Here is a 114,545-nt window from a genome sequence, read left to right as displayed (position 1 = left end):
TACCCAACCGTGGCCTCATTACGGACAGGAACGGCATCATCCTGGCGCGCAATTATTCTGCTTACACACTGGAAATCACGCCTTCAAAAATTCGCAAGGACATGGATGTCCTCATCGATGAGCTGGCAATTTTGGTAGATATACAACCCAAGCACCGCAAGCGTTTCCGCAAATTGCTGGAAGATTCAAAAAGTTTCGAGAGTCTTCCCATACGCACCCGTCTCACTGATGATGAAGTCGCCAGGTTTACTGCACAACGCTTCCGCTTCTCCGGTGTCGATATCCAGGCGCGCTTGTTCCGTCAATATCCCCAGGGGGATTCGGCCTCGCATGTGATTGGTTACATAGGTCGCATCAGCCCCAAGGATGCTGAGATTATCGATGAAATGGAAGATGCCGCTAACTACAATGGCACGGATTACATAGGCAAGGAAGGCCTGGAAAAAAGCTACGAAAAAGTCTTGCACGGCAATACCGGTTTTGAAGAAGTTGAAGTGGCTGCCGGTGGCAGGGCTGTGCGCGTGCTGTCACGTTCAGCACCGACCTCTGGCAAGAACCTGATTTTGTCGGTCGATATTGAGTTGCAAAAAGTCGTGGAAGAAGCCTTTGGTGACAGGCGCGGCGCACTGGTGGCTATTGAGCCTGCTACTGGTGATGTGCTGGCTTTTGTTTCCAAGCCTACTTATGACCCTAACCTGTTTGTCGAGGGCATAGACCAGCAAAGCTGGAATGAGTTGAATACTTCCGAAGACAAGCCTCTGCTGAACCGTCCTTTGACTGGGGCATACCCACCCGGATCAACCTATAAACCTTTCATGGCCCTGGCTGCACTGGAGCTGGGAAGGCGCACTACTTCGCAGGCCATTTCTGATCCTGGTTACTTCACCTTTGGCAATCATACCTTCAAGGACGATAAACCTGGTGGGCATGGCATGGTCGATATGTACAAGTCTATAGTGCATTCCTGCGATACCTACTATTACATTCTGGCCAATGACCTGACTGTGGATGTCATGCATGATTTCATGGCACCGTTTGGTTTTGGACAAAAGACGGGCATCGACCTGGAACATGAACGTAGCGGTTTATTGCCTTCCAGTGCATGGAAGCGGGCTGCTTTTAAAAAACCGGAACAAAAACGCTGGGTACTGGGTGACACTATTTCACTGGGCATAGGCCAGGGACAAAATACTTTCACTCCTTTGCAAATGGCGCATGCCATGGCAACACTGGCGAATAACGGCATCATCATGAAACCACATCTGGTGAAAATGACTGAAGACCCGCAAACCAGGCAAAGAACCTTGACTGTACCCAAGGAAAGTGGTCGTATTCCACTCAAACAGGAAAATATAGACTTCATCAAAAATGCCATGGTCGGAGTGGCCAAAGAAGGTACATCAGCCAAGGTATTTCAGGGGACGGAATATGTTTCCGGTGGCAAGACTGGCACTGCACAGGTGGTAGGTATCAAAAAAGGGGAAAAATATAATGCCAAAACCATGGCGGCAAGGCATTTAGATCACTCTTTGTATACTGCCTTTGCGCCTGCTGATCATCCCAAAATCGCGATTGCTATTATTGTGGAAAATGGTGGTTTTGGTTCGGAAGCAGCTGCACCTATCGTACGCAAGGCGCTCGACTACTACTTGCTGGGCAAGCGCCCAAAAGACAAGGACAGCAAAGATAGCAAGGAGCAAGTACCGCCACAGCCCAAGCCACAAAGTGATATGGCCTTGTTCCGTTCTGATGCCGAAATCAAGACACCGGCCGAACCTGATCCAGGCCCCAAACCAGGTGGTGAAACGATAGGCAATAAGGATTGAATATGCAAAAAAATGGCATTAACTGGCATTTCATCCGCTCGCATGTTTTTGTATTTGATGCAGCCCTGGCGATACTGGTTTTTCTTATCATGTCGATCGGCATCATGACCATGTATTCGGCAGGCATGGATTTCCCTGGCCGCGTCGAAAACCATGTCAGAAATATCCTGGTGTCTTTCTTCATCATGTGGGTGATGGCGAATGTTCCGCCACAGACCTTGATGCGTTTTGCGATACCCATATATACCTTTGGTGTGGCCTTGCTGATCGCGGTGGCTGTATTTGGCCTGGTCAAAAAAGGTTCACGTCGCTGGTTGCATGTGGGCATAGACATGCAGCCATCAGAGATGATGAAGATTGCTACACCGCTCATGCTGGCCTGGTATTTTCAAAAGCGTGAAGGTGCCTTGCGCTGGCGCGACTTTGTCATCGGCGCAGTAATACTGGGTATTCCCGTGGCTTTGATCGCCAAGCAGCCAGATCTGGGTACTGCCATGCTGGTCGTGGCGGCGGGCTTTACCGTGGTATTTTTGGCTGGCTTGTCGTGGAAATTTTTGATTTCCCTGGGCGTAGCCGCCGTCGTTCTTATCCCTACTGTGGTCTGGCCAATGTTGCATGATTACCAGCGGGACAGGGTATTGACCATGCTCGACCCGAACCGCGATCCCCTGGGCAAGGGCTTTCACATCATACAATCCACCATTGCTGTCGGCTCTGGTGGCTTGCATGGCAAGGGTTACTTGAAAGGGACGCAGTCCCATCTGGAATTTATTCCGGAACACACGACAGATTTTATCTTTGCTGTTTTCTCTGAGGAATTTGGTTTTGTCGGCAATGTGATCCTGGTCAGTCTGTACTTTTTACTGATCTTGCGCTGCCTGATGATCGCCGCCAATGCACCGACCCTGTTTGCACGTTTGATGGCTGGTTCTATAACTATGATATTCTTTACCTATGCTTTTGTGAACATGGGCATGGTGATAGGTATCGTACCGGTAGTCGGTGTACCCCTGCCGTTCATGAGTTATGGTGGTACGGCACTGGTGACACTAGGAATGGGATTGGGAATCATGATGAGCATACAGCGTAATCGCAAACTGGTGCAGACATGAGTTTGCGCGTATCAGCCATATTTGCCACGTCGCCTAATTACTGGCGGCTGTCTCTGCTGGCAGCCAGCGCTGTTTTGCTGGTTGCCTGCGGCAGCGCACCCAAACAAAATATCATTATCGCAGATAGTCAACGACCATCATCCAGCAATAAATCTTCAGCCAATCAGGCCGCTGCCTTGCCCAAGGCAAATTCTGGCCGTGGCGCTTACTACAAGGATGACGGTCCCGGAGAAAACATTCCCGAAGGGCTGGAAAATACGGTAGACCCCATTCCCACGCTGGAAAATTATTCGCGCTCGGGTAACAAGCCCTATGTCATATTTGGCAAAACCTATACACCCATAGCAGATAGCACCACCCCTTTCATACAGCGCGGTGTGGGTAGCTGGTATGGCAAAAAATTCCATGGCCAAAAGACTTCATCCGGTGAGCTGTACGACATGTATAAAATCACTGCAGCGCATCCCACCTTGCCGATACCGTCCTATGCAAGGGTGACCAATATCGGTAATGGCAAGCAAATCATAGTGCGCGTCAATGACCGCGGTCCGTTCCACGCCAGTCGCATTATCGATTTGTCGTACACCGCAGCGCTCAAGCTGGATGTCATCGGCAAGGGCAGCAGCCAGATCGAGGTTGAGCGTTTATTACCCGCCGATATAGAAAGAATGGCGGAGAACCGCAAAAACCAGCCGATCCAGCCCGTACGCCAGGAGCCAGTGTTGGCAATCAGCACCCCAGTGCCAGCCAGGGAAGCGCCAATTGTGCGCAGTAACCCGACGGCGACCATGAGCATGGAAGAATTGCTGGCCGCCCAGGAAAACAAACCAATAGAAAAATTTACCCAGCCCGTGACAACAGTCGCAACCACGGTGGCAGCTAATTACGCTGCGAATGCAGCCTCAGCAGCGACCCCGGGTTATTACATACAATTTGGTGCCTATGCAATACGCGCCAATGCCGAAGCCATCATGAATCACTTGAAGGGCAGGGCCACCAGCCAATTGCCTGGCTTTGACATCGTCCAGCAAGGCAGCCTGTACCGCCTGGTCAGCGGTCCTTTTGCCAATCGCACTGAAGCTACTGCCGCGATTGCCCAGGCTGGTGAGCTTGGGGTAGGCAAGCCTTTGGTAGTACAGCGCTAAGAACGTGTTTGCTATCATACTGAGCGTGCGTGATCGGGCTTCATGCGCTGCTCTTCACCCGCTGATACGCGCTTGCTACAGATCCTAAACACGTTCCAAGATTTATTCTTGGTCGCCTTGCTTCATTTCCAGTGCCATTTGATACAGGGCATTTTTCTTTTGCCCTGTCAGTTGTGCGGCAAGGCCTGCTGCCTGTTTGACTGAGCATTCTTCCAGCAAAATCTGCAATACCCTGCGGGCTTCCAGCTCTTGCTCATCTGCGACCGTTGCGGCGGCTTCGATCAGGACCACGTATTCCCCTTTTTCCCTGTGGCTGTCAGCGGCCAGCCAGCTTCCAGCCTCAGCCAGGGTGCAGCGATGAATTTCTTCAAACAGTTTGCTGACTTCACGTGCCAGTACGATGCGCCTTGTGTCGCCAAAGATGGCGCGCATGGCAGCCACGGCTTCAATGATGCGGTGCGGAGCTTCGTAAAAAATCAGGCTGGCAGGGATGGCTTGCACTTCCCTCAATATGCTGTCGCGCTGTCCGGCTTTGGCAGGCAGGAAACCAACAAAATAAAAACGGTCATGGATCAGGCCGCTGGCTGATAAGGCACTGATGGCGGCTGACGCGCCCGGCAAGGGCGTGACTGGCATACCGGCCAGTTTGACAGCATCGACGATCTTGGCACCAGGGTCAGACACACCGGGTGTGCCTGCATCGGATACCAGGGCGATGCGCTCGCCAGCCTGCAAACGGGCCAGTATTTTCTCAGCCACTTCGCGCTCATTATGCTGATGGGCAGCGATCAGGGGTTTGCTGATACCATAACGCGATAGCAATTGCGCTGTATTGCGGGTATCTTCACAGGCGATGGCATCTGCCAGCGACAGCAAGTGCAGGGCACGCAGGGAGATATCGGCAACATTACCGATAGGGGTTGCAACTACATATAATGTCGCTGCCGGATAATTTTGTCTGGTCACTGTCTCAATCACAGTGGCACTCGTGAACAGTGCGTTGTCGGTGGTGCTCATGCCTGTTCCTTTATTAGTATGCAAGTTAAGCAAATGAATTAGCCGAGATTGTACGCCAATGAGACTCGCAAAGACTTTAGATCAACAGGATAGTAAAGCGGATGCGGACCAGCGCACCAGTCGTCGCCGTACTGGGGACGACGCAGAGAGCCAGGCGCTGGTGTATTTGCAAAAAGCTGGCTTGAAACTGATACAACAGAATTTCCTGTGCAAAGGCGGGGAAATTGATCTCATCATGCAGGATGGTGCGGTTATGGTTTTTGTTGAAGTCAGGAAACGCAGTTCCATGCTGTTCGGTGGCGCCATTGCCAGCGTCACACCGGCCAAGCAAAGGCGCATGGTGCATGCCGCCCAGGTCTATCTGTTGACAAAAAAGACCCAGCCCGCTTGTCGCTTTGACCTGGTGGCCATAGATGGTGCAGAGATCAACTGGCTAAAGAATGTTATTGTCGCTTGAGGAAATGACAGGAGAGGGGGACTGGAATAGTGAAAGCTGAAGTGAAGGGCGCGTGCCCGATGACTAGGGCAAGGCAAGGACAGAAGCATGCACAGCGATAGTGCGACTATCGTGAGCATTTGCAACGCAGTCACGGTCGGTGCGCACGTGACAGGCACTCTGCTTTCACTGTTACAGTCCACTAATGCCTCGCCTGCCGTATAATCTGACGCAATCAGACTAAGTAAGCATTATGACAAATCAACGCATATTGGCGCACTTCCAGGAAAGTGCAGAATTAAAGTTGCGGGCTGGCACAGAGCTGGCCCAGCCTATTTCAGACGCAGTGGAACTCATGTTCTCGGCGCTGTCTAACGGTAACAAGATACTCGCCTGCGGCAACGGTGGTTCTGCGGCTGACTGTCAGCATTTTGCTGCCGAGCTGGTTGGGCGCTTCGAGCGTGAGCGCCTGCCTTTGCCGGCCATGGCCCTGACGACAGATACCTCAATTCTGACTGCGGTGGCGAATGACTACAGTTTTAATGAAGTATTTTCCAAGCAGGTGCAGGCTTTTGGCCAGTCAGGCGATATCTTGCTGGCCTTGTCCACGTCCGGCAATTCGCTGAGTGTGGTGAATGCTATTAACGCTGCGCTTGAGCGGGATATGCGTGTCGTGGCGCTGACCGGCAAGGGCGGCGGAGAAATTACGAATATCCTGACTGATGCTGATGTCCATATCTGCGTGCCGCATGACAGGACTGCCCGCATACAGGAAGTGCATTTGTTGACTATACATTGTTTGTGTGACGGCATAGATGCCGCATTATTTGGAGGTGATGCTGATGATTAGGAAGTCCTGGAGCAAGCTGGCCAGACCTGTAGCTGTAATAGGTTTATGTTGCGTAACGGCGATGAGCCTGCAAGGCTGTGTTGAAATGGTGGTAGGTAGCGCCGTCATGGGGACTTTTGCCGCGACGGATCGGCGTACCTTTGGTGCGCAAACCGAAGACAAGGCGATTGTTATCAAGGGTGAAACCCGTGTCCATCGCCTGCTGGGAAAAAATGGTCATGTGAATGTTAATTCCTTTAATCGCCGTGTCTTGCTGACCGGTGAAGTGGTTGATGAAAACGCCAAGTCGGCAGCAGAGCGCGAGCTGCGTGCAGTCGAAGGCGTTGTTTCGGTGACCAATGAGTTAGTGATTGCAGGTGCGTCGGATTTGTCTGCCCGCTCCAGCGATACCCTGGTTACCACCAAGGTCAAGGCCACTTTTGTAGACACCAAGGATATTTCGGCAAATGCTTTTAAAGTAGTGACGGAAGCAGGTGTCGTCTACCTGATGGGCCGGGTTACCCAGCGTGAAGGCACGCATGCAGCAAATATCGCCAGCAGCATCAGTGGGGTGCGCAAGGTGGTCAAGGTATTCGAATACATCAGCGAAGAAGAGCTGAAAACCTACCAGGCCACTCCAGACAAGAACCCACCCAGCGATAATTAAACCATTTTGACCGGCATAAGCCGGTCTTGTTCTTTCTGGAGAAAACATGATTGCAATGATCGTTTTATCGGTCATCGTCACACTATTTTCATTCTGGGTCCTGGGTGTACACAAGCGTTTACTGAACGCGCGCAAGCGCATCAAAACTGCTTATACACAAATTGATGCGCAGTTCAAGCGCCGCTATGTACTGATACCCAACCTGGTTGAGATTGCCCAGAGTTATATCAAGCAAGAAAGGGAAGCACTGGAGGCAGTCATTGAAGCACTCAATGAGGCGGTCGAGGCAAATGCCCTCACTGCTAGCCATCCCCTTGCTGGCATTGCAATACTGCATCTGTCGGCTGCTGAAGACAGATTAACTGTGGCGATGGGCAGGATGTTTGCCATTGCAGAATCTTGTGCAGAATTGCAAAGCTCTCCTGCTATGCTGAGATTAACGGAAGAGTTGAACGATGTAGAAAACAAGATTGCCCATGCACGCCAGGCTTACAACGACTGCGCAGTGCAATACAATCATGATATGGAGAGTTTCCCAGGCCCCGCGATTGCCAATATGTTTGGTTTCCAGGCGGCCGAATTAATGCAGGCGGCGGCGCCTGTACTTTAGATTTACTCGCAGTCTGTCGGATATAGGAAACTGCAACAAGCCCTAGACGCCCACAACAGACGAAATAAATTGCAACCTCGTTGAAGGCATGTCAACGCGGAAATTGCGCTCAAATGTTAAGCACGCCACCAAATAATCTTCCTTTATTCCCAGAGATTCCACTAGTGGTTCAGGTTCTCAGGTGCGCCCGACTATGGATGCGGTCGCCATCAATTCATCAATCAGGGCCAGCAAGATCTTCCCTGACATGCGGTGCGGGTCCAGCACAGGCAAAGGCGAATACTTGAGCAAAATCGAAGGATTGATCTTGCCCATGTTTGCCTGGCCCATGGTCCAGCCTGCATAGCGGCGTTCCAGGATCTCTTCATAATCAAGCAGGATCACATCGGTATGGCGGGCGTCGCGCAGGATATGGCTGTACAGGGTGTTGACGGCTTCCCGGCCACCTTCCAGCACTTGCATGAATACCTGGTCGCTATGGCAAAGCACACCCGTGATCCCGTGTTGCGGATTATGTTGACGTGACTGGCTGACGATGGATTGCACGACATCGCACATTTTTTCATCCACGACGCGGCTGGCGTAAAGTAAGCGTACTAGCATGGTAAATCCTGGTTAGCGTTTGATCAGGGATAAAAATTCACGGCGCAGGTTCGCATCTTTCAGGAAGGAGCCGTGCATCACACTATTAATCATGGCCGTTTCCATGTCTTTCACACCGCGCCAATGCATGCAAAAATGGTCTGCTTCCATGACCACGGCCAAACCATCTGGCTGCATTTTTTCTTGCAGGGTATCCGCCAGTTGCACTACCGCTTCCTCCTGTATCTGTGGGCGACTCATGACCCACTCAGCTATACGCGCATATTTCGACAAGCCTATCAGGTTGGAATGTTCGTTCGGCATCACACCTATCCAGACCTTGCCAATAATGGGGCACAGGTGATGTGAACAGGCGCTGCGCACCGTGATCGGGCCTATGATCATCAATTCATTCAAATGCGAGGCATTCGGGAATTCGGTGACCGGAGGCATGGGCACATAACGGCCCTTGAATACTTCCTGTATAAACATCTTGGCGACGCGGCGGCCAGTATCCTGAGTGTTGTGGTCACTTTCGGTATCTATCACCAGGCTTTCCAGCACGGCACGCAGTTTTTCTTCTACTTCAGCCTGCAGTTCATCCATTTCGCCAGCTTCTATGAATTGGGCGATATTGTCATTGGCGTGAAAACGCGTCTTGCTGGCCGTGATGCGTTCACGTATGCGCTGAGAGACGGGGATATTGACAGCTTTATAAGCAAGGGGCGTATCGTTCGACATGCTGAAAACCGTGATTTAAAAAGTCTATGGTAACTGAATTGTCAAACTGGTGTTGCGGACGTGTGATCTAGGCCGCAGGCGGCATATTATTAAGCTGGTATTCGGCTTCGCGTTCTGCTTTCCACAATGGCAGGCAATGCGGGCAAAAGCAGCTGGCGTCCATCTTCAATTCACCATCGGGCAGTTTTTTGAACGCAATCGGTGGCAGGGCAGTGCACCAGCATGCCTGTCCGGTATTGTCCTCCATCGCACAGGTAAATTCAGCCTGGCATCGTGGGCAAACGCTCATTTCACACTGTCTTCGCGACCAATATTGTCGGCTTCTGCGGGCAAACCTTCGCTGGCAGTTTTTTTCATTGCCTTGCGCAAGAAAGACATCTGTCCGTCAAAGCCGGTGCAGGAGCGACAGATCGCCAAATGCATTTTTAACTGGGTGCGCTCAGATAAGCTGAGCGGACGGTCCAAACCCTCGGAAATAAGCTGATGCGCTTGTTTGCAAACAATAAAGACACTCATATTTTTTCTCCTGACGACACCTTGCCAAACCAGTTCAGGTCCAGGCATTCACGCAGGCGTAACCGCGCACGATAGAGCACTACCCACAGATTAGACGTACTCAATTCCAATTCCTTACAAATTTCTTCTGTCTCCAGTTCCAGCCACTCGCGCATCATGAATACACGCGCAGTTTTGGCGGGCAGGTTTTCCAGGCAGATTTCCAGCACCCGAAAAAAATCTTTTTGCTGCAGTGTCGCTTCAGGAGCACCCCAGGCAGTGGCCGTGCCTATCACATGGCCGTTAGCATTAAATAAACTGTCTATCAAATCGTCTTCTGACTCGTCATCCTTGATCTCCAGCTGCTTTTCTTTTTTCAGTGAACGCAGGTGATCGATGATTTTGAACTTCAAAATGCCTGTCACGTAAGTACGCAGAGAAGAATTGCCCGCAAAGCTGTCTGGCTTTTCCAGTACCGCCAACAAGGTTTCCTGCACTGCATCTTCTGCCGCGCACTCATTGCGTAGTTGCAATTGTGCAAACCGATACAAGCCTGGACGCAGGTTTTCTAGTTGCTGATGTAAATCTGGGATCGATGTCATAAGTCTCGTGACTGAATTGGGAAAGCTTTCGCCGCAAATCCTGTAAAATTCAGGGTTGATGAAACAACCCACTATGATACCTTCAGGATACCGTCATTATGAGCGATTTGAATGCTAACCCGGCAGAAACCTCTGCACACGAAGATCGACTGGCAGGTGTAGAGCCCGCGATCAAGGCGGAAATTCTGGCGGAAGCCCTGCCTTATATCCGTAAATTCCATGGCAAAACCATCGTTGTCAAATACGGTGGCAATGCCATGACAGAAGAACGCCTGAAACATGGTTTTGCCCGTGATGTCATTTTGCTCAAGCTGGTCGGCATGAATCCGGTCGTGGTTCATGGTGGTGGCCCGCAAATTGATAATGCGCTCAAAAAAATGGGCAAGCAGGGGACTTTCATCCAGGGTATGCGTATCACAGATGAAGAAACCATGGAAGTCGTTGAATGGGTGCTCGGTGGTGAAGTGCAGCAAGATATCGTCATGCTGATTAACCACTACGGTGGCCAGGCAGTAGGTCTGACCGGGAAGGACGGCGGCTTGATCCGCGCCCGCAAGATGATGATGCCTGACCGCGAGAATCCGGGCGCTATGCTTGACATCGGTTATGTTGGTGAAATAGATGCAATCAACCCCGCTGTTGTCAAAGCGCTGCAGGATGATGCCTTCATTCCTATCATTTCTCCTATCGGCTTTGGCGAAGATGGTCAGGCTTACAACATCAATGCCGATCTGGTCGCAGGCAAGATTGCCGAAATCCTGAAAGCTGAAAAACTCATCATGATGACCAATATCCCTGGCGTGCTCGACAAACAGGGCAATCTGGTGACTGACTTGTCAGCCCGTGAAATTGATGAAATGTTTGCTGACGGTACAATTTCTGGCGGCATGTTGCCAAAAATTTCATCGGCACTCGACGCTGCCAAGTCTGGTGTGAACACCGTGCATATCATTGATGGCCGCATCGAACATTCGCTGTTGCTGGAAGTGCTGACCGAACAAGCCTTCGGTACCATGATACGCAGCCATTGATGAATCAATATCAGTTGGTGGAGCGCCTGCCTCATGCGTAGACGCTCCGAGCCCTTGTGGCTGTTTGACCTGGACAATACGCTGCACAATGCTTCACATGCGATTTTCCCTGTCATCAGCCAGAACATGAATGCTTTCCTGGCGCGTGTACTTGGGCAAGGCGGTCAGCCTGCAGATGCTGAAAGTGTGAATGCCATACGCCAGCAATACTATGCCCGTTATGGCGTCACCATGCTGGGCATGGTCAGGCATCATGGCGTCAGGGCAGATGAATTTTTGCACGAGGTCCATCATTTCGATGACCTTAGCAGCATGATCCGGCATGAGCGCGGTTTGAAAAAGCTGTTGCGCCGTTTGCCTGGTAAAAAGATTCTGCTGACCAATGCACCGCGCGTGTACTCAGGCCGGGTACTCAGGCATATGGGTTTGCACAAGCATTTCGATGCGCATATCCCTGTGGAAGCGATGCGTGTGCATGGTCAATTGCAGCCCAAGCCGTCGCGCCCTTATCTGCGCAAGTTGCTGGCGACTTATGGCAAGCAGGCAAGAGACTGCATACTGGTGGAAGATAGTGTAGAGAATTTACTTGCAGCAAAGCAAGAAGGTCTGCGCACCGCCTGGGTCACAGGGTATACTCCTGCCCATCAGCGTAAAAGAGCTGCTGCCTGTGCCGACGTCAAAGTAAAATCCGTCATACAACTCGCCCGCCACATCCACCGTCTGCGCGCCTGAAGCTGCGTACAGATAAAATGTGAAGGGGGATTGCCCACTGGCTGACTGGTCTTTAAAATCTCGCCCCGGATGTGGCTGAATTGCTGCATCCCCTTTTTGAATCCACTATTTGACACTATGGCCAGCACCAAACCCGGCGAACGTAAATTACAAATACTCCAGACGCTGGCGGCGATGCTTGAGCATCCCAAAGGTGAAAAGGTCACAACCGCTGCACTGGCTGCCAAAGTCGCCGTGTCAGAAGCGGCGCTATATCGCCATTTCGCCAGCAAGGCCCAGATGTTTGAAGGCTTGATCGAGTTCATCGAAACCTCCGTCTTTGGTCTGATTAACCAGATCAATGAAAGCCAGGAAGATGGCATGGTGCAAGCCCAGTCCACCATCCTGATGTTGCTCAATTTTGCCGAACGCAATCCCGGTATGACACGCGTGTTGATTGGTGACGCTCTGGTGAATGAAGATGAGCGCCTGCAATTGCGCATGAACCAATTGGCCGAGCGCATGGAAATGGCATTCCGTCAGTCTTTACGCCTGGCAGCCAGCCAGGGGCATTTTGCTGAAGAAGAGGCGCAAGCCCGTGCCAGCCTTTTGTGCAGTTTTGTCATGGGGCGCTGGTTGCGTTTTGCCAAGACGGGCTTCAAACTGTTGCCGACTGAACAGGCAAACATGCATATCGCCTTGTTGTTGCTTTGATATTGCGTTGATATTGAGTTGATCAGTTAATCAATAAGGCCTCATTGCACTTCATCGCTGGCTGACGCATCATATCCTTGTTTTATCCATACAGGATTTCGACAGCCACCGATGAAGATTCCTCAGCAACCCGGACGTTTATTCCTGTGGCGTGGAGCCGCTCTGGTGATTTCACCAGGCATAGATTCGTCATTGCATACCCATTTTGCGTTGCAACTCAGCTACGGCCTGGAACGTCCGTTTCGCGCCCGACTGAACACAGAGCATGACTGGACGGCAAGCCGCAGCGCCAGCTTTGCACCGCATGATGCCCACCAGATAGACAGCGACGGCGGCATGCTGGCACATCTGTTCCTGGAAATGCCGGAGGCAGTGAAGTTGAATGGGACGGATTTGCAGGCAGAGTTCGGGACGCAGCCTGAATTTCAGGCACTGGTAACCAGTCTCCTGGATAATCGCCACCAGTCACTGGATATGGCTGGTGCGCTCCGTATACGGCAAACCTGGCAAGCCTGTGCCTTGCCGCAAAGTCTGAGCAGTAATTCCCTCGATAGCCGCATCCTCTGTGCGCTGGACGCCATTGCCGCCAGTCATGGCGCAGATTGCAGTGGTCAGAGTCTGGCGAGGCGCGTGCATTTATCTGAAAGCCGTTTCACCCACTTATTCCGCCTGCAGACTGGCATGTCTTTGTCTCGCTATCTTCTGTGGTCGCGCATGGTGGAAGCGGTGGCGGCAGTTGCCCAGGGCAATAACATGACCGCCGCTGCTCATGCTTCCGGGTTTGCCGACCTGGCCCATATGAGCCGCACCTTCCGCAGCATGATGGGGGTGGCACCCTCAGAATTGCACAGGATGGCGATTGCGTTCAAGCAGGATGTCATTTGATGGATTACTCTGGGGATATAACAATACTCAGGAGACCCTCATGCAACAAAGCAATTCCAGACAGATAGAGCAACTGCTGGCGAAATACAGCGAAAGCCATCTTAACCCCACTAATGAACTGATCCATTTTGTCTGTGTACCCGTGATTGTGTTTTCTTTTCTCGGCCTGATCTGGGCTGTGCATCCGCTGGCCGCCCTGGCCGCCACGATATTGTCATTGATCTATTACATGACACTCTCAGTACCTTTTGCCTTTGGCATGCTGGCAATGTCGGGCACCATGTTGTGGATACTCTCACAACTGCCGCAGCACCTGATGTGGCAGATATCCCTGGGTATTTTTGTGATTGCCTGGATAGGCCAGTTCATCGGCCATAAGATAGAAGGCAAGAAACCTTCTTTCTTTGAAGATATACGTTTCCTGCTGATAGGCCCCTTGTTTGTACTGAGCTTCTTATACCGCCGTTTGCATATTGCCTATTGAGATATCAGATGCTGAGTTGCACTGGCTGCGAAGTCTTGGGCAAGTCATTGCTATACAAACGCCAGGTATTGCGACCATGGGCCTTGGCGGCTTTCAGCGCAATATCTGCATGATGCAGGAATAGCCGCTGTTCCTTGGCATGCAAGGGGCAGCAGGCTACCCCTATGCTGGCACTCAGCAAGATTTGCTGGCCGCGCAAAGTCATGGGCTGGTTGATGGCCTGTACCAGTCTTTCAGCCAGATGCTCTACCACTTCCAGACTACCAACATTCGGCATGATGGCCGCAAATTCATCGCCATCGACGCGGCATAAGGTATCGGTGCTGCGCAAGACCCCGCACAGGCGGTTTGCCATGGTCGCCAGGATCAGGTCGCCCGCATCATAGCCAAAGCTTTCGCTGAGGTTCTTGAAATGGTCAAGATCGATGAACATTAGCGCCGCCATTTCATTATTGGCGACGGCATCTTCCAGGCAATTGCTGAGCAGTCTGTGGAAGTAATGGCGGTTGGGCAGCTTGGTCAGACTATCGTGGTTATTCAAAATAGCCAGGCGACTGTCCGCTTCGCGCCTTTCCTTCGCTTCGCTTTGCATATCGTTTTCCCAGGCTTCCATACGGGCCAGCATGAGATTGAAATGCATGTTCAGACTACCCAATTCATGTTCCGGGTCTTGCGGAGCGCGCAGGCTGTAATCTCCCAGGGTTGCCACTTTTTCAGCAATCACGCTTAAATCCATGATGGGTTGCATGGAGCGCAACTGACGGTTCGTCAGCCAGTAAGCTGCCAGCACTGTAATAAAGACAGACAAGAAGCCGGCAATCAGCAAAAACACCAGGATATGCTGGTACAGTGGCCAGGTACTCAGCTGCAGTCGTACCAGACCAATCAGCGTGGTGCCACTCAGCACCGGGCTGTTCGCAGTGAAACTGCCAGGGCCTGAATTCACCGCATGATGCCTGAGCAAAGTAGCGGCTGCTACGCCACTGGTCTTGATCAATTGACCCTGCGGTGTCCAGGCCAGTAGTGGCTGGCCATTCCTGTCATAGACGTTAGCAGTCAGCATGTCGGCGGTATTGGTCGCATTCAGCAGCAGGCTTTGCAATTGCCGCATATCATTGGCGATCATGGCATCCGCAATATTACTGGCCAGGATATCGGCCTTGTACAAGGCTTCTGCGCGCAGGTTTTTTTGTAGCAGGCACGCAGACAAGATCAAGCCCAGGAGCAAAGCTACTAGCAAGGCCCAAGTCATGCCCAGCAAATTTTGGCGGAAAATACGCTTTGCCATAGGCAGCCTGAAATAAGTGTTTTGCATGAGAAATATTGCGAATTGCCCTATAGAAATGACTGTCTGTGCATGAATATCAGCGACTATACCTACCAGCTAGAATGATGTCATAAAAAAAGTGCCAGCACTCTATACTTCTTCTCTAATTGCTGGCTTTATACGCTGCTGTATGCAGAATCCGGCATCTGCGAGTAAACTGCGGCACATCTTCCTGTTAGCTTGAATCCGCGTGTCAGATTTTTCCAACAATCCTGTTTTGCCATTTCCTCTGCCACAGCCGGAGGAATGTTTCGCCTTGCTTGATGATGCGCACGCGCAAGTGGCGCAATCCCGCTATTACTGCGATTTGCAAAAAATACTGGTGTGCAGCAGCGCGCAAGAATGGCCACCACTGTGGCGTGAAGCAGAATTGGCTTTGCAGCAGGGCAGCTTTGCCCTGGCCATGCTGGCTTATGAAACTGGCGCGCAATTGCAGGGCATAGCTGAACATCCGACACCAGCTGTGTCACGCATACTCTTGTTCAGGCAATGCCACGTCCTCGATAGTCAGCAAGTCGCTGCTTTTTTACTGTCGCAGACCAGGCCGGACGAAATTGCCGGGATAGCGGGAATACAAGCTAACGTAGACGCCAGCCAGTTTGAGGAAGGGCTAGCCAGGGTCAGGGAATATATTGCAGCAGGGGATACCTATCAGGTCAATTACACCTATCGCCTGCATTTTGACAGCTATGGCACGCCACTGGCCTTATATAGTCGCTTGCGCCAGCGTCAGCCTGTGCCATACGGCGCCTTAATCTGCCTGCCAGATGGTGAGGCGGTTGTCTCGCTGTCACCAGAATTGTTCGTGCGCCAGCAACAGGGGAAGCTGCTGGCCCGCCCCATGAAGGGGACTGCAGCAGCGACCGGCGATGCAGAGCAAGATAAGCGTCTGGCAACCGAACTTGCCGCCGACAGCAAGAACCGCGCAGAGAATTTGATGATCGTTGATTTGCTGCGCAATGATCTGGGCCGCATCGCCAAGACCGGCACGGTCAGAGTGCCAAAATTATTTGAAGTGAATCGTTTTTCCAGCGTCTTGCAAATGACTTCCACAGTGGAGGCAGATTTGCAGGATGGCCTGAACCTGGAAAAGATACTGACAGCCCTGTTCCCATGTGGTTCGATTACTGGCGCACCGAAACACCGCACCATGCAAATTATCCGTGAACTGGAAGCTGAGCCACGCGGCTTGTACACTGGTGCGATAGGCTGGTTTGATCCACCAGCACAGGTGGGTGCTCTGGGTGATTTTTGCCTGTCTGTTCCAATACGCACTTTGCAGTTGCAAACACCGCTGGATGATGTAGAGCCTGTATTGCGCCGTGGTGTGCTGGGTGTAGGCGCAGGCATCGTCTATGACAGCGTAGCCAGCGAGGAATATGCCGAATGCCATTTGAAGGCGCGCTTTTTGACGGGCCTGCTGCCACAGTTTGAACTGTTTGAAACCATGCATGCAACGCAGGAAGAAGGCTGCCGTCATCAATCCAGACATTTGCAAAGGCTGAAAGCATCGGCGCAGTATTTTGGTTTTGCCTGGGACCATGAGCTGATCAAGTTGAAGTTGCAACAAGTCTGCGACGCCTTGCCCGGGACCATTCCACACAGACTGCGCCTGGCATTAAATCCCAGCGGAGAACTGGATGTGCGTACTGCAGTGTTAAGTCCCTTGCCAGCCAAGCCCAAAGTCATGCTGGCAAGCACCACCAGCGATAGCCGTAATTTGTTCCTGCGCCACAAAAGTAGTTTGCGCCAGCAATATGACCAGGCCTGGCAGGCAGCCGAGCAACAGGGGGCATTTGATATGTTGTTTTTTAACGAAAGAGGGCATTTGACAGAAGGTGGGCGCAGCACAGTCTTGCTGAAGCTGGAAGGCAAATGGCTGACCCCGCCGCTGGACGACGGTGTCTTGCCCGGCATCATGCGGGCGTTACTGCTGGAGGACAGGCGTTACCAGCTGACTGAACACAACCTGACGCTGGCAGATTTGCAGGCAGCAGAGCAAATCATGCTGTGTAATTCCTTGCGCGGTGCTTTTGTTGTTGATTTGATTAATTAGATGCGCGTATAACTTGCTATTTAATCCATAAGGCTGACAATACTTGCCTATCTGAAGTATAAAGTTACATTCCGCTCACAGATTTGAGCTAGGAATTTGATCCAGCTTTAATATTGTGCCTGCACGTAGGAAAGGTTACACTTAAAAAAAATTAACCGACCAAGCGGTCGGCAAATTGCATTTTTATCCATATTGATTGATATTGATTAATATTGCAAATAATCGCAAAACAGGAGACTACCCATGAAGAAACAGTTTTTACTGGCGGCATTGCCAGCCATGTTAGCGCTGGTATTGGCAGGTAATGCCCATGCCCAGATCAAGGTTGGCGTTAGCGTATCAGCCACTGGCCCCGCAGCTTCTTTGGGCATCCCTGAAAAAAATACCTTTGCCTTGTTGCCAAAAGAAATTGCTGGCAAAAAGGTCGAATACATCGTCCTCGATGATGCATCCGATACCACTACTGCGGTTAAAAATGCCCGCAAGCTGACTACCGAAGACAAGGTCGACATCCTCATTGGCTCTACCATCACGCCCAATTCTCTGGCAATGATTGATGTCGCGGCAGAAAGCGAAACGCCGATGATTTCCATGGCGGCTTCATCCGCCATCATTTCGCCTATAGATTCCAAGCGTTACTGGGTCTTCAAGACCCCGCAAAATGATTCGCACATGTCGACGGCGATCACTGGCCACATGAATGACGCTGGCGTCAAGACAGTGGCATTCATCGGCTTTGCTGATGCCTATGGAGAAGGCTGGTTCAAGGAATTCTCCAAGATAGCTGAGTTGCGCAAACTCAAAGTAGTTGCCAATGAACGCTTTGCCCGCAATGATACTTCGGTCACTGGCCAGATCCTTAAAATCCTGGCGACCAATCCTGATGCCGTGTTAATTGCTGGTGCCGGTACGCCAGCAGCCTTGCCGCAAAAGACTCTGAAAGAGCGCGGTTATAAGGGCAAGATTTACCAGACCCATGGCGTCGCCAATAACGACTTCCTGCGTGTTTGTGGCAAGGATTGTGAAGGCACCTGGTTGCCAGCCGGGCCCTTGCTGGTCGCTGAGCAACTACCTGCCGACAATCCGGTCAAAAAATCTGCCATGCGCTATGTCAAGGCCTATGAAAAAGAATATGGCGCAGGCTCTGTCTCCACCTTTGGTGGTCACGCCTGGGATGCCAGCCTCTTGCTGGAATCTGCTGTGAACGTCGCCTTGAAAAAAGCCCAGCCTGGCACCAAGGAATTCCGTGCTGCCTTGCGTGCTGCTCTGGAAAATACCGTCAACCTGCCAGTCTCGCACGGCATCGTCAACATGACGGACACTGACCATCTTGGTCTTGATCAACGCTCTCGCGTCATGGTGCAAATCGTGAACGGCAAATGGAAATTGATCGGTCTGGCCAACTGATGGTTTGATGGATGTATCAAGGGAGCTGCGGCTCCCTTTTTGTTCGGCCCAAAGTCTGGGGGCTGCGCTTGAACTAGTAAGAAGCTGTTCACGATCTTAAGCGTGTGCGCAATGTGAGTCCACGCGGGGATCATGTGCTGGTGCTGCTCAAAGTGCTCATGTACTTCAGTACATTTCGCTTTTTGCGCTGCGTTCTTGCTACCCTTACCCCGCAGACGCTCGCTACAGATCGTAATCAGGTTCTAAGCAAGAAAGTCAGGTTTACATGGATTTTTCAATTGCCGCCATCCTCGCTCAGGATGGTATTACCAGTGGTGCCATCTATGCCTTGCTGGCATTGGCGCTGGTGCTGGTGTTTTCCGTTACACGGATTATTTTCATACCGCAAGGTGAATTCGTTGCCTTTGGCGCGCTCAGCCTGGCGGCGATTCAGTCGGGAAAATTCCCGCACTCGGCCAGCCTGTTACTGGCCTTTGGCCTGCTTTGCATGGGCAAGGAAGTGGTCACCCAGTTACGCAGCAAGCAGCCATTGAATGTCAAGTCGCTGGCTTTATCCGCTGGCAAGCTGCTGCTATTTCCATTGGCAGTCTGGATACTGGCACGCAATGTCGCTGTACAGGAATGGTCATTGTTCGCACAAGTATTACTGGCGCTGGCAATAGTGGTGCCCATGGGCCCCATGATTTATCGACTGGCTTATCAACCTCTGGCAGAAGCCAGTACGCTGGTCTTGCTGATTGTTTCTGTCGGCGTGCACTTTGCCCTGACTGGCATGGGCCTGGTCATGTTTGGAGCCGAGGGTTCACGCACGACAGCTTTCAGTGATGCCCGTTTTGAACTGGGGGCCATGCAAATATCTGGTCAAAGTCTGGTGGTGATTGCAGTCTCGGCTTTGTTGATTGCTGCATTGTATTTCTACTTTGAACGCAGCCTGTCCGGCAAGGCGCTGCGTGCTACCGCCGTCAATCGCCTGGGGGCGCAACTGGTGGGTATAGGTACTATCCAGGCGGGTCGTCTGGCATTTACCTTGGCCGCAGCCATGGGTGCATTGTGTGGGGTACTGATCGCGCCGATGACGACCGTGTATTACGATGGTGGCTTTTTGATCGGCCTGAAAGGTTTTGTCGGTGCCATCGTCGGTGGTCTGGTGTCTTATCCGGTTGCTGCTGCGGGTGCCTTGCTGGTGGGTTTGCTGGAATCGTATTCATCTTACTGGGCCAGTGCTTATAAGGAGGTTATTGTATTTACCTTGATCATTCCAGTATTGCTGTGGCGTTCATTGAGCAGCAAACATACCGATGAGGATGAAGAATAATGAAACAACTCCTCACCAAAGGTATCAAACACGGTAAATGGGTATTGCTTGCGCTGGTGTTGCTGTTTCCATTAGTGCCGGTGCCTGAATTCTGGATCACCCTGGCCAATTACATTGGTCTGTATGCGATAGTTGCACTCGGCCTGGTCTTGCTGACCGGGGTAGGGGGCATGACTTCTTTTGGGCAGGCCGCTTTCGTTGGTCTGGGCGCTTACTCAACTGCTTATCTGAGTACGGCTCTGGGTTATTCTCCCTGGTTGGGTTTGCTGGCGGGTCTGGCGCTGACCATGGCGGCAGCGCTTGCCATTGGCCTGATTACCATGCGCCTGTCAGGGCACTACCTGCCACTGGGTACTATCGCTTGGGGCTTGTCACTGTTTTTCCTGTTCGGCAATCTGGAATTTCTTGGTAAATACGATGGACTGAATGGTATACCGCCGATAGACATTGCAGGCTTTAAACTCGATACTGGACGTAGCATGTTTGGGCTGATCTGGGTCATCTTGCTAGTGTCTATCGTCGCCATACAAAACCTGTTGCAATCGCGCCCAGGCCGCGCCATACGCGCACTCAAGGGTGGTGGCGTCATGGCTGAAGCCATGGGTGTCAATACTGCCCGCATGAAGGTCATCATCTTCGTTATCGCAGCCATGCTGGCGAGTGTCTCTGGCTGGCTCTATGCGCATATGCAACGTGCGGTCAACCCTACACCTTTTGGTTTGAATCAGGGTATCGAATATCTGTTCATGGCCGTGGTCGGTGGTGCAGGCCATGTCTGGGGAGCCTTGCTGGGTTCAGCCTTGCTGACCCTGCTGAAAGATAAACTGCAAAGCATCCTGCCCACACTCTTGGGCGCCAATGGCAATTTTGAAGTCATCGTGTTTGGTGTCTTACTGGTCTTGCTGTTGCAACGTGCCCGTGATGGTGTCTGGCCTTATTTGGCCAACTTTAGCAAGCGCTTGTTTGCCAAATGGCTGCCAGAAGACAAGGGCATACAGGTAGCCGCAGATGCTGCAATATTGCCAGTGCGCGCCAAGCCTGCAGTCGATACCGTCATCCTTGAAATCGACAAGGCACGCAAACAATTCGGTGGCCTGGTTGCCGTCAATGATATGCAGTTCACCGTCAGCGCCGGGCAGATTGTTGGCCTGATAGGCCCGAACGGTGCAGGCAAATCCACCATGTTCAATCTGGTGACTGGCGTCTTGCCACTGACCAGCGGGGCCGTGCGTTTTTATCGCGATGGTAAGTTGCAGGATATCGCCAACCTGCCTTCGCGTGAAATCGTCAAGCTGGGCATAGGCCGCAGCTTCCAGCATGTGCGTTTGCTGGCCAGCATGACGGTACTCGAAAACGTCGCGATCGGTGCGCATCTGCGTACCAAGGGTGGCGATGTGATGGAAGTCATCGCCAGCATTTTGCGGCGCGATGGCAAGGTAGAGAATTCCCTGCTGGCCGAAGCCAAAAGACAGCTGGAGCGGGTAGGCCTGGCGCATCTCATGAATGAAGAAGCGGGCAGCCTGGCACTGGGCCAGCAACGCATACTGGAAATCGCCCGGGCCTTGTGTTGTGACCCCAGCTTGCTGTTGCTGGATGAACCTGCCGCTGGTTTGCGCTTTAAAGAAAAACAGGAGCTGGCCGAACTCTTGCGCAAATTGCGCGCAGAAGGCATGAGCATCTTGCTGGTCGAGCATGACATGGATTTCGTCATGAATTTGACAGATCAACTGGTGGTCATGGAATTTGGTACCAAGATTGCCGAAGGCTTGCCACAAGAAGTACAACAGAATCCGGCTGTGCTGGAAGCTTATCTGGGCGGGATAGATTGATGACGAACACAAATTCTCCAGAAACCACGCCAGCAGTATTGGCAAACACATCGCAGTCTGAACTGGCCTTATTGCAAACCAAAGACCTGCAAGTGTTTTATGGCAAGGTCGAGGCTTTGCAGCCAGCGAATATACGTGTCGGGGCCGGGCAAATCGTGACTGTCATCGGCCCAAATGGTGCTGGCAAATCGACTATGCTCAATGCCATCGCCGGTGCCTTGCCTGCGACGGGCAGCATGCGCGGACAGATATTATTGGCCGACAAAAACCTCGCCAGCATCAGCATAGAAAACCGTGTCGCGCAGGGTATGTCACTGGTGCCAGAAAAGCGCGAACTGTTCGCCAGCATGAAGGTGGAAGACAATCTTTTGCTGGGCAGTTATCGCCGTTACCAGGCTGGTGAAAAAAACTATGCTGACCAGTTGCAAGTCGTGTTTGATCTCTTCCCGCGTTTGAAAGAAAGACGCACCCAGGAAGCAGGTACTTTGTCAGGTGGTGAGCGCCAGATGCTGGCTGTAGGCCGCGCCCTCATGGCCAAGCCGCAATTGCTGATGCTGGATGAACCAAGCCTTGGCCTGGCACCTCTGATCGTCAAGGAAATTTTCCACATCATCCAGCGCCTCAAACAAACCGGGGTTGCCATCTTGCTGGTAGAACAAAATGCCCGCGCTGCCTTGCAGGTGGCCGACTATGCTTATGTGCTGGAAACCGGGCAGATTGCGCTTGAGGGTGATGCCGCAGAACTGGCGAATGACCAGCGTGTGATAGATACTTATCTGGGGCTGGCCAAGAAGAATCACTGATGCCAGCAGAATGAATAAATGAGAGTATTGATTACAGGGTCTACAAGTTGGGAAAGCCAGGCTGCAATACGCCTCGAATTGGCTAAGCTTTCATCTGATACCATCATCGTTACTGGCGATACTCCTGGCATTGATGCCCATGCCAAAGTAGTCGCACTGGAATTTGGTTTTGCGGTCGATCCCATGAAAAAACCAATGCCGACTACCGTGCTTTCCCCGGTGAAGGATGGAAGGGCTTGAATGTCAGGATGTTGGCGACGGGCATAGACTTGGTACTGGCTTTTCATGCAGATTATGGCAAACCTGGTTGCGCCCGAGGTACCCAACATGCCATCACATTGGCTGAGCAGGCACAGATACCAGTCAAGATTTTCACACACTAAGCGCTGCAACAAGTGCGAAGGAAAAACCATGATTTCACACGTATCCATAGGCATACAAGATTTCGACAAGTCTTATGTGTTTTATTCTGCACTGATGAACGAACTGGGCCTGGTCCTGAAATTCAAGGATGCTGACAAACCCTGGGCAGGCTGGATGGCTGCTGACCAGCCACGCCCGCTGTTCGTCATCGGCAAACCCTACAATGGTGAACCAGCACAGCATGGCAATGGCCAGATGGTGGCATTGCTGGCGGCATCACGTGCGACGGTGCAACGTGCTTATGAAACGGCATTGGCAAACGGCGGCACTTGCGATGGCCCGCCGGGTTTGCGCCTGCATTATCATCCGAACTATTACGGCGCATACTTCCGCGACCCTGATGGCAACAAGTTGTGTGTGTGCTGCCATCATTCTGAAGCAGAAGCGAGCACTGAAAGTATCCGATTATCATAAAAGTGTGATTAAATACCCAGCCATGAAAATTGCTGTTGATGTTGCAATTCATTCTTGCATTGCAAGCGCTCCGACCTGGCCGTGAATATCAGAGTCAGACAGCAATCTATACAGTAAAACGCTCAGTTCAAACAAGTGACTTTAAGTACCGATCAAATTCTTGCACTCGCGCCTGACGCCAGTTCAGCAAAAGCTGGCAGTGCACTGGCGACAGCCTCCAAATGGAGTAATCTGGGCAATTCCGACATCGCTGTCTGGGGAGAATGCCAGGGTAGTGGTTCTACCCCTTATCGCGCCCAGATAGATTTGCGTGAGCCCGCATTCAAATGCAGTTGCCCCAGTCGTAAATTTCCCTGTAAGCATGGGCTAGGCCTGTTCTTGCTCTATTCAGGAAAATCAGAATTGTTTGCTGTGACAGCGGCACCGCAATGGAATCTGGACTGGTTGCAAAGCCGGGAAGCTCGCGCCACAAAAAAACAAGAGACAGCAGAAGAGAAGCTGCAAAACCTGACACCGGAAAAACTCGCACAGCAGGCAGAGCAGGCGCAAAAACGTGAAGAAAAGCGCGAGGCCAAAGTCGCCCGTGGTTTGCAAGAATTGCAGACCTGGCTGGAAGATCTCGCCAGGGAAGGTTTTTCCAACTTGCGTAATGTCGGTACAGCCCCGTGGGATGCCATCGCTGCACGTATGGTTGATGCGCAGATGGCACCACTAGCTGGACGTTTGTCACGTGCAGGCAGGCTAGCTTTTCAAACCAGCATCAGCGATTGGGAAGAGCAACTGGCGCGAGAGCTGGCGGCTATTTATCTGCTGATCAAAGCCTATCAAAAGATAGAAAGCCTGACACCGGATTTGCAAGAAGACGTGCGCAGCATGTTGGGCTGGAACCAGAGCCAGGATAGTTTGCTGGCGCAAACCGGACAAGTTGATTGCTGGCAAGTGCTGGCGCAGAAAACCCGGGACGATGAACGTGTGCGTACACGCATCACCTATTTATGCGGTAAGAGAAGCGGACTGTGGGCAGTATTTTTACAGTTTGCCGTTGGAACACAAGGCTTTGACCGGCCCATCGCCGTCGGTAGTGAATTTGAGGGGGAACTGGTGTTTTATCCGGGTGCCGCCCCTTTGCGTGCCCTGATCAAGGAGCAGCGCAATGTCAGCGTCATTGAAAAATATCATTTCCCGGGCACGCAATTTGAAGGTGGCATGCAAAGCTATGCCAGGGCAATTGCTGCCAATCCTTTTCTTGAACGCTTGCCGCTGAGCTTGTCTGGGCTGCGTCTGCAGCCTGATGGTGAGCGCTGGCTTGCCATTTTACCCGGCCAGCAAGCCCTGCACTTACCTGAAAACTTTGCTTATGGATGGCAATTGTTGGCCATCAGTGGCGGCCAGCCCATGACACTGGTGGGGGAATGGGATGGTTATTTTTTTACTCCACTCTCTGTGCAGACAGACCGGCAATTCTTGAGTCTTGAAAGTGATTGTCATCTATGACGATGATGCTTATTGCCAGTGTAAAAAAATCTTTATTGCTGGGTACTTCACGCGCCGGAGCGCAAGCCCAGACTGACTTGCCTGCTGCTTTACAGGACACCGTTTTTGCTGATGCACAAAACCAGACAGGTACACCTGAGTCTGCCTTGTGGGAGCGCATCGCGGCATTGGACTTATGGACGCGTGCGGGAACGCAAGCTTTGGCATTCACAACCAATCATGCTGAGATAGCAGCAGACGAAAATCTCAAGCCTTGTCCACAACAAGCCGAAACAAAATTATTTTTGTTATTGCAGGGTACTTATCCTGAACTGCGCTTTGAATGGCTGACATTGGCAAGGCAGCATGGTTGTCATCTGCCGTACAAGTTTTTACCTGCCATGCTGGATCTGGCGCGCACACAAGTCGTCTTCCGGCCTTATGTCGTTGAGGTAATGGGCGCGCGTGGCAAATGGCTGGCAAGGCAAAACCCAGCCTGGAACTGGCATGCAGATGCTTGTCAGGCTGAGGATGGACTATGGCAAACCGGCACACTTGAGCAAAGGCTGGAAATGTTGCGGCTAAGCCGCAGCAAAGACCCTGAGTTGGGCCGCACCATGTTGCAGGAAGTCTGGAGCACCGAGCCACCGGAACACCGCATACGCTTGATACAGTGTTTGAAAGAAAATTTAAGTCTGGCCGACCAGGAATTCCTGGAACGCGCACTCGATGATAAACGCAAGGAAGTGCGCGCAACTGCGCAAGCCTTGCTATTGACCATGCCTGATTCTCTGCTGGAGCAGCGCATGCGTGCCAGGCTGGATAATCTGCTGAGCATACGGCCAGATATCATTGGTGATACTGAACTGATAGTCAGCCTGCCGCTGGAGCGTGATAAAGCCATGCAGCGCGACGGTATCGGCAGCACCACTTACCACGGCGTAGGTGAAAAAGCTGGCTGGCTGCTGGATATGCTGGCTGCAGTCTCACCCTTATACTGGTCCGAAAAATGGCAGCTAAGTCCAGTGCAATTATTCGCATTGGCAGCAAAGACAGATTATCAGCAAGTCTTGCTCACTGGCTGGGCGACGGCATTGCAAGCTCTGTCTGCCAGGCCAGAAATGCAAAGCAATCTGTTGCCGCAGTTTGAAAACTGGTGTGTGGAATTAAGTCGCCTGAGCATGCAGACTGACAGCAAGCATAGGGCGAATCTGTCGCCCTATGTCTACAAGATCTGGGCTAATGTGCCGCCCACGTTTGTGAATGACTTCTTCATGGAACTGCTGGCACCAAGCCAGACTTCATCCAAATTTTCTGTGTGGACAATACTGGAATTATTTCAGCAGGTGGCAGCACAAAAACAGCAATGGCCTGCCCCTTTGTCGATTGCGATCGTGGCGCATATACGCCACAACCTGAGCCAGCTGACTGCAGAATTCTGGTCGCTGAAACAAGTGCTGAACACCATCGCCCTGGTTATCGACCCTGCGCAAGTGCATGAATATGAACGCGACTGGCCAAGGGCAGATGCCAATTGGGATAAATGGCAAGCAACAATAGACGATTTTCTCGCATTGCTTCGCTTCCGTAGCGAAATGATGCACACTTTTCTGGAGCAGCAATGAGTACTAATGACAGCATACTTCGTCAGCACGCTGAAGAACAATACGCGCATGAACTGGAAGCGCTGGTAGCCGTCGATACCCGCCAGAGGCCGCCACGCTGGAAACTGTCCCCCTGGGCTGTCGCCACCTATCTGCTCGGTGGCACGCTGGACAATGGCGTCGTCATTGCGCCTAAATACATAGGCAATGCCAGAGTCATAGAGATTGCGGTAGCCACGCTGGCGACCGACAGGGCGCTACTGTTGCTCGGTGTGCCGGGTACGGCAAAATCCTGGGTGTCAGAACATTTGTCAGCGGCCATCAGTGGTGACTCTACCCTGATCGTGCAAGGCACCGCAGGTACCAGTGAAGAGACCGTTCGCTATGGCTGGAATTACGCACATCTACTTTCGAAAGGACCATCGATGGATGCTGTGGTACCCAGTCCTATCATGCGTGCCATGCGCGAAGGCAAGATAGGCAGGGTAGAAGAATTGACCCGTATCCCGACTGAAGTACAGGATAGCCTGATCACCATACTCTCAGAAAAATCCTTGCCGATCTCTGAATTGAATGAAGAAGTGCAGGCACAAAAAGGTTTCAATATCATCGCTACCGCTAATGACAGGGACCGTGGTGTCAATGAGTTGTCGAGCGCGCTCAAGCGCCGCTTCAATACCGTGGTCTTGCCCTTGCCACGCACGGCAGATGAAGAAGTCAATATCGTTGCCACCCGTGTTGCCAGCCTTGGCCGTGCACTGGAATTGCCAGGCGAAATTCCTGCCCTGGAAGAGATACGTCGGGTAGTCACCATCTTCCGTGAACTGCGTGATGGTGTCACTGCAGATGGCAAGACCAAGCTCAAAAATTCCAGCGGCAGCTTGAGTGCCGCGGAGGCAATATCCGTAATCGCCAATGGCATGTCACTGGCAGCACATTTTGGTGACGGCACTTTGCGCGGCGCAGATATCGCGGCCAGTATGGTAGGCGCGATAGTCAAAGACCCGGTGCAGGACAAGATCGTCATGCTGGAATATCTGGAAACCGTGGTCAAAGAGCGCGAAGGCTGGAAAGACCTGTATCGTGCCTGCCGCGATGTCATGCATTAAGAAAATGAGTATCAAGAATACGTATAGCAATATCAGCATGGGTGGTGCTTAACGATGAGCACACACCTATTTGGTATCCGCCATCATGGCCCGGGTTGCGCACGCAGCCTGAAAGAGGCTTTGCACGCCCTGCAGCCGGATTGCATCCTGATAGAAGGCCCGCCGGAGGCGAATGATCTGATTCCCTTTGTTGCCAGTGCAGAAATGCAGCCGCCAGTTGCGCTCTTACTGTATGTGCCGGATGCACCGCAAAATGCCGTGTATTACCCTTTTGCCGCATTTTCACCGGAATGGCAGGCATTGCAATTTGCTGTGGCCGGGAATATCCCTGTGCAGTTCTGTGACTTGCCGCAGGCATTCCGTCTGCTGCCTGCAGAAAAAAGCGAGCCTTCAGAATTGGATGAGGACGAAGACGCAAATCCAGTCCAGAAACTGGATTTGCAGACACGTCTGATGCGGGCAGATCCTTTGCAGTCCCTGGCACAGGCCGCTGGTTTTGCAGATACAGAAAGCTGGTGGGATCATCTGGTAGAGCAACGCACAGACAGCCTGGATTTGTTTGCCGCGATTGCTGAGATGATGACGGTAGTGCGTACAGAAATCACGCAGGCATCCGATCAACTGCAGGATCAACTGGAAATCCGGCGTGAAGCGTATATGCGGCAAATGCTGCGTCAGGCTGAAAAAGCCGGTTATCAAAAAATTGCCGTTGTTTGTGGCGCTTATCATGTGCCTGCACTGGCCAAAATGCCGACAGCCAAGCATGATGCCGATATCCTCAAAGGGCTGGACAAGGTAAAAATCGCCGCCACCTGGACACCATGGAGTTATGGCAGGCTGGCTTTTGCCAGCGGCTATGGTGCAGGTGTCGAGGCGCCTGGCTGGTATCACCATCTGTGGCATCAGCCAGAGCAGGCGGTCTTGTTCTGGTTGAGCGATGTTGCGAATTTACTGCGCAAGCATGATCTTGATGCATCGTCTGCCCACATTATCGAAGCCACACGCCTGGCAGATACCCTCGCAGCCCTGCGCGACCGCCATCATCCTGGCCTCGATGAAATCATGGAAGCCACGCGTGCCGTGTTCTGTTATGACAGTGACGCTCCCTTGCGCCTGATACGCAAGGAATTGCTGCTCAATGACAGACTGGGTACCGTGCCAACGGATGCGCCTAACCTGCCCTTGCCGCAAAACGTCGCCCTGCTGCAAAAGAAATTCCGCATGGCAGTGCGTGCAGACAGCACTGAGCTTGAACTGGATTTGCGCGAAGCGGCACATCTGGAAAAAAGTAATCTTCTGTACCGTCTTTCCCTGCTGGGCATAGACTGGGGCAAGCGCCAGCAGTTGCGTGGCAGGACCGGTACCTTTCATGAAGCATGGCGGCTGGAATGGCAACCTGATTTTGCAATAAAGCTCATAGAAGCGAATATCTGGGGTAGTACGCTGGAAAGTGCTGCCAGTGCCTATGTCATTGACATGGCAAGGCGGGCACAGACCTTGCCGGAACTGACCAAGCTGGTAGAGCGCGTACTGCTGGCCAATTTGGGTATGGCTATCAATGAAGTCATGGGCAGGGTAGAGGAGGTCAGTGCCCTGACTCCTGATCTTGGTTATATGCTGGCGGCTTTGCCAGCGCTGGCCAATGCCATGCGTTATGGCAATGTCCGTAATACCGATACAGCGGCAATGGAACTGGTAGTCAGCAAGCTGCTGAGCCGCATCTGTATTGCCCTGCCAGTTGGTGCCAGAGGGCTGGCTGATGAGCCTGCGGCACAAATGGTCAAGGACTTGATTGCCGCCGACCAGGCCGTGCGCATGCTGCAGAATGATGATTACCTGAACAACTGGTTTGCCTCGCTGGCGCAGACTGCAAAGCAGGAAAGTTCACATGGCCTGATCGCCGGACGTTGCGCCCGCATACTGACCGAGCAGGGACAGTGGAGCGAAGAACAGGCTGGCCAGCAACTGGCACTGCATTGTTCCCATGCACAGACACCCTTGCTGACCGCGCAATGGATAGAAGGCTTCTTGCAAGGCAGCGGTGCCTTGCTAATACACAATGACATGCTATGGCAACTGATCAATGCCTGGCTGGCCAGTTTGAATGCGGAGACGTTTATTGAACTCTTGCCCTTGCTGCGTCGTACCTTCTCCAGTTTTGCTGCGCCTGAACGCTATCAGTTGGGTGAACGCGCTGTCGCCAGCAAGGGGGCTGCGGCGCTGACTCAACATGCCGATACAGGGCTGGACGAGGAAAGAGCAAGACTGGTGATACCGGTATTGCAGTCTATATTGGGCAAGACTATGCATGATGGTCAGCCGGGAGCAAATGTATGAGCAATGAGCTGAAGCCAACAGAAAATTCAACAGAAAATTTACGTCGCTGGCGATTGGTACTGGGCAGCGAGGCTGAGCAAGCAGGCTCAGCTTTGTCGCAGCAAGACTTGGCCATAGACCGTGCTTTAAACGCTCTGTACGAACCGACTGAGCAGCAGGCTGGCAAGCGTGCTGGCCTGGGTTCATCCGCGCCCAGCGTGGCCCGCTGGTTGGGCGATATTCGTGATTATTTCCCTTCTTCTGTCGTGCAGGTCATGCAAAGGGATGCACTGGAGCGCCTGGGTTTGCAGCAAATGTTGCTGGAGCCGGAAATGTTGCAGGCCGTAGAGGCGGATGTGCATCTGGTGGCAACCTTGCTGAGCCTGAACCGTGTCATGCCCAACAAGACCAAGGCCACCGCTCGCCAGGTGGTTGCCAAGGTCGTGCAAGAGCTGGAGAAAAAACTGGGCACACCATTAAGGCAGGCTGTAGCAGGCAGCCTGCAGCGTGCCATACGCAACCACAGACCCCGTCATAACGAGATAGACTGGATGCGTACCATCAAGGCTAATCTCAGACATTACCAGCATGACTATCAAACCATCATACCTGAGAAGCGCATAGGTTTTGGCCGTAAAGGCCAGTCCTTACGCGACATCGTCTTGTGCATAGACCAGAGTGGTTCCATGGCGCCTTCCGTGGTGTATGCGAGTGTGTTTGGTGCTGTGCTGGCCAGTATCAAGTCAGTCAGCACTTCCGTGGTGGTATTTGACACGGTGGTCATGGATTTGAGCCATTTGCTGAGTGACCCGGTAGAGGTTTTGTTTGGCACGCAACTGGGTGGCGGTACTGATATCAACCGGGCGCTGGCCTATTGCCAGGGGCTGGTGCAACGACCACGGGAAACCATCTTCGTTCTGATCAGTGATTTGTATGAAGGCGGCAACAACAAGGAAATGCTGCAAAGGGCAGCCAGCATGATACGCAATGGTGTCAGCGTGATTTGCCTGCTGGCGCTGGATGATAATGGCGCACCATCCTATGATCACCATAATGCCGCCACACTCACGGCAATGGGGGCGCATTGCTTTGCCTGTACGCCGGATTTATTTCCTGACCTGATGGCAGCCGCGATCAAACGCCAGAATCTGGAGCAATGGGCGGCGGAGGCGGGCATTGTCACTACACGAGCAGCTTAGGTATTTTCCGCCATCCAGGCTTTTAAGCCATTCACCCATTTCGCTGCGGGTAATTTATAGGCCAGGCGTATCGCAGTTGCGCGTTCATACAAGTCATCAAAATCCACTGCGGGAGCTTGTTTGAAGGCGATGGCGACGGTGTTGGCATCATGCACCAGCGGCAGCCAGACCACTGCGTCAAAAGCTTCTTGCAGGGCGGCTAGATTGGCATTGCAATTCGCCTCATAATTCTGCGGATTGCCAAACAGATTAACAGTCAGCATGCCATCTTCATTCAGGGCGTGAGCGCAAGCCTGGTAAAACGCTTCGCTGCTCAGTGCAGGGGCTTCGGCTGCGGCATCATATAAATCAATTTGCAGCACGTCGGCCTTACCGTGGTTGGCGCTGTCGTTGACGTAATCCAGCGCATTCATACACAGTACTTGCAAGCGCTCGTCATTGACTGGCAGCTTGAAGTGCTGGTGGCAGGCGGTGATCACTTTGGGATTCAGTTCTATTGCCGTGACCCTGGCTTCGGCAAAGTTGCGGTAGCAAAACTTGGTCAGCGACGCTGCACCCAGGCCTAGCTGGACAATGTGTTGCGGCTCGTGCTTGAACAACACCCACATCATCATTTGCTGCACGTATTCCAGCTCTATCTGATCAGGTACGGCCATGCGCATGGCACCCTGTATCGCATCTGAAGAGAGATGCAGGGTACGTACACCCAGGTGTTCGGCAATGGTGACTTCAGGCAGTTCTGTGCTGGCTGCCTGCGTGGCCTTGTATAAATTCATCCCCATCTTTCGCCTTAATTTCTCAAGCATTATATTGAGGCTTTCGGCCACACTTCCAGGCCTTCGATTTCCATCATTTTTTGCCAGCTGGGGCGGGCAATAATCAACTGGGCCAGTTTGTTCAGCGCAGGCCATTCAGTCGCCGGGCGTGGCATATTGCGCGACCAGCGCATCAGCATGGTCAGTTGCAGGTCAGCAGCAGAAAATGTCTCACCCAACAGGTAAGGGCCATTTTTGCTCAGATGCTGGTCGAGTTGATCCCAGATGGCAGCGATACGCTTTTGCAAGGCTGCTCGGGTAGATTCGTTATGTTCTTCAAAACCCAGCTCAGACGGATAAAACCAGGTACGGAAAGTAGATTGCAGGCTGCCACTGATGAAGATGATCCATTGCCGCCATTGATCGCGCTCTACAGTGCCTGTGTCAGGTACCAGGCCTGCTTCAGGATGGCGTTCGGACAAGAGCATCAGCAAGGCAGCTGATTCCAGATAAGGAAGGCCATCAATGACCAGAGTCGGCACTACACCATTCGGGTTCAGACGCAGATACTCAGGATCTTTTTGCTGCTTCTTTTCTACATCGACCAGCTTCAATTCATGCGCGGCACCAATTTCCAATAAAGCCAGGTGTATGACCATGCTGGCTGTGCCGGGGCAGTAATACAGGGTGTACATGTTTTGTCCTTGATGAGTTTTTATTGATAGTGCTTAGTTCTGGTGCTGCTGTCCGCAAACCAGGCATTGCTGGTTTTTGCTGATGCCTATGCTGGTCCAGTCCATGCGCAAGGCATCCAGCAACAGCAGGCGGCCCGTTAGTGCCTGGCCTATACCCATGATGACTTTCAATGCTTCGGCGGCCTGCATGCTGCCTATGATGCCTACCAGAGGAGAAAACACGCCCATGGTAGAACACAAGACTTCTTCAAACGGCTGGTCGGGTGGAAAAAGGCAGGCATAGCAAGGTGATGCAGCGTCACTGCTGTCAAACACGCTGATCTGTCCATCAAAGCTGATGGCAGCGCCAGATACCAGCGGGATGCCAAATTTGACGCAGGCAGTATTCACGGCATGGCGGGTGGCAAAATTGTCGCAACAATCCAGGACGATGCTGGCCTGGCTGACCAGTTCTTCCAGGCGTGCATCAGCGGCTCTCTCTTGCAGGGCGATAATATTTATTTCCGGGTTGATGGCTTCTAGCGTGTGCTTGCCGGAGCTGACCTTGGCCATGCCCACGGCCGCGGTGGTATGCATGATCTGGCGCTGCAGATTGGTCAGGTCCACACTGTCATTATCGACCAGAGTGATGTGGCCCACCCCGGCACTGGCCAGATACAAGGCCGCCGGTGAACCCAGACCACCGGCACCGATGATGAGGGCGCGTGCCTCAGTGATTTTTTGCTGACCTTCTATTCCTATCTGGTCGAGCAGGATATGACGGGAATAGCGTAAGAGTTGCTGATCGTTCATCGTTGTAAAAAAGGCCGCTATTGAAGTAAGCGGCCTTTTCTTTTTATCAGGGTTTATTCAGGGGGTGTTACTTCTTTTTGCTGTCGGTTTTGTGTTCAGTCTTATCTGATTTGCCAGCTTTGTCAGCATCCTTGCCGTCTTTGGCTTCCTTATCGATGACTTTGGCTTCTGTGACTTTGACTGGCAAGCCTTTCAAGTGATTCAGGGCCTGGGCCAGCTGGAAGTCTTCTGCGCCACCGTATTCCAATGGTTTGCTCTTCTTCGCCAGGGCGATCAGACGCTGCTCTTCTTCCACTTCATCGATTTTAGGACGGGCAACTTCTTTTTCCTTGTCGTTGCTCAGATGTTTTTGCAAATCAGCTTCGCGGGCGCGCAAGCCATTGAAACCATCACCATCTGCGGTTTCTTCTACATTCAAGTCAGGAACGATGCCCTTGGCCTGGATAGAACGGCCATTCGGCGTGTAATAACGGGCTGTAGTCAGCTTGACTGCGGTATCAGCAGAAATCTGGCGTATGGTTTGTACCGAACCCTTGCCAAAGCTTTGTGTGCCAAGGATGGTAGCGCGTTTGTAATCCTGTAAGGCACCGGCGACGATTTCAGACGCAGAGGCCGAACCAGTGTTGATGAGGACTACCATAGGCACGTTCTTGATCGCTTCAGGCAATTTCGCCAGTGGGTCGCTCAAAGTGCGGCCAGAATAGTATTCACGGCGGGCATAGAAGGTTGCTTTGGAATCAGGCAACTGACCATTGGTAGACACTACCGGGACATCCTTGGGCAGGAAAGCGGCAGAAACACCGATGGCACCAGGCAAGACACCGCCCGGGTCATTACGCAAATCGAGCACCAGGCCTTTGATGGCGGGATCTTGTGCATACAGGGTCTGTATTTTCTTGGCCATGTCTTCGACCGTCGGTTCCTGGAACTGGGCAATTCTCACCCAGGCATAGCCAGGTTCAACGATCTTGGCCTTGACGCTTTGCTGTTTGATTAATTCGCGGGTAATCGTGACGACGATAGGCTTGTCTTCGCTTTTACGTGCGATGGTCAGTGTGATCTTGGTATTCGGTTCGCCGCGCATGCGCTTGACAGCTTCATCCAGCGTCAAGCCTTTGACTGGCTGAGAATCAAGACGGGTGATCAAATCACCAGGCTTTAAACCAGCGCGATAGGCAGGAGAATCTTCGATCGGGGAGATGATCTTGACATAGCCATCTTCCATACCGACCTCAATACCCAGGCCGACAAATTTGCCCTGAGTACCTTCTTTTAATTCTTTAAATGATTTCTTGTCCAGGTAGGCTGAGTGCGGGTCGAGTGATGCCACCATGCCGGAAATTGCTTCCGTCAGCAGCTTATTGTCTTCTACAGGCTCGACATAATCTGATTTGATGAGGCCAAAGACGTCGGCGAGCTGTCGCAATTCCTCTACCGGCAGGGAACTACCCGTCGTGGCTTTTTGCGCCACTGCGGAAAACTGCATGGAAACTGCCACGCCGGCAACCATACCGAGGCCGATTAAGCCAAAATTCTTGAATTTGCTGCCCATGTGATTCACCTAAAGCCTATTTAACAACGATCCAGTTCAAAGGATCAAATACACGTCCCTGATGACGTACTTCAAAGTATAAACCTGATTCTTCATTACCGCCGCTGTTTCCGGCACTGGCAATGACATCACCCGTTTTTACCACATCGCCGACGTGCTTCAATACTGCCTGATTATTGCCATACAGGCTCCAGTAGCTGCCGCCATGGTCAACAATCACCATATTTCCATACCCCTTCCACCAATCGGCAAAAATCACTTTGCCCGGGGCGATGGTCTTGATTTCTGCACCTTCACTCGCCTTGATGAACATGCCTTTCCAGCTAGGCCCGTCAGCACGCTTGCTACCAAATTTGGCGAGGATTTCTCCTTTTACCGGCAAACGCAATTGGCCCTTGAGCTTGTCAAACTCACCAGCGGGCGGGGCTGCTGCCCTTGCCTGTTTGGGTGGTTCGTCGTCATCAATCGCATTGGGATTGGTGATTTTCGCTGGCTTTTTGCCTTGTGCCGCCTGTCTGGCTCTTTCTTTCTGTGCTGCTGCAATTCTTTCCTGGCGCTGTTTTTCTTCCAGTGCTGCCCTGGCTGCATCCGCCTTGGCTTGTTCTTCAATTAGTTTATTTAATTGTGAGACCAGATTTGCCAGTCTTTGTTCATCTTTTTCTAGGCTATCAGCCTGTTTTTTTTGTACATATAATTTTTCTGCCAACTGACTTACTAATGTGGCATGACGTTTTTTCTCTTTTTCCAGTGCCAGCTTGTGACTTTTTTCTTCATCTGCAATTTCATCAAGTTCCGCCTTGGCTTCCTTGGCCTCTTCGGCATTTTTTTCCACTGCTTGCAGACTCACGCGCAAGGCATCGATCATCTTTGCTTGGGTTTGCGATACATAACTCATGTATTGCAGTTCACGATTGATGCGATTGGGGTTGTCCCCGGAGAGTAGTAATTTGATACGGTCGCTATCACCGCGTATGTACTGACGGCGTAAGAAATTTGATAACTGATTTTTTTGCTTTTCAACCTTGTCGGTCAACGCTTGTTGTTGATCTAAAAGTTGTTTTACCTTTGCTTCAGTCTGCGCCTGTTCTGCCTGTAAGTCACGTAAAGAACGGTTGGCTTCTGAAATTGACTTTTCGGACTCGGCCAGGGCGTCGCTGGCATTGTCCTTGGCTGTTTCTGTTTTATTGATATCGGTTTTGAGGGCTTTCAGGCGGTTTTGCAACTCGGCCCTGTCAGTTTCTGCCTTGTTTTTTTGCTGGGCGCGGGCACTGCTGGCAGCCACAGCCAACGATGCCGTACCTGCCAGTGACAGGCACAGCAAGGCTGCAAGTAAAGACTTGGATTTAAATGGCATTCAATACTTACTTGGACTTGCCCTGGCTGGCAACTGCTTGCAAGGCAGCGGCGATCGCGTCCTGGTCACCCAGATAATAATGTTTGATCGGTTTGAGGTCGGCATCCAGTTCATACACCAGTGGCTGTCCATTCGGGATATTCAGGTTGACGATGTCGTCGTCGCTGATGCCGTCCAGCATCTTGATCAGGGCGCGCAGGCTATTCCCATGAGCAGAAATCAGGATGCGCTTGCCGGAGCGTATTGCCGGGGCAATGCTGTCATCCCACGCTGGCATGACGCGGGCAACTGTATCTTTCAGACATTCAGTCAGCGGGATCTGACTGCGTTTCAGGCCAGCATAGCGCGGGTCATTGAAGGAAGTGCGGTCGTCATCTTCTGCCAGTGGCAGAGGTGGTGTGTCATAGCTGCGACGCCACACCAGCACTTGCTCATCACCATATTTTGCCGCTGTCTCAGCCTTGTTCAAGCCTTGCAGAGCACCATAATGGCGCTCGTTCAAACGCCAGTCATGAATCACTGGCAGCCACATCAAGTCCATTTCATCGAGTGTGCCCCACAGCGTACGGACCGCACGTTTCAGTACCGAGGTATAGGCCAGATCAAAAGTCAGGCCAGCTTCTTTGAGCAGCTTGCCTGCCTGGGTGGCTTCAGCCACGCCTTTTGCTGTCAGATCAACATCAGTCCAGCCAGTAAAACGGTTGTCCAGGTTCCAGGTAGATTCGCCGTGGCGCATTAAAACGATTTTATACATAGTGTGCTAGAGGGTGAGATAAGATGAGATGAGTGAATTAGTATGCGATTGCGCCATCTATTTTATAATGACGCGCTTCTGATAACCATTCTTACTACTGGAATCCTGTGAATTTCATTTTTGATAATATATTCTGGTTAGGTCTTGCCATTATTTCTGGCGGCGCATTGCTGATACCTGCTTTACAAAGACGTGGTGCCAAGGTATCGCATTTTCAAGCCACACAATACATGAATCAGGGGAAAACCCTGGTGCTGGATGTTCGTAGTGCAGAAGAATTTGCTGCCGGACATTTGCCAAATGCTAAAAATATCCCGCTGTCAGCCTTGAACGACAGATTGAAAGAGATAGAAAAGTCAAAAAGCAATGTTGTTATTACGGTATGCGCTTCCGGCGTGCGTTCCTCCAGTGCTGCCGGTTTGCTCAGCAAAGCCGGTTTTACCCAGGTTTTTAGCCTGGATGGTGGTATAGATTCCTGGAAGTCGCAAGGCTTGCCAACAGTAAAGTGAAGCAGGAGAGCATCATGAAAGCCCATGTAGTCATGTATACCACAGCCGTTTGCCCTTATTGCACGATGGCTGAACGCCTGTTGAAGTCCAAGGGTGTGGACGATATAGAAAAAATCCGGGTTGATCTGGAACCTGGTGTGCGCGAAGCGATGATGAAGAAAACTGGTCGCCGCACTGTGCCCCAAATCTATATAGGCGACACCCATGTAGGTGGTTTTGATGACATTTCGGCCCTCGACAGGGCGGGTAAACTTGATCCTTTGCTGAATCCGCTTGAGTAAAAACAGGGGTTTGCCAGATTTTCTATGGGTTTGCGCGGTAAATTGCTGTTTTTGCAGACTACTTGCTACAATAGCGCGCTGCGATCTTGAAATGGCTGGAAACGGCCTTATCTGCCAGTCTCGCTGTTCATTATTAATCTTTTAGAATTTTAGAAAGTTTCACATGTCTGACGAAAATCTGCAGCCCGTATTCCAAATTCAACGCGTTTATCTGAAAGATTTGTCGCTTGAACAGCCTAATTCTCCAGCAATTTTCCTGGAACAAGAAGCCCCTGGCATAGAAGTGTCCGTTGATGTTGGCTCTGAAAAGCTGGCAGATGGCATCTACGAATCCACAGTGACAGTGACTGTTACTGCAAAAATCGGCGAAAAAGTGGCTTTCCTGGTTGAAGGCAAACAAGCTGGTATTTTCGAAGCGCGCAATATCCCTGAAGATCAACTCGATCCTCTGCTGGGTATCGGCTGCCCTAACATCGTCTATCCATATCTGCGTTCCAACGTAGCTGATGCGATCACACGTGCTGGTTTCCCTCCTATCCATTTGTCAGAAATCAATTTTGAAGCTTTCTATGCACAACGTTTGACAATTGCTGCTGAACAGGCAAATGCCAACACTGAAGCGCCTACAACAATTCAGTAATTAATTGATACCAATCCGGCCCAGGCCAGATTGGTATGAGAAAGATAGCCATGCCACGCCTGCTGAAGCCCTTGCCTCTGCTGTTTTTGACGCTGCTCGCGAGTAGTGCTGCTCAGGCTCTGGAGTTCCGTGCTATCGGGGCTTCGCCGGTGATCATGTACGATGCACCTTCTGCCAAAGGTGGTAAATTGGCGGTCGCCCCACGAGGTATGCCGGTGGAAGTGGTGTTTACTTCCGGCGCATGGAGTAAAGTACGTGATGTCAGTGGCGACATGAGCTGGGTCGAGTCAAAAGACTTGATCACCCGCCGCAGTCTCATCGTACGTGCAGCCAATGCCAAGATCAGGGCAACTGCAGATGAATCCTCGCCCCTTGTGTTCAGTGCCGACAAGCATGTCTTGCTGGAAATGGCCGAGCCTGCGGTGGCGGGTTGGGTTAAAGTGAAGCACCGCGACGGCCAGCTTGGTTTTGTCAAAGTCAATGAAGTCTGGGGCTTGTAGTGCCTGGATTGCATGTTTAGGCAGATGACAGTTTGCAAAAAAGGACAGCCTGCTGTCCTTTTTTTACATCTACCCGGTTATTAAAATAAGCAGGAGTCAGGGACTAGTATGAATATCAGCGTATTGGGTGCAGGTGCCTGGGGCACGGCCATGGCAATTGCCTTTGCAGCAAAAAATAATGTCTTGCTTTGGGGGCGTAATCAGGCTGCCATGTCAGCCATGCAGACAGACAGGCAAAACGAAACCTATCTGCGCGGCTTCCCTTTCCCTGAAAGCTTGCAGGTCACGGCGGATTTTGCTACTGCCATGGCGCATGCGGCTGGCTCCGAAGGCTTGCTGGTGATCGCCACCTCAGTCTCGGGTTTGCGCTCTACGCTGGAAGCCTGTAAGGCCTACCAGCCCAATAACATCATCTGGCTATGCAAGGGTTTTGAAGAATCTACCCAGCTTTTGCCACATCAGGTGGCTAGGCAAGTGCTGGGCTCGGGAGTGTCTTTTGGTGCCTTGTCTGGTCCCTCGTTTGCACAAGAAGTCGCCAAAGGCTTGCCGTGTGCGCTGACAATAGCATCTACATCGAGCGAACTCAGCCGCCTGGTGGTGCAAGCCCTCCATGTGAATGCCATGCGCGTGTATTCCAGTGACGATATGGTCGGCGTTGAAGTTGGCGGTGCCGTCAAGAATATCCTGGCGATAGCTACTGGCGTGGCCGACGGCCTGGGCCTGGGCCTGAATGCGCGTGCCGCCCTGATCACCCGTGGCCTGGCAGAAATCAGCCGTCTCGGCGTCGCTCTTGGTGGCCGCTCAGAAACCCTGATGGGCTTGACAGGCGTGGGTGATTTGATCTTGACCTGTACTGGAGACCTGTCTCGTAACCGCAAGGTTGGCCTGGCACTGGCCCAGGGAAAATCTCTGGAGACCATCGTGCAGGAATTGGGTCATGTCGCAGAAGGCGTTCGTTGCGCCCAGGAAGTGCGTTTACTGGCTCAGCGCCTGGGGGTGCAAATGCCGATTACCGATGCAGTGGCAGGTGTCTTGTTTGATGGAATATCCTTGCAAGAGATGATCAGTCGTTTGCTGGCCAGGGATGCCAAGCAGGAAATCCACTAAGACTATCTTAATAGCGCCGTCGATTCTCAGGGGAATGCAAGACACGGGCGATGACGGTATCAGGCACATGGTGCCTGCGCAAGAAGTGCATGGCTTTTGTCAGGCCCATGAGCTCAAGATAGTGAATGCCCAGGTCGACCATAAAGCGTGTCAACACATCACGTCTGCGCAAAGGCTGTTTGTGCATGTGTAGCATTTTCCGGCGTCTGCATCCTGCCATGATGCCATCTCCCTGATGCTGCTGTGGTTACCAAGTGTGGATAACTCAGTGTAGAGCGGCAAAGCACGAACTTAAGCAGTTTTGACATAGCTTAACAAAAAAGACCATGGCTACCATGGTCTTTGTCTGTTGCTTGCCACATTTCTGGCTGGTATTGTTACTGGTTCAAATCCGTCGCCGCAATAAAGATGGAGAGCAGATTTTCCAGACCCAACTGGTCTTCTGCTCCGAAGCGCTTCAGACGAGGGCTGTCGATATCAAACACACCGTAAATGACGCCATCCTTAATCAAGGGGATGACGATTTCAGAGTTCGAGGCAGAGTCGCAGGCGATATGTCCGGGAAATGCATGCACATCCTCTACCAGCACAGTACGTCGCTCTGCAGCTGCCGTACCACATACCCCGCGTTTGAAAGGAATACGGGTACAGGCAACCTTGCCCTGGAAAGGGCCTAACAGCAAATCATTGGGAAACTCTGCATCCGGTTTGCTGGCCGGTGCGCACAGGTAAAAACCTGCCCAGTTCAAATCGCTGATGCTGCTGTAGATGAAGGCAGAAAACTGGGCTGCATTGGTGACTAGATTGCGCTCACCTTCCAGTACGCTGACCAACTGGCGTGCCAGCATGGGGTAATCGGGTTGGTCGCTGGCAGCAGAAGTGGTAAACATGGGTGAATTCCAGAAAAGTTAATCTTTCCCCTGCTTGTCTGTGCTTTTGGCCGTGACATGAACTGTAGCATTCACAGGTGGAGATAGGGGTTTGGTATTTCTATTCTTGCTGCCGAGGTAGTCAGGCAAGACTTTCTTGGTCTGACTACCTCGGCCTTTGGCCGGGGCTTGTGAAGGCTCAACGCGAAACTGCATGCGTTGTCGTGTTGCCAGCGCCTTGTTTGCCATACCAAACCCCGGATTTATAAATTGATTTACAGTACGTAGCGTGACAGATCTTCATTCACCGACAGGGCTTCCAGGCGTTCATTGACATAGGCCGCATCAATGATCACAGTCTTGCCGGTATTTTGGTGCGCATTGAAAGAAATCTCTTCCAACAGCTTTTCCATGACCGTGTACAAGCGGCGGGCACCGATATTTTCTGTCGTTTCATTGACTGAATAAGCGATACCAGCCAGACGTTCGACGCCTTCAGGTGTGAAGTCTATCTGCACTTCTTCCGTTGCCAGCAAAGCCTGGTACTGGCGTGTCAGGCAGGCATCGGTGCCGGTCAAAATACGTTCAAAATCAGCAATGGACAAAGATTCCAGTTCCACACGGATAGGGAAGCGGCCTTGCAACTCAGGGATCAGGTCAGACGGCTTGGCCAGATGGAAAGCGCCGGAAGCAATAAACAGGATATGGTCAGTCTTGACCATGCCGTACTTGGTATTCACTGTCGTGCCTTCTACCAGTGGCAGCAAGTCGCGCTGTACACCAGCGCGTGAAACTTCTGCGCCACCAGTTTCTGAACGCGAAGCGATCTTGTCGATCTCATCGAGGAAGACGATGCCATTTTGCTCTACATTGCGAATCGCATCCTGCTTTAATTCTTCTTCATTGACCAGTTTGCCCGCTTCTTCTTCTATCAGAAGCTTCATCGCTTCCTTGATTTTCAGCTTGCGTGATTTCTTGCGGCCATTGCCCATGCCCGAAAACATGGTCTTGATTTGCTCGGTCATTTCTTCCATGCCAGGTGGGGCCATGATTTCCATGTGTGCTACACCTTCTGCCACTTCGATTTCAACTTCCTTGTCATCCAGTGCACCTTCACGCAGACGCTTGCGGAAAGTCTGGCGGGTAGTATTGTCAGCAGGTGCAGCTTCGGTTTCGCTTGGCTGGAAACCAAAATCGCGCGCTGGCGGCAACAGGATGTCGAGGATGCGGTCTTCTGCCGCATCTTCGGCACGGGCGCGCACTTTGCGGGTAGCGGCTTCGCGGGTTTGCTTGATGCCGATATCGACGAGGTCGCGGATGATGGTATCAACATCACGACCGACATAACCAACTTCAGTGAACTTGGTGGCTTCTATCTTGATAAAGGGTGCATCAGCCAGCCTGGCCAGGCGACGGGCGATCTCGGTTTTGCCTACGCCGGTAGGTCCTATCATCAAGATGTTTTTAGGCGTGATTTCATGGCGCAGCGGTTCTTGCACCTGTTGACGGCGCCAGCGGTTACGCAGGGCGATCGCGACAGCGCGCTTGGCCTTGGACTGGCCAACCACATGTTTATCAAGTTCAGAGACGATCTCTTGCGGGGTCATGTTCATTGCATATTCCAATCTATTCCAGTGTTTCTATGGTGTGCGACAAGTTGGTATAAATGCACAACTCACCAGCAATAGTCAGTGACTTTTTGACGATGTCGATGGGCGACAAGTCAGTATTTTCAAACAGGGCAATCGCGGCGGACTGAGCAAACGTGCCACCCGAGCCTATCGCGCCTATCCCCTGGTTGGGTTCCAGCACATCCCCATTACCGGTGATGACCAGTGTTGTATCCTTGTCAGCTACCAGCAGCATGGCTTCAAGGCGTCGCAACATGCGGTCTGTGCGCCAGTCTTTGGCCAGTTCCACCGAGGCGCGCATCAAATGGCCCTGGTGTTTTTCCAGCTTGGATTCAAAACGTTCTATCAGGGTGAAGGCATCTGCAGTTCCGCCAGCAAAACCTGCCAGCACCTTGTTGTGATACAGCTTGCGTACCTTGCGGGCAGTCCCCTTCATGACGATATTGCCCAGTGTTACCTGGCCGTCGCCACCCAGGGCCACCAGATTACCGCGTCGCACCGTCAAAATGGTGGTGCCGTGAAATTGTTCCATATGAACCTCAAAGAATATTGCCATTCCTGCAAACTGATCAAGCCATAAGCCAGTAGCAAGCAGGGAAAGCAGGCCAAATTGCCTGTTTTGTTGAAAATGGGGTGTTTTTTCTGAATTGCAAGCATGAAAAAACCGGGTGCATGTTTCACCCGGCTGCAGGCTGCTTGCCTGCCTTTTTGAGTTTAGTGCTTGCGGGGGATGATGCTGGCGATGTTTTTCAGGCCCATGGCATTGAATAACATCATGACCAGATAATTGACGCCTTCAAAGCGTATATTCATGCCAGCTTTGCTGGCAATCGGTGCCAGGCCATTTAGCAATTGTGCAGAGGCCCCAAATTCCACCCTTTCCAGGCGGGTGCAATCAAGAATCAGCGGATTGTGCTGTTCTGCCTGCAGGGCAATATTGGATATCAGGAATTCTGTCTTGCCTTCGACCACTTTTGGCATCATATAGCGGTCAGTTGCTTCTTCCTGCTCCTGGACTTCAGGCATGGCGCTGGTGATATTGTTCTTTGGTGCTTCAAATGAAGGAGGCGACACTTCGAAAGTAATACAGTAATCCATACTGACTTCTTCGAAGGCTTGTTCAAAATGCAGTAATTGCAAAATTTCCAGCAACAACAACCAGGGTGCTTCGGTTTCATCACGGCGGCCCACCAGCAAAATGCTGCGGATTTTATCTGCCAGGTCTTTGGCACCTACCAGCATCAAGTCATGACCGGATTTTTTTAAGCCCTTGAGTGCGCGCAATAACAAGCCGCAGCCTATGGGGTCTACTTCCTTGACGCGCGAAAAATCCAGGCGCAAGCTTTTGCTCTTGCCTGCAGCTACCTGCAATTTTTCCAGTGACTTGATGGTGCCGCTATCGAGCTTGGCCGGGAAGCTGACATTCGCAACCGTGGTATCACCCTGGACTTCAGCATCATTGTCGTTGCTGGTCTGGTTTTCTGGCCACAGTGGCGGCGAGGTTTCAAATTTATTGGCGTAATCGAGCGACAGGCTTTCAAACTTGTGCTGGTCATTGGTAATGCGGTACAGGTCAAACAGCATTTGCCAGCCAATTTCCGTGGCACCACCAAGCTCGTGGTTATGCACGGCAGAAGCCAGCATTTGCTCGGCGACTTCATTCTGGCCGCTGGCAAACAGGATGGCTGCTTCTTCAAGTACCGGGACGGTTTCGCTATAGGCGAGAGCAGATGCTGACATTTCCGAATTTTGCCCCAACAGATAATCTGTAGGCATCATCATCGGCAATGTGGTCTGGAATTCTACTGGCGGCACTTTTCTTTCCAGCGGCTCGGTCGGTGCACCCAGATCAGTTTTGGTAAAGGTCGGCGGACGGGTTTTGACGATGTCGCGCGACATTTCAAATTCTATGGCGTCTATTTTTCTCTCGGTAGCGCGGGCGATATGGCGCTGAGCAATAATCGAATTGCTAAAAACCTCACTGTCCTGGAAACCGCCAATGACGGTATTACCATTCTTGGAGCGCGTCTTTCTCGAAGAAGATTTCTCGGTGGAGCGATCTTCTTGCTTGACACCTTTTTTACCGAAAAGAGAAAAAATCCCCACTTTGTTCCCGAATAAGAATAGAAGCGCTGACAGTCCGGCAGCGAATTTGACGAGTGCTTAGTATATTCTGATTTCCGTGTGAATGGTTGACTGGGCTCAACTACAAGAAACAGTTTTTCGTCGAATGTTCTGTTAACTGCTCCCCATGATCGTCGAAAACCTTGCAAAAAAGCAGCATTTTTGCAGAAAATGGAGGCGGATACCGCCTCCTATACCATCAGCTTATGAATTAATAACTTAAGTGTCAATTACATCTGCTTACATTTTTCTTGCAATTCTTAGCTGATTTTTTAACATTAAAAGCTGGCTCTGAGCCCTGCCATGACATTTCTACCAGGTTGTGGCAGGGTTTCTTTCAACACTGAAGTAGAAAGACGGATATCCTGATTCAGGAGATTCTTCGCCATCAGGAACCAGGTCAGTTGCATATTCTGGTAAGGGTGGGTGTAAGTCAGGCTGGTATCAACCTTGGTATAAGCTGGTGTAACAAAAGCCTCGAAACTAGCCAGTCTGTCCTGGCGCAGAGCATGCAAGACATTCACACCCGCACGCCAGCCACCAGTGCGGTAAGTCAGGTCAAAGCCGGTACGGGTTGCTGGTTGCAGCGGCAAATTGCCCAAATTATCGAGACTGCCGCGCGAATAATCGGCAAAAGCACGACCTGACCAGCCATCACCCAGCAGATTGTAACTGATCTCGGCTTCACCGCCGCGTATGGTGGCCGATGCCTGCGACCAGTTGCGCAAGGTGAATTCGGCATCAGCATCGGGCATGCCTGCTTCATCTACTTTGATACCGTTAGTATGGCCGTAGATGTAATTATTCACCTTGTTCAAGAAGGCATTGATTTTCCAGCGCAGCAGGCCATGCGTCTTTTGCAGGCTGAGTTCCAGATTACGTGAAGCTTCTTTCTTCATATCGACACTACCAATGTCGAAAGTGGCCGTCGATTCATGTGGGCCAGCTGAATACAATTCCTCTGTCGCCGGTGCACGCTGCGCCCATGACAGACTCAAGCCTGCACCATAAGATTTATCAAATTGCCACAGACCACCTAGAGAGGCTGAGAACAAGTTGAAATCACGCGCTTTCAGTCCAGTACTGGCGTCCGGGGTGCGCTTCACATTTTCAAAGCGCATACCTGTGCTGGCCATGACATCGGCAAATTGTTTTTGTTCTACAAAAAAGGCAGCAACAGAAGTGGATTTGGTGTTGGGCACAGTGTCGGCACGGCCAGTTTCAGCAGACAAGGCAGAGAACTTTACCTGCTCGGTCTGCAAACCCCAGCTACCTTGCCAACCTGCCCAGGATGGATGGGACAAGAGGATGCGGCTTTCCAGCATCTGGTTCTTGAAATTGGTGATGGGTGTGCCATCTTCGGATTTTTCTGTGTGCTTGTAGTCGGTCGCGCTGAATTTATATTTGAGGCTGTCGAAACCACTTAATGGTGAATTCAGCAAGCCATCAATATCCAGACGGTTTTGATTCAAATCGATGAAAGAACGTTCTTCCGTTGGTATGCCATAGCGGTCATTCAGTGTTTGTACAGCCGCACCTATATACCCCCAGTTTTGGATGAGCGAGGCGCCGGCTGTCAAAGAAGATTCGCGGGTAAAGCTGGAAGGCATACTTCCATTGCCAGGTATTTTGTAGTTTCCCGTGTCGCGGCTGCTGCCATCCACATGCAGGCCAATGACGCCGCTGGAGCCGTCGAGGGAAAACGACAGGCTCTTTTCCTGATTCACCGTACCCAGACGTACTTCAGCTTCGCCCGTCACTTTCTTGTTCAAAACAGTGGGTATGCGGTTGTCGATGACATTGACCAGCCCGCCTATGGCGCCACTGCCATACAGCAAGGCCGCCGGACCTCGCAAGACTTCTATCTGCTGTGCAGTAGCACTTTCACTGGCGACTGCATGGTCATTCGACAGGCTCGATACATCCGCCACAGACATGCCATTTTGCAGAATCTTGACCCTCGGGCCTTCCAGGCCACGGATAATCGGGCGCGATGCGCCAGCACCAAAACCGGAAGCGGATACACCCAGTTCGCTCCCCAGCGTGTCGCCCAGAGAAGTGCCGACTTTGGCCCTGAGTTCAGGTCCAGAAAGAATCTTGGCGGGGGTAAGCACTTGCATATTCTCATCGTTACTGATGGGATTGGAAGTGACGGTGACAGTGTTGATTGTATTGCCGGGGGCACTTTCGGCCACGGCCTGAGTGGTAGGCGTCAAAAGGGCCAGCACGGCGCTGGTGATCAGTGTGCGTTGAAAAACCATGGTGTTTCCTGTTTGCGAAATGAGGCAAAAAATAGAGCGAAGAATGACAAGACCTCAGGCGCAAGCATTGCACCTGAAAAATCAAATAACCTCAGGCCTCGTAAAGGAAGCCAGGGCTTTCATCATGCAAGCAGGGAAGGTGGGGCGCGGGAAGAGAAGGGGACTTGCAGGGCTGCCAGCCAGCTCAGTATGGCTGCGCGGGAGCCAGCGACTGCCTTGCTGCTATGGCTGGCCATGGCATCCGGTAGATGTTGCAGGTATTCTGCTGCTGTCGCAGCGTCATACAGGGCGCAAGAGTGCAAGATATTGCCATCATCCTGGCTGCCGAACAGGAAAGCACCAAGTTGCGCAGCAGGCTGCAGCACAACAGCAGGGGCTTGATTGCCGTTCCAGCCAGCATGCGAAATCTTATGTGCCAGCCCCAGCCATTGTGTGAACAATAAGACAGGCAATAGCAGGCACAGCAACCAGCGTTTGCTATTGTGCGTATTGATCTGTAGGGGCCGTAACATCTTCAGTTTGAATTTCCGGTTTATCTTGCAGTAAAAAATGCTGGAGAATATGTCGTAAAAAACCGACATTTATTTGTCATTGTATAAATTAAATGGATTAAAGCACATTATGTGTGACAAATAAGAACCAGCATTAAGAACGAATTATCGCGCAAAAGTTCATTGCTATGCAACTTGGTTGCATATTGTGGCAATAAAAAAGCGCGCAGTTGCCACCGCACGCTTTTGTGAGCCAGAAGCGTTACAAATTGATGTTAATGCTCAGTCACCGTACAACTTTTGCTTCATTTCACGTCTTTGCTGTGCTTCCAGCGACAGGGTCGCTGTTGGACGCGCCAGCAGGCGTGGAACACCAATGGGTTCACCGGTTTCTTCGCACCAGCCGTAATCGCCTTCATCAATACTATTGATGGATTGCTGTACCTTCTTCAGCAATTTGCGTTCACGATCGCGGGTGCGCAATTCCAGCGCGTGTTCTTCCTCTATCGTGGCACGGTCTGCCGGGTCTGGTACTAATACGGTTTCACGAAGATGCTCGGTGGTTTCGTCGGCGTTCTTCAATAAATCCTTCTCAAGCTGCTGCAAACGGGCCTTGAAAAATGCCAGTTGTGCAGCGTTCATATAGTCCTTCTCGCCCATCTTGAGGATTTCTTCCTCCGTGAGCAGAGCTTCGGGTGCGCTGACTGTAGCAGTCGATTTAGGTGATTTAGTTGCCACTTCGCTAACTTTCGATACGACGGGTTAATACATAGAACAAATCTGAAACAACATTTGTCCCAGACAATTATCCTCCCCTTATTGATAAAGTAAATGACATTTGCATGAATGCCACTTGCACGACAGACAACGTCTGACTTCAATAGCCCGCTAGTTTATACCAAACAATGCTCCAAACCTTGAATAAATATGTCTTTAGGTAGATTTTTGCCAATAAACACCATCTTGCTTTCGCGCAATTCATCTTCTCCCCACTTGGCCCCGACATCCGTCCCCATGATTTGATGCACGCCCTGGAAGATGACCTTGCGGTCTGCGCCTTCCATCAACAATACGCCTTTATAACGCAACATCCGCGGGCCAAAGACTTGTACCAGGCCACCCAGAAACTCATCCAGTTGACCGGTATTGAAAGGGCGGGTGCTCTTGAAGACAAAGGCAGCGATATCGTCAGAATGGTGGGCGTGATGGTGGTTGTGTACGTGTGGAGCATGGTCACCGTGATCACCATGTTCTTTGTGCTGGTGATGTTCATGGGTGCAATCGTCAGCGCAGGCATCATGCTCGTGCGCATGCTCCTCTTCTTCCGCACGCAGGAAGTCGGGGTCCAGATCCAGCTTGGCATTCAGGTTGAAGCCTTTCAGATCCAGCACTTCGCTGATGGCAATCTTGCCAAAATCGACGGCGCTGATGGGTGCACGCGGGTTCATGCGTGCCAGGCGGGCGCGTAATGCCGTCACTGCTTCTGCATCGACCAGATCAGTTTTCGACAGCAGGATCTTGTCGGCAAAACCAACCTGGCGCTGAGCTTCTTCATGTTCGTCAAGTTGTTGCATGCCATGGCGGGCATCGACTACCGTAACAACTGCATCCAACATGTAATAGGTGCCAACTTCTTCATCGACAAAAAACGTTTGCGCCACCGGGCCAGGGTTGGCCAGGCCTGTGGTTTCTATGATGACGCGGTCAAAGCTCAGCTTACCTTCATTCTTTTGCTGTATCAGCTTGCTTAGCGCGACGATCAGGTCACCGCGCACCGTGCAACAGACACAGCCATTTTTCATTTCCACGATTTGCTCATTGCTGTCCTGCATCAGGATTTCATTGTCTATATTTTCCTGGCCGAATTCATTTTCAATGACAGCAATCTTGTGGCCATGCTCTTCTTGCAAAATACGGTTCAGCAGCGTGGTCTTGCCAGCACCCAGAAAGCCGGTGAGGATAGTGGTAGGAATTAATGCCATGATTTTTTCTCACAGTTACAGTTTACTTTGCGCAGTCGGCGCACCAGCCTTTGATGGTCAGCTCTATATCGTGACTTTGAAAGCCTCGTCCCAGAGAGGTTTGCAAGCTTGCCTGCAATTGGTCACGCAAGCCAACTGGTTGCTTGGCATCATCAAGGCAAAATACCCTTGCACAGCGCGTACATTTGAAATGCCCATGCTGATGCTGGGCCGGATGTTCCTTGCTACCGGCAGTTTCACTGCCTGTGCTATAGCGAAACACCCTGTCATCGCCAGAAATTTTATGTGCCAGCCCGGCATCGGTCAGGCAATCCAGCGCTCTGTACAAGGTGACTCTGTCCATCTCTGGCAAAGCATCCTGTACTTCGAGATGGGACAGGGCGCGCTGGCTGGCCAGTAATTCTGACAAGACATTCAGGCGTGCACCGGTCACACGCACACCCGCTCCCGACAGCAGGCTGGAGGCTGTGTTGTGATATGCAGGGGCGGCCGGTCTGGCTCGGTTGGTCGGCAATTTCATCGTAAGTCCATGGTTTTACTGGCTGACACAAGAACTGGCATGCGCCATAGCTGTATTATGCCTCAAAATGCAATTCAGTTGCAAAACATGTGTGATTGCTAGCCGCATGTTTGTAAATGGAATACAGGAAGTCTTGCAAGCCCAGGTGCAGGCAATATCACTATCCAAAATCAAATACTGCATCAGCAGTCGCGTAACTTTCATCTTCTGAATGCGCATTCCTGCAGCATGCAATCGTTACTATGTCATTTACATGTCATGTTTGCCAGCTAGACTCCTGCGCTTCTGTCCCTCCCTAAGATACCAAGGAAACTCAGCCATGAACAAACCTAGCGATCGCAACATCAAAGCAATTGATCCTGATGACATTGGATACAACGAAACGACGAACGAGCACTTCAGCTCAGTCCTGGAGACTCGTGTCAGCCGTCGCAATATGCTGCGTGGTGGCGTAGCTACGGCAGTCAGTGCCATGTTTGGCAGTGTCGGTCTGGCAGCTTGCGGTGGATCAAATGACACCGCTGCACCAATCTCAACAACACCGGTTGTTACTACACCAGTTGAAAAACTGTTAGGTTTCACCGCAGTTGCAAAGAGTCTGGCTGACGTAGTTGTTGTGCCTGCTGGTTATACCGCTACTGCTATATATGCTTTGGGTGATCCGCTGACAGCAGCTACACCAGCTTACAAAAACGACGGTACGGATACCGATTTTGAGAACCGTGCCGGCGATCATCATGACGGCATGGAATGGTTCGGTTTATCAGCGGATGGCAAGCCGTCTGCTAGTTCAGTAGAACGTGGCTTGCTTGGCGTAAATCACGAGGCGACTACTGACCAGACGCGCTCTTCATTTTTCATTCATGCTAATGGCGGAACTTCCACATTGCCACGCCCCGCAGTGGAAGTTGATAAAGAAACGGCCCTGCACGGTGTGTCTTTTGTTGAGGTTCGCAAAACTGGCAGCAAGTGGGAATATGTCAAAGATTCCAGCTTCAATCGTCGTTTCACTTGCTTGACTGACATGGAGCTCTCGGGCCCTGTGCGTGGAAACGCCTTGGCTGTCACAAAGTACTCTGGCAATGGACAAAAAACGCGTGGCACTTTGAATAACTGTGGTACAGGAAAAACACCCTGGAATAGCTTCCTGACAGGTGAGGAAAACTGGGCAGGTTACTTCACACGCGGCGCAGCTGATGATGCAGCACGGGCAAGTGACAAGAGTGTTGTTGCACTTAAGCGTTATGGCAGTTCCCAGGGAGGTAATTCCCGTCATGGCTGGGAAACAGGTGGTACGGATGACAAATATGCACGCTGGAATATCAGCAAGCTTGGCACTTCTGCAAATGGTAGCGATGACTACCGTAATGAGATGAACGGTATGGGCTACATCGTCGAGATGGACGCCTATGATAAAACCAAACTGGCAAAAAAACGTACTGCCCTTGGTCGCTTTGCGCATGAAAGTGCAGCTTTTGGTAAGCCAGTCGCAGGTAAACCGCTGGCGGTTTACATGGGTGATGATTCCCGTAACGAATACATCTACAAGTTTGTGTCGACAGCAAACTGGGATGCCGCGGATGCAACGTCAAGCAATGTTTTGGCTACAGGCGACAAGTATCTTGATAGTGGAAAATTGTTTGTAGCTCAGTTCTCCGCAGACGGAAGCGGTAAATGGGTAGAGTTGAGTATGAGTAATCCTCTCATCGCGAACTTTGCTACTTACAAATTTGCTGATCAAGCAGATATTTGCGTGAATGCACGCCTAGCTGCAGATGCAGTGGGTGCAACCAAGATGGATAGACCAGAATGGTGTTCAACAAACCCGGCCAATGGTGAAATCTATTACTCACTGACCAATAACAGCAATCGCAATGTTGATCCAACAGGCTCCTCACAACTGGTACCTGATTCTGCCAACCCACGTGCCTATACCGACATGAAGGGTACGACCGCTCAAAACGGCAATCCGAATGGCCATATTCTGCGCATGAAGGAAGGTGCCGATGGTTCTGCTGCTTTGGTGTTTACATGGGATGTCTATCTGTTTGCCGCTGAAGCAAGCGCAGATGCTGGCAAAATCAATTTGTCCAGCCTGACAAATGATCAAGACATGTCCAGCCCAGACGGACTTGCTTTCAGCCCTGCTACCGGAATCTGCTGGATACAGACAGATGACGGTGCTTACACTGATGTGACTAATTGTATGATGCTTGCAGGTTTGCCAGGGCAAGTCGGTGATGGCGCGAAAGTCACTTTGAGCTATCCAAAAAAAGAAGGTGGGACACTGGATGTCAGCACTTATGTAGGTAAAAAACCAACAGCAGATACACTGAAACGCTTCTTGGTTGGTCCAGTGGCTTGTGAATTGACTGGTATCGCCGAAACTCCAGATGGAAAAGCGTTGTTTGTCAATATACAACATCCTGGCGAGACGACAGCAATGGCAAACATTGCTGATCCAAGCAAATACACCAGCCAGTGGCCAAGCAACGCTGGCTATGGTGCAGGCAAACGCCCACGCTCAGCTACTATCGTGATTACAAAAAATGACGGTGGCCGTATCGGTAGTTGATAATAGTTTTTGCTTCGAAAAAACGGCACATGTGAATGTGCCGTTTTTTTTTGGGAGCGAGTTTGTGCTGTCGCCATTTCTCGAACGGCCTTCGTCTTTCTACTATTGGGAGCGTGGATACACTGCTTTCATCTTTTTTTATAAGCAAATAGAACTGGGCACTTTCTAGCAAAATCCTGTGCTACATTTGCTAGCTATTGTGGAAAACTTTATTCCCAAAGAGCTTGGAAAATCATGCACAATGCGCTGAAATCGTCTTTGCTGGTCCTACCCTTGCTGATCAGTTCGCTGGCCCATGCGGCAACGGATCCAGCCTATGAAAAAGTGTTGACAACAGATGCACCGAATGCCAAGGATCATCCACTGACCGGGCGTTACCAGGGCTCAAGTATCCTGTTGCAGACGCGCAAAGCCTATGATGAATTTTCCTTCCCGGCTGGCCCTGCGACTGAGCCAGACTACAGCAGCAACAAGAAATTCTCCAAAGGCAAAAGGCCGAAGGTGCGCTGACCCGCACAGTTTACATAGTGCCGAAAGGGCGCTCGTCTTTGGAAGTGTTCCGCAACTTCACTGACAGCCTGGCCAGCAAAGGCTTCAAGCCAGCATTCCAGTGTGATAACGACAGCTGCGGCCCCTCCTTCAAGAACCTGAAATACAACTGGAACGAAAAGCGTACCCATGTCCAGGGTGAGGGGTATGATGCCAACCGCAATCGTTTTGTGCAGGCAGTGTTTGATGGTGGCAAGGATCTGCGCTATACCTTGCTGCAAAAAGGTACGGGGCCAGCGACGACTTATGTGGGTGTGTATGCAGCACTCAATTCTGGTGGCACCATGGGTGATGTTACCGACAGCATGAATGACCGCGTTGCCGTTTTGGTAGAAGTGCTGGAACCCAAAGCAATGGAACAAAATATCGTCACCGTTGACGCTGATGCGATCAGCAAGGAATTGGCTGCCAATGGCGCGGTGAGTTTTTATGGACTGTATTTCGACACCGACAAAGCGGTGATCAAGCCAGAATCCAAACCACAACTCGATGAAATGGCGAAATACCTGAAGGGCAATACCGCAGCTGTCTACATCGTTGGCCATACCGATACCCAGGGAGTACTCGACTACAACATGACTTTGTCCGGTAAACGTGCCCAGGCCGTGGTGGATGCACTGAAAACCTATGGTATCCCTGATGGCCGTCTTATCGCCAAAGGTGTCGGGCCGCTGGCTCCACGCGCATCCAATGCGGCTGAAGCCGGGCGTTCCAAAAATCGCCGCGTTGAAATGGTATTGCGTTGATGTCTTGCGCTATTTTTTAGCGCGCGGATGGGTCTGGTCGTAGACTTTGGCCAGATGCTGGAAGTCTAGCGAGGTATAGACCTGGGTCGCTGAAATCGAACTGTGGCCCAGCATTTCCTGCACTGCGCGCAAGTCACCGGACGACTGCAGTACATGCGAAGCAAAGGAATGGCGCAACATGTGTGGATGCACATTCGCTGGTATATCCAGCGTTTGTGCATGTGCCTTCAGGCGCAGTTGTATCAGACGGACAGAAATACGTGTGCCACGCTCGCTTAAGAATAGCGGGTGCGGGTCAGCTTTTACCAGCGTAGGACGAATAGCCAGCCAGTCCTGCAATGCGTCCAGCGCGGGTTTGCCAACAGGCACGATACGTTGCTTGCCCCCTTTGCCAGTGACATGCACTTCACCCTCCTGGCGATCAACCCAGCCCGCCGAGCTATAGCCGGACTCATTGACAGCCATCACATCCAGGCTGGCCAGTTCAGATACCCGCAATCCACTGGAATACAAGAGTTCAAACATGGCACGGTTGGCGCGTGCTGTGGGCAGGTCCCCACCCTTATGGGCGACCAGGTGCACCGCATCATCCGCCCCCAGCGCTTTGGGCAAGGGTTTGCCTTTCTTGGGGGCGCGTACTCCCTCTACCGGGTTCGCGGCCAGATCGTGCTCTTCCAGCAGCCAGCGGTAAAAGCCGCGCCAGCTGGATAGCTTGCGGGCAATGCTACGGGCGTTTTGTCCGCCCGCATGCATCTGTGCAGCAAAACGCCGTATATGATGTGTCGTCAGACTCAGCAGTTCGGCGGTCCCGGCGAGCTTGATAAGTTCATGCAAATCCAGCAAATAACTGTCCAGCGTATGCTGCGACAATTGCCTCTGACTGCGCAAGACTTCCAGATAATTGGCCAGATACTGATCTTGCGTATTCATACCAACCTTCAGCGGGAAGTGAAACCTTACATGTCCACCATACAGCTCAGGGCCGCACTACTGGTATCGGCAATCTTGCTGAGGAAATCTGTGGCCATGTCCTTGGTATAGCGATTAGGGTCAGGTGAACCCAATACCAGCAAGCCAAAGGTAGGCCCGGTTGCCGACAGGCGCAAAGGCAGCATCGCCAGGGATTCAATCGCCTGATCAGTTTCCAGCCAGGCTGCCGCTTCAAAATCATGGTTCTTGCCACAATAAGGTGTAGTCAAGCCCTTGGCAAACAATTGCGCATCATCACTGGTGGAGCTGGCAAACCAGGTATGAGCAAAATCTTCTGCGACATTCCACAAACGCAGGGTGGCATGTGGCAATTCAAAAATGTCTTGCAAACCCTGGGTCAAGGCATGTGGCAGATCAACATCATTGCGTGCCAATAAAAGCGCCCGCGTCCAGCGCTGGAATTTCTGGCTGATATCATGATTTTCTTCGGCGATACGCAGCAAGTCTGCCATGCGCAATTCCAGGCTGCGATATTTTTCGCGAACGACTTCCATCTGCCTTTCCTGCAGTGAGATGGCACGTCCCATGACCGGGCTGGTGAGCTTGATGGAACCAAGCAACTCGGCATGTTCTTCAAAAAAATGCGGATGCTGTATCAGGTAGGTGGCGATATCTGTAGAATTCATTGTGTTTCTGTTAAATTAATTTCGCCTTCGAAGACGGTGACGGCGGGGCCGCTCAGGAAGACTGGCTGTCCTTCGCCTGCCCAGGCAATAGAGAGTTCGCCACCTCGCATGCTGACACGTACCGGGCTATCAAGCAAGCCACGGCGTATTCCAGCCACGGCTGCCGCACAGGCACCCGTACCGCAAGCCAGGGTTTCACCAGCACCTCGTTCAAACACGCGCAGGCGTATCTGCTGGCGTGCCACTATTTCCATGAAACCAGCATTCACCCGGCGCGGGAAACGTGGGTGGTGCTCTATGAGCGGGCCATCAACGGCAACCGGGAAGTCATTCACAGCAGCTACGATTTGCACCGCATGCGGGTTTCCCATGGACACAGCAGAAATCCAGGCCTGCTTGCCATTGATGTCCAGCGGCCACAAGCTGTCATTTCCCTCTGGTCTGGACTCCAGACCTTCGGCATTGAATGGCACCTGGGCAGCTTCCAGTATTGGTGCGCCCATGTTGACAGTGATATTACCATCCTCCCCCATGCGTGGCTCTATGATGCCGGACATGGTTTCCACCCGTATACTGGACTTGCTGGTCAGGCCTTTTTCCAGGACAAACTGCACGAAGGCACGCGAGCCATTGCCGCATTGCTCAACTTCGCCACCGTCAGCGTTATAGATGCGGTAGCGGAAGTCAACATCCTGGCTTTCCGGGCGTTCAACCACCAGGATCTGGTCTGCACCTATGCCAAAGCGGCGGTCAGCAATCAGCCTCCACTGCGCAGGAGTGAAATTGATGTGCTGGTTGATGGCGTCGATAACGACAAAATCATTACCCGCACCATGCATTTTGGTGAATTTGAGTTTCATGCAGTGATTATATCCTCAGTCGCACAGCCCATGTGCTTCTGGCGTTTTCATCTCACTCCAGTTGATAGACCCCGCAACCCAATACGAGATTGTCATCGACTACTTCTATATAAGAAGTTTTTGCTTCCGTCTTTTTCGAGACTGGATTAACAATCGTGTAATTGACCCATCCGCCGGTTTCAGGCAAATCAAAGGCATCCCTGACCAGTTTGCGGCCATCAAGGCCATCCACATGAAACAGGTTGATCTTGAGCTTGGCGGCATTGCCTGCAAAAGCCAGGTATTGCCCATTGCGGTCAAAGGCAAACACATACATATCGCGGTCGGCATACAGTTTGTCGGTATTGGCTGTGATGATTTGCAGTGCAGGCCTGCCTCTGGACTGATACAAGGTCACGGCTTTCTTGACCAGGGCATGCGCTTCATCGGCTGTGCCTTGCAATAATTTGAAGGCAGATGCCGCCCTGGTTAGCGCATGGGCCTTGTCTTCCAGGCTGATGGAGGCATGTTTGGCCTGTTCTGCCATCTGTGCATTGCTCTGGGTAATTTCATCGAGATGGCGCAAGGCTTCAGAGATTTGCGACAGGCCATTGCTTTGCTCACTGGAAGCGACAGAAATAGCATTGATATTATTCGCCAGTTCGCGGATGCCGCCGACGATATCAGTCAGTGTCATGTTGACATTGTTGATCTGACTGACACCCTGATCCACCCTCTGCACAGAATCATCAATCAGGCGTCTGATCTGACGGGCTGAGTCGGCACTGCGTTGCGCCAGGCTGCGCACTTCACTGGCAACAACAGCAAAACCACGCCCATGTTCACCCGCACGCGAAGCTTCTACTGCCGCATTCAGCGCCAGAATATCGGTCTGGAAAGATATGCCATCAATCAGGCTGACGATTTCCTGCACTTTGCGGGCGCTCTGGTGTATGCCATTCATGGACTCGACTGCTGCACGCATGTCGTCGCCTGTCGATTCGGTAATCAATCGGAGGTTTGCTGCCAGGTTGTCGACCGCCCTGGCACTGTCGGCATTTTTTTTCACTGTATCGGCAAGGTCATCTACGCTGGCCGATGTTTGTTCCAGGCTCGATGCCTGTTGCTCGGTTCTGACAGTCAGGTCACTGATGTTCGTCGCCAGGCCCTCGCCAAGTTGAGCCACCATGCTGGCATTGCTGCGCACATTGGCGACCAGTCGTGACAAATTGCCATTCATGGCTTCCAGCAAATTGCCGGTTTTCGCCAGCTCGTCCTTGCCTATGATGCGTATGTGATTTGTCAGGTCGCCAGCAGCAACAGCATGGGCTGCCCGCCCGACCTGGTTCAAGGCGGAAATGAAGTCGCGATAAAAGCCCAGTGCCAGATAACAACTGAGGATGACAATAAGCGCTATGCCCAGGCTCAGCAGGTTTTGATACAAATCCATCTGTTTGCTGCTGTCTGTCAGTATCCCGCTCAGCTTGCCTTGCATCTGGGTTTGCAATACCAGGGCTTTTTCTATGGCGAGTGTGCCTTGGGCAAAATAGGTATTGGCTTCGCCGTTGATGCTTTCTGCCAACAGGTTTTTACGGGTTAGCGCTGCAAATGCCTGTGATGCCTCGAAAGCGGCCTGTTCTGCTGTGGCCACGTTCAAGCCTGCGCGCTGCATTGCCTCATCCAGATCAACCACGCCATTCATGGAAGCCTGCAAGGCATCCAGCCGTGAGACTATGCCTGCTTTTTCCGGGAATTCCATGGTCCCGGTTTTGATATAGCTGGCACCCAGCCCCCGCAACAGTGCCAGATGTTCTATCCAGATTGGCAGCTTGCGCATGGAGACGTCCAGCAAAAGAAAATTTGCACTGTCGCTATTCGTCAGCAATCCCGTCCTTTCATTGAGCAGGGCAGAGAACTGCAAGCTTTGCCTGATCAGGCGGCTATGCTGGGTGAGATTGTCTTTCACATTGGCAGCAATCTGGCCTGCTGCGAGTTGCCTGAGTTCGTCAGCACTGGCTTTCCATGGTGCTTGCAAGCCCAGGGTGGTGTTGTTATTGAGGAATAGATCAAGCTGATCGAGGCTGGCTTTCAATTCAGACCGGGTTTTAAGCAAGTCATCATCCAGATTTTGACCAGACAGTCTGAGATTCACGTGGTCACGGTGTTTTTGTGTCTGTATCACAACTTTCATGATCAGGCTATTCGCCTCTACTCCCAACAGGCCTGCATGTGCCTGCGAGGCTTCGGCGTGGATTTGCCTGAGAGACAGGCTGGCAAAAAACAACAGTGGCAGTAGCAAAAGGATAAAGATGTCCAGCAATTTGCTACGCAAACTGAGTTTGCTCATCAGCACTGTACAGGGGTGCATGATCTTATCGGTCAGACTGGCTTTATTCCTGGACATACGAATCCTTGCGTTAGGGCATCACTGTCTCACTGCCTGATTGCTTAGGGCCTGCTTCTGCTTACAGCCTATTCTCCCAGATTATTGATATTGATACGATAGAAATTGAATGCATAAAAAACAAATATTTCAATACTGAATTCATGATGACCAGTACACTTTTCTTAGGTGTCAGTCATACTGTACTGGTCTTTTTGTGGGGCACTGTCCATTGGGTCGAACAATACAGCATGTTAATGTGCTGTCCATAAATAGTAGATTGAAGTAGTTCGCCTTTCGTCATTCAATCTACATTAAAAAGTATATGATTCACTCACAAGGTGATTCTGTTTTGTTGCGCACACCATTGCCATACGATAAAAAGCACGGAGACCCCATGAACGCACCCCTCAAAGCCGAGCAGCATGCGCTGATCGACAACAATATTTCCCTGGACGATAAATTCACGCTGGAGCGCGGCCGCGCCTTCATGACCGGCACCCAGGCCCTGATACGCCTGATGATGTTGCAGCGCCAGGCCGATGAAAAAGCAGGCCTCAATACCGGCGGCTATATCAGCGGTTATCGCGGCTCACCTTTGGGCAACGTGGATCTGACCGCTGCCAAGGCGAAAAAACATCTGGCCAAGCACCATGTAAAATTTCACCCCGGCGTGAATGAAGATCTGGCGGCCACGACAGTCTGGGGTACGCAACAGGTGAATATGTTCCCTGGTGCTAAATATGATGGTGTGTTTGCCATGTGGTATGGCAAGGGCCCGGGTGTAGATCGTTGCGGTGACGTATTCAAGCATGCCAATCTGGCAGGTACTTCAAAACATGGTGGTGTACTGGTCGTGGCGGGTGATGACCATGCCGCCAAGTCTTCCACGGCAGCTCATCAGAGTGAACATATCCTCAAAGCCTGTGGTATCCCGGTCTTGTATCCATCTACCGTGCAGGAATATCTGGACTACGGTCTGCATGGCATCGCCATGTCGCGCTATACCGGCCTGTGGGTATCGATGAAATGCGTGACAGATATTGTGGAATCCGGTGCCGTCGTCGATATCGACCCGGACCGCGTCAAACCAGTGATTCCTGAAGATTTTGTCTTGCCAGCCGATGGCGTGAACATCCGCACACCAGACCCTGTGCTGGCGCAAGAAATCCGCATGAATAACTACAAATGGTATGCGGCGCTGGCCTATGCGCGTGCCAACAAACTCAATAAAATCATCTGGGACAGCCCGGTTGCCAAGATAGGTATCATCACTGCCGGTAAATCCTACCTCGATACCCGTCAGGCACTGGCCGACCTGGGTATCGATGAACAAGTCGCCAAGGATATTGGCATACGTCTGTACAAGATAGGTTTGACCTGGCCGCTGGAGTCTGAAGGCGTGCGTGAATTCGCTACTGGTCTGGAAGAAATCCTGGTGGTTGAAGAAAAACGCCAGATCCTTGAATACGCCTTGAAAGAAGAACTATATAACTGGGAAGATAAAGTCCGCCCACGCGTAGTTGGCAAATTTGATGATAGTGGTGAGTGGAGTAATCTGCATGGTTCTGGCCATGGTGAATGGTTGCTGCCCGCGACTTATGAGTTGAACCCGGCACAGATCGCCAGAGCGATTGCTTCGCGCATCAGCCGTTACTTCGCCGGTCATCCGGTAGAGCAACGCGTCAAAGAGCGCGTGGCCTATCTGGAAGCCAAGGAATCCATGCTGAATGTGATTTCCAAGCCTGATCCTAACAAAGACCGCGTGCCGCATTTTTGTTCCGGTTGCCCGCACAATACATCGACTAAAGTACCTGAAGGCAGTCGTGCACTGGCCGGTATCGGTTGCCATTACATGGTGACCTGGATGGACCGCGAAACTTCCACCTTCACCCACATGGGTGCAGAAGGCGTGACCTGGGTAGGTCAGGCACCATTCACCACCGAGAACCATGTGTTCTGTAATCTGGGTGACGGTACTTACTATCACTCTGGTTTGCTGGCGATACGCGCTGCGGTATCGGGTGAAGTCAATATCACCTACAAAATCCTGTTCAATGATGCCGTCGCCATGACGGGTGGGCAGGAATTTGATGGCCCGCTGGACCCTGGCATGATCTCCCGCCAGATCGCTGCTGAAGGCGTCGGCCCTATCATCGTCGTTACTGACGAGCCAGAAAAATATGGTGCAGGCTATCCATGGGCACCAGGCGTCACCGTGCGTCACCGTAGTGAACTTGATGCCGTGCAACGCGAACTGCGCGTGGCCAAGGGCGTCTCTGCCATGATTTATGACCAGACCTGTGCTTCTGAAAAACGCCGCCGCAGGAAAAAATTCGACAAGGATGGCAAACCTGGCTTCCCTGACCCTGCTAAACGTGCAGTCATCAATGAAGCAGTCTGCGAAGGCTGTGGCGATTGCTCGGTGCAATCGAACTGTCTGTCAGTAGAGCCGCTGGAAACCGAATTTGGTCGCAAACGCCAGATCAACCAGTCTTCCTGCAACAAGGACTTTTCCTGCGTCACAGGTTTCTGCCCCAGCTTTGTCACCGTTGAAGGCGGCAAGCTCAAGAAACCGGCAAAAGCAAAAATTGAACCGGGTAATGCACTCGACGTGAATACACTGCCTTATCCAGCCTTGCCTGATACCAAGATACCTTTCGGTGTACTGGTTACCGGTGTCGGTGGTACTGGCGTTATCACCATAGGCCAGATCATGGCCATGGCTGCGCATTTGCAGGGTAAAGCATGCTCCGTGCTGGACATGACAGGTCTGGCGCAAAAAGGTGGTGCGGTGATGTCACATGTACGCCTGGCTGACAAGGCCGACGACATACAGTCAACCCGTGTAGGCACAGGCATGGCTGATCTGGTCATAGGCTGTGACCTCATCGTGACAGCAGGCAAGGATGCGCTGTCACGCATGGGTGATGGCCGCACGCATGCCGCCATCAATGCCAATGGCTCGCCGACTTCGACTTTCATCAAGAACCCGAACTGGCAATTCCCGGCTGAATCAGCAGAGAATGATATTCGTAAAGCCTGTGGTGCTGACCGTGTAGACATGATAGATGCAGCCTCGATAGCCACAGCCTTGATGGGTGACAATATCGCCACCAATATGTTCATCCTTGGTTACTCATGGCAAAAAGGCTGGGTACCGCTGGAAGAAGTCGCCCTGATGCGCGCGATTGAACTCAATGGTGTATCTATCGACTTCAACAAGCAGGCATTCAACTGGGGCCGCCTGGCTGCGCATGATCTGGCAGCAGTACAGCGCCTCGTGACGCCGGCACAAGTCATAGAACTGAAACGCGCACCGACACTGGACGACACCATCAACAAGCGCGTGGCTTTCCTGACAGATTACCAGGATGCAGCTTACGCCAGCCAGTACAGCGAATACGTTGCGCAAGTTAAAGCCGCAGAAAGCAAACTCGTCGATGGCAACAAGCCTTTACGCCTGACAGAAGCAGTAGCGAAATACCTGTTCAAACTGATGGCGTACAAAGACGAATATGAAGTCGCACGCTTATATACTGATGGCAAGTTCCAAAAGAAAATTGCCGACATGTTTGAAGGTGACTACGCCATCAACTTCCACCTGGCACCACCTTTGCTGGCCAAGCGTGATGACAAAGGCCATCTGATCAAGCAACAGTTTGGCCCATGGATGATGAAAGCCTTTGGCATGCTGGCTAAGTTCAAGTCTTTGCGTGGCGGCACATTTGATATCTTTGGTTATACCGAAGAACGCAAGATGGAACGTGCCCTGCCTGTCGAGTACAAGCAAACCTTGAACAAGCTGTTGCCTTTGCTGAATGCAGATAATTTGTCCAAGGCAGTAGCGATAGCCAGTATCCCCGAAGACATACGCGGTTATGGCCACGTCAAGGAAAGGCATTTCAAGGCCGCTAAGGCCAAGGAAGCGACGCTGATTGCTGAATTCAATACGGCACAGTCTGCGCAAAAAGCTGCGTAATCAAGCCTTAAATAATTTTGAAACCGCCATGTTTTGCGTGGCGGTTTTTTTTCGCCTGACTATTTGCACAGTCAGCAAAGCCGCAAGGCTTTAAAATAGCGTTTCTCTATTAGCCCGGAACCCATCATGCAAGCTCGTTTCTTCATCGCCACTGCCGCCATCCTGATGTTTATAGGCGTCGCCGCTGGTGCCTTTGGCGCGCATGGATTGAAGCAAATGCTGAGTGCCGACATGCTGGCTATCTGGCAAACGGCAGTGACTTATCAGATGGTGCATGGCCTGGGTATGCTGGCGCTGGGCATCATGTTGCAGCAACAGGATAATCCCTGGCTGCGCAAGGCTGCATGGGCAATGCTGGCCGGAGTGATTATTTTTAGTGGTAGTCTGTATGCACTGGCCTTGACTGGCATACGTGTACTGGGTGCGATTACGCCGATAGGTGGTGTGGCCTTCCTGGCGGGCTGGGCGATGCTGGCCTGGGCGGCAATTCGTCGTTAAGCCACCACTGGTGTGTCTGACCAGTGGATTTGGTCGAACAAGGCTTGCAGCTTTGCCGTGCGTGCAGGATTAATCATGCGCATATAGGCCAGTTTGCCTGCCAGATGAGCACGAAAGTTGGCATGTCCTTCACGGTTTTGTGAAGCTGGATTGTGACGCAGGCAGTTAGTCAGAATTGCTTTCAGAGTATCGTAATCGCTGCGTTTGATATTACAGTGGCTGTTCACGACAATACCCGTAACTTGTTGTCTGGTCGCGGCCCGCATGATGCGGGTTTTTTTATAGTTCAATACAAAACCTTCTTCTATCGCGATAGCTGCTACTTGCGGGATGAAGCGCGCCAGGCTTTGCTCAAATTGCGCATTACCAGAAAACGTCAGGTCATCCGCATAACGGCTATAGCTGACCTGCATCCTATCTGCCAAAGCTTGCAGACGAATATCAAGTCGGTATGCACAGAGATTGGCGAGGGCAGGGGAGGTCGGTGCACCTTGCGGCAGATGTGGGCTACGTAGTAAATGACCTGAACTGACTGAGGCCTGTGAGTTGCAGGCCTTGTCTTTGACGATAGCGGTGGGCGTGCGGTTGCTGCATAGTCGTGCCAGCGTGCCCGCAACTTTTTCCGGATAACCTAGCTTGGCAAACAGGGCATGCAGGCGGGAGCCGGTAATACTTGTAAAGAAATCTTTCAAGTCCACTCTCACCACAACGCGCTGCCCGGTATGTTGTGCCGCATGGCTGATGCTGGAACGACCTTGTTGAAATGCCTGCGCTGCTGCATGCGGCGGTACCCGGTTCAATATCTGTTGCAGGACTTTTCTTTGTATATTGCGCAGGCGTGATTTGGGTACTTCCAGCAAACGCCAGCCGCCAGACGCTTTTTCAAGCCAGCGGTAATGATAGTGTCCCAGTTGTGGTGATGCTTGCGCATCCTGCCGCCACTGATCGGCAAACCAGGCAAGTTCACCGATACTCAGGTTGAGGTGTTTTGCCAGATCAGCAGAGTTGCTGAGTTCAGGCAAGGCCAAAGCTTGCAGCCATGCTGGTTTTTCTGGTGCAATGGCTGGCTGCAGGCAATACTGTTTGATTTGCGGTTTATCTTTACCACGCCAGGCATCGTCGAAACCACGGTCATCCACTATAAGTGCGGCCATTTCATGACGACTGTAATGATAAAAATGCGGGCCAGCATGCAGGTAAATTTTTTGGCACAGTGACGGTATCCACGGCCATTTTTTCCCCAATACCCAGCTCATGTTTTTCATCAGTGCGATATGACTGAATTCACCTGCCAGTAAGGCGTCGGCGATGGCTAAGGCGACCTGCTTGGGTGTGTCCATGCGTGTAAGGCAGTGATGTGTGACGTAAGAGGCGAAGCAGCGGGGCGGCGGAGAGCCTGCAACCAGTCTCGTCAAGTGTGAGCCAATCTGCATGAAGTGCAGGGCGGCTCACGCGATGAAATACCAGGTAAATTTATCCCGCGGGGTAACCCCGCAGAGGCACTATGGACTTGCGTCTGAGCGCCAGCTTGCAGGGTCCGCCGCAATGCGAAGATAGAGCATGCAATCGTGCCTGTCAATCCTCGCATTCCAAACGTCAGCTATTACTCGCTATATTTTTCTATGGCTCTTTGGTAGGCCGGACGTGCCGCGACCATATCAACAAAGCGTGTCAGGTTAGGGAATGCCTCGCGACCAGCACCGCGCACTGCTGACTGAATGGCGAAGGATAATTGTATGTCTGCGCCCGTCAAGCTGTCGCCAACAAAGTAATCACGGCCTTCCAGCTCGCTATTCAGATAACTGAAATGGTTTGCCACCTCGCCGTTGATACGTGGGTGCAGCGGTGCGCCAGCTTCACCCAGGCGACTCACATACAGCTTCAGCAGCAGCGGCAACATGGCTGAACCTTCAGCATAGTGCAGGAACTGCACATAGCGGTTGTAGTCAGTCGTGCCGACTGCAGGGGCCAGACGGCCATTGCCATAGGTGCGTATCAGGTATTCGATGATGGCACCGGATTCAATCAGGGTCTGGTCTTTATCACGCACCACTGGTGCCTTGCCCAGCGGATGGATTTTTTGCAGCTCTGGCGGTGCCAGACGGGTTTTGGGATCGCGGTCATAGGAAATGACGGTGTAATCCAGTCCCAGTTCTTCGAGTAACCAGGTGATACGGCGTGAACGTGATTCTTTTAAGTGGTGGACTTCTATCATGGGAGCCTCGCAGTGTGGGATATTGGGGAAACTGGAAAAACTCATTATGCCCAGTTTTTGCAAAGCCTGCGCCAGCGCTTTCTAATTCGCTAGAGTGCTCGCTCTAGATTTTCTTCAAGGAATCGTCGCCAGCGTCACATCCCTGACATAAGGCAACCCTACTATCTCTCCTTTTCCAGGGGAGTAGCCAGATGCAAAACGATCAGAAGAAAAATTCAAAAGCGCCAGCAAATATTGCCAGACGTGGCTTCGTTATCAAGATGTCTTCCGTCGCTGCCGTCATGGCATCTGGCGGTGTATTGACTGCCTGCGGTGGTTCATCCACAGTATTGAATGGCGAGATGGCAGCCTTTAATTATGGTGTTGCCAGTGGCGACCCCCTGGCTGACCGCGTCATTTTGTGGACGCATGCCAAGATATCGACCGATGCCAGCGTAGATCTGACCTGGCAAATGGCAGCAGATGCGAGTTTCGCTACGGTGCTGTTCTCTGGCAAAGTCACAGCAAGTTCTGGCACAGGTTTTACCGCCAAAGTCGATGCCACAGGCCTGGCTGCCAACACTGAATATTACTATCGTTTCGTGGCACCGAATAATAGCGTCTCCCCGGTTGGCCGCACCCGCACCCTGCCAGTTGGTAATGTCGACCAGGTCAAGCTGGCAGTGTTTTCTTGCAGTGACTATCCTGCCGGTTATTTCAATGCCTATGACAGCGCAATCTCTTCTGGCGCGCAATTCGCCCTGCATCTGGGGGACTATATTTATGAATACAAGGACGGTGTTTATCCACCAGCCGCTTCACAAGTCGCAGGCCGCGTATCTGCACCTGCCAGCGAGATCGTTACAGTAGCCGATTACCGCGCCCGCCATGCCCTGCACAAGGCAGACCCTTATTTGAAAGCCCTGCATGCGCGTATGCCCATGATCACCATTTGGGATGATCATGAGTTCGCCAACAATGCCTGGATAGATAATGCAGAAAACCATAATCCTGCAACGCAGGGTACCTGGGCTGCACGCAAGGCAGCGGCCAGCCAGGTCTATCATGAGTGGATGCCAATACGTTCACCAGACGCAGCCAATCTGCTGAAAATTTACCGTTCATTTGATTTCGGCAATTTGTTGTCCCTGCACATGCTCGATACCCGCATCATCGGTCGCGAACAGGCACCAGACCGCATGGTCGATGCACAAGGCCGTGATGTGGCTGATCCCAAGTTCCTGCCTTATGCCTTTAACAAAAACAAACAGTTGCTGGGCACTACCCAGCAAGCCTGGCTGGATAGCCAAATGAGTTTGTCCAAGGCGACCTGGCAAATCTTGGGTAACCAGACTGTCATGGGCCGTGTGCAACTGCCAGTGTCGGTGCTGCAAACCAATCTGAGCGCAGAATCCGTGACTGCCTATCTGACGGCCAAAGCGACCCCGACAGCGGCGCAAACACAGACGCAAAAAGACTTGCTTGATCCGCTGAAGAATCCCAAAATTTCCTATACCTTCGACAACTGGGAAGGTTATCCAAATGCGCGCGATGCCGTGTTCAACTCCGCTGCGAAATTGAAAACGGCAGGCAAGAAATTCCTGGTCTTGTCCGGTGACAGTCATAATGCCTGGTTCAATAAACTGACACTGCCAGATGGCACGCAAGTAGGTGCAGAATTTGCTGGCATGTCGGTGACTTCCTCCGGTTTTGAAAGTGTGTTCCCGCCATCAGTCGTGCCTCCTGCAACACTGGCAGGCACCATCAAGGCCTTGGTGGATGACATCACTTACATAGACACTTATCGTCGTGGCTATATGCTGATCACCGTCACGCCTACTCAGGCCAAGGGTGAGTATGTGTATGTCAGCACCGTCACCAGTTCCAGCTATACCACCAGCGTGGATACCTTCACTTACGCTGGTTAAGATGAACTGAGACAGGCTCTCTGGCGAAGCCGCTATCTGGCTTCGCCATTCATTTCACTTTGTATTCCATTGCCAGTACTTCGTCATTGGAATCCACTTCGACCTCTGCAAAGCCTAGTTGCTGATACAAATGCAGCGCACCCGGATTGTCGCGGTAGACGCGCAGGCTGAGCACGGGCAAGCCTGTTTCAGTGATGGCCAACTGCATCAGTTGCTCACACAATAGTCTGCCATAGCCCTTCCCACGTGCCGCTGGCGAAACGATGATGCGGCCCAGGTGCACACGTTGTTCATCCCGTGGCCAGAACTGGGCGTATCCGACGATCTTCAAGTTGGCGTCAACCAGGACTATCGACTGTGCTTGCGGCTTTGCCAGTAGTGCGGGCAAGTCATTTTGCTTAAAAGGATAAGTTACGGTGGGCCCAGCCCAGCGTGAGCAAGCTTGCGCACTGGTTATCCAGCGAGCGATCACAGCATAGTCATCCATCAGGACGGGGCGTAAGCTTGGCGACATTTTTATAAACGGTAAGAAAGTGATGTTTGGCATTCATGATTTTACAGTGGCATTTATGAGAAATGCGAAATTGCCCGTTACGTTGACAATATGGAGAATGCCATGAAAAGCACCGCAGCAATTCATATGCAGGAAATGTTAATATCCGCTTACTTTTTATCGACCTCTTTTAGCCTGCATATCCATGTCAACACTGGTTGTACTCGTCGTCCTGTTCGCAGCATTCTTGCATGCTGCCTGGAATGCGGTCATTAAGGTTGGCAATAATAAATACTTTAATACCGTCTTGGTGACTTCCGGTGCTGGCGCGGTTTGTGTAGTGGTCTTGCCTTTTGTACGCCAGCCGGATGCAAGTAGCTGGGTATTCATGCTGGCATCGGTAGCTTTGCAGGTGGTATATTTCTATTTGCTGGCAGCAGCTTACCGGCATGGTGACATGAGCGAGGCTTATCCACTCATGCGCGGGACGGCACCATTGCTGGTCGCGCTGGTCAGCGGCAGTGTCATAGGCGAGGCTGTGCCCGCCTCGCGCTGGTTGGGGCTGGCAATGCTGGTACTGGGCATACTTGGTTTAAGCCTGTCTGGTGAACGCAAAACAGGGGCTGGAAATCAAGCATTATCGAGCCGTGGCTTTGCCTTGCTGAATGCGTGTTTCATCGCCGGGTATACCGTTGTGGACGGTATAGGTGTACGCAAGTCGGGTGCACCTGCTGCCTATACCATGTGGATTTTCTTGCTGACGGCTTTGGTGTTACTGACACTTGTCATGCTCAGAGACAGGCAGACTTTTCTTGCTTATATCAGGGGAAAATATTTATTAGGCATAGCCGGTGGTGCAGGTTCAGTCGCTTCGTATGGACTGGCACTATGGGCAATGACGCTGGCTCCGGTGGCCACCATTGCGGCCTTGCGTGAAACTTCGATCCTGTTTGCTACGGCAATTGCGGCCTGGGTGCTGCATGAAAAAATTTCTGCCAGACGCCTGGCTGCCATCATGCTGGCAGTAGCTGGTGCGGTCGTGATCCGGTATACCTAATCCTTGATGGCTTCAACACTGAAGGACAAAGTCACTTCGTCGCTGACAAAGGGCACGTAGCGGCCAACACCATAATCGCTGCGCAGGATTTTGGTATTGCCATTTGCACCGCAGGCACGCTTCAAGTAGAGGATCATGAAGCGGCACTCGAAATGCGTGATATCTACGGTCACCTTGCGGGTAACATCCTTGATCGTCAAATCACCTTCCACCTGCACCAGCTTGTCTTCATTGAAGATCAGCCTGTTCGACAGAAAAGAGATTTTTGGATATTTTGCAGCATTGAAAAAATTTTCTGAGCGTAGGATATTGTTGAAGGTATCAGAGCCAGTATTGATGGAGTCAGCTTCGATGGCAATTTGCAGGCTGCCAGTCTTGTTATCCATGTCGAGTTCTATGCTGCCACTATTCTTGTCAAAGCGGCCGCGCTGCAAGGACAAGCCCCAGTGCTTGTATTCAAAATTGCTGAAAGTATGCTCAGAGTCGATCAGGTATTTGTCAGCAGCGGCTACCGACAGGCAATAGCCACATAAAAATACTAAAAGGCATTTCTTGAACATGAAAATACCCAATCAAAAAGGCAGTAACAGTCATCATAAGCTGTTACTGCCTGACTTGCCAGTGAGCCGGCCTTAAGGTTTGACGAACTTCAGTGTCATCCTGTCACTTTCACCTATGGCCTGGTATTTGGCTTTGTCTTTTTCCTTGTTGGCCAGGGTAGGTGGCAAGGCCCAGACGCCATTTTCATGGTCGGCAGTATCTTTTGGATTGGCATTGACTTCAGATTTCCCCGCCAACTTGAAGCCTACGCTCTCGGCCAGTTTGATGACATAGCTTTCATGCACATAACCTGTGCTGGCTTTTTCGTCCTGGGTTTTACCGGCTGGCAAACGATGTTCAACCACGCCAAATACGCCACCTGGTTTCAAGGTGTCATAAGCACTCTGGAACAGGGTTTTCATGGCTGGCTCGCCATTTGCTGTCCAGTTATGGATATTCCTGAAAGTCAGCACCATGTCGGCACTGCCTTTGGCTGCATACTCAAGTTTGGCTGGCGGTGCAAACACCCCCATTTCGACCTTGCCGTAGACGGCTGGCGTGGCATTCAGTTTTTGCTTGAAGTTGGCGGCACCCTTGCTGACAGCAGGGTCACCCAGCGCGACGATCATCTTGCCATTGTCGCGCAAATACGGTGCCAGGATTTCGGTGTACCAGCCGCCGCCAGGTGCCAGCTCTACCACTGTCATATTGGGTTTGATGCCAAAAAAATTCAGGGTTTCATAGGGGTGGCGGGCACTGTCACGGACGGTATTGGCTGGGGTGCGTTGTTGCCCTGCGATTGCGGCTTTCAAAGCATCGTCAGCCAGAGCAGCCTGACTGGCACCTATACCAGTGATCATACTCACTGCGAGCAGAAATTGTTTCATGCAAAATCTCCTAAGGAAAAAACATATGACAGGGTGAATCTGTAAACGTTCCACGTAGATGGCAAGCTTTGATCGTGCAGCGCATCATTTGCTTCTCGTGGTTGGTGCTGCCTTGGCGCAATATCAGCACACATTCCGCCAGGCAATCAACAAATACTCGCTAGTGATGCTTGCGCAGAAATGATTATAGGCTCAGACTGTCGCGATTCCATCATGCCCATTTGGCGACACTGTCAGATGATTTCATGAGGGAAAACCAGAGTGAACTACCAGATACAACATGAAAAAATCATCCCTATTAGCGCTGCCGTTGACGGCTACGCTATTGCTGCCATTACTGGCATCTGCCCAAACCCCTGTTTTCCGCTGCGAAGTTGATGGCCGCGTCACCTGGTCAGACCGACCCTGCAAGGGCAATAGCAAGGTCGTCAAAGTCAAGCCCTTGAAATCTGGTGTGCCCAATAATACTAACGGCAAAGCCAAATAAGCGCGTGGTAGTTTGGCTACTGCCTGGCTTGCCCAGCGTCTCTTCGGCCTGTAATAGTCCAGAAGCCTGTCACAAATAGTTTTCCTTTGCAGGAACTTGGCTTATTGACTATAGTCTGACGACAATAAACTATTGAGGAGACCAAGTTGAACAAATCGATTTCTCGTCGTTATGCCACGGGGGCAATGGCTGCCTTGCTGGCACTGGCCAGCCTGCCTGCTGCTGCGGGTTGGTTTACAGGCAAGGGTGTTGAAGGTTCTGGCAATATCCAGAAACAAGACCGTGCCATCAGTGACTACACCAGCATAGACCTCGCCTTGCCAGCCACGCTGGAATTACGCCAGGGCGACAAGGAAGGCGTACAAGTAGAGACAGACGATAATTTGCAAGCCCTGGTGGAAACCGTGGTCGAGAATGGTCATTTGAAAATCCGCAGCGCAGAGAAAAATACTTACCCCAGAACCAAGGTACTGAACATCATTGTCTATTGTAAAAATCTGGACAAGATTGCTGTCAGTGGCTCGGGCAAAATCTGGACTGACAAACTGCTAGCCAAAGACTTGCAAGCCAGGATAGGCGGTTCAGGTGATATACAAATCAAGTCCTTGCAGGCGGGCAACCTGAAAGTTGCGATAGGTGGTAGTGGCAATTTCATGGCAGCAGGCAGTGCCACTGAATTTGACGGTACCATAGGCGGCTCAGGTGATATCAAAGTCGACAAGCTGGAAGCAAAAAATGTCAAAATCAAGATAGGTGGCTCGGGTGTAGCCCTGGTTTGGGCCCGGGACAAACTTGATGTCAGCATAGGTGGCTCAGGAGATGTTGCCTATTATGGCGACCCCAATATCAGTAAATCCATCGGTGGTTCTGGCAGGCTGACACGCAAGGGGAATATGCCTGGTTGAGAGCGTGTTTAAGATATTATTGGGCGTGTGTGATCTAGGCTGATGTGCTGTGTTTATGTTGCTCTGACCCTGTCGACACACGCTCGCTAAAGGTCCTAACCCCTTTCTTATCGCAAGGGCATATAAATATTGCTCAACAAATCTGCGGGTGCAGTATCTCGCGGATTGTTCAGATATTCTTCAAACGGCGGTGCATCATCTATCTCTTCACCGGATGCTGGCAGCCAGACGCCAAAGAACCAGCGGTATACTGGCTGCATGTCCGAGTAAGGGCCTTTATAAGTCAATACCGCATACTTGCCACCGCGCAGTTCAGTCAAAGACAAAGGTTCCTGTAGTGCCTGCTCGGGCAGGGGCTGAGGTGCACTGATACAGGCTTTGGAACGCAACTTGTCTTCTTCCACTGTCATCGCATCGTCATAGTAAATCCCTATCCAGCGGGTATCTTCTCTGAATAATTGCCGTGATGCGGCGCAGCCAGTCAGGATGTCGAAGGTCTTGCTGATGCTCATGTAACTGCCGGTATTCTCTATGCTCAGCAATTGTACCGGTGCGATACTGGTGATGCTGACCGGGAAGTGCAGGTCGCCACTGAGTTCATCCGGCAGCGGGAACTGCTGATGGCTGCCTTCCTTGCGGTAACGTGCCGGTGGTTGCCCATATACCGAAGCAAAGATACGGGTGAAAGATTGCAGGTTGGGGTAACCAGAAAATTCTGCGATCTGGTCTATCGCCATGTCACTACGCGCCAGCAGAGTTGCCGCTCTTTGCAGACGCAGGCGTTTGACGGTTGCCACCACGCTCTCGCCATGGATGGCGCGGTAGATACGGTGCCAGTGATAGGGCGACATGCAGGCGATTTCGGCCAGCTTGTTCAAGTCCAGATCTTCATCAAGATGGGCATGCAGGTAATTGGTGACGCGTGAGAGACGACGTTCATAGCTGACTTGCAGGGCTGGACTGGTGGACAATGCGGACATGCTGGCCTTGGTGGAAATGTTGTTGCTGCTTATTTTATACCTATGTAGATGGCTGCTTGTTGTGACCCCTGATATTCTTCAAAATCAGTCAGATAAAGGCGTTCATGTGCTGTATCACTGGAAAAATAAGACCAGACCTTGCCCCAACCCTCTATGATGGCAGCAGGCATTTCACCTTCGCAGTCAAACACCATATAGCGTCCCGCAGCAATCTTGATGCTGGCGAAATCTGCCGGTGCTGAAGTCACAGCGACGCCCGCAGTCACGTCAAACATGCCACTCGCATCGCTTTCATAATTTGAATACACACCATAGATTTTTCCATCGCCGGTTTTTCCTGGTAAGGTCTCTGGTAAATTCCTGGTAAAGAATTGTCCCCACAGTGGCCCTATCTTGCCCTTGGCATTGTCGGCCTCATCTGCATTACGGGTGCGTACTTGCAGGCCGCTGATTTGGAAGCTGTCTACTGTTACGATTTTTGTTGGCATGTTTTTATCCTTTTAGAAAAATGATGATGTGACTTACTTCTTCATGGGTTGACGTATGATGGTCTTCCAGTTTTCTGGCGCTGCCTTGCGTATATCACTGAGATAAATCTCATGATGCTTGCCTGTCAGCTTGCCGTGCTCGTTGATGTACTGATGCAGGCGGTCTATGGTCGGGCCTTCCTCAGTGAATGGGCCTTTGTGCAGGACTTGTGCGCAGTGACCTTCTGCAAAACTTTCAAAACGTAATTGCTGCAATGCTGGCAGTGATTTCTTCTTGCCCGCTGCAGCGATGGCTTCGGTCGCCATTTGCGCAGTGATAAAGTCAGGCTGCATGATCATCATGGTCCAGCGCCATTCTCCTTTACGGTCCGCCACGAAGGCGGCCATGTCATCTGCCCACCACAGACCTTCCAGTGGCATGACGACATAGTCAATCGCCGCACTGCTTTTCTTGATCATGAACTTCAGGGTATAGGACACCGTAAACAGGGCTTCCACGGCGGCGCTATAGTGATCAGAAGAATTTGGATCACCCTGGCCGTCTATCATGAGAAAATTAAATGCAGGGACATCTACCCCAGTCACACTCTTGGCTGATGCCTGATAGACAGATTTCAATTGTTTCTTCAAATCCAGTTTTTCCATGATGATGGGCTGTTCTTCTTGTCAGAGAAGTAGGTACCTTAGCATGAAGGGATTTGACAAATCTTGCGGACTTGCAGCAGATCGCTATAAAAGGGAAATGATGAATACCATAATGGACACCAATTTGACGATACGTTGTGCCACGGAAGCTGACATCGCCGCCATGCAAGCACTGATTGCCCGTTCCGCAATACAGCTCAGCGCAAACTTTTACACACCAGAGCAAGCACTGGCCCTGCTGACGCATGTATTTGGAGTCGACACCCAGCTCATCCATGACCAGACTTATTTTGTCATTGAAGAACATGGCAAGATGATGGCCTGCGGTGGCTGGAGCAAACGCAAGACCCTGTTTGGCGGCGACCAGGCCAAGCGCGGCGTAGATGAACTGCTAGATCCGGCGACAGAAGCGGCACGAATACGCGCTTTCTTTGTAGAACCGTCAGCGGCACGACGTGGCCTGGGCCGTCTTTTACTGGAACATTGTAGCGCCCAGGCGCAGGCCGCAGGTTTTGCCGTGCTGGAGCTCGCGGCTACCATGCCGGGTGAGCCGCTTTATCTTGCCTGTGGTTTCCAGGTGTTTGAACGCTTCCAGATCGATTTGCCAGGCGGCGTGATTGCCCCGCTCAGCCGCATGCGCAAACTGCTGGCTTGATGTATGCACGATTGATTTATTTGCATACTGTTTATTTATGCTTGATGTGCTGCCACGAACCCAGACGATGATGGCGTGGCGTGGGCTGCGCATTTATGCGCGCATTGAGCCTGTCGATCCAGGCGCGCCAGCTTGCCCATAAGTTGCCGAATATGCTGTCAGGCTGGTCTTGTGTGGCAAGCTTGGCGCCATTTCCAGTTTTTCTATTCATGTTGTTTCCCTATGCAATGCTGTTCACCGGGGCAGTATAGGTGTTAAGCTACGCACAGGAAATCGACAAATTTGCGCTTTTCATACGCATAAATGCACAGTATGCCCGCTTCAAATATACCCATCCCTGAAGGTCCAGATGCCGCACGTCTGGACTGGGATGATTTGCGCTATCTCCTCGCAGTAGCGAGAGGCAGTTCGTTATCAGCCGCCGCAAGAGTGTTGAGAGTCACACATTCCACAGTATTACGCCGTGTAGAAGCCATGGAAGCAAAGCTGGCCGTGCGCCTGTTTGAGCGTTTGCGCACAGGCTATGTCTGCACAGAAGCTGGCGAAAGCCTGCGGCGTGCCGCTGAACAATGTGAAACCCTGATCGCACAGGCTGAACGCGAAATCGTCGGTGGCGATACCCGTCTCACTGGACATGTGCGCGTCACCACCGCCCATGTTGTCGCCATGTACTTGCTCCCCGCTGCATTGGCAACATTTCATGCCCACCACAGCCAGATTGAAGTTGAGGTGCGCACTGCTCGTGCCAGAGTGGATCTGGCGCGACGCGAAGCCGACGTGGCAATACGCATGTCGGCTGACGTGCCTGATACCCTGGTTGGGCGCCAACTAGGACAAGTCAGGATACGCGTGTATGGCTGGCATGCGGCACCTTGTTTAGCAACAATCAAGCCACAAAGCCTGTTGCCGCTGGAGGCATTAACGCGGGATTTTCCCTGGATAGGTTTTGATGGTCAGGACAGGAGTTATGACCGCTGGGTTGATACCTATGTGCCATCCCAAGTCGTGGTGGCACGTGCAGATCATTTTCCCAGTGCGACAGCCCTGATCAAGACCGGCATGGGTATTAGTATCTTGCCGGAATTTGTGGCCAGTGATGTGCCCGGTTTGCGCGCGCTGTCTGAACCAATTCCAGCTCTGCAGTCACCCTTATGGATGTTGACCCATGTGGATCTGCGCAATACAGCAAGGGTCCGCGCCTTCATGCAGATTGCCGGTAATGCACTGGAAGCGGCATTGAAATAGTGCAAGGATTGATGCACTGCAATTAAGAGCGAGCCGTAAACGCAAAAAGCCCACCAGGGGTGGGCATTCCATTCATTCCGGCAAACTGACAACAACCCATGCTATCTGCGTGGTGTCATTGATTGGTGCATCACCCGTGCTATCTGCGCGGTGCAATGTGGGGGTGTTTGCCTGTTCCTGCTGGTCCGCTATAGTTCGGTCCATGACAGGAGGTACCACGAATGAGATCCTTCAACACTTCACTACACCATTTCCCGGTTTGCATAGACATGCAAAACCAGCCGGTGAGAATGAAGGCGCTTTGGAGTAGGCTGAGCTTACTCTGCGGTCTTGTTCACAAGATGCACTATGCATCCAGAGGACTCATACCAATGATATGAGTTCTAATGACAATACCATTTTCCCTAAATCCATGCTATCTGCGTGGTACCAAGGGCCGGTAAGTATCATTCTGCGCATCAGCATTTTGTACTAGACATAAACACTGACAGATGAAGGGTGTCGCCATGCGATTGACTAACCCCCAGCAACCCATGCTATCTGCATGGTGCCACTGGCCGGTAATACTGAATTAGTCAAAAGCACTGCGACCAACAAGGTCAATGAAGACCTTGGTCTGATATTAGGACAGAACTTGGATGTTGCTGGCTTTGTCGCCTTTAGGACCGGCTGTGCGCTCGAAAGACACACGCTGGTTTTCGCTCAGGCTTTTGAAACCGCTGGACTGTATGTCCTGGAAGTGGGCGAACAAATCAGCACCACCTGCATCAGGAGCGATAAAGCCGAAGCCCTTAGCATCGTTGAACCATTTAACTATACCTGTTTGAGTACTCATGTTTTTTTCCTTTTGATAAAAGCATGGGCAAAATCGCCCAAAATGGACTTGTAAGCAAGTGATAAAACCAGTGGAAAAAAGACAGAACAGCCAGAGAGATAAAGCTATGCGGAATTGGGACCAACAAATTAAGGACTTGATGCAAGTACAGGACGGAATATACACGTTTACTTTGGAAGTGCCTAATTTTATTTAAAAATATTTTTGAAGGTATATGAACAGCGGCAACTAATTACTTTGCTGCGCCAACGGATAGAAGCAGGTCCTCCCAGATAATTGTGTCTGAAAAAATTGCTCATCTTCATAGGAAAGCAAATAGTAAAACTGTGCAGTGTAACAATTGATTTTCTTGCTTGACAAGGGGGTGGGTGAAAGTGATTATCTAGTGTTAAAGGCAAGTTAAAAACAAGATGTTTTCAGTCCCATTCAGTCCAAAATTAACCGCATTTATGAAAGTGACAGGCAATGAAACATTATTTTGAATACCAGGATTCCAAGTCTTACAAATTTTGGCAAGTTGAAATAGAAGCGAATACCTTGAATGTGAAATACGGCAAGATAGGCACCGCAGGCCAGGAAAAAATCAGCAGCTTTGATACGCCAGAAAAAGCACAAAAAGAAATGGAAAAGCTGATCAGTGAAAAAACCAAAAAAGGTTATGTAGAAAAAACCGATGCCAGCGCAAAAAAAGTGGCTCGACGCATAGGCGTTAGTTACGACGAAGCAGAAGAAGGCAAGACCTTGCTGGAAAAGGTCACCGCTTTTCTGGACAGTGCCCAGGCTACAGAAGTGGAGTCACTGGTGATTGCTGCCTGGGAAGAAGCCTATGATTGCGGCCCGCAAGAATCCCTGGACCTCATGATAGCCAATCCAGGAAAACTGCCGCAATTGAAAGAATTGTTTGTTGGTGACATGGATTCAGAAGAGTGCGAGATATCCTGGATCACACAGGCAGATTACACAAATCTGTTTGCAGCCTTTCCTTCACTGGAACGCTTGCATATCAAGGGTTCCAAAGACCTGATCCTGTCCTCTCATCCCCTAACGCATGAGCATCTCAAAGCATTGACCATAGAATGTGGTGGCCTGCCCAAAGTGGTCATAGAAAAAATTGCGACGGCGCAATTGCCCAATCTTGAATATCTGCAACTGTATATCGGTGTTGACGAATACGGCTTTGATGGCAAGATCGACGATTTGCGTCCTTTCATGCAAAAAGGACTGTTCCCTAAGCTGAAACATCTGGGCTTGGTGGATAGTGAAATTGCGAACGAGATTGCAACTGAAATTGCACAGGCATCGGTGCTGGAGCAACTGGAAACCCTGGATTTGTCCATGGGCACACTCAGTGACGACGGTGGCCGTGCATTGCTGGAAAGCAGCAAGATAGCCGGGCTCAAGAAACTGGACTTGCATTACCATTATCTGTCGAATGACATGATCAAGGAATTCAAAAAATTATCTATCCTCGTCGATGTCACTGACCAGCAAGATCTTGAAGACGAATGGCGTTATCCTGCTGTCACCGAATAAAGTCAGATGCAGAAATCCCGCTTTGTACTGATAGGTAACCCTGAAAACCGGCGCGTACATTTTTTCCAGGACGCATTGCAGCAGGCAGGGCAGGAGGCTGCCCTGGTCATCCCTTATCTGAGTATCCTGAATGGTGAATGCGAACTGCCTGATGTACTCAGAGATGGTGACACTCTAAGGATAGAGTCACCCGGTGAAAACTTTGCCGTGGAAAAGAAAATACTCGCCCTCGGCGACCTTGAAAATGCCAGCGGCTTGAAAGATGAACGCGGCAGGATTTATCACCCGCGACTATGGTTCCAGGGTTTTTCTAAATTGATGACATCTATAGCGCAGCAGGCTGGGCATGTGAGCTGGTTCAATCACCCTGACGATATTGTCAGCATGTTTAACAAGCCCTTGTGCAAACAAATATTACCAGACTATACGCTACCCAGACTGCCGGTCTTTTCCAGCTATGATGAGTTTTTTGCTTACGCAGAATTGCAGGCATACAGCCGCTTCTTCATCAAACTGAATTCCAGTTCATCTGCATCGGGCATCGTTGCTTATGAATGCAATAAGAGAAATGGCAAAGAGCAGGCTTACTCTACTGTAGAGATCGTGCACGGTCTCGATGGTGAGCGTTACTACAATTCACTGAAAATAAAAAAATATACCGCGAAAAAAGAGATAAGAAATATCTTGAATTTTTTATTTACGGAAGGTGCTATGGTAGAAAGCTGGATACCCAAAGCAAAGCATGAGGACAGCTCTTATGATTTGCGGGTAGTTGGTATCGCAGGCCAGCGCAGGCATGCAATTGCCAGACTCAGTCGTGGCCCCATGACCAATCTGCATCTGGGCAACCAGCGCTGTGCTGTTGATGAGTTGGAGTTGTCCACATCCACCTGGCAAGAGATCGATACCTTGGTAGAAAAGACCATGCAGGCTTTTCCGCGCTCGCTATATGCCGGGCTGGATATCCTGTTGCCCAGAAATGATAAAGCACCGGTGCTGCTGGAAGCGAATGCCTTTGGTGATCTACTTCCTAACTTGCTACACAATGGGGAGAATACCTATCTGGCAGAAATCAATGCAGTCCTGGAAAGGCAGAGGCTGGCTTATGCTTAGTAAAAAAAAAGCGAGTCTGCTTTTTGATATCGACAATACTCTGGTAGACAGGAATGCCGCCTTCCATGCGTATATGCAGAATTTCATCAGCAGGAATCAGGCAGCATTGGCTGAAGAAGATATGTCGCAGGTGCATGCAGAAATGATGGCGCTGGACTGCCATGGCAGAAAAGACCGCAAGCTTTTTTGTCATGAGGTATTGCAGAGTTTCCCAGGACTTCCTTACACCGTAGAAAGCTTGTGGGAAGATCACATGTCACTACCAGTTTTTGTGAGTCCAGATAAGGTACTCAATGAGATGCTGGAACGCTTATCTGCTGATTACCAGCTCATGATTCTTTCCAACGGTTCTGCAAATATGCAGCGTCGAAAACTGCATCAGGCGGGTCTCGCCGATTATTTTGAGCATATCTTTATTTCTGCTGAGGTGGGTTGTGCCAAACCTGATCATCGCTTGTTTTCACATGTCTTAAGCCACTGTCGCCATACCAGTGTAGTGATGATAGGTGATGACTACATCAATGATATGCAGCCAGCTATGTCCATGCATTTGAAAACAGTTTTCATCAATCCTGAAAATGAAACCGTCGCTATCAGGCCAGACTTTGAGTTGTCCAGCATCCATCAACTTGAGGAGGCGCTGGCATGCATGATATGAACCAGATCGTAGGCAAGAGCAATATTCTCTTCATTACTCTTGATACACTGCGTTTCGATGTTGCACAACAGGAGCTTGCGGCAGGGCGCACGCCTTTTTTTGCCAGTTTGTTGCCAGCAGGCTGGGAAGAGCGCCATGCTCCCGGTTCTTTTACTTATGCATCGCATTGTGCTTTCTTCGCTGGATTTCTTCCTACTCCGGCCAGACCTGGTGTGCATGAACGCCTGTTCTCATTGAAGTTTGCAGGCAGTGAAACCACAGGTACGTCCAGCTATTGTTTCGATACGCCAGACATCGTCAGCGGTTTTTCTGGCATTGGTTACCGCACTATCTGCATCGGTGGGGTCGGCTTTTTCAAGAAGCAAAATCCACTGTCTTGCGTCTTGCCCAATCTGTTCCAGGAAAGTTACTGGCGGCCTGAGTTTGGCGTCACCGATCCTGAATCAACCAGGCATCAAGTTGAATTTGCTCAAGAACTGCTGCAAGAAAAACCTGATCAAAAAGTATTTTTATTTATGAATTTATCTGCACTCCATCAACCCAACTGTCATTACCTACCGGGTGCTGATGCTGCCGCCGGTGACAGCCTTGCCACTCATGCTGCGGCATTGCGTTATATCGACAGCCAGTTGCGGCCCTTGTTTCAGACGCTCAATCAAATGGGCGATACCTTCGTGATTCTCAGTTCTGATCATGGCACCACCTATGGCGAAGACGGCTATACCGGGCACCGTCTGGGACATGAGAAGGTTTGGACTATTCCCTATGCTGATTTTCATATGCGCAAAGGGAGTCTGTCATGACAGATGTTGGTAATACGTTTCGCCGCTATCTGGAAGAGACCAATCGTTTTCAAAGCTATCTGTATTCTTACCCGCATAAAACAGCGTACAGGGCTTTTGAGGAAAAACTGGATTTGAAAGAATTGTGGGCAACAGAGAAAAAGCATGCGCTGTATCTCTACACGCATATTCCTTTTTGCCGCATGAAATGCTCGTTCTGTAATTTGTTTACGGTCTCGCATCCCAAAGAAGACCTGGTCAGTCTGTACCTGAAAAAAATCCAGTTGGAAGCAGAAGTCGTGCGTGACGCGCTTGGGGATTTCAACTTTGCCGGTTATGCCATCGGTGGTGGTACACCCAGTCATCTGGAAGTCAGCCAGTTGGAGCAATTGTTCAATGTGTACACCGATGTATTGGGCCTAGATTTGAAAAACACACCGGGCTCCTTCGAGATATCACCTGATACCATCAATGATGAAAAACTAACTTTCCTGTCGCAACATGGGGTGCAACGACTCAGCATAGGCATACAAAGTTTCATCGAATCCGAAGCGCGTTCGGTAGGGCGGGTCCAGCCAGAAACCTTGATGGAACCATTGCTGGAAAAAATAAGCAGCTATCAATTCCCGGTTTTTAATCTGGATCTGATTTATGGCATCCCTGGACAGACACCGGAGACCTGGCTGGCATCGCTACAAAAAGCGGTACAATTCCAACCGACGGAAATCTTCCTTTATCCCTTGTATGTGCGCCCATTGACTTCGATTTTCAAGAAGCATATCAGTATACAAAACGAAGACATACGCAGCAGGCTCTATCGCATAGGACGGGACTTATTGCAGGCTAATGGTTATGTGCAAGACTCCATGCGCCTGTTCCGCAAGCCGGTAGATGGTTTGCGTGAGAGTTCAGAATATTCATGTCAGGAAGACGGCATGATAGGTCTGGGTACGAATGCAAGGTCTTACACAACAGATGTACATTATTCGACAGAATATGCCGTATCCAAACCCAATGTGGCAGCGATCATCGACGACTATGTGGCTAAGGAGCGCGCTGACTTCATGGCGGCAAATTATGGTATACGCCTGTCTGAGGATGACAGAAAGCGGCGCTACCTGATCAAGTCTTTGCTGAAGGCGCAAGGACTGGATGGTGCGCATTACCAAAGCATTTATGGCACGGATGTCTATACTGATTTTCCGGAACTGCAAATCCTGCTGGAAATGAATCTGGCACAAGAAAACGCAGGTCGCATGCAATTGCAGGGTGAGGGTATGGCTTATTCCGACCTCATTGGTCACTGGTTTATTTCGCCCGCTGTAAAAAACAAGATGCAGGAGTATGTCGTCAAATGAGCCTGAAAGTCATTTATCGCGGACACCTGACAGATTGCAACTACAGTTGCGAATACTGTCCGTTTGCCAAAGAGAAAAACAGCCGCGAACTGCAGGCGCTGGATAAAAAAGATCTGGACAGATTTGTCGATTGGGTAGAGCAAAACAGCAGCGCAGCCCAGCCCATGGAAATCTTTATTACACCTTATGGTGAAGCCCTGGTGCGTAAATGGTATCAGGAAGCTGTGATACGTCTGTCGCATCTGCCTCACGTGAGCAAGGTGGCGGCGCAAACCAATCTGGCCTGGAATACACAATGGCTCTCGCGTTGCAATATCCAGACTACAGCTTTGTGGACGACCTATCATCCCGACTTTGTGACGGAAGAAAAATTCCTCAGCAAATGCCAAGAACTGGCCGCACTGCAAATACGCCATAGCGTAGGTGTCGTGGGCTTGAAACAGCATTTCCCGCAAATTGTTTCTCTGCGCCAGCGCCTGCCTCAAGATGTGTATATGTGGATCAACGCCTACAAGCGTGAAGTTGATTATTACTCGGAGGAAGAAATTGCTTTTCTCGAGAACATCGATTATTTGTTCAGCTTGAACCTGCCCTGGTATGAAAGCATGGGTAAAGCTTGCAAAGCTGGCAGTGAGGTAGTGTCTATCGAAGGTAATGGCGACCTGTTCCGCTGCCACTTCATCAAAACCCGCAAAGGCAATATCTTCACGGACCCACTGGCAAGTCTGCTCAAGAAGGAAGTTTGCAGTAAAGCGACTTGTCATTGCCACATAGGTTACATCCATCTCGATGACATGAAATCGCATGAAGTGTATGGCAGCGGTTTGCTGGAAAGAATACCTGTGCGTTTTGCCAGGTAAGTGGCAAATCAGGTAAGCAGTTTTTCCTTATATGATTTTTTAATTCTTTTAACTGAAAACAATCGTTTGTCGTCTATGGGCAAGGAAGTAATATCGGTTGAACTTAAAGCTCACTAGCATGGAAAGTGATACCGTATGAATATAACTTCAAATTTAGCCTTAGCCCTGCCACAGCGACGAAATGCCTTACTGGTAACTGCCTTGCTTGCTGCCTTTTCTGCAATGTCTGCACAGGCTCAGGAGATCATCCCGTCGCAAGCAGATACCGTGATCGTGACTGGTACGCGCAGCATCAAACGTACTGTGTCTGACTCTGAAGCACCGGTCGATGTATTAACTTCCAAAGAGTTGCAATCGACAGGTTCCGGCGAGCTGGCAACGGTGTTGAGCCGTTTGCTGCCTTCTTTGAACTTCCCGCGTCCTGCCGTGGCAGACGGTACATCTGCCAGCCGCCCGGCGCAATTGCGTGGTCTGTCACCTGACCAGACACTGGTTCTTGTGAATGGCAAACGCTGGCATACATCGGCTGTCGTGAATGTGAATGGCACGGCAGGGCGTGGTTCTTCACCGGCGGATTTGAATACCATCCCCATCAGTTCCATCGACAAGATAGAAGTCTTGCGTGATGGCGCAGCAGCACAATATGGTTCAGATGCGATCGCTGGTGTCATCAACATCATCCTCAAAAAAGGGGCAGATGGCGGTGAAGTGCAAGTGGGTGGTGGCCAATACAGCAAACGCGATGGTACACAAGCCAGCCTGAGTGCCAACTTTGGCACAGCACTGGGCGACAAGGGCTGGGCGCGTTTTACCGCAGAACTGCGCAACCAGAATGAAACCAACCGTGCGGGTGCTGATTTCCGTAATCCGCTGGAACCCATGTACGGAAGAGTTAATCAGGTACAGGGTGACCCCAAGCTGCAACAGATCAACCTGGGTGCCAATGCCTCGCTGGCGCTGGCAACTGATATAGAACTGTACGGCTTTGCCAATTACAGCCGCCGCAACACCGATGCTGCAGCGACCTGGCGCACGGCCTACACCACAGGCACGACCTTGCGCACCCCGCAGTACCCAAATGGTTTTCTGCCGAATGAAGCAGGAACGAATACGGACGTGTCTGTCGTAGGTGGTGTCAAAGGCCGTAGCTATGGCTGGCGCTGGGATGCCAGTGTCAATTATGGGTCCAGCGAATTCAGCCTGGATGTCAACAATACCGTCAACCTGAGCCTGGGTGCCACCAGCCCGAAGAAATTCTATGCAGGCAAGTTGAAAAATACCCAGACCCTGGCAAATTTTGATGCGGCCAGGGAGATAGAATTCGCTGGCCTGGCAAATCCGCTGACGCTGGCGCTTGGTGCAGAATACCGCCGTGACCAATATGAAATCGGCGCGGGTGAAGCAAATTCTTATTTCGGTAGCGGTGCCCAGGGCTTCTCTGGTTTTCAGCCTTCAAATACAGGCAGCTTCAGCCGCCACAGCGCAGCTATCTATGCCAACGTCGAAGCTGAACTGAGCAAGCAACTGAGCGCTTCGCTGGCTTTGCGTCATGAGAATTACAGCGATTTTGGCAGTGTCACTTCTGGTAAATTGTCTGGGCGATTTGAGTTCACTAAAGAATTTGCCTTGCGTGCTGCAGCGTCGAATGGCTTCCGTGCACCTTCACTGGCGCAGCAGAATTACACCATCTCAACCACTAATCTGATCACCATCAATGGCAGTTCTCAATTGGTGGATACCGGTACTTTTGGTGTTGCCACGGCTGCGGCCAAAGCTCTGGGTGCTGTACCACTGCAAGCAGAAAAGTCTCGCAACTACAGCCTTGGTGCAGTCATACAGCCTGGTAAGAATGCAACTCTCAGTATTGATGCTTACCAGATCGATATTGATAAACGCATCCTGTACTCTGGCAATCTGGTCTTGCCTGCGGCTTTGCAAAGTGTGTTGGCGCAGCAGGGTGTACTGGTAGGTGCAGCCCGTTATTTTACCAATGCGCTGGATACCAAAACCCGTGGTGTTGATATTGTTGGCTCGTATCAGATTCCCTTGTCTGGAACAGACAAGCTGGGCTTCACCGTGGCATATAACCACAACGACACGACAGTAAAAAATGTCGCAGCCAATCCGGCGATTTTGACGAAAAACAATCTCTTGCTGATAGACAGACAAACCATCAACCGAGCCACCGAGGCGACGCCAAAGGACAAGTTCAGCATTGCTGCTGACTATACTTTTGCCAACTGGAATATCCATGGCCTGGCCACGCGCTATGGCAGCTTTGTCTCACCACAAAACAGCGTTACGCTGGACCAGACATATAGCGCCAACTTGGTGCTGGACCTGGCTGCCAGCGTCAAACTCGGTAAATGGACTATCAGTGCCGGTGTCGATAACCTGACTGACAAATACCCGGACCAGGTGACATCGGCAGGTAATTTGAATTCTGGCGGAACCCTGCCTTATTCCACATTCTCGCCATATGGTTTCAATGGTCGTTACTACTACGCGAAGGCTGCTTACGCATGGTAATGATGTGATTTGAACATTTGCTTTACTAAGGGCTGCTTGATGCAGCCCTTTTTCTTTTGCATCTCTGTACTTGGGATAATTATTAAATTGCGGCATTTATTTACCGTTAAACGATAAATAAATCTTGTATTTCGAAATTATTGATTTAGAATTCACTTCATCAATTCAATCAGGAGTTCCAAATGCAAGTTCAGAAACATGCCAGGATTGCCAATATTCGCAAGTTGAGCAGATATTTTCTCTTTCTGACCGTGCTTACTATGGTCATCATTGCTATTGGCGGCATTGGTTTTCCTATTTTCTTGATGACGGTATCTTCTGGCGACTTGACGGTGACCGAATACCTGGCGCGAGCAGCAATAATGGACGATGGCTATTTCTCGCTGCTGAAAGAGGGCTTGAGTTTGCAGTTAAAAGTTGTTGCAGGACTTGCCTGGGTCGTTTGGAGTGCTGTGATTGGGCTGGTACTCGTCCATATTAATCAATTATTGACTTGCTTCCATGAAGGAGAAATTTTTAACAAGAAGGCCATCTTTCATGCCAGACGAGCGTTCAACATCAACTTGATAGTCGTTGCTTCAATGGTGGGCGTGGATTTCCTCTCCATCCTTTTGAGTCATATCTATCCAAGCAATGGCAATACGGGTGATGTAGGCCACTTTATTGCTCGCATATTTGATCACCTGACATGGATAGGTTTTTTCCTGCTCTTGCTCTGGTCGCTGGAAATCGGCGTAGACCTCAATGAAGAAGCTGAACTGACCATCTGAGGACGCTATGCCTATTACTGTTAATCTTGATGTCGTCCTCGCCCAGCGCAAGATGCGTTTGAATACCCTGGCTGAGCTCGTCGATATCACACCACAAAATTTATCTGTGCTAAAGACCGGCAAGGCCAAGGCGATACGTTTTGATACGCTGGAAAAAATCTGCGAAGTATTGGCATGTCAGCCGGGTGATATTCTGGCATACACGCCTGACACTGAATCAGACTGATGCACTATCAGGAAACTTGCCCACATACCTGGCACGCGGACGTATGAGCTGGCCAGTGTCTACCTGCTCCATTGCGTGGGCTATCCAGCCCGCCGTGCGGCCCAATGCAAACAGGATTTGCGCAGCACCCGGTGGTAATTGACAGGCAATTTCAACTGCCACCAGGCCAAAGTCTATATTCAGTTTTTGCCCTGTCAGGTGTTCTGCCAAATCCGCCACGGCAAACAAGTCTGCATGCTTTTTCCTGTCCAGCGTCTTCATCAGCAGGGCGCCGCGTGGGTCGCCATCCGGGTAAAGCGGATGAGAGAAACCCGGCAGCCTGGGTGAGAAATGCTCATGCGCATCATGGTTGTGCAGGCGTTTTGACAAGAAGCTGCTCACATCACATCGAGGTGTCACCAGTGCAGCACGCAGCATGCGGCTGACACGCAGGCTTTCACCACCGTGTTTGGGGCCTGAGAGCGCAGCCAGTCCAGCTACCAAGGCCATACCCATGTTCGCACCTGCAGAGGTGACGCAGCGCACGGTAAACGTCGAGACATTCAATTCATGATCAGCGCTGACGACCAGGGCTGCGCGTATTAGTTCTGCTTGTTCCTCGTCCAGCTGCCATGCTGCAGCAAGTTTTTGGTGAAATGTCTGGTAGTCGGGTGCAACCCCTAATAGTGCTGCAGCCATCAGGTGCATCCATAGCATCGCCTTTTGGTGAGTATGGATGTCAGGCATTTCTTCTACTGTGTTAGCCAGCAGGGGCAATATGCTGACGGCTCTTTCGTATGGCGGAAGATGAGCTGTCAGGTCCAGAAACCCGGGCCATAGCGTAATCAGGGCAGTCAGGCAAGTCTGGGGAAGATCAGGATTTGCTTCGCAATCCCACAGAATCCATGCAGTCTGTTCCAGCGTATGCGTGCCTGCGAGTTCATCGACTGCATGACCACGGTAATACAATTTTCCATTCTTTACCTGGGTGATTTTGGATTCGAGGACAGGCACTCCCCAGTCTATCGCTGATTCGGCAGCGCCGCCTGCCCGCTTGTTGTCGCTAGTGCGTGCCAGCAGGCGCAATACCTCTTCTTTCAAGTACCGTTTCGCTCTTTGTCCCTGGTGCTGCTGCGATTGCAGCAAGCCTCGGCTGACGTAAGAATACAAGGTCGGCAGGCTAACGCCGAGCAATTCGGCGGCTTGTCTGGCAGTGAGGGTGTTATCCACGATTAATTTATATTGATAGGCTGAATCAAGATTGACCACAAGGTGATGCAGATTCTAGACTGCAAGCATACACATCAGATCAGATGTGTGCCAGTTTGATTTTATTCAGGAGCGCATCATGTCGGCAGCAGCATTATTGGCATCCTTATGGGAAATGGGCGGTGGAAAGCCTGAGGCTTTGCAGCAGCTAAGTTTCAGCGGCGAAAGCGCGCAATTACCATCGACATTCCAGGTGGGTGATGTGGCCTCTGCCAGTATTGCAGTGCAAGCCCTGATGGCAGCACAGTTATGGCAGGATCGAGATGGAGCTGAACAAAAAATCACGGTGGACAGACGTCATGCCCTGGCCATGTTCAAGAGCGACCGTTATCTCAGCGTTAATGGCAAACCTGCCGATGACCCTTGGAGCAAGATAGCCGGATACTACCAGGCCGGCGATGGTCGCTGGATACAATTGCATACCAATTTCCCGCATCACCGTGATGGCGTACTGGCAATATTGCAATGTGCAGATGAGCGCACAGAAGTTGCCAAAGCCATCGTTGGCTGGAAAGCGGCTGAGCTGGAGCAGGTACTCGCCGATGCAGACATGTGCACCTCCATGATACGGACAGAGCAGGAGTGGAAGGCGCATCCGCAGGCACAGGCCATTGCTGACTTGCCATTGTTTGAAATCAGACGCATAGGCGATGGCCCTGTCGTACCTTGGACGCAGGTAAATGGACAACGCCCCTTGAGCGGTGTGCGGGTCCTGGATTTATCCAGGGTGATTGCAGCACCCGTAGGCGCGCGCACGCTGGCTCAGCATGGTGCTGATGTATTGGCGGTCAGTGCGGAACACTTGCCGAATATTATGCCGCTGGTGATGGATACTGGCCGTGGCAAACGTTCAGCGCAACTGGATCTGCGTGACGCAGGAGGGCGACAGCAATTGCATGAACTGATAGGCGATGCCGATGTTTTCATGCAGGCATACCGACCCGGTTCTTTGTCCCAATTAGGCTATTCTGCAGAAGAATTATGTGCACTGCACCCTGGTCTGATACACGTCAGCCTGTCAGCATATGGCCATGTCGGCCCCTGGGCAAAAAGGCGTGGCTTTGACAGCCTGGTGCAATCGGCCAGCGGCATTGCAGATGCAGAAGGGCAGGCTGTATGTAGTGCAGCGCCAGGTAAACTGCCTTTCCAGGCACTCGATCATGCAACAGGTTATTTGCTGGCCTATGCAACCATGCTGGCCTTGCAAAAACGCGCCATTGAAGGTGGTAGCTGGCAAGTCAGGGTCTCGCTGGCGCAGACAGGACGCTGGCTGCAAGCCATGCCCAGGCGTGGTTTGCATGAAGATGCTGCGGAATTGCGTGCTGAAGAAATTGCCGGTTTTTTGCAGACTTCAAACTCAGGTTTTGGCCAGATACAGACGATTGCGCCGGTTGAGAAAATGAGTCTGACACCAGCACGTTTTGAATTGCCCGCACCAGTATTGGGGCAACATGCAGCAGTGTGGATGTAGAATGTAGCGCATGAACAATAAGCTACAGACATCACGGTGAACACCAATATCCTGCAATTCAAAGTCAGACAGCCGTTGGGAAAGAAAATACTGCTGATCAATCCTCCACATACGGCGATAGGCAGCCGCATGCCACATGAACAATTGCCGCCGCTTGGCTTGCTCAGCGTGGGAGGGCCGCTGATAGATGCGGGATTTGAGGTGGAATTGCTGGATGCTGAATTTGGTCCCATGGCGCTATCAGCGATCATTGAATATGCCGTGGCCGCTCAGGCAGACATTATCATGATGGGGCATTCCGGTTCCACTTCCGTACATGTCACTATCGTTGAACTGGCAGGCATGTTGAAACAGCGCATGCCGGATGTCACGCTGATTTATGGTGGCGTCTTTCCTACCTATCACTGGGAAGATGTACTCAACGAATGTGCAGCCATCGACTACATCGTCAAGGGAGAGGGAGAGCGGACGACCACCTTGCTGATGCAAGCGCTCAGCACAGGCAGTGGCTTGCTGGAGGTGGATGGCATCGCCCTGCGCGTGGATGGCGCACCTTTTGCCACGCCTGCTGCGGCCATGATAGAAAAGCTTGATGATTATCGGGTGGGCTGGGAACTCATAGACCACAGCCGTTATTCCTACTGGGGCAATATGCGTGCTGTGGTCGTGCAATTTTCCCGTGGTTGCCCCTACCTGTGTAGCTATTGTGGACAGCGTGGTTTCTGGACGCAATGGCGTCACCGTGACCCTGTCAAGTTTGCCCAGGAGTTGGCACGCCTCTATCGCGAACAAGGCGTGGAACTCATCAATTTCGCCGATGAATTACCGACTGGATCTCGCAAAGCCTGGAAGGCTTTTCTGGAAGCCCTGATTGCCGAGAACGTACCGTTGACACTGGTAGGCTCGACACGCACTGGTGACATCGTGCGGGATGCTGATATCCTGCATCTTTACAAAAAAGCCGGTGTCATACGCTTTTTGCTGGGTATCGAAAGCTATGATGAGGCGGTGCTGAAAAACATCAAGAAGGGTGGTACTACCAGTGAAGACCAGGAAGCGATACGCCTGCTGCGCCAGCATGGCATAGTCTCGATGGCGACTTATGTGGTGGGCTTTGAAGAAGAAACTGATGCCGATTACTGGCGCTCACTCAAGCATTTATTGCGCTACGACCCCGACCAGATACAAATGCTGTATGTGACACCGCACCGCTGGACACCTTATTTTCCTACCGTGGAAAACCGCCGCGTTATTCAAACCGATACCCGTAAATGGGATTACAAGCATCAGGTATTGGCCACCAATAAAGTACCGCCATGGCGCGTGATACTGTGGGTAAAAACCATGGAAGTCATCATGCAGACCAGGCCAAAAGCCATCTGGCGCATACTCAGTGGCCGTGACCCTGCCTTTGCCCATGCCATGCGCTGGTATACCAGGATAGGCAGGCGGGTCTGGTTCCATGAAGTTGCCGAATACCTGTTTGGTACCAGGCAAATCAAGAACGGCCCCAGCCTGGCCAAGTTCTGGGGTGCATCCCTGCATGAAAATGAAGAAGCGTTGGCCAAGAAAAAGAAGAAGGTGATTGCCATCAAGGCCAGTTCGGTGAGTTAAAGCAGACTGTGGTCCGGTTATTTGCGCAGCCAGTTTTCCAGCGCAGTGATAAGCCCCGGCGCTTTTTCCAGGGGCGACATATGGCCGCAATCTTCGAAGACATGTAGTTTGGCGTTTGGCAATCCGCTTGCCAGTTTTTCTGATTCTGAAAGGCTGCGCATCTGGTCATTTCTGCTGGCGACGACCAGGGAAGGGCAGGTAATCTGCGGCAATTCATGATGTCCGTCAGCGCGCACGATAGACAGTTGCTGCAAGAAGACTTGTTTGCCGAGTGCCAGTGACATGGCCTGCAAATGCGCCAGCATGACAGCATCATCCTGGCGTTGTGGATGCAGCGCACGGCGCAGGGCCGTCATGGTCTGGCCCTTGTAGGGATAATGTTCCAGCAGTTTGATTTGCTGGCGGTTTTTATTGTCTTCATCTGCTGTGCTTGCGCGTGCTGAAGTATTCAGCAAGACCAGGCCGCGTATGGATTTGTTTTTTTGATGAGCCAGCCACGCCAGATGGCGCGCCACATAGCCGCCCAGAGAAAAGCCGATGATGATGCCATTGTCAGGCAATGCAGTGAGCAAGCCTTGCGCCATACCTTCTATGCTGGCACCCTGGTTCAAATCAGCAAAATGCACTTGTCCCAGTTGCTCCAGCCCTGGCAGCATGAATTTCCATAAGCTGGTATCGCACATGAAACCGGGGATGAGCAGGAACTGGCGTGCTGGCCCTGTATCAGATATGGTGAATTCAGACATGCAGCTTGAAGGTGGATGATTATTTTTTCTTGATGTTTTGCAAAAGATTACTCACTTGCTGGCCTAGTGGTATGTCATGCTGACGCAATAATTGTACATGCAAGACCAGGTTCTCCAGCACCAGTTTGGCCGCCACCGCCAGCAAAGTGACCTGCTTGTCTTCATTGCTGAAGTTTTCCATGGCATCGGCCATGTCGCAGAGGTGCTTTGCTGTAATGGCGCGTAACTCATCTTCTTCAAAGGGCAGGTCAGCAAAATCTATCGGATCTTCCTTCTCCACTTCCTGCATCAGTTCTTGCAGTTGCTCTGGTGTGATGGACATATGCGCCCCTGAAAATAGTGAAACTGACTTTATGCCATTTCTCTATTCTCATTGTAGACTGCTTTTGAAGTGACTGAATACTGACATTATTTTCTAATCGATAGTCCAAAGACAGCCAGTCCACCCAGTGCCAGTAATGCACCCAGCCAGCCGGTTGATGTCCAGCCATACCCCATCGTGATGACCGCACCACCCAGCCAGGCACCGAGTGCATTTGCGACATTGAATGAAGAGTGATTCAAAGCCGCAGCCAGGGTCTGTGCATCACCCGCCACATCCATGAGGCGTATCTGCAATGCTGGCCCGATGGCGACCAGGGTGCCGAGTAAAAATACCCAGATGATTGCTGATATTGTGTATGTCATCGCGAGAGAGACACCACCTAAAACCAGTGCATTCCACAGCAACAGGCCAGCGATGGAACGCAGCAGATTTTTGTCAGCCAGATGCGCCCCCAGCATGCTGCCTGCCACCATGCCCACACCAAACAGTGACAGTATCAAAGGGATGACGCCAGCAGACATTTGGGTGACTTCTGTGAGTATGGGTTTGATGTAGCTGAACACAGCAAACATGCCGCCAAATCCCACTGCACCTATGCCCAGTGTGAGCCAGACCTGTTTGTTGGCCAGCGCACTGATTTCACTTCTGGGATTTGCGTTTTTTGTTGCGGCTACATTCGGTACAACGAAATACACAGCCACGCTGCTGAGTATAGCCAGGGAGGCGACAAAAACATAAGCAGCCTGCCAGCCCCATGTCTGCCCCAGCCACGTTGCGGCAGGTACACCAAGCAGGGTAGAACTGGTCAGGCCCAGGATGACCAGTCCCACCGCCGTGGCGCGTTTTTGCGGTGCTACCATATTCGCTGCAACCAGCGTGGCAACACCAAAGTAGGCACCGTGTGGCAGGCCAGCTATAAAGCGCACGACATTCAGTGACAGGAAATCAGTGGTCAGCGTCCCGGCGAAGTTACCGGCAGCGAACAGTAATATGAGCGCGATCAGCAAAGTCCTGCGCGGCCAGCTGGCGGTTAACACGGCAAACATGGGGGCGCCCATGACCACACCAAAGGCGTAAGCACTGATGACATGGCCAGCCTCTGGTATGGATACCACCATGTCCTTCGCCACTTCCGGCAGCAAACCCATCATGGCAAATTCGCCCGTACCTATGGCAAATGCACCCAGGCCCAATGCCGTGACTGCATATAGAAATCTGCGCCGGGTATTTTCAGTAGCATAGGCATTCAATGATGCTGGAGTGGTCGACATGGTATTGGGCATGATGGGCAATCAGAAAGAGAGATTAATTTGCAACGGTGAAACGCTTCTGGATATGCCTGGGCGTTTCCAGTTCATCCACGATAGCGACTGCCAGATCCTGTACAGAAATGCCCGCAGGTGCATCGGCGACACCGGGCAGCAGATTGTCTGCACCTAACCGGTATTGCCCGCTACGCTCGCCGGGAGCCAGGGCTATAGGTGGCGACAGGAAAGTCCATTCCAGCGTGTCTTCCTTCTTGATGAGATTCAGCGCTTCTCTTGCCGCCAGTGCGCCTTGCTTGTATTCGGCAGGGAATCCCGGTGTATCCACCAGTTGCACCCCAGGTGCCACGAACAAACTGCCTGCGCCACCGACGACCAGCAGGCGTTTGACACCTGCCTGTTTGATGCCGCTAAAGATGGCTTGTGTACCTTGCAAGAACAGATCATGGATTTGCGCTTCGCCCCAGCCCGGGTTGTAGGCACTGACTACGGCATCTTGCCCAGCCACTGTTTGTGCGACCTGCGTAGCATCCAGGACATCTGCCAGCACCACAACAAGCCCGGCTTGCGCCGCTACTTTGGATGGGGTGCGTGCCAGCAAGGTGACTTCATGCCCGCGGCTCAACAGTTCTGCCAATACGGATGTGCCTACAAAACCGGTGCCGCCAATTAATGCAATTTTCATTTGAAACTCCTTTGTGTGTATGCTTAGTTTGTGATGAATAGTTTGAATGCTTAATGATTTCTTGAATAGATAGTCAAAATCACTAACACTATGAAGCTGCACTAACAAATTAATGATTTATCTGGAGTGGGAATGGAACAGTACAAACGCATGGCCCTGTTTGCCGAGGTAGTCACCGCAGGTTCTTTGACGAGTGCCGCCCGCAATCTGGGCATGACGCCGTCTGCAGTCAGCCAGCATTTGCGGGCGCTGGAAACTGACCTGGGTTTGTCCTTGTTGCATCGTTCGACACGCAAACTGACGCTGACAGAAGCCGGTGCGCGCTATTTTGAAGGTTGTGCCGCCATGGTGGCGGCCGCCCGCTCAGCCGAGCAGGCGCTGGCCCGTCACAGGGATGAACCTCAGGGTGAATTGCGTATCGCTGCGCCCATAGGTTTTGGCGGCATGCTGGCACGAGCCCTGATGCCTCTGCAAAAATATCCCAAGCTGAGTTTGTGCCTGCTCGTGGATGATGCAGTGGTTGACCTGATTGATGAACGCATAGATATCGCGCTACGGGTAGGTAACCTGCCTGATTCCAGTCTTGTGGCGCGCAGGCTGGGTGTCATGCCCGCCCAGCTATGCGCAGCGCCTGCTTACTTGAATGAGCATGGCTGGCCGCAGCATCCTGATGATCTGGAACAACATGTCTGGCTGGGTGGCGCATCCACCCGTCATTTGCAGCTGTCCGGGCCAGACAAGACCAACATTGACATCAAGCTGCCAGTCAGGATACGGGCTACCCAGGTCACTGCCTTGCATGCGTTATGCGTGGCAGGCTGGGGTATCAGTATCGCAGTGAGTGAGGATGACCGCCGCGCTTTGGAAAATGGCAGCCTGGTGCCAATTTTGCCTGACTGGAAATTGCCTGATCTGGTCTTGCATGCGATTACACCGCGTCGTGACGAACAGCCGGCCAAGGTACGCCATGCCCTGGCTTTACTCGCGGATTACATTGCCAATTATGCAACCTGAAAAGTGCTGGGCTCAGTGATTCAGCGGAAAGAAAAGCGCTCCAGCAACTCAAAATCTGCACCAGCCTGATGTTCGATAAACAAGGCAATGCTGTTGATGATTAGCGGTTCAGGCAAAGTGAAATACTGGATGGCGGCAGCATGCAGGCTATCGGCAACTGCTCCCGCATCCAGCCTGTCAGTCAGCGTTATATGGAAGCGGAATTCTTCTGCTGTGTAGGGGTAACCCCATTCCAGCAGCAAGTCGTTTTGACGGGGACTTAATGGCATCTGCTGGCGGCGCGCCAGTTCAGCCCGGCTCATGGGTGCGCGGAAATGATCGAAATGGCTGACGCAGGCAAAAGCAAATTCGTTCAGCGCAGGCTGTTCTCCCGTTGGACGCAAGGCCAGGAATTTGCCCATCCATTGTACTTCTGGTGCCTGTATCTTGATATGGTTTTGCTGCTTGCAAAATTCTTGTAAGGCTTGGTGCAAGTTTGCTTCAGTCAAACCATCAGCAAGCTGGAAAGGGGCTTTCAGCGTGGCATGAAAACCGTAACGGCGTGCATCCCGCGTCAGTTGCCACTGCATGTCTGCAGCCAGCCCGGCAATGGCGGGCTGGGGTAGTTGCTGGCCGTTGATTGCATCGCGGCCCAGCCACATCGAACCTCGTCGCCACCACTCAGCATCGGGGGCGAAGTACAGGGCATACCTTGTCATTCGATTTTTTAACGTAGATCAGTCTGCAACCTGGTCAGTAGGGAAGCGCAAGGAATCCCTGAGCAAGAAGCCCATGGACATATTCATGTTGACGTTCTTGGGTGGTATCGGTTTGGTAAACCACTTTTCGTAAATACGGTAGATTTCATTGTCATGGATGAGTCTGAGCATCTCGTTGTCGACAATTTTCTTGAAGGCGGGGTCATCCTTGCGCAGCATGATGGAGTAAGGCTCAATCGACAATGGATCGCCGACGATGGCGAAGGATGCCGGTGCTTTGGACTCTGCCCTCAGGCTGTACAGCAATACGTCATCCATAGGGAAGGCATCCGCCCTGCCATCTTCGACCATCTTGAAAGAATCCTGGTCGCTATTGCCTTCCACCAGTTTAATGTTGAGTGAGCTGGTGTCATTCCTGTCATTCAATAATTTGACGGTGGTAGTGCTCTTGGTAGTCACAACGGTGCGGTTGCGTAGTTGCGGCCAGTTTTTGATGCCGCTGTCCGCTTTGACCAGGGCGCGTACGCTGGAAAAGAAATGCGGGATGGTGAACGCTACTTTCTTGCGTCTTTCTGCATTATTGGTGGTGCTACCGCATTCCAGATCTATCTTGTCCTCCAGCAGGGCGCTAAAGCGCGTTGCCGAATCGACGGGGAAGAACTGTATTTTCATGGCCGGCATTTTCAATTCTTTTTTGATGGCCTCGGCAACTTTCAGGCACAAGTCCACCGAATAACCCAGGGGCTGCTTGTTTTCATCCGTATAGGAAAAAGGGGCGGTTTCACGTATGCCTATCACCAGGGTCTGAGTCTTGCGTATCTTGCCTATGGTATCGCCTGCTTCTGCCAGTAAGGGCAGGGCCAGACACATCACGGCAGTCATGCCACTAATTGCTTTTCGCATCATATTTTCCACCTGTAATTATGTGATAAACCTTGTGAGCTTACGCCTATTGCTAAACGACTCTAACAGTCATGGTACAAGACAAAGTATGAAATTCAAGCTTCGCAACAAAACAAGATTTAGTAAAAAAGTTAAAATCATATTGCTTGATCGCAATATCTAAGTTAGTAAACTGTTTTTTTGCCATCTTTGCTGGTCATCAAGACAGTCTCTCCTTACTCGCTAACTCATTGGCAAATCATGCTAAGGTGACGACATTCCTACAGTTTTTTCATCGTCATGAATTTTTCTTCAAGCGCCAGCTCACTGTCCCCGTCATTGTTAACAATTCGCAACGCCAACATCGTCAGCGCCGACAGTGTTATTTCTGGCTCCATGGTGGTTAGTCAGGGCAAGATCACTGAAGTGGCAGGGGGCGTAGCCGGGCTGGCCGGAGACGATTGGCATGGTGATTATCTCTTGCCGGGTCTGGTTGAAGTGCATACCGATAATCTGGAAAAACACCTGATGCCGCGCCCCAAGGTAAACTGGCCTGTCCTTCCTGCCATACTGGCACATGATGCACAGATTGCAGCGGCGGGTATCACTACCGTGCTCGATGCCGTCTCTGTTGGTGATATAGACCCGGACAGTGTGCGTATGCAAACCCTGCAGCCCTGCGCAGATGGCTTGCGTATTGCTTCAGAGGCAGGCTTGTTGCGTGCCGAACACTTCCTGCACATGCGCCTGGAACTGGCTGAGCCGGATTTGTTGCAAATGTTTTCACCCTTCCTGCAAGATGAAAGACTGAAGCTGGTTTCGCTGATGGACCATACACCTGGCCAGCGCCAGTGGACAGATTTATCGCATTACCGTGTCTATGTGACAGGCAAGCGCGGCTGGAGTGAGCAAAAGGTCGACAAGATGCTGGGTATTTTGCTGGAGCGCCAGCAGCGCCATGTGGCGGAGAATCGTCAATTGGTGATACAGGCGTGCCAGCAACATAGCCAACCCATCCCGCTGGCTTCGCATGACGATACTACTGCCGAGCATGTACACGAAGGCGTGGCCGGTGGCGTCAGCATGTCAGAATTTCCTACCAGCTTGCTGGCAGCACAAACGGCCAGGCAGCAGGGGCTGTCCATCGTCATGGGGGCACCCAACCGTGTGCGCGGTGGCTCGCATTCGGGCAATGTCTCAGCCAGTGAATTGGCCAGACATGATTTGCTGGATATACTATCTTCTGACTACGTGCCCTCCAGCTTGTTGCAGGCAGCTTTCATGTTGCAGGAAGATGGCTATGACTTGCCCAAGGCGATCGCTACCGTCAGCCAGGCACCGGCAAGGGCAGTGGGGCTGCATGACAGAGGTGAAATCGCCGTCGGCTTGAAGGCCGACTTTATCCGTGTACGTATGCTTGGCACACTGCCCGTTGTCATTGCAGCCTGGCGCGACGGCATACAAGTCGCCTGAACTTAATGATCCAATACAGCCTGGATGGCCGTGAGAGCCTCCAGCGCGCCCATGGCCAGTCCTACATTCTGAGCAAAGGGAACCTGGGATTCGCGTAAGTTTATACGCAGCAGGCGACCGCCATATTCCAGCATCACACGATGGCTGAAATTGCGCACACTAGGGATAGCTGTGCCCGCCCCCAGTTCTATCACCAAAGGTCGGCTCGCCCGGCTTAACCAGTTGGCCTGCAGGGCGGCCTGTTGCTGTGCCCTTTGCTCCAGCCAGTCGGCATCTCCAAACATAAGAATATTTGGCCTGGCCATGCCGCCACAATGCGGGCAAGTGGGGGCAGCATTCAAGAGCTGGCACTGCATTTCGTCAACTTCAGGAATAAATGGGTCTGCCTGCCAGATGCTGTCACGGCAAGGTAACAGGCATTGAAGATAATGAATGGAACCATGGCATTCATGGATGTGCGTGTCCTGCATTCCCGCTTGCTGGAAATGCCCGTCAACATTGCTGGTGTAGACATTCAGGCCATGGGTCTTGGCAGCTCCCCAACGTCTGAGTATGTCAAAACCGGCATGTGGCAGGGTATTGCGGTACAGCCGCAGTCTATGGCCATAGAAGCCCCAGGCGAGTTGCGGGTGGCGGCGAAAAGCCGCCGGGTTGGCGATTTCATAAAAGGGTATGGCTTGCTGGCACAGGGCAGGATAGGCTTTCCAGAAACCTTCACTGCCGCGAAAATCAGGCAAACCCGAATCTACACCCATGCCCGCACCAGCCGCTATCACCAGGCTGTCTGCCTGGTCTATCAATTCTGCTGCGTGATGGATGAGATGAGTAGGGAACACGAAGAATGTCCTTATAGAAGGGAGCAGGTATTCACCAGCATCACTGTGCCATTTCTCTTGTATTCAGGCAAGCCTGCCTGGAAAATTGTAATAAAAGTGTAACGAAAGTGTAAGTAAGCGTGAAAATCGCATATCAGCAGCTTAAGCTAGTGCAAACTATTGCTTACTAACAATATTATTTTGGAGACAAATACATGCGAGCTTTTCCGCGACTTTTTGCCGGACTCCTGCTGAGCCTGAGCCTGCCACTCTCATCTTATGCTGAGGAGGGTACGATACGCATAGGCATCATCGGACCTTTTACTGGCAAATCTTCCTCGGACATGGGGGAGAGCATACGTGGTGGAGCCAAGGTGTTCCTGCAGGATATCAACCAGATCGGCGGCGTCATGGGGCGGCGCATAGAATTGGTCGAACGCGATGATCAGGCCAAGCCTGAGTTGGGCGTGGCCATGGCAAAAGAGCTGGTGGACAAGGAAAAAGTCGTGGCTGTGATTGGTTTCGCCAATACGGGTGTGGCTTTGCAAGCTGCCAAAGTATTCCAGGATAGTAAAAAGCCACTGATCATCAGTGCTGCTACCGGGGCGGCAATCACCAAGCAATATATGCCACCAGCCGTGCCGGACAGTTATGTGTTTCGCCTGGCTGCCAGCGATAATCTGCAACCCTCAGTCATCCTGAGTGATGTCATCGACAAACGCAAGCTCACCCAGATTGCCATTTTGCATGACGATAGTCCTTACGGCATGTACGGCAAGGAAAACCTGATGACTGAATTGCAGCACCGCAAAATCACGCCTGTGGCACTGGAAAGCTTCAAGGTCGGTGACCAGGATATGACTGCGCAACTGAGCAAGGCCAAGCAGGCTGGGGCGCAAGTGGTCGTAGTGTATTGCCTGAGTACGGAGGGCGCCATGGTTGCCAACAGCATGAGCAAGATCAAATTGAACGTGCCTCTGGCAGGTTCCTGGACTTTGTCACAGCGCAGTTTTACCGAGCTGGCAGGCGGCAATGCAGAAGGCGCACGCATGCCTGTGACCTTTATAGAAAATGATGCCAGCAACCGCAGTAATGAATTTGTGCTTAACTACTTTCGCATAAATAATGTTAAATCCATACCTTCGGCAGTGGCGGCAGCGCAAACCTATGATGCCCTCAGAATCCTGACGTTGGCATTGATGCAGGCGAATTCGACTGACGGTGACAAGATCAAACTGGCATTGGAAGACATGAAGTATGATGCTACCTCTACCGTGATCTCGCGGTACAAAAAACCCTTCTCCAAAAACGACCATGAAGCTATCGCCAGAAACATGCTTTTCATAGGGGAAATCCGGCGCGGCAAGGTTGCCTATGCCTATAAGGAAGATGCCAATAGTGGCTTGATCGTACGCACCAAATAATTCTTTTCCACAAGTCTCCCTCCTTTCAATTTTATCTGATCACTGACTGAAAACTTCAGTTGGTGAGCAGCATGTCCATCGCAATTTTCATCGCGTATTTAATTGCTTCGTGGCAATCAAAACGTAACTAAATTTAACTTCGGTAGCATAGCCATTCGGCTATGCTATTAATCTTAAAGCATGACGCCGTCCACTTGCATGGACAGTTTTTCTGCAACTGCGCGCATTTTTTTTTAATGCGGCAGCGTCATCCCGAAACAAGAATTTGTCCATACAGAAAAACCATAAGAAAGGTCAATATGAGCAAACAACAGATACGCCAGGTATTGAAGGATCATGGCAAATTTTCTGCCAATATCGATAGCCTGGCTGATGATGCCGACCTGTATGAAGCGGGCATGACATCGCATGCCAGTGTGAATGTTATGCTGGCCCTGGAAGATGCTTTTGATCTGGAATTTCCTGACCGCATGCTGAAACGCAGCGTGTTTGAAAGCATCGATGCCATTCATGCAGCGATAGAAGAATTGACGGCATGATATGGACGCCATGGATACCTCAGCCTCTTCACCCATGATATTGGCGGCCAGGCTGGTCGCCAAGGAATTTGCCGCGCCGCACGCGAACGCAGTTGATCAGGAGGCGCGCTTCCCTCTTGAAGCCGTCTCGGCTCTCAAGCGGGAGAAACTCTTAAGTGCCTACGTGCCGGTGGCACTGGGTGGTGCGGGCCTCAGTTTGACTGAGCTGGTGCAAGTCGTGGAAATCCTGGCGCGTGAATGCGCAGCTACGGCGATGATCTATGCCATGCACCAGATACAGGTCATCAGCATAGTCCGGCATGCCATGGATAATCTCTGGTACCAGAATTATTTGCGCGAGCTGGTCGCCCATCAATACTTGATCGCTTCTGTGACTTCCGAGGTCGGTGTCGGTGGTGAAATGCGTCGTAGCAATTGTGCATTGGAAGTGAATGGGCCGTGCTTCAAACTGGTCAAGGACGCCACCACGATTTCCTACGGTGCTCAGGCAGATGATCTGTTGGTCACTGCCAGACGTAATCCCGATGCAGCCAATAGTGATCAGTCCCTGGTGCTGGTGCGCAAGGCTGATTACACGCTGGAGCAAAAAGGCGGCTGGGATACCATGGGTATGCGTGGCACTTGCAGCCCGCCCTTCCTCATGACAGCTACTGGCGATGTGGCACAGATTATCGATGTGCCGTTTGGTGATATGTCGGCGCAAACCGTGGTGCCGGTATCACATCTGCTCTGGGGTGGATGCTGGATGGGTTGCGCCGCTGCAGCCGTGAACAAGGCCAGGGCCTTTGTCCGTGGCCAGGCGCGCGCCAATCCCGGCACCGTGCCGCCAACAGCCCTTCGCCTGGCGGAGCTGGTCAGCATGATGCAAAGCCTGCGTACGTCCGTACAAGCCTGCCTGACTGAATATGAAGCCCTGTCAGTAGCCGATGATGCGGCAGTCGGTATCCTGACTTCCATGGGCTATTCGCTGAAGATGAATAACCTGAAGATAGATGCGACCCAGGCGCTACCGCAAATCGTCACCAAGGCCTTATCCATTTGCGGCATACTGGGTTATAAAAACGATAGCAAGTTCAGTATGAGCCGCCATCTGCGTGATGCACATTCGGCGGCCATCATGGTTGGCAATGACCGTATTCTGGCCACCAATGCGAATTTGCTGCTGGTACTCAAAGACGATTAGGAAAGGCTGACATGTCTATCGATTTTTCCCCCGAAGGCCTGACCGATGACCTGGTCGCTGCTGGTCATATCATCCCTGTTGGCGTGCAAGGTATTTTTGGCCGTGGTCCAGTATTTGAAGATGTGTTGCGTCGCTTCGACGATTATGTCAGCCGCGTGGCTGCCAATGACGGTGCGGTCAAAATGTCTTTCCCGCCCTGCCTTGACCGCAAGGTGCTGGAGCGCAGTGAATACCTCGATTCCTTCCCGCAACTGGCGGGAACTATTTTCAGTTTTACCGGCAATGAAGCCCAGCATAAAGAACTAATAGAAAACGTCCATGAAGGCCGCCCCTGGACGCATCTTCAAACCATGACGGCAGTGTGTTTGACGCCAGCGGCCTGCTATCCGGTTTACCCCAGTTTCAGTGGTACTGTTCCTCCCGAGGGACGTCTGGTAGACATGCAAAACTGGGTGTTCAGGAATGAGCCTTCGCCAGAGCCGACTCGCATGCAGTCATTCCGTGTGCGTGAATTCGTTCGTGTTGGCACACCCGACATGGTGGTGGCATGGCGAGATATCTGGCTGCAACGTGGTCTGGATATTTTGAAGTCCCTGGGTTTGCCTGCACATTCAGATGTCGCTTCTGATCCTTTCTTTGGTCGTGGTGGCCGCATGCTGGCCGCCAACCAGCGTGAACAGCAATTGAAGTTTGAAGTGCTTGTGCCTGTGATTTCCGAAGCCAAACCGACGGCGGTTTGTTCCTTCAATTATCACCAGGATCATTTCGGCAAACTGTTTGAGATTTATCAGCAAAATGGTGAGCTGGCCCATACCGCCTGCCTGGGCTTTGGCCTGGAACGTATCGTCATGGCATTGTTCAAGACCCATGGCATGCAGCCAGAGAACTGGCCTCAGGCTACCCGCGACTTATTATGGTCATGATGTGGTCATGAGCCTGCACGCTTTAACGCCGATCATTGCCAGTACCTATCAGCCACATGCCTTGCATGGTGCTGACCGCTCCTGGGCAGAGACCAATTGCTATATCGATGTCTGGATAGAAGTCTTGCATGCGCAGGGACTGAATCCGCTGGCTTGCCTGCCCATGGTGTTTGCCAATGATTTTGATGGCGACCAGTGGACGTTTTACAAACCGCCGCATGAAGACTTGTTTGCCCTGTATGGCATCGATGTGCAAGAGCTCAATGTCTGGCGCGGCTTGCTCAGCAATGCCAGCATACAGCTTGGTCGGGGCCGCCTGGTGCTGACAGAGGCAGATTCATTTTACTTGCCCGATACCGAAGGTACAGACTACCGCGCGAATCACGTCAAGACCACCATAGCCGTACAGGAAATCGACCTGGAGCGGCAGAAGCTCGGCTATTTTCACAATAGCAGCTACCATGAGTTACAGGGTGAAGATTTTGTCGAAACTTTCAGGTTAGGCAAACCTCATGACCCTGCATTCATGCCACTGTTTGCCGAGTTCGTACGCCTCGATCATGTGCAACATAAAACAGATGCAGAACTTGCAGTTATCTCTTTGCCACTCTTGAGAAAATACCTGGCCAGACGTCCGCGCAATAATCCTGTCAGCCTGTTTCTGCCAGTCTTCATCCGCGATGTAGAGCAATTGAAGGAGGAAGGTATGGCGGCCTTTCATGCCTATGCCTTTGCCAGCCTGCGTCAACTCGGTGCAGGCTTCAGCCTGGGTGCGCATTATCTGCGCTGGTTGCAACAACACCAGCCCGTGCAGTTTGAAGCGGCGGCGATAGAATTTGAGAGCATCTCTGAGGTTACCAAGACCTTGCTGCTGAAAACCGCCAGAGCCGTCATGGGAAAAAAAGCCGTGGACCTGGCTCCTTTGCTGGAACAGATTTCCCTGCATTGGCAACAGGGCATGGATGCGCTTGATGTCAGCTTAGTTAGCCCGGTCAGTGAGTGATTTTGTGGATATAAAAAATCAGCTTATTCCACTCTCTGCCGACTGGCAAGTCATGCAAGTGCATGGTGGTAGTTATACCTTGCCATCGACATTGCATGAGGCAAAGTCTGCAATATTTACGGCGCAAGTGCCAGGCACCATCGCCGGCGCGCTTCGCGCCGCCGCTCAATTCGAATATGGCAAAGACAATCTCGATGCGCTAGATGTATGGTATTTTTGCGAGCTGGATTTACCAGAAAATGCTGCTTACCTGCACTTTGATGGTCTTGCCACTCATGTCGAAGTCTACTGGAATGATCGTGCCATTCTGCATAGCGACAACATGTTTGTCGCCCACAGTATTGATCTGACTGCACAGGCAATTAATGGCAAAGGTCGCTTGAGCCTGCGCTTCCTGGCATTGCATACCCTGCTGGAACAACGCCGACCCCGCCCGCGCTGGAAAACCCGACTGGTAGAGCAACAGCAATTGCGCTGGATACGTACCAGCCTGCTGGGCCGCATGCCGGGTTGGTCACCATCGGTAGCGCCGGTAGGGCCGTACCGCCCCATCATGCTGGAATTGAAAAGCCCAGTCCGCATTATTAGCAAGTACATCACAAGCAGACTTGATGGCGCAGATGGACGACTGGAAATCGAATTGACGGTGCAAAGTGTGCAGGCATTGACTGCCATCACTATAAAAGTTGGTGAACAAGAATTTGACTTGAACTGGCAAAGCCTGGGTGACCAGCAATATCGTATCCTAGGTCTGTGTCACCTTCCTGATGTCAAAAAATGGTGGCCACATACACATGGCGATGCTGCACTGTATACGCTGGAATTGCATATTGCATGCGCTGATTGTGATCACATTGTGGACCTGGGTCGTACCGGTTTCCGGCAGATAAAAGTCGATCTGCGCGACGGTGATTTCAATCTGCACGTGAATGATGTTCCCGTGTTTTGCCGTGGTGCTTGCTGGACTCCGGTCGATGTGATTTCCCTGCAAAATGAGGGAAATGATTTACACCAGATGCTGACGCTGGCACGTGATGCTGGCATGAATATGCTGCGCGTAGTTGGCACCATGGTGTACGAGACGGATGAGTTTTATGGTCTATGTAATGAACTCGGTATCCTGGTCTGGCAAGACTGCATGTTTGCCAATATGGATTACCCGGTGACCGATGCCGCATTTGCAGCCAGCATCAAGATAGAAGTGCAGCAATTCTTGCAGCGCACCCAGGTCTCACCCTGCATCGCCGTCGTCTGTGGTAATAGCGAAGTGGAACAACAGGCAGCCATGCTGGGTCAGCCAGCCGAAATCTGGCGCAATATATTTTTTGCGCAGGCGCTGCCAGAGTTATGTCAACAATATCGTCCTGATGTGCAGTACTGGCCATCCAGCCCTAGCGGCGGTGTCATGCCCTTCCAGCTTGATAGCGGCGTTGCCCATTATTTTGGCGTCGGTGCTTATTTGCGGCCACTCGATGATGCACGCCGTAGCGCACTGCGTTTTACTTCGGAATGCCTGGGTTTCTCGAATATGCCTGACGATGATCTAATTGACAGTATGCTGAAGAACGGCGAAACGCCAGGCCCGCATCCAGCCTGGAAGCAGGGCATACCGCGTGACAATGGCACAGGATGGGATTTTGAAGATGTGCGCGATCATTATATGGCGGAGCTGTATAAGGTAAACCCTGCCAGCCTGCGTTATGCAGATCGTGAACGCTACCTCTCTCTGGCACGCACCACGACTGGCGAAGTGATGGCCAGCACCATGGCTGAATGGCGTCGCGCCGGATCAAGCTGCCATGGTGCCCTGATCTGGTTCTGGCGTGATTTAAGGCCAGGTGCAGGCTGGGGCATTATCGATGCCAATGGCAAGCCCAAGGCTGCCTATTATTATCTGAAGCGTGCCATGGCAGTGCTGACGGTTCTGATTACGGATGAAGGCTTGAATGGTCTGGCCCTGCATGTCATCAATGACGGCCCTGAAGAATTCAAGGGGGAGCTGGAACTGAATCTTTATCGCCATGCTGAAACCCGCGTCGCCCATGGCCGTATTGCCGTGCAGGTGGCGGCACATGCCGCTATCAAAGTACAGGATTATGCCCTCTTGCCGCATTTTATCGATACCAGTTATGCCTACAGATTTGGTCCCGCAGGACATGATGTAGTGGAGGCAGCCTTATATCAACAAGGACATGAGCGGGCAATTGCCGCGGACTTCCATTTCCCGCAAGGCCATCAGTTGGTCATGCATGCGGATCTGGGTTTGCAGGCACATTGCAGCGTGGATGCAGATGGAAAGCACATCCTGCACCTAAGCACGCAAAAACTGGCGCAGGCCGTGTCCATACAAATTCCGGGCTTGCTGCCCGAGGATAATTACTTCCACATGGCACCCGGCAGCAGCAGGCAAGTCCCATTGACTGTCTTGCCTGGCAAGGCCATCAAACCAGGCTATGTGCAAGCGCAAAATGGATTGGCGAGTGTCCGGGTGGCGATCGTGAATAGTACGGCAAATAGTACTGCAAATGATATTGCAAATAAGACGGTGACTTAGCGGGGCAGATTTGGCAACACAACAGTATCCAAGCAAAGACATTTTATTTACACCGCAAGCCTTCTGGTTTGGCGATGCGGCTGCGCCCATGCTGGGCTGGTATCACCCTGCCAGGGTACGTGATGCTGGTGGCAGTCGCCAGTGTGGCGTGGTGCTTTGCCCCCCGTTTGGCCATGAATACATGGTGTCCTATCTGTCGTATAAGCATCTGGCCATTCATCTGGCAAACGCAGGTTTCGATGTCTGTTTTTTTGACTATAACAATAGTGGCGATGCCTTTGATGTGGATGGTGGTGACAGGGTCGCATTGTGGCAGGAAAATATACGCCAGGCCGCCAGGCAATTGCGCCAGATGGCAGGGGTGGAGCATATCGCCCTGTTTGGCTTGCGTCTGGGTGCTTTGTTGGCAGGGATCGTAGCGGCAGAGATTGATGCCAAGGCTCTCATGCTGATGGCTCCGGTTATTTCCGGCCGTGCTTATGCCCGTGAAATGCTGGTACTGCGTAGCATGAGTTCATTGAAGGCAGAAGTTGACCCTGACCAGACCATAGACCCCAATCATGTCACAACAGATGATGAGCTAACGGGCTATGAATTCACCGCAGCAACCCGCAGCAGCCTGGGCAAGCTGGATTTGAGCAAGCTGCCTGCGCCAGTCATGCCCGTTTTTTTACAGCAGCGCGACGATATTACAGGTCAGGATGACAAGCTGGTACAAGCCTGGCACCATCACGACCATGCCCTGCATCTGTCGGCATTGCCTGGCTATGCTGCAATGATGCGCGAAGATGCGCATGATACTGTCGTGCCTGCTGCAATCTGGCAAGCGATGTCAGGGTGGCTGGGGAGATATTTTCCTTTGCACGAAACTGGTAGCCGCGTGCTGCCAGTAAACAGGCACAGTGCCAGCATCCATCTTGGCAATGCCGTAGTAGTGGAAGAACTGGTCGAATTTGAAGGCATGAACGGCATAGTCAGCCATCCTTCAAGTGCAGATGCGCGCGCCTTGCCTTGTGTGATTCTGTGCAATATCGGCGCCAATCACCGGGTAGGTAATCACCGTTTGTATGTCACACTGGCACGCAACCTGGCAAGTCAGGGTTTCTATGTTTTGCGTTTTGACAAATCGGGGATAGGGTATAGCAGGGCAACACCGGATGAGAAAGAAAACGATGTCCATGCAGACTCAGGGGTGGATGACCTGAGCAGCGCCATGTATTTCATGCAAGGTAAATACCACAGCCCCTCTTTTGTCATGACGGGTTTGTGCTCAGGTGCCTACATGGCTTACTTAAGTGCGCTCAGGGATGAGCGCGTCACTGGCCTGGTCCTGATAAACCAGTTGACCTATCGCTGGCGTGAAGGCGACACCATCGAGGCTCGCAAGAAAGCCACCATTAAATCTACCCATTTTTATGTGCAGGCGCTAGCCAAAGGCGACACATGGAAACGGGTTATCAAGGGCCAAGTGGATTTTCGTCAGATAGGCGGCAATTTACTGCGACGCGTGGGCAAACGCCTGCGTACCCACTGGCAATTGCTGAGCACCTATTTGATGCACAATAATCTTTTCCTAGGTCATGTCGTACGCAATTTCCAGGACCTGGAAGCACGCGGCACCGAGCTGGTACTGATCTATGAAGCCAGTGATACGGCAGTCGATGTCATGACCGAGCAATTCGGCAGGCATGCCAAATTATTGGGCAAGAGCGAACGCATCTGCCTCAAATTTTTTAATGGAGCAGATCATACCTTTACGCCACGCTGGTCACAGTTGGCCTTGGTTGATTTCATCGGCAAGCAATTGCTGCATCGTTTTAGCCATCGTCTGCCTGACCAGGCTACTGCCAGTATAGCGCCAGTCAGGGTGCGTCTTGAAGAGGCGCCTGTTTCTGCAGACGCGGCAAAATAAAACGCCAGACCACGATCAGCTCAAACACTTCCACCACGATCAGGGCCAGGATGGCACCTGGTGCTCCCATGCGCGGGATGCTGAAAGCGGTAATCAGCAGCACCATGCTGAGTGTCACACTGCCAAGGAAGAACATTTGCTTGTAAGCGCCACCACTGGATAACCAGGATGTGCCCACCCAGCGTGCCGCATTGATGGCGAAATAGGCTCCCCACATCATGACCAGGGGGTCAAGCCCACTGTACTTGGCGCTGATGACATTGTTTTCCAGCCAGGGCAGGGAAAACAAGAGCAGGGAGACATAGGCCAACACTCCCAGTTCTATACCAGCGATGGAATACAGGGTCAGGCGTTTCAGGCCATGCCAGTTTTTTTTTGCCATCAGGCGGCTGGCTTCTGGCCTGGCGACCCTGGACCATGCCGCTACTGCCAGAGGGATAGGCATGAGCATCAGGCGTGAAGCATTCAAATCAGCAATCGCGACTACACCCAGCCAGGCACCAGACAGATACACATAGCTGTAATTCGACAACCAGCCGACGATAGTGCCGGATACCGCCCAGCGCCCGTGACCGGCTATGGTTTCCTGATGGGCGTTGATGGCCTGGCGGATTTCTTCTTCCGCATGGGCTTCCACATCAATAGAGGTATGTGCCAGAAAGTGTTGACGACTGGCCAGGGTGCACAGGAAAGAAGACAAGGCCAGCAATACAAACACTGTCACCAGGTCAAAAAGCTGGTTGAAATACAGGGTAACCAGGCCGATGGACACCAGACCCACATATAAAACGTCTTGCCGCAAGACCGAGATAATGTCGGACTGGATAAAACCTACGGTACGGCCATATTCGCGTATACCATTGCCGAACAGATAGGTGGCAAATACGGCCCCCAGCAACCAGCTCTTGTCGCTGTAATGCGTCGCCGCAGGCACAAATTCGACAATGACGAAAGCCAGTGAACCTATTGCCAGGGTCCAGGCGATCTGTTTGTACCAGTAGTGACGCAATAGCGATTTGCGGGTATCACCTTGCACAGAAGAGGCGACCGTGGTCAGCGGACCAGCTATCCAGGAATCGACGATCAGGCCAACCAGCAAGCCACCAGCGTACAATTGCCCATACAAGCCATAGTCATCCTTGGACACCAGGTTCATGAGCAAAATGCCAATGACAAAATTCAAGGCGCTTAGCATGCCCTGATCTATGACCGATACTATGGAAGACGAAAGAAATTTTTTATAAAAACTCATGAGCGTGCACGAGATGGTCCTGACTTACTATGCGGGATTGCAAAGCAAGGACAAATCTGATTCGAGCATATTTTGCTATAGAAACATAACATCAAGATGAGTTGATACAAAAAGTATTTCATTCTTTTACAATGGCCTTACCTTCAGCCTTACCTTCATTTTCAAAAATTTATGAATAATTTGACTACGAACGACCGTGCCCTGGTGCTTTTCAGTGGCGGTCAGGATTCTGCCACCTGCCTGGCCTGGGCATTGTCACGCTATGCCCATGTGGAGACGATAGGCTTCGATTATGGTCAGCGCCATGCCATAGAACTCAGCGTCAGACCTGTGCTGATAGAAAAAATGCGCGAGTTCTCACCTGAATGGCAAAGCCGCCTGGGTGAAGATCACATGATAGACCTGTCCCTGATTTCCCAGCTCTCGCATACGGCAATGACAGAAGATATTGCCATAGAAATGCAAGAGAATGGCTTGCCGAATACCTTTGTGCCTGGCCGTAACCTGATGTTCATGATGACGGCAGCCACGCTGGCTTATCGCCGGGGATTGAATGTGCTGGTCGGCGGCATGTGTGAAACTGACTTTTCTGGTTATCCCGATTGTCGTGACGACACCATGAAGGCCCTGCAAGTGGCGCTGAACCTGGGCATGAATACCCGCCTGAAGCTGGAAACGCCGCTGATGTGGATCAACAAGGCGCAAACCTGGCAACTGGCAGAACAATTGGGCGGCTCTGCCCTGGTTGATCTGGTGCGAGAAGATACGCACACCTGTTATCTTGGTCAGCGTGGTGACATGCACCCCTGGGGGCACGGTTGTGGCACTTGCCCAGCGTGTACTTTGCGCGCCAGAGGTTATGAACAATATCGTGCAGGCAATGTTAATTTGTAAGCCTTACGTTAGCTTATGCGCCTAGAATAGCAACACGAACCATGATAGAGCCCTCTCAATGCTGATCGCCGTTATCACAGATTTACATGCCAATCGCGAAGCCCTTGAGGCTTGCCTGGCGCATGCTGAGGAGCGCAAGGTGACGCGCTACGCATTTCTGGGTGATCTTGTCGGTTATGGGGCAGATCCTGGCTGGGTGCTTGATAAAGTGATGGAATATGTCAGGCAGGGAGCCTGGGCCCTGATAGGTAACCACGATGCCGGCTTGCTACAGAATGAGCGCCAGGGGATGAATCCGACCGCCCGAAATGTGGTGGACTGGACACGTGCGCAATTAAATGCCGGACAACTCGATTTCATTGCCAAATTGCCTTATCGCATAGAATGGCAAGACATACTGTTCGTCCATGCCAATGCCTGGGCACCAGAGAACTGGGAATATATAGACGGCGTCATGGAGGCGACGCGCAGCATGCATGCGACCAAGGCCAGTATTACATTTTGCGGTCATGTGCATATGCCCACCCTGTTCCATATCAGCCTGACTGGCAAAACCGGTGAGTTTGTACCCACGCCCGAAGAAGGCATACCGCTGAGCAAGCAAAGACGCTGGCTGGTCATACCGGGCTCGGCAGGGCAGCCGCGTGATGGCAATCCGGCTGCCTGCTATGCGACCTTTGATACCGAGAGCCAGGTACTGACCTATTACCGGGTGCCCTATGATGCTGAAACGGCCTGTCAGAAAATCATCTCTGCTGGTTTGCCAGCTGTCCTCGGCCACAGACTTCTGCACGGCAATTAGCCTGGGACAAACATGAGCGGCCCTGCACATCACAAGCTGCAAAGTGGCATGGAATTCGATGGCTATCGCCTTGAAGAAAAACTCCATACCGGTGGCATGGCTGCCCTGTGGCGTGTCACTGACTTGCAGGACCGGCACCCACCAGGACAAGAGAGCGGTGCTCAGTTTGCGCTGATCATGAAAGTGCCACTGTTGTATTCCACAGATGACCCTACAGCCATCGTCGCTTTCGAAGTAGAGCAAATGATCATGCCCAAGCTCAAGGGCAGGCATGTGCCACATTATTTTGGTGCGGGTGATTTTGATGCCCAGCCGTATATTGTCATGGAGCAAATCGCTGGTGCTTCCTTGCGCAGCCGCTTTGAAGAGGCGCCTCTGCCAATTGCAGAGGTGGTGGATATCGGCATAAAAGTCGCCCATGCCTTGCAGGATTTGCACAGGCAACATGTCATTCATCTCGACATCAAGCCCAGTAACATCATGTTCCGTCCCGATGGTAGTGCGGTGCTAATAGATTTTGGTTTGTCGCGCCATGATCGCTTGCCGGATTTGCTGGATGAAGAATTCCGCCTTCCCATGGGCACTGGCCCTTATATTGCACCCGAACAGGTGCTGGGTGTGCGTAATGAACCACGTAGCGACCTGTTTTCTCTTGGGGTGCTGCTGTATCACCTGGCTACCGGACAGCGGCCTTTTGGTCATCCAACTTCAGTCGCAGGCTTGAAAAAACGCCTGTATCGTGACCCCATCCCACCGCGCAGCCATCGCAGTGACTTGCCGCCCTGGTTGCAGGAAATCATCTTGCGTTGCCTGGAGGTGGAACCGAAAGCGCGTTTTGATACTGCGGCGCAACTGGCCTTTTTATTGCAGCATCCCGATCAATTGCAATTGACGGCAAGAGCTGAAAAACAGGCGCAGGACGGCTATATGGCTGTACTAAAGCGGCGTTTCCAGGCCGCTGGTGCAGAGCCTGCCTTGTCCCAGAGCGCATCAGACCAATTATCCAGGGCCCCCATCATTGTAGTGGCACTGGATTTGACGGGTGGCTCAGAGGTGCTGGCAGAAAGCCTGCGCAATATCACCAGACGGATGTTGCAAACAGAGCCAGGCGCGCGCCTGGCTTGCCTGACCATACGCAAGGTCAGTCGTCTGGGTATGGATGACAGCCTGATACAGCAAGGTGAAAACATCCACGTCAAGCAACTGGTTGATCTAAAGCACTGGGCCAGGCCTTTGAGCCTGAACCCTGACAAGATCACCTTCCATGTGCTGGAAGCACCTGACCCGGCCGCCGCCATTATTGATTACGCCCACAACAACCGGGTGGATCACATCATCATTGGTTCACGCGGCAGTTCTGCCTTGCGGCGCTATCTGGGCAGTGTGTCGGCACAAGTCGTGGCCGAGGCTGAATGTACGGTGACCGTCGTCAAGGCGCACGACAAATAAGCCGTTCTACTTTTTCACACTTTCCAAAACCTGATCAACATAGTCGCCGTCAGCATCGCTGAACTTCAGGCGTACCGGATACCATTCCAGGCCCGGCGCCAGCCATAAATCCAGTTGCTGGTCTTTGGAATCGGCTGGCGGTGCCTTGCTGACATGGATGGCGAGCATCTCGCCCATAGGGGTCTTGATATTTTCCTGCCCCAGCACTTTAAAAGTCCAGGGATCGGCATCGCGCCGTCCAGCAACCAGCATCTTCCATTCCGTGCCTGTCTTGAAAGCTTCACCTGCAGCACGGGCGATGGCAATCAGTTGCCAGGTCGCGCTGGTTCTGTCCTGTTCGCCGCCTTTCAGGACATAGGTTTCCGTCGACGCACTAAATCGCAAGGTTTTGCTGTCGCGCTCAAAACTGGTGGTAGTAGCGGGTTTGCGAAAGCGCTTCTCGACAAATTTGTCGGGAGCCAGGCCATACTCGTCGATATTCCCGTGGCTGCTGGCATCGAGGATTTTACCAACCAGCATGGCATGGGTTTCTGTAATAATATTGTATTTTTGATCAGCAATTTGCCATTTGACAGTAGCCGAGCCACTCAGAGGCAAACCACTCTGCTTGGCTTTGATGCTGTATTGCAGTTCAGCGCCCGGCGGCAACTTGAAAGCCTGCCTGGCCGTTGCTTCATTGGTTTGCGCAAATATTGTCTTACAGGGCGCTGAGAGAGCCAGAATTACTAAACAAACGGAGATAGATTTAAGCATGTTTAATTTCCAGGAACACTGAAAACACTGGTGACAGTTTGTGTCGTGACTGCGCCGTTACTGTCAGTATTCTGTATTTGTACGGGATACCAATATTGATCTGGTGCCAACCAGACCTCTAGTTTCGAATTGTAGGAACCTGGACGAGGCGGACGCACGAAATGCCAAGCCATGATCTTGCCTATTTTTGTGTCAATTTCCTCTAAACCTACTACTACAAACGAGAACATGGCCAGATCACGCTCTTCTGCAACTTGCAGGCGTATTTCCCGTCCAGCTTGAACCTTGCCAGGTTCTGCGCGCGCAATGCCCGCCAACTGCATGATGATACTGGCCTTGTCTTGTGTCCCCTCTTGCATTCCCGCCGTTTTATTGGAAGAAGAAAAGCTGACAAGCTTGTTTTCATGATCAAAATGGGTCGCTGTCTCGCTTCGGCTACGTCGTTTTTCTGTACTGATGGAGGGTGCGAGGCCGGATGCAGTGATGCCGCCTTCACTATTGATTTGATACAAATTGACGGAAGTCAGCAACAAGTCCAGAGACGCCTCTATGCTGAGCTTGTAATTTCTATTGTCATAGCTCCAGTTGATTGCGCTGTCACCATAGACAGGGTGACGATTTGGCTCTGTCCTGACAATACGCATCTTGATCGTCCCTGCTGGCGGCAAGTGTACAGGATAAGTTTGCGGACCATCACTGCTCACACTGTCATTGCTGGCAGGGCTGCTGGTGTCTTCTGCTTTCAGCTCAGTTTCGGCTTTCTCTGATGGCACCGGAGTTTGTTCCACAGGCTCGCTTGGTGGCTCCACCTTTGGTACTGCCTCTGGTTCTATCTGCTTGGTGGGCACAGCTGCGACAGTTTTCTTTACTGTGGAAGCTGACGGTGGTGCAGCCAGTGGGCCGGGTTTGGCGCTGACGCCAGCCAGTCTTGTTTCTGCCTCGTCAGGAGCATCGCGGAATTGCACGGCGATAGAGTTTTCCTGCATTCTGGCCTTGGCAGGCGCGCTATCCGGCTTAAATCCATGCAAGGCGAACAAATGCAGCAATACCGCTGCTACCAGGAACAGCAAATTCTGACGCTTTAGTAAATTGTTATCAAATGTAGGGGTTGTGGTCTTCATCCTGCTAGTGTAAACGCAGTTGCCCCATTTTGGATGACCTGGCTATTTTGCCTGAGAGTAAAATGGCATTTTTTGGCAATTTGCTGTTCGCCGGCAATCACAGGATAAATCTGATGTTAACAACAATAAAAAAATATCTGGGGCCAGGCATAACGTGCTTATTGG

At 51.6% G+C, this 114,545-nt stretch carries 115 protein-coding genes (2 of these 115 running past the window's edge); 65 read left to right on the top strand and 50 right to left on the bottom strand.

The features are described 5' to 3' along the window. The 3 genes in view from mrdA to Q8K39_RS20945 are tightly spaced (at most 2 nt apart) and all read left to right on the top strand, a layout consistent with a single transcriptional unit that may run on beyond the window. Positions 1-1,826, top strand: the 3' portion of a protein-coding gene (gene mrdA / locus Q8K39_RS20955) for a penicillin-binding protein 2 (RefSeq protein ID WP_186955071.1). It extends 184 nt beyond the left edge of the window; 1,826 of the gene's 2,010 nt are visible here — the last part of the coding sequence; the start codon falls outside the window, past its left edge; its stop codon occupies positions 1,824-1,826. Between the two features lie 2 nt (positions 1,827-1,828). Then, complete coding sequence (gene rodA / locus Q8K39_RS20950; RefSeq protein ID WP_370868654.1) at positions 1,829-2,938, top strand: rod shape-determining protein RodA; 1,110 nt, start codon at positions 1,829-1,831, stop codon at positions 2,936-2,938. Next, positions 2,935-4,083: a septal ring lytic transglycosylase RlpA family protein gene (locus Q8K39_RS20945; protein WP_305263149.1), complete on the top strand. Its 1,149-nt coding sequence runs from the start codon at positions 2,935-2,937 to the stop codon at positions 4,081-4,083. The genes rodA and Q8K39_RS20945 overlap by 4 nt, the downstream gene beginning before the upstream one ends. A gap of 102 nt (positions 4,084-4,185) precedes the next feature. On the opposite strand, the gene rsmI is transcribed toward Q8K39_RS20945, so the two are convergent. Then, a complete protein-coding gene (rsmI, locus tag Q8K39_RS20940) occupies positions 4,186-5,100 on the bottom strand; it encodes a 16S rRNA (cytidine(1402)-2'-O)-methyltransferase (protein WP_305263148.1) in 915 nt (304 codons plus the stop codon). Between the two features lie 58 nt (positions 5,101-5,158). Here rsmI and Q8K39_RS20935 point away from each other — a divergent pair, with 58 nt between their 5' ends. The 4 genes from Q8K39_RS20935 (at position 5,159) to Q8K39_RS20920 (ending at position 7,642) form a co-directional block, all read left to right on the top strand. Continuing rightward, positions 5,159-5,557 carry a YraN family protein gene (locus tag Q8K39_RS20935; RefSeq protein ID WP_305263147.1) on the top strand — a complete coding sequence of 133 codons (399 nt, stop codon included), beginning with the start codon at positions 5,159-5,161 and terminating at the stop codon, positions 5,555-5,557. A gap of 232 nt (positions 5,558-5,789) precedes the next feature. After that, a complete protein-coding gene (locus tag Q8K39_RS20930) occupies positions 5,790-6,386 on the top strand; it encodes a phosphoheptose isomerase (protein ID WP_305263146.1) in 597 nt (198 codons plus the stop codon). Then, on the top strand, positions 6,373-7,032 hold the full coding sequence (locus Q8K39_RS20925; RefSeq protein WP_370868653.1) for a BON domain-containing protein: 660 nt from the start codon (positions 6,373-6,375) through the stop codon (positions 7,030-7,032). Before Q8K39_RS20930 ends, Q8K39_RS20925 begins: the two co-directional genes overlap by 14 nt. Positions 7,033-7,078: 46 nt before the next feature. Then, entirely contained in the window at positions 7,079-7,642 is a 564-nt protein-coding gene (locus tag Q8K39_RS20920) for a LemA family protein (RefSeq protein ID WP_305263144.1), read from the top strand. A gap of 177 nt (positions 7,643-7,819) precedes the next feature. Here Q8K39_RS20920 and Q8K39_RS20915 read toward each other — a convergent pair whose 3' ends face one another. From Q8K39_RS20915 to Q8K39_RS20895, 5 genes are all read right to left on the bottom strand, one after another. Further along, positions 7,820-8,245 carry a BLUF domain-containing protein gene (locus Q8K39_RS20915; protein ID WP_186955063.1) on the bottom strand — a complete coding sequence of 142 codons (426 nt, stop codon included), beginning with the start codon at positions 8,243-8,245 and terminating at the stop codon, positions 7,820-7,822. Between the two features lie 12 nt (positions 8,246-8,257). Beyond that, the gene (folE, locus tag Q8K39_RS20910) at positions 8,258-8,965 is read right to left on the bottom strand and encodes a GTP cyclohydrolase I (RefSeq protein ID WP_305263143.1); all 708 of its coding nucleotides are present in this window, start codon (positions 8,963-8,965) and stop codon (positions 8,258-8,260) included. A gap of 67 nt (positions 8,966-9,032) precedes the next feature. After that, positions 9,033-9,254 (bottom strand): cysteine-rich CWC family protein, encoded by a 222-nt coding sequence (locus Q8K39_RS20905; protein WP_305263142.1) that lies wholly within the window; start codon positions 9,252-9,254, stop codon positions 9,033-9,035. Continuing rightward, positions 9,251-9,481 carry a zf-HC2 domain-containing protein gene (locus tag Q8K39_RS20900; protein ID WP_186955060.1) on the bottom strand — a complete coding sequence of 77 codons (231 nt, stop codon included), beginning with the start codon at positions 9,479-9,481 and terminating at the stop codon, positions 9,251-9,253. The genes Q8K39_RS20905 and Q8K39_RS20900 overlap by 4 nt, the downstream gene beginning before the upstream one ends. Then, positions 9,478-10,062, bottom strand: coding sequence for a sigma-70 family RNA polymerase sigma factor (locus Q8K39_RS20895; protein ID WP_186955059.1), 585 nt, complete (start codon positions 10,060-10,062; stop codon positions 9,478-9,480). The genes Q8K39_RS20900 and Q8K39_RS20895 overlap by 4 nt, the downstream gene beginning before the upstream one ends. 98 nt (positions 10,063-10,160) lie before the next feature. Here Q8K39_RS20895 and argB point away from each other — a divergent pair, with 98 nt between their 5' ends. From argB to Q8K39_RS20870, 5 genes are all read left to right on the top strand, one after another. Continuing rightward, positions 10,161-11,093, top strand: coding sequence for an acetylglutamate kinase (gene argB, locus Q8K39_RS20890; RefSeq protein WP_230413811.1), 933 nt, complete (start codon positions 10,161-10,163; stop codon positions 11,091-11,093). Positions 11,094-11,126: 33 nt separating this feature from the next. Next, entirely contained in the window at positions 11,127-11,825 is a 699-nt protein-coding gene (locus Q8K39_RS20885; RefSeq protein WP_186955058.1) for a pyrimidine 5'-nucleotidase, read from the top strand. 117 nt (positions 11,826-11,942) lie between these two features. Continuing rightward, positions 11,943-12,518 carry a nucleoid occlusion factor SlmA gene (slmA, locus tag Q8K39_RS20880; protein WP_305263141.1) on the top strand — a complete coding sequence of 192 codons (576 nt, stop codon included), beginning with the start codon at positions 11,943-11,945 and terminating at the stop codon, positions 12,516-12,518. A 111-nt stretch (positions 12,519-12,629) separates the two neighbouring features. Continuing rightward, positions 12,630-13,403, top strand: coding sequence for a helix-turn-helix transcriptional regulator (locus Q8K39_RS20875; protein WP_305263140.1), 774 nt, complete (start codon positions 12,630-12,632; stop codon positions 13,401-13,403). 40 nt (positions 13,404-13,443) lie between these two features. Beyond that, positions 13,444-13,887 carry a DUF962 domain-containing protein gene (locus tag Q8K39_RS20870; protein ID WP_186955055.1) on the top strand — a complete coding sequence of 148 codons (444 nt, stop codon included), beginning with the start codon at positions 13,444-13,446 and terminating at the stop codon, positions 13,885-13,887. A gap of 4 nt (positions 13,888-13,891) precedes the next feature. Here Q8K39_RS20870 and Q8K39_RS20865 read toward each other — a convergent pair whose 3' ends face one another. After that, positions 13,892-15,202, bottom strand: coding sequence for a sensor domain-containing diguanylate cyclase (locus Q8K39_RS20865; RefSeq protein ID WP_222616589.1), 1,311 nt, complete (start codon positions 15,200-15,202; stop codon positions 13,892-13,894). Positions 15,203-15,404: 202 nt separating this feature from the next. On the opposite strand from Q8K39_RS20865, the gene pabB reads away from it, so the two are divergent. The 13 genes from pabB to Q8K39_RS20800 all read left to right on the top strand — a co-directional run bounded on the left by pabB (position 15,405) and on the right by Q8K39_RS20800 (position 31,162). Then, complete coding sequence (gene pabB, locus Q8K39_RS20860) at positions 15,405-17,270, top strand: aminodeoxychorismate synthase component I (RefSeq protein WP_305263139.1); 1,866 nt, start codon at positions 15,405-15,407, stop codon at positions 17,268-17,270. Positions 17,271-17,513: 243 nt separating this feature from the next. After that, positions 17,514-18,677: an ABC transporter substrate-binding protein gene (locus Q8K39_RS20855; protein ID WP_305263138.1), complete on the top strand. Its 1,164-nt coding sequence runs from the start codon at positions 17,514-17,516 to the stop codon at positions 18,675-18,677. 265 nt (positions 18,678-18,942) lie between these two features. After that, complete coding sequence (locus Q8K39_RS20850) at positions 18,943-19,992, top strand: branched-chain amino acid ABC transporter permease (RefSeq protein ID WP_305263137.1); 1,050 nt, start codon at positions 18,943-18,945, stop codon at positions 19,990-19,992. Further along, positions 19,992-21,821, top strand: a complete 1,830-nt coding sequence (locus Q8K39_RS20845; protein WP_305263136.1) for an ATP-binding cassette domain-containing protein — start codon at positions 19,992-19,994, stop codon at positions 21,819-21,821. Before Q8K39_RS20850 ends, Q8K39_RS20845 begins: the two co-directional genes overlap by 1 nt. Beyond that, on the top strand, positions 21,821-22,624 hold the full coding sequence (locus Q8K39_RS20840) for an ABC transporter ATP-binding protein (protein WP_305263135.1): 804 nt from the start codon (positions 21,821-21,823) through the stop codon (positions 22,622-22,624). The genes Q8K39_RS20845 and Q8K39_RS20840 overlap by 1 nt, the downstream gene beginning before the upstream one ends. 18 nt (positions 22,625-22,642) lie before the next feature. After that, a complete protein-coding gene (locus Q8K39_RS20835; protein ID WP_305263134.1) occupies positions 22,643-22,864 on the top strand; it encodes an SLOG family protein in 222 nt (73 codons plus the stop codon). Then, positions 22,861-23,007 (top strand): hypothetical protein, encoded by a 147-nt coding sequence (locus tag Q8K39_RS20830; RefSeq protein WP_305263133.1) that lies wholly within the window; start codon positions 22,861-22,863, stop codon positions 23,005-23,007. Before Q8K39_RS20835 ends, Q8K39_RS20830 begins: the two co-directional genes overlap by 4 nt. A gap of 28 nt (positions 23,008-23,035) precedes the next feature. Continuing rightward, positions 23,036-23,461 (top strand): VOC family protein, encoded by a 426-nt coding sequence (locus Q8K39_RS20825; RefSeq protein WP_305263132.1) that lies wholly within the window; start codon positions 23,036-23,038, stop codon positions 23,459-23,461. Between the two features lie 135 nt (positions 23,462-23,596). After that, positions 23,597-24,955 (top strand): SWIM zinc finger family protein, encoded by a 1,359-nt coding sequence (locus tag Q8K39_RS20820; RefSeq protein WP_305263131.1) that lies wholly within the window; start codon positions 23,597-23,599, stop codon positions 24,953-24,955. Beyond that, positions 24,952-26,559 carry a DUF5691 domain-containing protein gene (locus tag Q8K39_RS20815; RefSeq protein WP_305263130.1) on the top strand — a complete coding sequence of 536 codons (1,608 nt, stop codon included), beginning with the start codon at positions 24,952-24,954 and terminating at the stop codon, positions 26,557-26,559. The genes Q8K39_RS20820 and Q8K39_RS20815 overlap by 4 nt, the downstream gene beginning before the upstream one ends. Next, the gene (locus tag Q8K39_RS20810; RefSeq protein WP_305263129.1) at positions 26,556-27,647 is read left to right on the top strand and encodes an AAA family ATPase; all 1,092 of its coding nucleotides are present in this window, start codon (positions 26,556-26,558) and stop codon (positions 27,645-27,647) included. Before Q8K39_RS20815 ends, Q8K39_RS20810 begins: the two co-directional genes overlap by 4 nt. A 54-nt stretch (positions 27,648-27,701) precedes the next feature. Beyond that, positions 27,702-29,984, top strand: a complete 2,283-nt coding sequence (locus Q8K39_RS20805; RefSeq protein ID WP_305263128.1) for a DUF5682 family protein — start codon at positions 27,702-27,704, stop codon at positions 29,982-29,984. After that, positions 29,981-31,162, top strand: coding sequence for a VWA domain-containing protein (locus Q8K39_RS20800; RefSeq protein ID WP_305263127.1), 1,182 nt, complete (start codon positions 29,981-29,983; stop codon positions 31,160-31,162). The genes Q8K39_RS20805 and Q8K39_RS20800 overlap by 4 nt, the downstream gene beginning before the upstream one ends. Here the strand turns inward: Q8K39_RS20800 and Q8K39_RS20795 are convergent. The 6 genes from Q8K39_RS20795 to gpmA all read right to left on the bottom strand — a co-directional run bounded on the left by Q8K39_RS20795 (position 31,159) and on the right by gpmA (position 37,064). Then, a complete protein-coding gene (locus Q8K39_RS20795; RefSeq protein ID WP_305263126.1) occupies positions 31,159-31,938 on the bottom strand; it encodes a spermidine synthase in 780 nt (259 codons plus the stop codon). The two genes, Q8K39_RS20800 and Q8K39_RS20795, sit on opposite strands and share 4 nt — an antisense overlap. A gap of 29 nt (positions 31,939-31,967) precedes the next feature. After that, positions 31,968-32,612: a glutathione S-transferase family protein gene (locus Q8K39_RS20790; protein ID WP_305263125.1), complete on the bottom strand. Its 645-nt coding sequence runs from the start codon at positions 32,610-32,612 to the stop codon at positions 31,968-31,970. Positions 32,613-32,645: 33 nt separating this feature from the next. Continuing rightward, positions 32,646-33,404 (bottom strand): HesA/MoeB/ThiF family protein, encoded by a 759-nt coding sequence (locus Q8K39_RS20785; RefSeq protein ID WP_305263124.1) that lies wholly within the window; start codon positions 33,402-33,404, stop codon positions 32,646-32,648. 67 nt (positions 33,405-33,471) lie between these two features. Beyond that, positions 33,472-34,956 (bottom strand): S41 family peptidase, encoded by a 1,485-nt coding sequence (locus Q8K39_RS20780; protein WP_305263123.1) that lies wholly within the window; start codon positions 34,954-34,956, stop codon positions 33,472-33,474. Positions 34,957-34,972: 16 nt separating this feature from the next. Continuing rightward, positions 34,973-36,310, bottom strand: coding sequence for a murein hydrolase activator EnvC (locus Q8K39_RS20775; protein WP_186955043.1), 1,338 nt, complete (start codon positions 36,308-36,310; stop codon positions 34,973-34,975). Positions 36,311-36,317: 7 nt separating this feature from the next. Continuing rightward, entirely contained in the window at positions 36,318-37,064 is a 747-nt protein-coding gene (gpmA, locus tag Q8K39_RS20770) for a 2,3-diphosphoglycerate-dependent phosphoglycerate mutase (protein WP_186955042.1), read from the bottom strand. A 107-nt stretch (positions 37,065-37,171) separates the two neighbouring features. Between gpmA and Q8K39_RS20765 the strand changes: the two genes are divergently transcribed. The 5 genes from Q8K39_RS20765 to Q8K39_RS20745 all read left to right on the top strand — a co-directional run bounded on the left by Q8K39_RS20765 (position 37,172) and on the right by Q8K39_RS20745 (position 40,101). Then, positions 37,172-37,573 carry a rhodanese-like domain-containing protein gene (locus tag Q8K39_RS20765; protein WP_305263122.1) on the top strand — a complete coding sequence of 134 codons (402 nt, stop codon included), beginning with the start codon at positions 37,172-37,174 and terminating at the stop codon, positions 37,571-37,573. Between the two features lie 14 nt (positions 37,574-37,587). Then, entirely contained in the window at positions 37,588-37,854 is a 267-nt protein-coding gene (grxC, locus tag Q8K39_RS20760) for a glutaredoxin 3 (RefSeq protein ID WP_305263121.1), read from the top strand. A gap of 163 nt (positions 37,855-38,017) precedes the next feature. Continuing rightward, the gene (gene secB / locus Q8K39_RS20755) at positions 38,018-38,494 is read left to right on the top strand and encodes a protein-export chaperone SecB (protein WP_186955039.1); all 477 of its coding nucleotides are present in this window, start codon (positions 38,018-38,020) and stop codon (positions 38,492-38,494) included. A gap of 50 nt (positions 38,495-38,544) precedes the next feature. Continuing rightward, on the top strand, positions 38,545-38,994 hold the full coding sequence (locus Q8K39_RS20750; protein WP_186955038.1) for an SH3 domain-containing protein: 450 nt from the start codon (positions 38,545-38,547) through the stop codon (positions 38,992-38,994). 108 nt (positions 38,995-39,102) lie between these two features. Then, positions 39,103-40,101 (top strand): NAD(P)H-dependent glycerol-3-phosphate dehydrogenase, encoded by a 999-nt coding sequence (locus Q8K39_RS20745; RefSeq protein WP_305263120.1) that lies wholly within the window; start codon positions 39,103-39,105, stop codon positions 40,099-40,101. A 7-nt stretch (positions 40,102-40,108) separates the two neighbouring features. On the opposite strand, the gene Q8K39_RS20740 is transcribed toward Q8K39_RS20745, so the two are convergent. The 11 genes from Q8K39_RS20740 to Q8K39_RS20690 all read right to left on the bottom strand — a co-directional run bounded on the left by Q8K39_RS20740 (position 40,109) and on the right by Q8K39_RS20690 (position 49,979). After that, the gene (locus tag Q8K39_RS20740; protein ID WP_186955036.1) at positions 40,109-40,288 is read right to left on the bottom strand and encodes a hypothetical protein; all 180 of its coding nucleotides are present in this window, start codon (positions 40,286-40,288) and stop codon (positions 40,109-40,111) included. 190 nt (positions 40,289-40,478) lie between these two features. Next, positions 40,479-40,991: a GAF domain-containing protein gene (locus tag Q8K39_RS20735; RefSeq protein WP_305263119.1), complete on the bottom strand. Its 513-nt coding sequence runs from the start codon at positions 40,989-40,991 to the stop codon at positions 40,479-40,481. Between the two features lie 18 nt (positions 40,992-41,009). Further along, on the bottom strand, positions 41,010-41,219 hold the full coding sequence (locus Q8K39_RS20730; RefSeq protein ID WP_186955034.1) for a hypothetical protein: 210 nt from the start codon (positions 41,217-41,219) through the stop codon (positions 41,010-41,012). A 26-nt stretch (positions 41,220-41,245) separates the two neighbouring features. Further along, positions 41,246-42,583, bottom strand: a complete 1,338-nt coding sequence (gene hslU, locus Q8K39_RS20725; protein ID WP_186955033.1) for an ATP-dependent protease ATPase subunit HslU — start codon at positions 42,581-42,583, stop codon at positions 41,246-41,248. A gap of 13 nt (positions 42,584-42,596) precedes the next feature. Then, the gene (gene hslV / locus Q8K39_RS20720; protein WP_186955032.1) at positions 42,597-43,133 is read right to left on the bottom strand and encodes an ATP-dependent protease subunit HslV; all 537 of its coding nucleotides are present in this window, start codon (positions 43,131-43,133) and stop codon (positions 42,597-42,599) included. A 182-nt stretch (positions 43,134-43,315) separates the two neighbouring features. Then, positions 43,316-44,707, bottom strand: coding sequence for a hypothetical protein (locus tag Q8K39_RS20715; protein WP_305263118.1), 1,392 nt, complete (start codon positions 44,705-44,707; stop codon positions 43,316-43,318). A 296-nt stretch (positions 44,708-45,003) separates the two neighbouring features. Continuing rightward, positions 45,004-46,986 carry a TonB-dependent receptor gene (locus tag Q8K39_RS20710; protein ID WP_305263117.1) on the bottom strand — a complete coding sequence of 661 codons (1,983 nt, stop codon included), beginning with the start codon at positions 46,984-46,986 and terminating at the stop codon, positions 45,004-45,006. Positions 46,987-47,108: 122 nt separating this feature from the next. Beyond that, positions 47,109-47,498 carry a hypothetical protein gene (locus Q8K39_RS20705; protein ID WP_186955029.1) on the bottom strand — a complete coding sequence of 130 codons (390 nt, stop codon included), beginning with the start codon at positions 47,496-47,498 and terminating at the stop codon, positions 47,109-47,111. A gap of 261 nt (positions 47,499-47,759) precedes the next feature. Next, on the bottom strand, positions 47,760-48,164 hold the full coding sequence (gene dksA, locus Q8K39_RS20700; RefSeq protein ID WP_110256573.1) for an RNA polymerase-binding protein DksA: 405 nt from the start codon (positions 48,162-48,164) through the stop codon (positions 47,760-47,762). Positions 48,165-48,370: 206 nt separating this feature from the next. Next, a complete protein-coding gene (locus Q8K39_RS20695) occupies positions 48,371-49,459 on the bottom strand; it encodes a GTP-binding protein (protein ID WP_305263116.1) in 1,089 nt (362 codons plus the stop codon). A gap of 22 nt (positions 49,460-49,481) precedes the next feature. Continuing rightward, positions 49,482-49,979, bottom strand: coding sequence for a Fur family transcriptional regulator (locus Q8K39_RS20690; RefSeq protein WP_305263115.1), 498 nt, complete (start codon positions 49,977-49,979; stop codon positions 49,482-49,484). Positions 49,980-50,298: 319 nt separating this feature from the next. On the opposite strand from Q8K39_RS20690, the gene Q8K39_RS20685 reads away from it, so the two are divergent. The 3 genes from Q8K39_RS20685 to Q8K39_RS20675 all read left to right on the top strand — a co-directional run bounded on the left by Q8K39_RS20685 (position 50,299) and on the right by Q8K39_RS20675 (position 53,849). Then, on the top strand, positions 50,299-52,554 hold the full coding sequence (locus tag Q8K39_RS20685) for a PhoX family phosphatase (RefSeq protein ID WP_186955026.1): 2,256 nt from the start codon (positions 50,299-50,301) through the stop codon (positions 52,552-52,554). A 234-nt stretch (positions 52,555-52,788) separates the two neighbouring features. Next, complete coding sequence (locus tag Q8K39_RS20680; protein ID WP_305263114.1) at positions 52,789-53,064, top strand: hypothetical protein; 276 nt, start codon at positions 52,789-52,791, stop codon at positions 53,062-53,064. A 44-nt stretch (positions 53,065-53,108) separates the two neighbouring features. Beyond that, complete coding sequence (locus Q8K39_RS20675; RefSeq protein WP_305263165.1) at positions 53,109-53,849, top strand: OmpA family protein; 741 nt, start codon at positions 53,109-53,111, stop codon at positions 53,847-53,849. A gap of 9 nt (positions 53,850-53,858) precedes the next feature. On the opposite strand, the gene xerC is transcribed toward Q8K39_RS20675, so the two are convergent. From xerC to Q8K39_RS20655, 4 genes are read right to left on the bottom strand one after another with little or no spacing between them, the layout of a single operon-like run. Beyond that, positions 53,859-54,779 (bottom strand): tyrosine recombinase XerC, encoded by a 921-nt coding sequence (xerC, locus tag Q8K39_RS20670; RefSeq protein WP_305263113.1) that lies wholly within the window; start codon positions 54,777-54,779, stop codon positions 53,859-53,861. A gap of 26 nt (positions 54,780-54,805) precedes the next feature. Beyond that, positions 54,806-55,465, bottom strand: coding sequence for a DUF484 family protein (locus Q8K39_RS20665; RefSeq protein ID WP_305263112.1), 660 nt, complete (start codon positions 55,463-55,465; stop codon positions 54,806-54,808). After that, on the bottom strand, positions 55,462-56,325 hold the full coding sequence (dapF, locus tag Q8K39_RS20660) for a diaminopimelate epimerase (RefSeq protein WP_186955022.1): 864 nt from the start codon (positions 56,323-56,325) through the stop codon (positions 55,462-55,464). Before dapF ends, Q8K39_RS20665 begins: the two co-directional genes overlap by 4 nt. A gap of 52 nt (positions 56,326-56,377) precedes the next feature. Then, a complete protein-coding gene (locus Q8K39_RS20655; protein ID WP_305263111.1) occupies positions 56,378-58,708 on the bottom strand; it encodes a methyl-accepting chemotaxis protein in 2,331 nt (776 codons plus the stop codon). A 376-nt stretch (positions 58,709-59,084) separates the two neighbouring features. Between Q8K39_RS20655 and Q8K39_RS20650 the strand changes: the two genes are divergently transcribed. Continuing rightward, positions 59,085-62,669, top strand: a complete 3,585-nt coding sequence (locus tag Q8K39_RS20650; protein WP_305263110.1) for an indolepyruvate ferredoxin oxidoreductase family protein — start codon at positions 59,085-59,087, stop codon at positions 62,667-62,669. Positions 62,670-62,795: 126 nt separating this feature from the next. Beyond that, positions 62,796-63,167, top strand: a complete 372-nt coding sequence (locus Q8K39_RS20645; protein ID WP_305263108.1) for a DUF423 domain-containing protein — start codon at positions 62,796-62,798, stop codon at positions 63,165-63,167. Here the strand turns inward: Q8K39_RS20645 and Q8K39_RS20640 are convergent. Continuing rightward, positions 63,164-64,507, bottom strand: coding sequence for a reverse transcriptase family protein (locus Q8K39_RS20640; RefSeq protein ID WP_305263106.1), 1,344 nt, complete (start codon positions 64,505-64,507; stop codon positions 63,164-63,166). The two genes, Q8K39_RS20645 and Q8K39_RS20640, sit on opposite strands and share 4 nt — an antisense overlap. Positions 64,508-64,770: 263 nt before the next feature. Next, entirely contained in the window at positions 64,771-65,427 is a 657-nt protein-coding gene (locus Q8K39_RS20635) for a glutathione S-transferase family protein (RefSeq protein ID WP_305263104.1), read from the bottom strand. 146 nt (positions 65,428-65,573) lie between these two features. Here Q8K39_RS20635 and Q8K39_RS20630 point away from each other — a divergent pair, with 146 nt between their 5' ends. Continuing rightward, the gene (locus Q8K39_RS20630) at positions 65,574-67,289 is read left to right on the top strand and encodes an alkaline phosphatase (RefSeq protein ID WP_305263103.1); all 1,716 of its coding nucleotides are present in this window, start codon (positions 65,574-65,576) and stop codon (positions 67,287-67,289) included. 49 nt (positions 67,290-67,338) lie between these two features. Here the strand turns inward: Q8K39_RS20630 and Q8K39_RS20625 are convergent, their stop codons facing one another. Further along, complete coding sequence (locus Q8K39_RS20625; protein WP_305263101.1) at positions 67,339-67,803, bottom strand: GNAT family N-acetyltransferase; 465 nt, start codon at positions 67,801-67,803, stop codon at positions 67,339-67,341. Between the two features lie 184 nt (positions 67,804-67,987). Here Q8K39_RS20625 and Q8K39_RS20620 point away from each other — a divergent pair, with 184 nt between their 5' ends. Next, positions 67,988-68,839: a DMT family transporter gene (locus Q8K39_RS20620; RefSeq protein ID WP_305263099.1), complete on the top strand. Its 852-nt coding sequence runs from the start codon at positions 67,988-67,990 to the stop codon at positions 68,837-68,839. On the opposite strand, the gene Q8K39_RS20615 is transcribed toward Q8K39_RS20620, so the two are convergent. Together Q8K39_RS20615 and Q8K39_RS20610 are read right to left on the bottom strand one after the other, a co-directional pair. Next, entirely contained in the window at positions 68,836-69,399 is a 564-nt protein-coding gene (locus tag Q8K39_RS20615) for a YceI family protein (RefSeq protein WP_305263097.1), read from the bottom strand. The two genes, Q8K39_RS20620 and Q8K39_RS20615, sit on opposite strands and share 4 nt — an antisense overlap. A gap of 72 nt (positions 69,400-69,471) precedes the next feature. Next, positions 69,472-70,266, bottom strand: coding sequence for a class I SAM-dependent methyltransferase (locus Q8K39_RS20610; protein ID WP_305263095.1), 795 nt, complete (start codon positions 70,264-70,266; stop codon positions 69,472-69,474). Between the two features lie 280 nt (positions 70,267-70,546). Here Q8K39_RS20610 and Q8K39_RS20605 point away from each other — a divergent pair, with 280 nt between their 5' ends. Then, complete coding sequence (locus Q8K39_RS20605) at positions 70,547-70,753, top strand: DUF4124 domain-containing protein (protein ID WP_305263093.1); 207 nt, start codon at positions 70,547-70,549, stop codon at positions 70,751-70,753. 146 nt (positions 70,754-70,899) lie between these two features. Beyond that, on the top strand, positions 70,900-71,658 hold the full coding sequence (locus Q8K39_RS20600) for a head GIN domain-containing protein (protein WP_305263091.1): 759 nt from the start codon (positions 70,900-70,902) through the stop codon (positions 71,656-71,658). Between the two features lie 107 nt (positions 71,659-71,765). Here the strand turns inward: Q8K39_RS20600 and Q8K39_RS20595 are convergent, their stop codons facing one another. The 3 genes from Q8K39_RS20595 to Q8K39_RS20585 are packed head-to-tail and all read right to left on the bottom strand — an operon-like array spanning position 71,766 to position 73,771. After that, on the bottom strand, positions 71,766-72,638 hold the full coding sequence (locus Q8K39_RS20595; protein ID WP_305263089.1) for a GyrI-like domain-containing protein: 873 nt from the start codon (positions 72,636-72,638) through the stop codon (positions 71,766-71,768). A 29-nt stretch (positions 72,639-72,667) separates the two neighbouring features. Next, a complete protein-coding gene (locus Q8K39_RS20590; protein WP_305263088.1) occupies positions 72,668-73,126 on the bottom strand; it encodes a GyrI-like domain-containing protein in 459 nt (152 codons plus the stop codon). 33 nt (positions 73,127-73,159) lie between these two features. Beyond that, positions 73,160-73,771: a GyrI-like domain-containing protein gene (locus Q8K39_RS20585; protein ID WP_305263086.1), complete on the bottom strand. Its 612-nt coding sequence runs from the start codon at positions 73,769-73,771 to the stop codon at positions 73,160-73,162. Positions 73,772-73,868: 97 nt separating this feature from the next. Here Q8K39_RS20585 and Q8K39_RS20580 point away from each other — a divergent pair, with 97 nt between their 5' ends. Beyond that, a complete protein-coding gene (locus tag Q8K39_RS20580; RefSeq protein WP_305263084.1) occupies positions 73,869-74,426 on the top strand; it encodes a GNAT family N-acetyltransferase in 558 nt (185 codons plus the stop codon). Positions 74,427-74,457: 31 nt separating this feature from the next. Here Q8K39_RS20580 and Q8K39_RS20575 read toward each other — a convergent pair whose 3' ends face one another. Next, the gene (locus tag Q8K39_RS20575; RefSeq protein WP_305263082.1) at positions 74,458-74,637 is read right to left on the bottom strand and encodes a hypothetical protein; all 180 of its coding nucleotides are present in this window, start codon (positions 74,635-74,637) and stop codon (positions 74,458-74,460) included. Between the two features lie 101 nt (positions 74,638-74,738). Between Q8K39_RS20575 and Q8K39_RS20570 the strand changes: the two genes are divergently transcribed. Beyond that, entirely contained in the window at positions 74,739-75,671 is a 933-nt protein-coding gene (locus Q8K39_RS20570; protein WP_305263080.1) for a LysR family transcriptional regulator, read from the top strand. Positions 75,672-75,743: 72 nt separating this feature from the next. Here Q8K39_RS20570 and Q8K39_RS20565 read toward each other — a convergent pair whose 3' ends face one another. Both Q8K39_RS20565 and Q8K39_RS20560 read right to left on the bottom strand, forming a co-directional pair. After that, entirely contained in the window at positions 75,744-75,875 is a 132-nt protein-coding gene (locus tag Q8K39_RS20565; RefSeq protein WP_305263079.1) for a hypothetical protein, read from the bottom strand. A 418-nt stretch (positions 75,876-76,293) separates the two neighbouring features. Next, positions 76,294-76,506: a cold-shock protein gene (locus Q8K39_RS20560; protein ID WP_162043691.1), complete on the bottom strand. Its 213-nt coding sequence runs from the start codon at positions 76,504-76,506 to the stop codon at positions 76,294-76,296. Positions 76,507-76,971: 465 nt separating this feature from the next. Between Q8K39_RS20560 and Q8K39_RS20555 the strand changes: the two genes are divergently transcribed. The 9 genes from Q8K39_RS20555 (at position 76,972) to Q8K39_RS20515 (ending at position 86,335) form a co-directional block, all read left to right on the top strand. Continuing rightward, the gene (locus Q8K39_RS20555; protein ID WP_305263076.1) at positions 76,972-78,039 is read left to right on the top strand and encodes an STM4015 family protein; all 1,068 of its coding nucleotides are present in this window, start codon (positions 76,972-76,974) and stop codon (positions 78,037-78,039) included. 6 nt (positions 78,040-78,045) lie between these two features. After that, positions 78,046-79,152: an STM4014 family protein gene (locus tag Q8K39_RS20550; protein WP_305263074.1), complete on the top strand. Its 1,107-nt coding sequence runs from the start codon at positions 78,046-78,048 to the stop codon at positions 79,150-79,152. Then, the gene (locus tag Q8K39_RS20545) at positions 79,145-79,810 is read left to right on the top strand and encodes an HAD family hydrolase (RefSeq protein ID WP_305263073.1); all 666 of its coding nucleotides are present in this window, start codon (positions 79,145-79,147) and stop codon (positions 79,808-79,810) included. Before Q8K39_RS20550 ends, Q8K39_RS20545 begins: the two co-directional genes overlap by 8 nt. Further along, positions 79,798-80,613 (top strand): STM4013/SEN3800 family hydrolase, encoded by an 816-nt coding sequence (locus Q8K39_RS20540; protein ID WP_222616588.1) that lies wholly within the window; start codon positions 79,798-79,800, stop codon positions 80,611-80,613. The genes Q8K39_RS20545 and Q8K39_RS20540 overlap by 13 nt, the downstream gene beginning before the upstream one ends. After that, positions 80,610-81,950, top strand: coding sequence for an STM4012 family radical SAM protein (locus Q8K39_RS20535; protein WP_305263070.1), 1,341 nt, complete (start codon positions 80,610-80,612; stop codon positions 81,948-81,950). The genes Q8K39_RS20540 and Q8K39_RS20535 overlap by 4 nt, the downstream gene beginning before the upstream one ends. Beyond that, complete coding sequence (locus tag Q8K39_RS20530) at positions 81,947-82,810, top strand: STM4011 family radical SAM protein (protein WP_305263069.1); 864 nt, start codon at positions 81,947-81,949, stop codon at positions 82,808-82,810. Before Q8K39_RS20535 ends, Q8K39_RS20530 begins: the two co-directional genes overlap by 4 nt. Before the next feature lie 135 nt (positions 82,811-82,945). Next, positions 82,946-85,339: a TonB-dependent siderophore receptor gene (locus Q8K39_RS20525; RefSeq protein WP_305263067.1), complete on the top strand. Its 2,394-nt coding sequence runs from the start codon at positions 82,946-82,948 to the stop codon at positions 85,337-85,339. A 182-nt stretch (positions 85,340-85,521) separates the two neighbouring features. Then, a complete protein-coding gene (locus Q8K39_RS20520; RefSeq protein WP_305263065.1) occupies positions 85,522-86,109 on the top strand; it encodes a hypothetical protein in 588 nt (195 codons plus the stop codon). A gap of 7 nt (positions 86,110-86,116) precedes the next feature. Further along, positions 86,117-86,335 (top strand): helix-turn-helix transcriptional regulator, encoded by a 219-nt coding sequence (locus Q8K39_RS20515; RefSeq protein ID WP_186954997.1) that lies wholly within the window; start codon positions 86,117-86,119, stop codon positions 86,333-86,335. Here Q8K39_RS20515 and Q8K39_RS20510 read toward each other — a convergent pair. Continuing rightward, positions 86,327-87,544 carry a citrate synthase family protein gene (locus Q8K39_RS20510; RefSeq protein ID WP_305263063.1) on the bottom strand — a complete coding sequence of 406 codons (1,218 nt, stop codon included), beginning with the start codon at positions 87,542-87,544 and terminating at the stop codon, positions 86,327-86,329. The genes Q8K39_RS20515 and Q8K39_RS20510 overlap by 9 nt on opposite strands. Before the next feature lie 118 nt (positions 87,545-87,662). On the opposite strand from Q8K39_RS20510, the gene Q8K39_RS20505 reads away from it, so the two are divergent. Together Q8K39_RS20505 and bchE are read left to right on the top strand one after the other, a co-directional pair. Further along, positions 87,663-89,054, top strand: a complete 1,392-nt coding sequence (locus Q8K39_RS20505) for a CoA transferase (RefSeq protein ID WP_305263062.1) — start codon at positions 87,663-87,665, stop codon at positions 89,052-89,054. Positions 89,055-89,090: 36 nt separating this feature from the next. Next, positions 89,091-90,668: a magnesium-protoporphyrin IX monomethyl ester anaerobic oxidative cyclase gene (bchE, locus tag Q8K39_RS20500; RefSeq protein WP_305263061.1), complete on the top strand. Its 1,578-nt coding sequence runs from the start codon at positions 89,091-89,093 to the stop codon at positions 90,666-90,668. A gap of 17 nt (positions 90,669-90,685) precedes the next feature. On the opposite strand, the gene Q8K39_RS20495 is transcribed toward bchE, so the two are convergent. The 4 genes from Q8K39_RS20495 to Q8K39_RS20480 form a co-directional block, all read right to left on the bottom strand. Beyond that, on the bottom strand, positions 90,686-91,414 hold the full coding sequence (locus tag Q8K39_RS20495; protein ID WP_305263059.1) for an alpha/beta fold hydrolase: 729 nt from the start codon (positions 91,412-91,414) through the stop codon (positions 90,686-90,688). A 19-nt stretch (positions 91,415-91,433) separates the two neighbouring features. Then, the gene (locus Q8K39_RS20490) at positions 91,434-91,736 is read right to left on the bottom strand and encodes a hypothetical protein (protein WP_305263057.1); all 303 of its coding nucleotides are present in this window, start codon (positions 91,734-91,736) and stop codon (positions 91,434-91,436) included. 86 nt (positions 91,737-91,822) lie between these two features. Then, entirely contained in the window at positions 91,823-93,010 is a 1,188-nt protein-coding gene (locus tag Q8K39_RS20485) for an MFS transporter (protein ID WP_305263055.1), read from the bottom strand. 34 nt (positions 93,011-93,044) lie between these two features. Beyond that, positions 93,045-93,689: an NAD(P)-dependent oxidoreductase gene (locus Q8K39_RS20480; protein ID WP_305263053.1), complete on the bottom strand. Its 645-nt coding sequence runs from the start codon at positions 93,687-93,689 to the stop codon at positions 93,045-93,047. A gap of 132 nt (positions 93,690-93,821) precedes the next feature. On the opposite strand from Q8K39_RS20480, the gene Q8K39_RS20475 reads away from it, so the two are divergent. Then, a complete protein-coding gene (locus Q8K39_RS20475) occupies positions 93,822-94,703 on the top strand; it encodes a LysR family transcriptional regulator (protein WP_305263052.1) in 882 nt (293 codons plus the stop codon). Between the two features lie 20 nt (positions 94,704-94,723). On the opposite strand, the gene Q8K39_RS20470 is transcribed toward Q8K39_RS20475, so the two are convergent. Both Q8K39_RS20470 and Q8K39_RS20465 read right to left on the bottom strand, forming a co-directional pair. After that, positions 94,724-95,401: a DUF1045 domain-containing protein gene (locus Q8K39_RS20470; RefSeq protein ID WP_305263050.1), complete on the bottom strand. Its 678-nt coding sequence runs from the start codon at positions 95,399-95,401 to the stop codon at positions 94,724-94,726. A gap of 18 nt (positions 95,402-95,419) precedes the next feature. Continuing rightward, complete coding sequence (locus tag Q8K39_RS20465; protein WP_305263048.1) at positions 95,420-96,307, bottom strand: amino acid ABC transporter substrate-binding protein; 888 nt, start codon at positions 96,305-96,307, stop codon at positions 95,420-95,422. 276 nt (positions 96,308-96,583) lie between these two features. Here Q8K39_RS20465 and Q8K39_RS20460 point away from each other — a divergent pair, with 276 nt between their 5' ends. Continuing rightward, on the top strand, positions 96,584-97,756 hold the full coding sequence (locus tag Q8K39_RS20460; protein WP_305263047.1) for an alpha-D-ribose 1-methylphosphonate 5-triphosphate diphosphatase: 1,173 nt from the start codon (positions 96,584-96,586) through the stop codon (positions 97,754-97,756). A 2-nt stretch (positions 97,757-97,758) separates the two neighbouring features. Here the strand turns inward: Q8K39_RS20460 and Q8K39_RS20455 are convergent, their stop codons facing one another. Beyond that, positions 97,759-98,592 carry a Sir2 family NAD-dependent protein deacetylase gene (locus tag Q8K39_RS20455; protein WP_305263046.1) on the bottom strand — a complete coding sequence of 278 codons (834 nt, stop codon included), beginning with the start codon at positions 98,590-98,592 and terminating at the stop codon, positions 97,759-97,761. Between the two features lie 194 nt (positions 98,593-98,786). Between Q8K39_RS20455 and Q8K39_RS20450 the strand changes: the two genes are divergently transcribed. From Q8K39_RS20450 to Q8K39_RS20420, 7 genes are all read left to right on the top strand, one after another. Continuing rightward, complete coding sequence (locus tag Q8K39_RS20450) at positions 98,787-99,995, top strand: ABC transporter substrate-binding protein (RefSeq protein ID WP_186954987.1); 1,209 nt, start codon at positions 98,787-98,789, stop codon at positions 99,993-99,995. A 299-nt stretch (positions 99,996-100,294) separates the two neighbouring features. Beyond that, positions 100,295-100,534, top strand: a complete 240-nt coding sequence (locus tag Q8K39_RS20445) for an acyl carrier protein (RefSeq protein WP_186954986.1) — start codon at positions 100,295-100,297, stop codon at positions 100,532-100,534. A gap of 10 nt (positions 100,535-100,544) precedes the next feature. Then, entirely contained in the window at positions 100,545-101,717 is a 1,173-nt protein-coding gene (locus Q8K39_RS20440) for an acyl-CoA dehydrogenase family protein (protein ID WP_305263043.1), read from the top strand. Positions 101,718-101,728: 11 nt separating this feature from the next. Then, positions 101,729-102,640, top strand: coding sequence for an amino acid--[acyl-carrier-protein] ligase (locus tag Q8K39_RS20435; RefSeq protein ID WP_305263041.1), 912 nt, complete (start codon positions 101,729-101,731; stop codon positions 102,638-102,640). Positions 102,641-102,647: 7 nt separating this feature from the next. After that, positions 102,648-103,643 (top strand): DUF1839 family protein, encoded by a 996-nt coding sequence (locus Q8K39_RS20430; protein ID WP_305263039.1) that lies wholly within the window; start codon positions 102,648-102,650, stop codon positions 103,641-103,643. 4 nt (positions 103,644-103,647) lie between these two features. Continuing rightward, positions 103,648-106,197: a glycoside hydrolase family 2 protein gene (locus Q8K39_RS20425; protein WP_305263037.1), complete on the top strand. Its 2,550-nt coding sequence runs from the start codon at positions 103,648-103,650 to the stop codon at positions 106,195-106,197. Positions 106,198-106,207: 10 nt separating this feature from the next. Further along, positions 106,208-108,109, top strand: coding sequence for a serine aminopeptidase domain-containing protein (locus Q8K39_RS20420; protein ID WP_305263035.1), 1,902 nt, complete (start codon positions 106,208-106,210; stop codon positions 108,107-108,109). On the opposite strand, the gene Q8K39_RS20415 is transcribed toward Q8K39_RS20420, so the two are convergent. Then, the gene (locus Q8K39_RS20415) at positions 108,060-109,361 is read right to left on the bottom strand and encodes a lipopolysaccharide biosynthesis protein (protein ID WP_186954980.1); all 1,302 of its coding nucleotides are present in this window, start codon (positions 109,359-109,361) and stop codon (positions 108,060-108,062) included. The genes Q8K39_RS20420 and Q8K39_RS20415 overlap by 50 nt on opposite strands. Before the next feature lie 171 nt (positions 109,362-109,532). Here Q8K39_RS20415 and queC point away from each other — a divergent pair, with 171 nt between their 5' ends. The 3 genes from queC to Q8K39_RS20400 are packed head-to-tail and all read left to right on the top strand — an operon-like array spanning position 109,533 to position 112,506. Continuing rightward, positions 109,533-110,255, top strand: a complete 723-nt coding sequence (queC, locus tag Q8K39_RS20410) for a 7-cyano-7-deazaguanine synthase QueC (protein WP_186954979.1) — start codon at positions 109,533-109,535, stop codon at positions 110,253-110,255. A 58-nt stretch (positions 110,256-110,313) separates the two neighbouring features. Next, positions 110,314-111,057 carry a metallophosphoesterase gene (locus Q8K39_RS20405; protein WP_305263030.1) on the top strand — a complete coding sequence of 248 codons (744 nt, stop codon included), beginning with the start codon at positions 110,314-110,316 and terminating at the stop codon, positions 111,055-111,057. 12 nt (positions 111,058-111,069) lie between these two features. Next, a complete protein-coding gene (locus Q8K39_RS20400; RefSeq protein ID WP_305263028.1) occupies positions 111,070-112,506 on the top strand; it encodes a bifunctional serine/threonine-protein kinase/universal stress protein in 1,437 nt (478 codons plus the stop codon). Positions 112,507-112,512: 6 nt separating this feature from the next. On the opposite strand, the gene Q8K39_RS20395 is transcribed toward Q8K39_RS20400, so the two are convergent. Further along, entirely contained in the window at positions 112,513-113,259 is a 747-nt protein-coding gene (locus Q8K39_RS20395) for a DUF3108 domain-containing protein (RefSeq protein WP_305263027.1), read from the bottom strand. 2 nt (positions 113,260-113,261) lie between these two features. Beyond that, the gene (locus Q8K39_RS20390) at positions 113,262-114,380 is read right to left on the bottom strand and encodes a DUF3108 domain-containing protein (RefSeq protein WP_305263025.1); all 1,119 of its coding nucleotides are present in this window, start codon (positions 114,378-114,380) and stop codon (positions 113,262-113,264) included. A 113-nt stretch (positions 114,381-114,493) separates the two neighbouring features. Here Q8K39_RS20390 and Q8K39_RS20385 point away from each other — a divergent pair, with 113 nt between their 5' ends. Then, positions 114,494-114,545, top strand: the 5' portion of a protein-coding gene (locus Q8K39_RS20385) for a branched-chain amino acid ABC transporter substrate-binding protein (RefSeq protein ID WP_305263024.1). Its footprint extends 1,250 nt past the window's final position; the window shows 52 of its 1,302 coding nt (coding positions 1-52); its start codon is at positions 114,494-114,496; its stop codon lies off the right edge, out of view.

Origin of the sequence: Undibacterium sp. (assembly GCF_030683615.1) — a bacterium.
Taxonomy (GTDB): domain Bacteria; phylum Pseudomonadota; class Gammaproteobacteria; order Burkholderiales; family Burkholderiaceae_D; genus Undibacterium; species Undibacterium umbellatum.
This window is presented reverse-complemented; position numbering and strand designations above follow the sequence as displayed.

Coding starts and splice junctions, on each gene's coding strand:
- rodA (WP_370868654.1), top strand. CDS start 1,829: ATGCAAAAAAATGGCATTAACTGGCATTTCATCCGCTCGCATGTTTTT.
- Q8K39_RS20945 (WP_305263149.1), top strand. CDS start 2,935: ATGAGTTTGCGCGTATCAGCCATATTTGCCACGTCGCCTAATTACTGG.
- rsmI (WP_305263148.1), bottom strand. CDS start 5,100: ATGAGCACCACCGACAACGCACTGTTCACGAGTGCCACTGTGATTGAG.
- Q8K39_RS20935 (WP_305263147.1), top strand. CDS start 5,159: ATGAGACTCGCAAAGACTTTAGATCAACAGGATAGTAAAGCGGATGCG.
- Q8K39_RS20930 (WP_305263146.1), top strand. CDS start 5,790: ATGACAAATCAACGCATATTGGCGCACTTCCAGGAAAGTGCAGAATTA.
- Q8K39_RS20925 (WP_370868653.1), top strand. CDS start 6,373: ATGCTGATGATTAGGAAGTCCTGGAGCAAGCTGGCCAGACCTGTAGCT.
- Q8K39_RS20920 (WP_305263144.1), top strand. CDS start 7,079: ATGATTGCAATGATCGTTTTATCGGTCATCGTCACACTATTTTCATTC.
- Q8K39_RS20915 (WP_186955063.1), bottom strand. CDS start 8,245: ATGCTAGTACGCTTACTTTACGCCAGCCGCGTCGTGGATGAAAAAATG.
- folE (WP_305263143.1), bottom strand. CDS start 8,965: ATGTCGAACGATACGCCCCTTGCTTATAAAGCTGTCAATATCCCCGTC.
- Q8K39_RS20905 (WP_305263142.1), bottom strand. CDS start 9,254: ATGAGCGTTTGCCCACGATGCCAGGCTGAATTTACCTGTGCGATGGAG.
- Q8K39_RS20900 (WP_186955060.1), bottom strand. CDS start 9,481: ATGAGTGTCTTTATTGTTTGCAAACAAGCGCATCAGCTTATTTCCGAG.
- Q8K39_RS20895 (WP_186955059.1), bottom strand. CDS start 10,062: ATGACATCGATCCCAGATTTACATCAGCAACTAGAAAACCTGCGTCCA.
- argB (WP_230413811.1), top strand. CDS start 10,161: ATGAGCGATTTGAATGCTAACCCGGCAGAAACCTCTGCACACGAAGAT.
- Q8K39_RS20885 (WP_186955058.1), top strand. CDS start 11,127: ATGCGTAGACGCTCCGAGCCCTTGTGGCTGTTTGACCTGGACAATACG.
- slmA (WP_305263141.1), top strand. CDS start 11,943: ATGGCCAGCACCAAACCCGGCGAACGTAAATTACAAATACTCCAGACG.
- Q8K39_RS20875 (WP_305263140.1), top strand. CDS start 12,630: ATGAAGATTCCTCAGCAACCCGGACGTTTATTCCTGTGGCGTGGAGCC.
- Q8K39_RS20870 (WP_186955055.1), top strand. CDS start 13,444: ATGCAACAAAGCAATTCCAGACAGATAGAGCAACTGCTGGCGAAATAC.
- Q8K39_RS20865 (WP_222616589.1), bottom strand. CDS start 15,202: ATGCAAAACACTTATTTCAGGCTGCCTATGGCAAAGCGTATTTTCCGC.
- Q8K39_RS20855 (WP_305263138.1), top strand. CDS start 17,514: ATGAAGAAACAGTTTTTACTGGCGGCATTGCCAGCCATGTTAGCGCTG.
- Q8K39_RS20850 (WP_305263137.1), top strand. CDS start 18,943: ATGGATTTTTCAATTGCCGCCATCCTCGCTCAGGATGGTATTACCAGT.
- Q8K39_RS20845 (WP_305263136.1), top strand. CDS start 19,992: ATGAAACAACTCCTCACCAAAGGTATCAAACACGGTAAATGGGTATTG.
- Q8K39_RS20840 (WP_305263135.1), top strand. CDS start 21,821: ATGACGAACACAAATTCTCCAGAAACCACGCCAGCAGTATTGGCAAAC.
- Q8K39_RS20835 (WP_305263134.1), top strand. CDS start 22,643: ATGAGAGTATTGATTACAGGGTCTACAAGTTGGGAAAGCCAGGCTGCA.
- Q8K39_RS20825 (WP_305263132.1), top strand. CDS start 23,036: ATGATTTCACACGTATCCATAGGCATACAAGATTTCGACAAGTCTTAT.
- Q8K39_RS20815 (WP_305263130.1), top strand. CDS start 24,952: ATGACGATGATGCTTATTGCCAGTGTAAAAAAATCTTTATTGCTGGGT.
- Q8K39_RS20810 (WP_305263129.1), top strand. CDS start 26,556: ATGAGTACTAATGACAGCATACTTCGTCAGCACGCTGAAGAACAATAC.
- Q8K39_RS20805 (WP_305263128.1), top strand. CDS start 27,702: ATGAGCACACACCTATTTGGTATCCGCCATCATGGCCCGGGTTGCGCA.
- Q8K39_RS20800 (WP_305263127.1), top strand. CDS start 29,981: ATGAGCAATGAGCTGAAGCCAACAGAAAATTCAACAGAAAATTTACGT.
- Q8K39_RS20795 (WP_305263126.1), bottom strand. CDS start 31,938: ATGAATTTATACAAGGCCACGCAGGCAGCCAGCACAGAACTGCCTGAA.
- Q8K39_RS20790 (WP_305263125.1), bottom strand. CDS start 32,612: ATGTACACCCTGTATTACTGCCCCGGCACAGCCAGCATGGTCATACAC.
- Q8K39_RS20785 (WP_305263124.1), bottom strand. CDS start 33,404: ATGAACGATCAGCAACTCTTACGCTATTCCCGTCATATCCTGCTCGAC.
- Q8K39_RS20780 (WP_305263123.1), bottom strand. CDS start 34,956: ATGGGCAGCAAATTCAAGAATTTTGGCTTAATCGGCCTCGGTATGGTT.
- Q8K39_RS20775 (WP_186955043.1), bottom strand. CDS start 36,310: ATGCCATTTAAATCCAAGTCTTTACTTGCAGCCTTGCTGTGCCTGTCA.
- gpmA (WP_186955042.1), bottom strand. CDS start 37,064: ATGTATAAAATCGTTTTAATGCGCCACGGCGAATCTACCTGGAACCTG.
- grxC (WP_305263121.1), top strand. CDS start 37,588: ATGAAAGCCCATGTAGTCATGTATACCACAGCCGTTTGCCCTTATTGC.
- secB (WP_186955039.1), top strand. CDS start 38,018: ATGTCTGACGAAAATCTGCAGCCCGTATTCCAAATTCAACGCGTTTAT.
- Q8K39_RS20750 (WP_186955038.1), top strand. CDS start 38,545: ATGCCACGCCTGCTGAAGCCCTTGCCTCTGCTGTTTTTGACGCTGCTC.
- Q8K39_RS20745 (WP_305263120.1), top strand. CDS start 39,103: ATGAATATCAGCGTATTGGGTGCAGGTGCCTGGGGCACGGCCATGGCA.
- Q8K39_RS20740 (WP_186955036.1), bottom strand. CDS start 40,288: ATGCACAAACAGCCTTTGCGCAGACGTGATGTGTTGACACGCTTTATG.
- Q8K39_RS20735 (WP_305263119.1), bottom strand. CDS start 40,991: ATGTTTACCACTTCTGCTGCCAGCGACCAACCCGATTACCCCATGCTG.
- Q8K39_RS20730 (WP_186955034.1), bottom strand. CDS start 41,219: ATGGCAAACAAGGCGCTGGCAACACGACAACGCATGCAGTTTCGCGTT.
- hslU (WP_186955033.1), bottom strand. CDS start 42,583: ATGAACATGACCCCGCAAGAGATCGTCTCTGAACTTGATAAACATGTG.
- hslV (WP_186955032.1), bottom strand. CDS start 43,133: ATGGAACAATTTCACGGCACCACCATTTTGACGGTGCGACGCGGTAAT.
- Q8K39_RS20710 (WP_305263117.1), bottom strand. CDS start 46,986: ATGGTTTTTCAACGCACACTGATCACCAGCGCCGTGCTGGCCCTTTTG.
- Q8K39_RS20705 (WP_186955029.1), bottom strand. CDS start 47,498: ATGTTACGGCCCCTACAGATCAATACGCACAATAGCAAACGCTGGTTG.
- Q8K39_RS20695 (WP_305263116.1), bottom strand. CDS start 49,459: ATGGCATTAATTCCTACCACTATCCTCACCGGCTTTCTGGGTGCTGGC.
- Q8K39_RS20690 (WP_305263115.1), bottom strand. CDS start 49,979: ATGAAATTGCCGACCAACCGAGCCAGACCGGCCGCCCCTGCATATCAC.
- Q8K39_RS20685 (WP_186955026.1), top strand. CDS start 50,299: ATGAACAAACCTAGCGATCGCAACATCAAAGCAATTGATCCTGATGAC.
- Q8K39_RS20680 (WP_305263114.1), top strand. CDS start 52,789: ATGCACAATGCGCTGAAATCGTCTTTGCTGGTCCTACCCTTGCTGATC.
- xerC (WP_305263113.1), bottom strand. CDS start 54,779: ATGAATACGCAAGATCAGTATCTGGCCAATTATCTGGAAGTCTTGCGC.
- Q8K39_RS20665 (WP_305263112.1), bottom strand. CDS start 55,465: ATGAATTCTACAGATATCGCCACCTACCTGATACAGCATCCGCATTTT.
- dapF (WP_186955022.1), bottom strand. CDS start 56,325: ATGAAACTCAAATTCACCAAAATGCATGGTGCGGGTAATGATTTTGTC.
- Q8K39_RS20655 (WP_305263111.1), bottom strand. CDS start 58,708: ATGTCCAGGAATAAAGCCAGTCTGACCGATAAGATCATGCACCCCTGT.
- Q8K39_RS20650 (WP_305263110.1), top strand. CDS start 59,085: ATGAACGCACCCCTCAAAGCCGAGCAGCATGCGCTGATCGACAACAAT.
- Q8K39_RS20645 (WP_305263108.1), top strand. CDS start 62,796: ATGCAAGCTCGTTTCTTCATCGCCACTGCCGCCATCCTGATGTTTATA.
- Q8K39_RS20640 (WP_305263106.1), bottom strand. CDS start 64,507: ATGGACACACCCAAGCAGGTCGCCTTAGCCATCGCCGACGCCTTACTG.
- Q8K39_RS20635 (WP_305263104.1), bottom strand. CDS start 65,427: ATGAGTTTTTCCAGTTTCCCCAATATCCCACACTGCGAGGCTCCCATG.
- Q8K39_RS20630 (WP_305263103.1), top strand. CDS start 65,574: ATGCAAAACGATCAGAAGAAAAATTCAAAAGCGCCAGCAAATATTGCC.
- Q8K39_RS20625 (WP_305263101.1), bottom strand. CDS start 67,803: ATGTCGCCAAGCTTACGCCCCGTCCTGATGGATGACTATGCTGTGATC.
- Q8K39_RS20620 (WP_305263099.1), top strand. CDS start 67,988: ATGTCAACACTGGTTGTACTCGTCGTCCTGTTCGCAGCATTCTTGCAT.
- Q8K39_RS20615 (WP_305263097.1), bottom strand. CDS start 69,399: ATGTTCAAGAAATGCCTTTTAGTATTTTTATGTGGCTATTGCCTGTCG.
- Q8K39_RS20610 (WP_305263095.1), bottom strand. CDS start 70,266: ATGAAACAATTTCTGCTCGCAGTGAGTATGATCACTGGTATAGGTGCC.
- Q8K39_RS20605 (WP_305263093.1), top strand. CDS start 70,547: ATGAAAAAATCATCCCTATTAGCGCTGCCGTTGACGGCTACGCTATTG.
- Q8K39_RS20595 (WP_305263089.1), bottom strand. CDS start 72,638: ATGTCCGCATTGTCCACCAGTCCAGCCCTGCAAGTCAGCTATGAACGT.
- Q8K39_RS20590 (WP_305263088.1), bottom strand. CDS start 73,126: ATGCCAACAAAAATCGTAACAGTAGACAGCTTCCAAATCAGCGGCCTG.
- Q8K39_RS20585 (WP_305263086.1), bottom strand. CDS start 73,771: ATGGAAAAACTGGATTTGAAGAAACAATTGAAATCTGTCTATCAGGCA.
- Q8K39_RS20580 (WP_305263084.1), top strand. CDS start 73,869: ATGATGAATACCATAATGGACACCAATTTGACGATACGTTGTGCCACG.
- Q8K39_RS20575 (WP_305263082.1), bottom strand. CDS start 74,637: ATGAATAGAAAAACTGGAAATGGCGCCAAGCTTGCCACACAAGACCAG.
- Q8K39_RS20570 (WP_305263080.1), top strand. CDS start 74,739: ATGCCCGCTTCAAATATACCCATCCCTGAAGGTCCAGATGCCGCACGT.
- Q8K39_RS20565 (WP_305263079.1), bottom strand. CDS start 75,875: ATGGACCGAACTATAGCGGACCAGCAGGAACAGGCAAACACCCCCACA.
- Q8K39_RS20560 (WP_162043691.1), bottom strand. CDS start 76,506: ATGAGTACTCAAACAGGTATAGTTAAATGGTTCAACGATGCTAAGGGC.
- Q8K39_RS20555 (WP_305263076.1), top strand. CDS start 76,972: ATGAAACATTATTTTGAATACCAGGATTCCAAGTCTTACAAATTTTGG.
- Q8K39_RS20550 (WP_305263074.1), top strand. CDS start 78,046: ATGCAGAAATCCCGCTTTGTACTGATAGGTAACCCTGAAAACCGGCGC.
- Q8K39_RS20545 (WP_305263073.1), top strand. CDS start 79,145: ATGCTTAGTAAAAAAAAAGCGAGTCTGCTTTTTGATATCGACAATACT.
- Q8K39_RS20540 (WP_222616588.1), top strand. CDS start 79,798: ATGCATGATATGAACCAGATCGTAGGCAAGAGCAATATTCTCTTCATT.
- Q8K39_RS20535 (WP_305263070.1), top strand. CDS start 80,610: ATGACAGATGTTGGTAATACGTTTCGCCGCTATCTGGAAGAGACCAAT.
- Q8K39_RS20530 (WP_305263069.1), top strand. CDS start 81,947: ATGAGCCTGAAAGTCATTTATCGCGGACACCTGACAGATTGCAACTAC.
- Q8K39_RS20525 (WP_305263067.1), top strand. CDS start 82,946: ATGAATATAACTTCAAATTTAGCCTTAGCCCTGCCACAGCGACGAAAT.
- Q8K39_RS20520 (WP_305263065.1), top strand. CDS start 85,522: ATGCAAGTTCAGAAACATGCCAGGATTGCCAATATTCGCAAGTTGAGC.
- Q8K39_RS20515 (WP_186954997.1), top strand. CDS start 86,117: ATGCCTATTACTGTTAATCTTGATGTCGTCCTCGCCCAGCGCAAGATG.
- Q8K39_RS20505 (WP_305263062.1), top strand. CDS start 87,663: ATGTCGGCAGCAGCATTATTGGCATCCTTATGGGAAATGGGCGGTGGA.
- Q8K39_RS20495 (WP_305263059.1), bottom strand. CDS start 91,414: ATGTCTGAATTCACCATATCTGATACAGGGCCAGCACGCCAGTTCCTG.
- Q8K39_RS20490 (WP_305263057.1), bottom strand. CDS start 91,736: ATGTCCATCACACCAGAGCAACTGCAAGAACTGATGCAGGAAGTGGAG.
- Q8K39_RS20485 (WP_305263055.1), bottom strand. CDS start 93,010: ATGTCGACCACTCCAGCATCATTGAATGCCTATGCTACTGAAAATACC.
- Q8K39_RS20480 (WP_305263053.1), bottom strand. CDS start 93,689: ATGAAAATTGCATTAATTGGCGGCACCGGTTTTGTAGGCACATCCGTA.
- Q8K39_RS20475 (WP_305263052.1), top strand. CDS start 93,822: ATGGAACAGTACAAACGCATGGCCCTGTTTGCCGAGGTAGTCACCGCA.
- Q8K39_RS20470 (WP_305263050.1), bottom strand. CDS start 95,401: ATGACAAGGTATGCCCTGTACTTCGCCCCCGATGCTGAGTGGTGGCGA.
- Q8K39_RS20465 (WP_305263048.1), bottom strand. CDS start 96,307: ATGATGCGAAAAGCAATTAGTGGCATGACTGCCGTGATGTGTCTGGCC.
- Q8K39_RS20460 (WP_305263047.1), top strand. CDS start 96,584: ATGAATTTTTCTTCAAGCGCCAGCTCACTGTCCCCGTCATTGTTAACA.
- Q8K39_RS20450 (WP_186954987.1), top strand. CDS start 98,787: ATGCGAGCTTTTCCGCGACTTTTTGCCGGACTCCTGCTGAGCCTGAGC.
- Q8K39_RS20445 (WP_186954986.1), top strand. CDS start 100,295: ATGAGCAAACAACAGATACGCCAGGTATTGAAGGATCATGGCAAATTT.
- Q8K39_RS20440 (WP_305263043.1), top strand. CDS start 100,545: ATGGATACCTCAGCCTCTTCACCCATGATATTGGCGGCCAGGCTGGTC.
- Q8K39_RS20435 (WP_305263041.1), top strand. CDS start 101,729: ATGTCTATCGATTTTTCCCCCGAAGGCCTGACCGATGACCTGGTCGCT.
- Q8K39_RS20430 (WP_305263039.1), top strand. CDS start 102,648: ATGAGCCTGCACGCTTTAACGCCGATCATTGCCAGTACCTATCAGCCA.
- Q8K39_RS20415 (WP_186954980.1), bottom strand. CDS start 109,361: ATGAGTTTTTATAAAAAATTTCTTTCGTCTTCCATAGTATCGGTCATA.
- queC (WP_186954979.1), top strand. CDS start 109,533: ATGAATAATTTGACTACGAACGACCGTGCCCTGGTGCTTTTCAGTGGC.
- Q8K39_RS20405 (WP_305263030.1), top strand. CDS start 110,314: ATGCTGATCGCCGTTATCACAGATTTACATGCCAATCGCGAAGCCCTT.
- Q8K39_RS20400 (WP_305263028.1), top strand. CDS start 111,070: ATGAGCGGCCCTGCACATCACAAGCTGCAAAGTGGCATGGAATTCGAT.
- Q8K39_RS20395 (WP_305263027.1), bottom strand. CDS start 113,259: ATGCTTAAATCTATCTCCGTTTGTTTAGTAATTCTGGCTCTCTCAGCG.
- Q8K39_RS20390 (WP_305263025.1), bottom strand. CDS start 114,380: ATGAAGACCACAACCCCTACATTTGATAACAATTTACTAAAGCGTCAG.